Source organism: Roseovarius sp. EL26, from assembly GCF_900327775.1.
Classification (GTDB): domain Bacteria; phylum Pseudomonadota; class Alphaproteobacteria; order Rhodobacterales; family Rhodobacteraceae; genus Roseovarius.
The window spans coordinates 57,672-155,164 of the sequence record NZ_OUMZ01000003.1 but is presented as its reverse complement, the minus strand read 5'-3'; the positions used below and the strand labels follow the sequence as shown (position 1 = coordinate 155,164).

Here is a 97,493-nt window from a genome sequence, read left to right as displayed (position 1 = left end):
TATARGCATGGCTAGATCAGGCTTGCGCCCATTGTCTAAGATTCCCCACTGCTGCCTCCCGTAGGAGTCTGGGCCGTGTCTCAGTCCCAGTGTTGCTGATCATCCTCTAAAACCAGCTATAGATCGTAGACTTGGTAGGCCATTACCCCACCAACTATCTAATCTAACGCGGGCTGATCCTTCTCCGATAAATCTTTCCCCCGAAGGGCGTATACGGTATTACTCTTCGTTTCCAAAGGCTATTCCGTAGAGAAGGGTACATTCCCACGCGTTACTAACCCGTCCGCCGCTCACCCCGAAGGGCGCGCTCGACTTGCATGTGTTAGGCCTGCCGCCAGCGTTCGTTCTGAGCCAGGATCAAACTCTCAAGTTGAAAAGCTGTTACCAGCTTAACCTTGACGTTCGAACCTCTGCACATATTGTTCCAACCGGCTGGTTGAAACGTCATATCCAGGTTCTTACTGAAAACCTGAATACGTCTCTGTTTGTTGTGCTTGAAGTTATCAAAGATAACAAAAAGCCGTCCAAACAGTGAAGCTGACTATCCATCATCGAATATGGCCGAAACCAAATTCTAGGTAGTTAGATATATGCACAGTAGTTGATCCATCGAATGAACCAAACCGCCCACATATCTCTTCAGATACTTGCGATTTCAAAGAGCGTGGACCCGAAGATCCAGAGACAAAATCTACACGAAGCACCGAATTCTTTCTGGTGCAACCTGCATCAATTCCCTCAAATTTTCCGCTTTCCTTCCCTCTAGAGCGTCGCTCCGTTGTTCCGTCTGGCGTCCCGTTGTGCGCCTCAGCGCCGCCGGTGAAGTGGGTTCTACGGTTAGTTACGCATACCCGCAACCCCTTTTTTACAAAAACTCACACTTTTTATCAAAAACAACGAAAATAAAACAATATCAATAACTTAACTCACACACCTTTTTGCCAACACAGCCAAAATCATCATCATCAACTACAACCAACATCCCTCAAAACACCACATCTTGCGTTATCAACAGACTTATCCACCATATCAACAAAGACTCACCTCAAAACCACCCAAGGAATCACAGTCAACATCTCAAACCAGAATCAATAATATAGAAAATGGCTTAACAAGGGGGAGCACGCTCAGGGTATACTAACCGCACATTACAGTTATGAGATGCTGTTAAGTGGCGCCTAAGAAAGCCCACATCCTGTTCCCTTTACGCGCCAGGCAAATCGGTTACCTGAAACAGTTTATGTAGTGCGGCTTTGCCGTTTGTCACGAAACCTCTTTGTTATTGCGGCAGGCCAGGGCGCTGCCGCAATAAAAAGCCTGTGTATCAGAGGGTATTTAAGCAGCGCGTGCCACAAGGTTGGCCGACAGCAGCTGAGCTTCGAACACCTTGAGCTCGGGCTTTGCCAGATGCTGACACGAAACACTCTGTGCGTTCAATTCTGGGAACAGTGCTAAAATCTCTGCGCGCGCCTCTGGGGCAATAGTATCAAGACTAGCAGCGCTAATATGAAAGCTCTCTGTTGCAGCGCCTTCGCTGAAGATGATCTCATGCTGATCAAACATCACATGACAATAGGTCACTGCAGCACAAGGGGTGCGGCAGATGGTGTCTCCATTGACCAGCGATTTTGCTGCAGCCAGACACTCAAAATGCCCAAAGATCAATTCCGCACGCCAACCCGACACAACCACGCGATGGTTCGGAGAGACCTTAAGATCGCGATCATTGCTGAAAGTGCCTTTCTTGATCGTGATCGGTGCGAAACGACCGCGCCCAGACACCACCCGGGAACCGACCCACCGGACCGGTTGATACCCGTTGTCTTGTGTTAGAACCATGTCACCAATTTGCAAATCCTCAACCGCAACCAGACCGGACTGTGTCTTGATTAAAGTCCCGGTGACAAAACAAGGCGGCGGTGCGGGAACGTCGAATGTAAAATCGCTAATACCCGAGCCACCCGTTGACGTTCCGTCGGGAGACGGTGTCGATACAATAACAACTTGCGATACGGGACCCGCAACGGAAAAGCTCAGCGTTCTGGAAAACCCAGTGTCAGGATCAATAAGGATCTCGCCCGCCGCATTAGTGGAAATATTCACACCCGAGCCGCTGGACGTAACTGTAATGCTGGAAAACGGAATTGGATCGCCATTTTCGTCCAGTATCAAAACCCGATAACCGTCATTAAAACTACCACCGGCGTTCACCCCGTTCAGGGTAAAGGACAGGTTCTCTACATCCTCGGAAAAACTGAAGTCCGCCGTCCGATCAGAGGTCGCAAAGTTCGAGTTAATATCTTGCCCAGATCCACCAGGGTCATCGGAACTCCAAATACCCGTGAAATCTGCAGTGACTGTCGTACTTGACGATCCGTCATTTACTATGACGCTTCCGTCTTCAGCAGTACCTGAGGCATTGAGCCAGAGGCTTTGGTCCAGTGTCGCCATGACTTTACTCTTTAAAACAAACTCAACTGGTCTGGCTATAATCAGTTCATCCAGATTTCGCATAGGGGAAAAGCGACATGAATTGCCCAAATTTGAGCTATTTTGGCCCCTACACAATCATAGGAACATCTAACCTTCGAATGATTAAATCCTAGATGGTCGTGAGGTCCGGGAGGTTACGTATCGGACACCAAGAAGGCTTACGATCACGAACATTATGAAGATTGGCTTTACTTGAATGCCCTTCACCAGCATCAGATAATGCGCACCGCCCAAGATAGCAGCCAGATAGGTCAATTTGTGAAGTGATCGCCAGTTGGCCCCCAAACGCCGGACAGACATGTTGTTGGACGTGATCGCCAAAGGCACCATCAGCAAGAACCCGGCCATGCCCACCATAATGTACGGGCGTTTTGTCAAATCCGCCAAAACAGCGCTCAATTGCTGCACATCTAGAATAGCCCAAACCAAAAGGTGCATCGCAATGAAGAAGAAACAGGTCAGTCCCAGCGCCCTGCGGAATTTCATCAGGTTGAGACCCAGATATCTTCGCAAGGGTGTCACACTCAAACCTGCAATCATCACATAAAGTCCCGCCTCACCCAGCGCATGCTCCAGCGCTTCGACAGGATCTGCGCCCAATTGATTGCTGATCCCCAGCCACAACAACCAAGCAGCATAAGATAACCCGCAAACATAAATGCTCCAAGCTGGGATCATACGCATAACCCGGTTCAACTGATCAATCACGGCCTTCATCTCCTGTTTCCATTTGGCAAATAGCCCTCACGACCCACGAAAAATCGAAACTGTGCCAACTTCTCGACATGATTGTTCATCACCGTGAACAACAACCGTTAGCCACGCCCTCCGTTTGCCCCTGCGAGATCGTTCTTTATGAGTCATGACTACCTAATGGCCTATGCCATACTGTCCCTTATTACATCCGTCGCCGTTTACATTGGCATAAGATGCTGGCGCAGCACCAAGGGCAACACCTCGATCTACGCCCAGGATGATCGGTTGGAAGATGTCGGCCTGAGCTTCATTTCGTCTTTGTTCGGCACCGCCCCGATGAAGCTTGGCGATGGCCGGATCGAGCTGCGCCCACCGATGGGCCTCAGCCTGATCGCTCCGGTCATTGCGATTGCCTTTATGACCTATACTAACTTTGACCCCCTGTGGGACTCTATCGGAATGACATCGGGTTGGTTCCGCGCTGTCATCTATTACGGGCTGATCGCAGTGTTTTGTTACACATGGTTCATGCTGCTGTTTGTTCAGAAAGTCATCTACAGTGATCAACAGATCATTTGCCACGGTGTTGATCTGCGCACCCAAACCCGAGACTTGGGCGATCTCGTCAGCATCCGCGTGCATGAAAATCGCCCAGCACTGGTCCTGACCTTTGAACGGCAGCAGCCGCTCTATATTCCCAAATTCCTGTCGCATCGTACCCAGTTCATTTCGGCTATGGAAAAGATCGCCAACCAAAACACCCGCAACGGCATGATCGCGCAGGCCCCCACATGGAAAAACCACATGGGGTTTTGATACCTCATAAGCCTCTGCATCTTGCCTGACATCGTACATAGACAAGGTCGATTGGATATCACCTGCAAGATTCAAAAGTGCTCTCTCAGGTCCATGCCCTCGTAAAGGCTGGCGACTTCATCTTGATAACCGTTGAGCATCAGCGTTGGCTGGCGCGAGGCAAACAACCCACCACCCAATGGACGCTCTGTCGCTTGACTCCAACGTGGGTGGCTGACCTCTGGGTTCACATTACTATAGAATCCGTATTCGCGGCCATTGGACTTGTTCCAGCTGGTTGGCGGCTGCGTGTCTGTCAGGGTGATCCGCACAATCGACTTGATCGATTTGAAACCGTATTTCCACGGCACCACCAAACGCAATGGCGCGCCATTCTGATTTGGGATGTCTTTGCCATAAATTCCCGTGGCCATGATCGTCAAAGGATTCATCGCCTCGTCCAGGCGCAGCCCTTCGACATAGGGCCAATCAAGAACCGGATAGCGTACGCCGGGCATTTCATCCGGGCGCAGAACTGTTTCAAAGGCCACATATTTAGCGCCCGACTGCACGCCAGCCAGCTCCAGCATATCTGACAGCTCAAACCCGTTCCATGGGACCACCATTGACCATGCCTCAACACAGCGGAAGCGGTAGATCCGCTCTTCGATGGTCATCTTGCTCAGGATATCCTCAAGCGCATAGGCACCCGGCCTATCGACAAGCCCATCAATCTGTACGCTCCAGGGGCTGGTTACCAAGGTGTGCGCATATTTCGCCGGATCGCTCTTGCTGGTGCCGAACTCATAATAGTTGTTGTAGCTGGTGATATCTTCCCAGCTGTTGGTCTCCAACGCCTCGGCGCGGGCAGCCCCCGCTATACCCGCCATCGCCAGCCCCGATGCCGCCGCCGTCATTAGCTGGCGTCGGTTCATATAAATCGACTCATCTGTCACATGACGGTCACTCAGCGTATTCTTCCAGCGATAGGCCATTCGGGGCTCCTTTTATACCAAACAGGCACTTTGCCTTAGTGTTGTGCATAATTTCACCTCTGTTCTGTGACAAAACAATACGGCTCACAATGATGTGGTTCACTGTAACGTAATGCTTTGCCGCGAATTCATCGCCTCAGGCATTTTCATTGCCCTTGCAGCTTGTCGAATGTTAGGGCTGAACAGAATAAGCAAAAAAGGCAGCCCATGCGCGTCCTGTCTATTACGACTATGCGAAATGAAACGCCGTTCATTCTGGAATGGCTCGCCTATCATCGTCTGATTGGTGTGACTGATTTTCTGATCTACAGTAATGACTGCGATGACGGTACCGACTTGATGCTGGAACACCTGCAAACGATGGGTCTTGTCACGCACCAACCAAATCCCAGAAGCAGCAAGAAAACTGTACAGTGGAAGGCCTTGGGTCGCGCCCGCAATCACCCACTTATGAAGGCCGCTGATTGGATCATGGTCTCAGATGTGGATGAGTTTCTATGCATCCATGCCGGGGGTGGGCATATTAATGATTTGCTGTCCGCCTGCCCCGATGCTGAAGGGTTTGCAATTGATTGGCGAATGTTTGGCAACAACGGGATCGTAAAATTCGAAGACCGTCCCATGATCGAACAATTCACACAGGCCGCACCTGATGTCATGCTCTGGCCTTGGCGAGCTGTACAATTCAAGTCGCTTTACCGCGCCAGCAATCGCTATGAAAGACTGGGTGTTCACCGCCCAAAACTGCGCAAAGGCGAAAATCGCTGGCAAAATTGGGTCAACGGCAGCGGACGCAGCGCAACGCAACTTCTGGGAACAGTCGTGCCCAGCGTCGCGCCACGATACGAGTTGGCCCAGTTCAATCATTATGCGCTTGGCTCAATCGAAAACTTTCTGGTCAAAGCTGATCGCGGCAAACCAAACCGCAGCGACGATCCGATTGACCTTCCCTATTGGATCGACCGTAACTTCAACACGCAAGAAGATACTCGCATTTTGCGCCATGCAAAGGCCGTGGAAGAGCAGGTTGCGCTTTGGAAAGAAGATGCTGAGCTAAACAAGCTTCATCAGGCAGGCGTGGCTTGGCGTCACCAACGCATTCAGGATTTAATACAAGACACAGAGACCTTCCTGACCCTGACACGAATCCGTCAAGCTGGTGGGAGTGAGGCATTGCCCGTCCCCGAACAAAAGGCCCTGTTTGAGCATTTCATGAAGCTGCGTCGCCGCCTGCTGGCCCAACAGGAGAACGGCGGCAGCACCAGCCCACCGAATAATCCGCCTAACTCCTAACGTTAGCCCTTCAAAACCCACCCCCTGTAGTGGCGAACAAAATCACAATCGGTTACACCCAACATATATAAGAGCGAGCACAGATCTGAAACATGCCTGACCTGATTGAGGAATTGCAAAACCGCACCAGCCCCCACGGACAGGTGATGGCAGTTTCAATGATGAAAGACGAAGCCCCCTATTTACTGGAATGGTTCGCCCATCATCTGGCGGTCGGCTTCACCGATATCCTTGTCTACACCAATGATTGCTCTGACGGCACGGTTGAGATGCTTCAAAGGCTAGAGGAATTGGGCCTTGGGTATCACAGACCGAATGACATTCCAGAAGGCAAAAAGCCACAACCCTCGGCCTTAAAATATGCCCAAACCGAGCCTCTGGTGCAGAATGCAGATTGGTTATTGGTTTTCGACGCCGACGAATTCCTTTCGATCGGGCATCCGTCCGGCCATCTTGATGGGATGATATCGGATGCTGTCAATCGTGGGGCAAATGGCATTGTCATCACGTGGCGTGTGTTCGGATCAAGCGATATTGTAGAATGGTCCCGTGCCCCCGTGAGCGAGCAGTACTTGCGCGCCGCGCCGCCACTTTGGAACAAAGGTTGGGGGGTTAAAACGCTCTTCAAGTTCGACTCTGACTACTGGAAGCTTGGCATTCACCGGCCATCGATCAAGAACAAACATCTTGAAACCGATTTCCCCGATACCGTGAAATGGTTGAACGGCTCCGGCCAGCCGATGGAGGATTATTTCAAGTTCCGCGGCTGGCGCTCCATCCGGCGCACATTGGGATATAACTGGGCGCAGATGAACCACTATGCGGTGAAATCCGTCGACAGCTACGCCGTGCGGAAATTCCGCGGCAATGTGAACAACAAGAAAGACAAGTATAACGCCGACTACTGGTCCCTGCAGGATCGCAACGAGATCGAAGATCGCTCAATCCTGCGCCACGCCCCTCGCCGGGCAGAGATCATGGAAGCCTTGCTGCAAGATCCGGTTCTGGCCAAACTTCACCACGCGGCCATCGACCGAGTCGAGGCGCGATTGGACGACTACAAACAAACCGATGCCTATCAACAGCTGAAAGATAGCCTGATTGAAGCCGGCAAAGTCCCCATCACGCAGGTTCAGGCCAAACCACCACAAGCCCGTGATCCCGCCAAGATCGCCGCCTTGATGAGCCGGGTGGAAAAGAAAGCCGCCGACCAACCAAAATCTGAACGTCGCACAGCAACTGTTGAAGGCTGGCGTAACGAAGATGCCTCTCCTTATGTGAAGGGAAAGATTGATCTGTCGGGCGACATTCAGGTCGATTGGGTTGCAAATCACGAGGTCAAACTGCCTGCTGACCCCCGGATCTTTAGCCCCGAAGCATTGAACAGCGTACTAAGTGGACGTTTTGACCGCCGCCATGCCCGCAATATCGCAAGCTACGTCGAAGATTGCTCAAAACTGCTCGATCTTGGGACCGGCATAAGCTTCATCAATGCAAGGCTGTCTCAGACCCGACCAGACATTGTACAGATGACACAGGAGGCGCGTCCCGAACTGGTGAAAGTCGGCAATAGCATCTTGCAAAAGAACGAGCTGGTAAACTCAGCCCGCCTCAAACTCAGCGATGGAGCCTTATGTTTCGAAGGTGACGGCAAGGATCAGGCGTCGGGCCTTGCGGCTTACCTGAACGACTTCCGACCAGATGCCCTTCGTCTGACCACGCCAAGCGTTGTACCCCCGTATGTGTTGGCCGGGGCTGATCTAGCAAAAGTCCAGCGGATCATCATCCCCTTTATCGACAACACCCAAGCGCAGGAATTTCGCGAAGCCTATGCTGATACCCTAAACACAAAGGGCTTTGTAGAAAAGAAAGAGCGCGCGGAAAGCGGATCACTGCAATATGATAGGACATCCCTATCCAGTGAACCCGGGTTTTGAAGATCCGACACATATGTAGCCTGAACATCATGAATACTGGTGCGTTAAACCAAGCTAAATATCACTTTTGTTTTTAAGCATATTCCTGATATTTCAATAATAGATACCGAGCTGAGGAAAGTGATAGCCCATGACAAATGACCGGGAGACTCAGCCGGATGCCAATTTACCTCCGCAAACGGGCACCATACTGCGAGCCGCTAATGGGGATGTCATTCGCTATGATGCCAGTGGCCTGGTTCTCAAACTTTCGAATGCAGTCATTGAAGATATTAACAATCGCTTACCCAAACCCGATCCATCCACATCCTCAAGGGCCTCTTCAATACCATCGGAGCAAGCATATTATAATGCAGAAATCCTGGGCGATATTGACGCTTGGAATGTGCGACGTGACGGGGAATGGTATGTTTTCTCAGCGCGTCTACCAGGGCAGCAGGGCACACGCGATTTTCGTCGCAATGTGAACGGCGGGGATATCTTCGCAGATACGACAGGGGCTCTTTTTGGACTTTTTAGTATCGGCGGGGCACGCCGTGCCGCCGCCACGCCGGGGCCGGGAACCTTCCCTTATCATGTTTTAGCACCCAGCGATGACATTGGCGCAGTTGGCGTCGCTGGGGTTGAAGTTGCAGGGATTGTAAAAGGCCTGCAACAGGTACCAGAACAGACACGCGATGCCTGCATCGCGCAAAGCTTGCTACATCAATGTTTCGACACGCATCGCAGCTTACCCACTTTTGTGGCCCGTTGTGAAACAGATACCTCCGTAACCGTGCAAGAGCTGGCATCGGGTCAGGCATATAAAAACCTATTGATTGCCGCGCAGAACTTGCAAAATGCCGCCCAATCCCTTGATCGGCCTGCCCGGATTTTATCCATCGGGATCGACTATGTGTTGGAAGATGTTCTCAGCGATCATGACAGTTATCGTGACGGGGTTATCGAGTTGATGAATAATCTAGAAACAGATTTGGCCAAGATGGGCTTTGCCCGGCCGCTATTCGTCACCACATTTGATTGTGGCACCCAAGAGATTAGTGACGGCCCTGCGTTACGCGCCCAGTGGGAACTTGCATGGAACAATGCAGATCACGATCTGCTTTTTTCTGCGCCCGGATATATGTTTCCTTTGGACGACACCGCACGCCCAGACCCATCCACCCGCCTGCATATGGCTGACATGGATGCAGCCGCAATAGAGACCTATCTTGAAGGAAAACCTTGGACCTGCCCTATTTTCTACCTAGCTGAGCGCCAAGAAGATAAAATTCGTGTCACAGCAGGCAGTATTGGCGATTTGGTCATTGACCAAGATGACCCATTTTCAGCAGGGGCTGGGGCTGGATTTCGCCTCCAAACGGAACAGGGATATGTGGGTATCAGCCATGTCGCTCTCTGTTCAGAAGATCCAAAATGCCTGCTGCTAACACCAGAAGCTGATGTAAAAGATCAACCCGTGACGTTGCTTTATGCTTTGGGGGCGCCACCAACAACCGATGGCACCTTGGCAAACCGGGGTGCAATACGCGATGACTGGCAACGGATCAGCCACAGCAACCGACCGTTGCATCGCTGGGCGTTACCCTGTGCGTTACCGGTTCATTGAGGTTCATTCATGTATGAAATTGACCAAATCCTCCCAGAGCATGTGCTGCTTGGCCGATCTGAAGAATCCATTGCCGAAACGTTAGATTCTGTGGGTGGAATTTGGTTTCTGGCCGGCGAGCCGCATTTTCGTTTCACACCCTGCAAAGCAAATCCTGACCTGAGCTTCCTACATAAGTGGCATGCGCGAGTGGGGGATACGACCGCCTTGCCCGTGAAACCGAATAGAGAGCAAGGGAAGGCGACAACTTACGCTGGCTCAGATTGCCTGGCCTTCTCCCAAGGCCTGAACGGCGGCTTCCATGTTCCGAAAATAGCAGATGATAACCAACGTTTTTCCTGTGCTATACGCTTTGCGGCTCCTGACAATGATGCCCGCACTTTGCTGACTGTTAATCTTGAGAGTCAGAGCAATTACATCTTCATCACGCAAAATGATGGCAAAATCACTGCAAAAGACGACAAGGGCTGCTTTGAATTATCAACAGAGACAAACACCCATGATGCAGGGTTTCAATGGCTCATCCTATCGCTGGATGGGGAAACTTTTTCCCTGCGCTCGCAAAACGGGGCTGTGCACAACACGCAGGCGCGCAACCTTGATTTTGACGGGCCTGCCCGGTTGTTTATAGGATGCCGTAGCCACCGCAAAGGTCTGTTGAAGACTCTGGGTCACAGCTTTGTCTCCGACGTATTTTTCTGGCCCGAGTTGAACATCTTAGATCCCAGAAGCGCTGTGGGTTCGGAACAGTTGGAATGTATAAATGCCCTAGATGGGCCGGGGCTTTAAGATGTCATTTACAGCTGAAACGATCCGCAAAGATAATATCTGCGTCATTTGGGTAGATGACATGATTGATATTTTCACCTGGCGAAACAGCTTTGGCATCGAAATCCAAACCCCCAACCTAGATCGTTTTATGGCAAGGGCTGCGCGCTTTACCAATGCCTATGCCACGGTGCCCCTTTGCGCGCCTTGCCGGGCAGAACTGGCAACGGGCTTATCCCCATTCCGCACCGGACTTGTCGATCTAAATCGCTTTTGGCGCGATGTCATGCCCCCTGTTAAAGCTTGGCAATATGATCTGCGGCGCAATGGATTTTACAATTTCACAACCGGCAAAGTCGATTCCAACTATAAACCCATGCCTCAAGAATACAGTCGTATTCTGTTTCATGAACAGCCACAGGCAGCAGACAGAGGGCGCCGATATAAGGTCAAAGATTACCTAGATCGTGGCCCCGGAATTAGTGGCATCAATCATCCAGATGATGATGGCAGTCAGGATCATAAGTTCTACGATTTTGAGGTCGCACAAAATGCCATCGATTTCCTTGGACGGGCAGACCCTTCGCGGCGCACTTTGATACAGCTGGGCTTTAAGCACCCCCATTATAATCTTGTTTGCCCGGATCGGTTTTATCAAATGTATGATGTGCAGGCGATCAAATGGCCCAGTATCGCCGCCCCAGAGGATTATTTTGGTCCACAAGCGGGTATGGCTGTGTATGAGGCCGCGTATATTGCCAATGGTCAATGGACGCCTGAGAAAGCAGGCGATGAAGGTTGGCGGCAAGTTGTACGCGCTTATTTTGCAGCAGTCAGCCACGTGGATTATGAGATTGGACGGTTCTTAAACGCGCTAGAAACATCTGCATTTGCAGACAATACCACCGTTATCTTTCTATCTGATAATGGCTTTAGCCTTGGTAACCACGACAGTTTCCACAAGATGAGCCAGTGGGACAGCGCAGCCCATATTCCATTAGGTATATGGAACTCACGTATGCAAGCCGGGCAAGAAGTCGACTTGCCTGTCTCTTTGCACAACATTCCCAAAACCATCTTAGATTTAGCGGGGATACCACCCCGTCCCGATTGGACAACAGGCCAGAGCTTATTGCCCCTGATCGACGAAAGCTTTGGGGCATTTGATACAAGCAAATCCCCAATAACATGTGTATTCGGGACCTTATCAGTACGCCCTTCAGTCGAAGGATATCAGCACCTACGTTACTTCCGTTATCCCAACGGCGAAGAACATGTTTACGATATCATTTCAGACCCCGGTGAGACCACAAATCTGGTGGAGAGTGCCCCGATCGAATTCCTACGTGACGAATTGGTTCGTGGCGCCCTTGAGCTTGGGTTGGATTTGCGTGGCCTGCAAAACCCTGCGAACGGCGTAAACGCCATGATGGCGGTGGATGGGACTGTCGTGCTTGAAGGTGGCAGTGGTGACAATGATTACTGGGCTTACGGTGCTGATGCCGAAAAAATTAAAGAAGAAAAAGACGGAGGCAATGATACGCTGTGGTATATGGCTGGCCCTGATGATTACGTGCTTCATGTCCCGGCAAATATTGAAAACATCCGTATCGCAACGGTAGTTGCACGCGACGAAGCAACGGCAACTGTGGGCAAAGAGCTGCGGATCGTTGCCCACCCCGATAGCCCAATTAATTTTGAGACCTCTGAGCGGGTCACAGTAAATGTGACCGGCAGCAATGGGGATGACGTGATGTATGGCCCGAAATATGCCGGGGCAAAATTTCATGGTGGCGCGGGCAATGACCAACTCATTGCCAAATCCAAAAAGAAGAAATCAACACATCAGTTTTTTGGTGGCGCAGGCGATGACTATCTTTATGGGGGTCTGGGAAAGGACCTGCTGGATGGCGGCACTGGAAATGATACAATTTTCGGCAACCAAGGTAACAATAAGATCTACGGGGGACATGGAAACGACGTCATTATTGACGGCGAAGGATCTTCTGAGGTGCATAGTGGTCCGGGGCACAACCAGATCAGTTTAGGTTCTGGTAATGATCTTCTCTATCTGGGAAGCGGCGATAACATCGTGAACCCCGGCGAGGGTGCCGTGAAGATTTTCATTCCCTATGGCGGTGTAACTCGAATCTCTCACTGGAATGAAAATCATATCTATGCCTTGGTCGGCTGGCCCAAAGCGCCTGAAAGAAAACTAAAAGGCGATAGCACGCGGCTTCAGTCTGGCATTAGCTTTATATTCATTTCTGGGGTTCGCTCACCCGAGCATCTGGATGAACAAATACAAATGTTTGACACCATGCCAAAACCAAGAGCCCTCATTCCCCCGTCAAAGATAACGGATTCAGCCACTTGAGAGCTCTAAGTACTGGTTGGTGCAAATAAGACTTTCCACTTAGCTGAACCCGCCACTGTAGATGACGCCCGCCATCATGTATGCGACAACAGACCCGTTCCTCGACCTACTGGCATCCTCACCGCGAAGCATATCGTCTATCGATATTTTTTATAAGTTCATTCCAAGGCCTCGGAAGGGTCAATGCCAACCTCTTGACACATGCGCCAGGCATAGGAATTTTCCAATGGCACATGCTTACGCCACCACGGTTTGGTGCCGTTAGTGTACAGATGCACTGAAACCGTCTGATCTGTGAACCAGCCTTCGACCCGTCCATGCGGATCATAGAAAATATCGTTCAACTGGAAAGGCACCGGATATAGCGCATCAGGGGTCATCGCACGTTCAAAATCACCAGTTTGTTTGGCAAAATGAGTGAAGGCCTGCGGTCCAAAGGCGGTGCGTTCTGCTTTGTAGATTTTCACCGCATGAGGCAAACTATCGTCAAGTCTATCCAGTTTCTTGCGTTGGTTCTTACCCCACCAAGCTGGATAATCTGGCAGGTTATCATAGTAATCCAGCAGCTGATCCATCAGTTCACAATGCTGCGGCAAACCAACCACGCCACAATTGAGAGCCCCTCGCATGCCATGACCGGCAAAAATCCAGTCCCACTCATCAGGAAACGGCTTGTGGCAATAGGCATCGCAATCAATCCACACGGCACCGGTTTTGCGGATCATCTTGTAGCGAAACACGTTGGATAAGAACGAAGCCGAGGTCTTCTCAACAATGTCCATCGGAATGTCCATAATCTCGGTCGCAGGGCGCACCTCAACCCCTTCGGGGGCATTGGTGACATTGTCAGTGCAATACAGTGTGACCGGATGCCCGTGGCGCAGATGTGATTTCAGGCACAACTGATTGAGGTACTGCAAGCGTTCTCCGATCCAGAGAGACGCAACAGGGCGACGATTGAGTGACATTATATCCCCTTTGGATCTGCAACGAGCCTTAAGCCGCATTGTCTCTTATTTGCCGTTTCAATGTAAAGCGACGATCCGCTTTGGGTGACTAAAAATTCATTCATTCATGCAAGCGCTCAATGTCTCATAAACCCCAGACTCCCCCATCTGGCTAACGTTGAAACGCATAAAGCCCGCCATCGACTGCGACACGCTAAAGACGTTGCCCGGCGCAAGCACCACATCATCGGCAAGGGCACGACGCGCAAGGTCGGCAGAGTCCACTTTGCACGGCAATTCACACCATAAATAAAGCCCACCACGCGGCATCAACCAAGGCGTGATGCCCAGCGATGACAACCGTTTGGCGGCATCCCGGCGACATCTGGCTAGGCGATCGCGAAGGCCATCCATGTGCCTGCGATAGCCACCTGTGCTAAGCACCGAATAGACCAGTTCCGCCGCAACCGGGCTAGGCCCACCGAAATTTGTCGCCACCTGTAAGTCAACCAATGCCTCTATCCACTCAGGCCGGGCGGCGATATATCCACATCGCACAGACGCCGACAGGGTTTTGGAAAAACTGCCAATACGTATGACATTCTCTAACCCGTCCAGAACTGCCAGCCGTACAGATGGTTCCGGTTCAAATGCGGAAAAAATATCATCCTCAATAATCGTTAACTTATGTGCAGCCGCCAGCGTCAAAATCTTATGAGCAATCTGCGGCGCAATGGTCGCACCCGTCGGATTATGTAGCGAAGAGTTGGTGATATAAAGCACTGGCTTATGATCTCGCAAAACCTGTGCAAACCGCGCCGGGTCGGGACCATCTTTAGTATAAGGCACCGTGACCAACTTGGCCTGATGCGCCCTAAGCAAGGCCTGAAAGTTGAAATAACACGGATCATCAACCAGTACCGTATCGCCCGGCCTCAGCAAAAAGCGACAGATCAAATCGATGGCCTGCGTCCCGGATGATGTTAACAGGATCTCATCAGGGCTGACCCCAAGACCTTCATCCACGAATTGGCGTGCCAACAACCGGCGCAAATCGTGAAACCCGCGCGTTCCACCATAGTCCGCCAGCAACGCATCATCTGCCCGACCAATCCCCCTTAGGGCACGTCGCATTTCTGACAAAGGCATCCAGTCTGCTGGCAGCCAGCCACAACCGGGTTTTGCCATATGCGGGCTGGCATCCAGTGATTGCCGCGTGACCCAAAACGGGTCAATCTCACGATCCAACCTTGGACCCACCTCAGTCACAGTGAACGGCTGCGTGCTCTGCGCCACAAAAAAGCCCGCCCCACGGCGGGCATAAATTAAACCCTCAGCAGCCAAACGATCATAGGCTTCGACCACCGTCGAAGGCGAAACCTGCATCGTTTCAGCAAACCCACGAATCGACGGCAGCTTTTCACCTTGCTGCAATGCACGGCTGATAATCTTGCGCCGCACCGCCTCTATCACTTGTTCTGTGCGTGTTCCCGGTACCATCGATCATTCTCCGCAAGTGTACGGGCAAACATACCAATACAGTTTGGCATTATTGTATTGATGCGTATCTGTCAGTGCCAGCCCCAATGCCGCATGATGGGCAAAAATCAGGAATGACACCAATGCTAACCACCACCAACCAATACATCAGCCGGGGCTGGGGCAGTGGCCTGCTGGGGGTTATCATTTTCAGCGCCTCGTTGCCCGCAACCCGCGTTGCGGTCATGGGCTTCTCACCTCTTTTCCTAACATCGGCCCGTGCAGTGATCGCCGCGCTACTGGCAGTCGGATTTCTCGCCTTACTGAAGGCGCCTTTGCCAAATCGTAAAGATTTATCCTCACTTGCGATCGTCGCTTTCGGCGTGGTGGTGGGCTTTCCTTTGCTCACAGCGCTTGCCTTACAACATATCACTGCAGCACATTCGATCGTGTTCATCGGGTTACTTCCCTTGGCGACCGCACTCTTTGGCGTCATGCGTGGCGGCGAAGCCCCTGGACGCCTGTTTTGGCTCTTTTCTGGTGCCGGCAGCTTTGCGGTCGTCGCCTTTGCCCTAAGCCAAAGCGCCGATGCGTCGCTCAGGGGAGATTTATTGATGCTTGGGGCCATCATTTTATGCGGGCTTGGCTATGCAGAAGGCGCTGTTTTATCCCGCCATCTGGGCGGCTGGCAGGTCATTTCATGGGCTTTACTTCTGTCCTTGCCGGTCATGGCTGTGCTGGCACTCATCACCTTCCCGGATAGTCTCGCCGGGATCGACACCGCCGCGTGGCTTGGCCTTGGCTATGTCTCGGTGTTCTCGATGCTGGTCGGCTTTATCTTCTGGTATCGCGGTCTGGCATTGGGCGGCATTGCAGGCGTTGGTCAGCTACAGTTACTACAGCCGTTCTTCGGGCTGATCTTGGCAGGTCTGCTGCTAAATGAGCCCATCGCACTTTCAATGATCGCGGCAACCGTGTTTGTGGTGGCCTGTGTCGCTGGCGCAAAACGATTCACCTGACGTGCGTCCACACTTTTACCCCTACACTATGGGATCTGCATTCCAGTGATCCGCAGAAACACAAAGGTCTGCTGCAAACTGGCTTTGTCCTTTAGTGAAACCGAGACCGTCACCTGATCCAAATTATATTGATAGAGGTCATAAAAATCCGGATGATTGACAGTCTGATCCTGAGATACAACCGCCTGTGATTGCAGGCACTCGCTGATGTCGCGGTTCAGTTCCATAAATCGGCTTGTCGCATCCGCTGCGCGATATGGGTAAGCCTGCTGGCAAAACACACCCTTCGCACCAGCGCGTTCCTGCACAGCACGGCAATCTCCAACACCGTTTAATTCAATTGTCTGATGCGCACCTTGCTGCAGGCTCAAAGCTATAGCCCTTACCTCATGGCAAAGATCCTGCGCTTCCGCGGAAAACGGCAACGCGCAAAGAACACCAATCTTTGTCAGGTTTTGCAATGCATGTTTCATATGCCAGTCAGTTTCCTCCCATACTCATCTGAAAGCAAATCACATCATCGCCTGATTTTCGCATCAAATGCCGCAAGGCACACCCCCGCTGACAGGAAGATTGATACCGGTCACGTAATGCGCGCCAGGCCCCGCAAGATAGGCGACCGCTGCGGCGACGTCTTCTGGCAACCCCGCGTCCCGCAGGGCGACATCTGCATATCGGCGGGTCTGAATCTCATCAACCGTGGCATTTTCTTCTTGCGCCAAGCGCTGGTTCGCAGCTGCATGCATATCCGTCATAATATACCCCGGACATACGGTGTTGCACCTGATGCCATCTACACCAAATTCTGCGGCAATGGTTTTCGACAACCCAACCAAACCGTGCTTCATGGTGGTATACGCACCAAACCCAGCCTCAGCACCAAGACTACCAGTCGATCCGATGTTGATAATACGCCCACCACCAAGCGCTTGCATCTCGGGTATCACGGCCTGAGCCAACATCATTGGCCCCAACAAATTCACTCCGAAACTTACCTGCCATTGATCCGGCGTTGTCGACATGAAGCTATCAGATCCAGCCAGAGATCCGGCGTTATTCACCAAAACATCGATACGCCCGCAACTCTGCTTCACACTAGCAATGCACTTTTGAATGCTATCAAGGTTCGTAACATCCAAAGGCAAGGCAAGTGCTGTCCCGTTTTTGTTTTGCACATCTTCAACTAGATCCTGCAGAAGCTCCATTCTGTCGCGCATCCGGCCTTCAATTTCAACGACCCCATCAATATCAGTCGCCACGACCGCGGCTCCCTCTTCTACCAGTCGCCGCACAATTGCAGCACCAATGCCGCGTGGTGCTGATGCACCTGTTACGATGGCCACTTGTCCCGCCAATTCCGTCATGGGCGCCTCTTTCTCAGCTGTCCGTGAATACAAAAAAACCCGCTATTACAGGCGGGCTTTCTTAGGTTAGTGAACCACCACATCTTCGGGAGGTTGCTGATTGGTGTTGCCAACCCGGTCCCCCATGATCAGCCCCTCGGTACCGGCAGTGACCGGCACCGTGGTACCATCAAGGATGTCACCCGCCAGAATCGCCTCGGCCAATGGATCTTGCAGCGCTCGTTGAATAACGCGCTTCAATGGCCGCGCCCCGAAGACGGGATCATAACCTTCGTCCGCCAACCACTTCTTAGCAACATCATCCAGCTCCAGCGTGATCTTGCGCGCGGCAAGGCGTTTGAGCAAACGACGCATCTGGATCTCAACAATCCCACCCATATCTTCGCGGCCAAGCCGATCAAAGATGATAGTCTCGTCCAGACGGTTCAAGAACTCAGGCCGGAAATGTGCCCGCACCGCATCCATCACATCACGCCGCGCATCCGCCGCATCGGCCCCATCTGGCAACTGGCTCAGCGCCTGCGCCCCAAGATTCGAGGTCAGGATAATCAGCGTCTGTTTGAAATCTACCGTCCGGCCCTGACCATCGGTCAGAACACCATCATCCAACACCTGCAACAGCACGTTAAAGACATCTGGATGGGCCTTTTCAACCTCATCAAACAGAACAACCTGATAGGGACGACGACGTACAGCCTCGGTCAGCACGCCACCTTCGTCATAACCGACATAACCCGGAGGTGCACCAATCAGACGGGCGACCGAATGTTTCTCCATGAACTCTGACATATCGATGCGCACCATCGCACTGTCATCATCAAATAGAAACTCGGCCACGGCTTTGGTCAGCTCAGTCTTCCCCACACCCGTGGGCCCAAGAAACAAGAAGCTGCCCAAGGGGCGGTTCTCGTCGTTCAACCCCGCACGCGCCCGGCGCACAGCGTTGGCCACGGCCTTCACGGCAGCGTTCTGGCCGATGACCCGACGATGCAGATTGTCTTCCATCCCCAGCAGCTTTTCACGCTCACCTTCCAGCATCTTGGCCGTAGGAATGCCGGTCCAACGCTCAACCACCTGCGCGATCTGTTCAGGGCGCACAGCCTCTTCGACCATCACATCTTTGTCTTCCGATGCTTCGGCTTCGACCAGTTGCTTCTCAAGCGATGGGATCACGCCATATGACAACTCTCCGGCCTTACCCAGATCGCCTGCGCGCTTGGCATTCTCCAACTCTATTCGTGCCCGATCCAACTGTTCTTTGATGTCACGCGCACCCGCCAGCTTGTCCCGTTCGGCTTGCCATTGCGCTGTCATCTCCGCAGAATGCTCTTGCAGATCTGCCAGCTCTTTTTCCAGCTTTTCAAGTCGATCTTTGCTGGCGGCATCATCCTCTTTCTTAAGCGCTTCCGCCTCGATCTGCTTTTGCAGGATCTCACGATCTAACGCATCCAGCTCTTCTGGCTTGCTATCAACTTCCATGCGCAGGCGGCTCGCCGCTTCGTCCATCAGGTCAATCGCCTTATCCGGCAAAAACCGGTCGGTGATATAACGATGGCTCAGCGTCGCAGCCGTGACCAAGGCACTGTCCGAAATCCGCACCCCGTGGTGCAGCTCATACTTCTCCTTGATCCCGCGCAGGATCGAAATCGTGTCTTCAACCGTCGGCTCTTCCACCACCAAAGGCTGGAACCGCCGCGCCAAAGCTGCGTCTTTCTCAACATGTTTACGGTATTCATCCAGTGTGGTCGCGCCGATACAATGCAACTCACCCCGCGCCAAAGCAGGCTTAATCAGGTTCGCAGCATCCATCGCGCCATCGGTTTTACCCGCACCTACAAGCGTGTGCATCTCGTCAATGAACAAGATCACCTCACCCGCAGCTGAGGTCACCTCATTCAGAACCGCTTTCAAGCGTTCCTCAAACTCACCACGATATTTGGCACCAGCAATCAGCGCACCCATGTCCAAAGACAACAACCGCTTGTTGGCAAGGCTTTCAGGCACGTCACCATTGATAATACGCAAGGCCAACCCTTCGGCAATCGCGGTTTTACCCACACCCGGTTCACCAATTAGAACAGGGTTATTCTTGGTCCGGCGGCTCAAGATCTGCATCGCCCGCCGAATTTCATCGTCACGGCCAATAATCGGGTCAATCTTGCCCTCAGATGCGGCCTTGGTCAGATCGCTCGCATATTTTTCAAGCGCCTCATAGGTATCTTCGGCGCTGGCATTATCAGCGGTACGGCCTTTGCGAATGTCATTGATCGCCTCATTGATCTTCTGCGCGCTGACAGCCCCGGCTTCCAGCGCGTCCTTGGCAGGGCTCTTCACCACAGCCAATGCCGTCAGCAGCCGTTCAACCGGCACAAAGCTGTCGCCTGCTTTCTTGGCAAGCTTTTCAGCCTCAGCAATGACCTTGCCAGTTTGTTGATCCATATAAGTCTGGCCGGTATCGCCTGAAACCTGTGGAATCTTTGCAATCGATTGCTCCAAAGATTGCATCACACGTTCGGGCGCGCCACCGGCGCGTTTGATCAGATTGCTTGCCAACCCCTGATCATCATCCATCAATGCCTTAAGCAAATGTTCGGGTGCCAGTTTCTGATGGCTCTCCCGCATCGCAATCGTTTGGGCCGCCTGCAAAAATCCGCGCGACCGCTCTGTGAACTTGTTCAAGTCCATCTTGTTCTCCTTTTCTTAAGCGTTCCCATAATCTTGCGCACCCGCCAGGCAGCATGCGTCACTCTAGGAACCTCTGCACAATAAATGGGCAACTATCGCGTTTCGTTCAAGACCCAACGCCACAGTTTTACACTCAATTCGCTGACGCAGCGTCAAATTGGCACTTTTTTGTGAAACCCCTTGGAAAACAGGCCCTGCATCCCATTTATTCAAAAGTTATCCACAGGCCCAGAACGTGAGGCCCGAGCAGAAGGAAGACATAAAATGCAAATCGAGAAACTCCAGCTCGACGATATTCGCTACAACCCCGAACACAGCGGGTTTGAGGCTTTGGTCCGTATTCACGACGACGGGGCCGTCTATTCATACCCCAGTCAGGTCAGCGCGCCACTGCATGCCGATTTCAAAATCATCGCACGCCGCCTGTCGCAAAAAGCTAAAGCCGCGCACAAGGCTCCCTCGCCCATCCTGCGCCTGCGCCGCGACCTGCGTGATCTCAGTGATGCGCCGCAATCCAGCCCAGTCATCCAACAGCTTCGTCGCCTGATTGCTGCTTGACGCCTGCGCCCCAGATCGCGACAAGGGCGCAGGTTTTGCGCAAAGGAAATACCATGTCTGATGACCGCCTGATTGTCGCCCTTGATGTCCCCAACGCTCTTGCTGGCCTGCAACTGGCCCAGCAACTTGGCGATGACGTCTCGTTCTACAAGATCGGGCTGGGCATGTTGACCGGTGGCGGGATGGCCTTGGCAAATGAGCTCAAGCAAGATCACGGCAAACGTATCTTTATGGATATGAAACTGTTCGACATCGGCGCAACGATTGAAAACGCCGTGCGGGGTCTCGCACAGTTCGATCTCGATTTCCTGACGGTCCACGGTGATCCGCACGTGGTGCGCGCCGCCAAAGAAGGCGCCTCAGGCAAAGATCTGAAAATTCTCGCCGTCACCATTCTGACCTCGCTTGATCGCGCGGATCTGGATGCCGGGTTGATCAAAGCCGGCGACATTCCTGATCTGGTGGCCGAGCGCGCTGGTAAAGCGTTTGAGGCCGGGGCCGATGGTGTCATCGCTTCTCCGCAAGAGGCCACAATGATCCGCGCCCTGCCAGAATCTGCAGGCCGCCTTATCGTCACCCCCGGCGTGCGCCCCACCGGTGCCGCACTGGGCGATCAAAAACGCGTCGCCACACCGGCACAGGCGATCAAAGATGGTGCAGATCACATCGTGGTTGGCCGCCCAATCTGGGCATCAGCAAATCCAAGCGCTTCCGCACAGGCCATTCTGTCTGAGTTGCAGGGCTAACCGAATCGGTTTTTCTTGCACGCCGAATCACTGTGATCTAGAATCAGCTTATGGCTGTCTGCATTCTTTATCGTCGTACCCGCGCCCGTCGCCCGCGTTATTACCGGGTCGAAATCGCCTATAACCTCTTTGAAGAAATCTCAGTCCTGCGCGAATGGGGCATCGCAGGCGGCAAAGGCCGCTCAATGATCAGTATCTATGGCAACCTTCGCGAGGCCTCGGTGATGGCGGACAAATACCGTCACCGCGCCCAAAAACGCGGCTACAGCCGCACAGATCTGCTGGCCGCAACGGGCTGAACTTCTCTATTTTAAGAAAACCGTGACACCCACCCGAGGAGAAGGCCAAAGGCCGCCGACGAGACAAAAAAGTACGCGCCCGAAGGCGCGCACCTTTGAATCAGTTCTGCCTGATCCGCTTACTCCGCAGCGATCTGGCCTTCGATGGCCTCAACCCGCACAGCAGCGAATTTAAACTCGGGGATCTTGCCATATGGGTCAATCGCCGGGTTAGTCAGCACGTTGGCAGCCGCCTCAACATAGGCAAACGGCACAAACACCATATCTTCGGCAATCGCACGGTCGGCTCGCGCCATGATCTCGATTGATCCGCGACGGGTGCTCAGACGGATCATGTCGCCCGGCTCTACGCCCATGTTGCGCAGGGTTTTCGGATTCAATGAACAGTTCGCCTCTGGCTCGACCGCATCCAGAACTTTCGACCGGCGGGTCATTGACCCCGTGTGCCAATGCTCGAGCTGACGGCCAGTGGTCATGATCATCGGGAATTCGGCATCGGGCGCCTCATCCGGTGCAATCACAGCTGCCGGGGTAAACCGCGCACGCCCCTCTGAGCGTGGGAAGCCGTCACCAAACACAATCGCCTGACCTGGATCTGTCTCCGACAGCGACGGATAGGTGATCGTCTCGGTCTTAAGGCGTTCCCAAGTAATGTTGTTGAGGCTCTTCATATTGAGCTTCATCTCGTCAAACACCTGTCTTACATCGGTGTAATCCCAGTTCAGGCCAATACGTTGCGCCAGCTCGGTGGTGATTTTCCAATCTTCACGCGCCTCACCCGGGGGCGGTACAGCCGGGCGAACCCGTTGCACCTGACGGTTGGTATTGGACACAGTACCGTTCTTTTCATAAAGCGCCGAGGCGGGCAGAATGATATCGGCATAGTTCGCCGTCTCGGTCAGGAAGATATCCTGCACCACCATCAGATCCAGTTTGGCAAAGGCGTCGCGCGCGTGTTCCACATCCGGATCAGACATAGCCGGGTTTTCACCCTGAATATACATGCCCTTGATGTTGCCTGCGTAAATCTCATCAACGATCTCGGTCACAGTCAGACCTTTTTCATTGCTGAAATCATCACTTTCCCAGACATCGGTGAACGCCTGACGAATGCCATCATCGGTCACGGTCTGATAATCGGGCAGGAACATCGGGATCAGGCCAGCATCAGACGCACCCTGTACGTTGTTCTGGCCGCGCAGCGGATGCAGACCCGCGCCCGGCTTACCCACGTTACCCGTCATCAGCGCAAGGCTGATCAGACAACGCGAATTGTCCGTGCCGTGAATATGCTGGGAAATACCCATACCCCAGAAAATCAGACCCGCTTCGGCACCGGCAAAGATACGTGCGACGCGACGCAGCTGATCTGGCGAAATGCCGCAAATTTCAGACATTGCTTCAGGGGTGAAGTTCTTCAGATGCTCTTTCTCAGCCGCCCAGTTCTCGGTCCAGCGGTGGATATACTGGCTGTCATACAGCTCCTCTTCGACAATCACGTTCATGATCGCGTTCAGCATCGACACATCCGCACCGGGGCGGAATTGTACCATTTCAGTTGCAAAGCGGCGCAGGCCCACGCCACGCGGATCCATCACGATCAGCTTGCCACCGCGCTTGGTGAATTGCTTGAAATATGTCGCCGCAACCGGGTGGTTTTCGATCGGGTTTGACCCGATCACAATCGCCACGTCCGCGTTTTCGATCTCGTTAAAGGTCGCGGTCACAGCGCCCGAACCAACGTTTTCGATCAACGCCGCAACAGATGACGCGTGGCACAGACGGGTACAGTGGTCGACGTTATTATGCTTAAAGCCCTGGCGGATGAACTTCTGGAACAGATACGCCTCTTCGTTGGTGCATTTGGCCGAACCAAAGCCCGCAACGCGGCGCGGATCATCCTCGCGCAATTTCATCAGACCATTTGCGGCCAGATCCATCGCTTCTTCCCACGTCGCTTCGCGGAAATGCGTATCCAGATTTCCCGGATCAACGTTCAGACCCTTCGCTGGCGCGTCTTCGCGACGGATCAATGGCTTAGTCAAACGGTGCGGGTGGTGGATATAATCAAAGCCAAAGCGACCTTTGACGCACAGGCGGCCCTCGTTCGCCGGGCCATTGATGCCCTCAACGTATTTCACCTTGCCGTCTTTGACTTTCAGCGAAACCTTACAACCCACACCACAGAACGGGCAAACGCTTTCGGTTTCCGAATCGAAGTCAGCGCGGTCTCCAACTTGGTTTTCATCAACAACAGTCGATGGCATCAGCGCACCGGTTGGGCAGGCTTGCACACATTCACCACACGCCACACAGGTTGACGCGCCCATCGGATCAGCAAAGTCAAAGGTCGGGTAGGCATCGTGCCCACGCCCGGCCATGCCGATCACATCGTTGACCTGAACTTCGCGGCAGGCGCGCACGCACAACCCACATTGAATACATGCATCAAGGTTCACACTCATCGCAACGTGACTGTCATCCAACAGCGGAATGCGGCCCTCTTCCAACTTGGGAAAGCGGCTCTCGGACACACCGTTCAGTTCTGCCATATCCCAAAGGTGGCTGGATTTATCGTGTGATTGTTCTTTTTCTGGCTGGTCTGCCAGCAGCATTTCCACAACCATCTTGCGCGCGCTTTCGGCACGGGCAGAATCTGTGGTGACGACCATGCCTTCAGCCGGTTCACGAATGCACGAGGCAACCAATGTGCGTTCACCCTGCACTTCAACCATACAGGCACGACAGTTGCCATCGGGGCGATAGCCCGGTGCCGGTTTATGGCATAGGTGCGGGATAACCAGCCCACGACCGTTGGCCACTTCCCAGATTGTCTGGCCTTTTTCTGCCTCGACGTCCTTGCCGTCTAGGGTGAATCGGATTGTCTCAGACATTGCGCGCCTCCTTGGTTGCGGTAACACATAGATCACGCGAGCCCCGTTTGATGACCGGTAATCCCGACATAACCGCGTTTTTTTGCGCCATTTGTGACCAACTAGTTTCGGATAGTGAACATAATTTACGGTCCGCCCCAATCACAAGAGACGATTGCGTGATTTTTGCAGAAAAATGCACTGAACTTTCTGATCAAAAAGCGATTTTGCGCCCTTTTATCGCTGGACCGTCAGCGCTAACCTGCACCAAACGAAGTTCATATCCCAATTAAAGTGAGAGAGCGCGCAGTGACCGAGATTATTTTGGTACGGCACGGACAGGCCAACAGTCATGCCACGGATGAGAAAAGCTATGACCAACTCTCCGAGCTGGGCCACCAACAAGCCAATTGGTTGGGCAAGCATATGACCGCCACAAATCCACACTTTGATCAGGTGATCACCGGCACTTTGCACCGGCAGGTCGATACCGCCCGCTCGATGGGGTATGAGATTTCAAAACAAGACGCCCGTCTGAATGAGTTGAACTACTTCGCCATCGCAAAGGCGCTCGAGCAGCAGCACAAGATCCCGGCCCCGCAATCGCCACAGGAATACGCGCATCACCTGCCCGTGCTCATTTCCCACTGGGCACAGGATCAACTGACCGACATTCCAGAGATGTTCAGCGGTTTTGAGGCACGGATCACCGGGGTGATTAATGAGCTGTGCGGCCAAGGTGGGCGGCACCTGCTGGTCACATCCGGTGGCGTCATCGGCGTTGTTGTGCGGCACGTACTGGGCCTCGCACCGGACATGGCCTCCAAGGTCATGCTGCAAGTCATGAACAGCTCCGTCCATCGATTGCATTTCATCCACGATCAGCTCTTATTAGCAGGCTTCAACGCGACGCCGCACCTTGACGCGCCTGATCGCACCCACGCCCGGACGTTTATCTAAAGGATCTCAACCATGAAACTCTACGCCATGCCCGGCACCATCGCAGTGGCCTCTGCCATCGCCTTGAAAGAGGCGGGAATTAATTTCGACCTGCAGATTGTGGATTTCACCAAGGGCGAACAAACCGGCGGTGCCTATAGTAAGGTCAACGCCAAAGGCCGCGTTCCTGCCTTGGAAACGCCCGACGGCATCCTGACCGAAACCGGGGCCATTCTGGAATATATCGCCGCCGTCATACCGCAGGCCAGCCTCACACCTGACAGTATGTTTGAGACCGCGAAGATGCGTGAAGTAATGAATTATCTCGCCAGCACCATGCATGTTGCCCATGCCCATAAACTGCGCGGTTCCCGCTGGGCCACACAGCAAAACTCCTTTGACGACATGCGCTCCAAGGTGCCCGAAACCATGGGTGACTGCTGCACCTATCTCGAATCACATGCCACCTTTGCGCCCTATGTGATGGGCCAAAATTACAGCCTTGCAGATCCGTGGCTTTATGCGATTTGTTGCTGGCTTGAAGGGGACGATGTGGATGTCACTAAGTTTCCAAAAATTCAGGCCTTTATGGCCGCAATGAACGAACGCCCGGCCGTTCAGGCCGTCAAAGACTTGGGACTGATACCATGACACACCTCTGGGTGCGCGCTGAGCAGCGCGAAAATGAAGAACGCGTCGGCCTAACGCCCGACGGGGCCGCATCCCTGATCAAAGCAGGCATAAAAGTCAGCATTGAAAAAAGCCCCACTCGCGCGATTCCCATCGACGGCTATATCGATGCAGGTTGTGAAATCGTGGCCGAGAACAGCTGGCCCAGCGCACCAAAAGACGCAATCATCTTCGGCCTCAAAGAATTGCCCGAGGATGGCACACCGCTGCCACACCGCCACATCATGTTCGGCCACGCCTTTAAGGGGCAGCACTCTGGCAAGGCCCTGCTAGATCGGTTCAAGGCTGGCGGCGGCACGCTCTATGATCTGGAATATCTGGTGGCCGAGGACGGCCGCCGCGTTGCCGCCTTTGGCTATTGGGCCGGCTACGCTGGTGCGGCCGTCACGCTCAAGGCTTGGACCGCGCAAAAGCAAGGCGGCATTTGCCCCGCCGTTTCGACCTATAAAAACAAAGATGCCCTCCTGGCCGATCTGGCCAACGACCTCCACGCAACAGATGCAGGCACCCCAACCGCCATCGTGATCGGCGCGCTTGGCCGTGTCGGCACTGGTGCCGCAGACCTGTGTCAGGCGATGGGCATCGCGGTCACCAAATGGGACATGGCAGAAACGTCAACAGGCGGCCCGTTCCCCGAGATCCTGCAGCATAATCTATTCTTCAACTGCATCCTTGCCCGCCCGGGGACACCAGTGTTTGTACCGCAATCCGCCCTGACCGCAGATCGCATATTGACCGCGATCGGCGATGTCGCCTGCGACCCGGACAGCGATTACAACCCGGTGCCGGTCTATACCCGCGCCACCGACTGGAACGCGCCCGTAGTCCGCGCACATGACACACCACCACTGGACGTGATGGCCATCGACAACCTGCCCTCGCTTCTGCCCCGCGAATCTTCTGAGGATTACGCAGCACAACTCTTGCCCTCGCTACGAACCCTCACCGACCTGACATCAGGCGTCTGGGCCCGGGCCGAGGCCACCTTCAACACCCACACGAAAGGGATCTGAGACATGACAATTCATTGGTGCGGCACCGGCCTTTCGGCCATTCCGGGATTGCGACGCCTGATCGAGGCCGGTCATGACATCACCGTCTGGAACCGGACAACCGCCAAGGCAGAGGAAGCGGTTGGCGATCTGACCGACAAGATCAAAGCCTTTGAGTTCGACGCCATCTCGGCCGATGTGAACGAGGGCGATCTCGTGGTCTCCATGCTGCCCGGTGACTGGCACGTGCCACTGGCCGAAATGTGCATCAACAAGGGCGCGCATTTTGTCTCCTCCTCCTATATCGCGCCTGAAATGCGCGAGCTGCACGCCAAGGCGCTGGTACGTGGTGTATCTGTGGTGAATGAGATTGGCCTTGATCCCGGCATCGACCACCTGATGGCGCACCAACTGGTGGCCGATTACCGTCAGTCAGACGCATATGACGCTGGCAATGACCTCAGCTTCAAATCCTACTGCGGTGGCATCCCGAAACACCCCAACCCGTTCCGCTACAAATTCAGCTGGTCGCCTCTGGGCGTTCTCAAGGCGCTGCGCTCCCCGTCCCGCTCAATCAAACACTTTACAGAGCTGAACGTCGCCCGCCCATGGGATGCGATCTCAACCTATGACGCGCCGCTGGCCACCCCCGAAAGCTTTGAGGTTTACCCAAACCGCGATTCCTTGCCCTTCATGGAAGACTACCAGTTCGACACCAACTGGCGGGTCAAGGAATTCGTCCGCGGCACGTTGCGCCTGAACGGCTGGGCCGACGCATGGAAAGACGTCTTTGCCGAGGTCGAAACGCTGGAAGGCCCCGAAGGCGACGCCCGCCTGAAAGAGATGTCCGATACCTTCTGGGCTGAAAACTCCTATGACGAAGGTGAACCGGATCGTGTGGTCATGTGTGTAGACCTCAAGGCCGAGAAAGACGGCGCGCCCGTCTGGCACAAAACCTATGTCATGGACGCCTGGGGTGACGAACGCGGCACGGCAATGGCCCGTCTCGTATCAATCCCTCTGTCCCTCGCGATTGAATCCGTCCTCAACCGCGAAATCCCCGCCGGCGTCAGCCCCGCCCCCCACGACCCCAAACTGGTCGCGCGCTATCTGGGCGAGGTTAACACGCTGGCGCAACACCTGATGGTCGTGGATCATTTGGCATGAGAAATATGAGGGTGGACAGAAATGCCCGCCCAGTAACATTCTCGCTTAAATTCTAGAGGAAAAATCTTTATAAATTAAAGTGATAAAATGAAAGAACTATCAAGAAACTTAAAATCACTAGGCATCAAATGTGTAGTTTAAACCTCCGTGCCGCAGACAGATGTATTTATTGTGGTGTTGAAAGTTCGCACCTATCGACAGAGCATGTCATCCCACATTCTCTAGCAGGCAGAATTAAACTACCAAGAGCTTCCTGTAGTAATTGCCAAACCATTATTAATAACGAAATTGAGGAACCATTTGTCACAAAGATCGTAGCAATTCATAGGGCTAAATTCGGCATAAAATCTCGCTCAATAGCAAAGCCAAAGTTTTTACCAATTGAAGTTGAACTGTCTGATGGGCATGCAAAGAAAATCCATTTAGCAGAAACAGATGTACCCAAAAGTTACTTGATCCCCTTTTTCATTCCGCCACCATTTTTAAAACTCAAGCCAAACACACAAACCCCAGTTACTGTTAAGCTCCCAGGCCAATCTGAATCCGCAAAGTTACTTGATATTGTTAAGCGCAAGTACTGTCCCAACGCCAACACAGTAAGAGTGGAGTATCCATTCAATGTTGAACAGTTTTTAAGATTACTGAGTAAAATTTCTGTGGGCCTCTTTTTCGACGCGTCACCACAATCAGCAATTGCTGCTCAAGTAGGGCAAAGTGTCCTTAATAATCCTGACAGGATTACAGATGCAGAAAAGCTCTATTATGAGGGCTTTTATAGCATGCCTTATGTCAAAAGGAGTAACGAAGAGCCTATCAGTTTCGCTATCGCGTTCGAGCAATGTGAGAACGGTAAGAGATGGCTTTATACGGAAATTAATCTTCTAACGAATATGTATGGGACGACTTATTATATGCGGATACCTTCAAAGATTACTGGTCCGCTAATTCGAGTAGAATACATCAAGTCTCGAAAACAAACCTTTACAGACCTTGTTTGTGATATTGCTTAGATCGGAAGTCTTAAAAAGCCGGGACAGTACGAACGGGCCATTCGCCATTTGTTTTCACAACAGCATTCTCCCCCCTACCCAAGCCGTGCATCGCCAACGCGCGCAAGGGCGATCGCCGTAGGGTGGGCAATTTCTGCCCACCATTCCGACGCATCACAACTTTCCGATTTGTGTACATAACCCGCGTACAGGCTGTACAACCTGTACGCATTTTGTCAGCCGCCGCGCACCAATTCATCCTCGTCCTGCACCACCGAAATCCCCAGCTCATCCAAACCATTTTCAAGATGGTCTGACAGATGCGGTGTGCCCAGAAGGTAATCCGCCGTTGGGGTTGTCGCCTCTTCGCGGGCAGTGGCTTTGGCTTCTTCCAGCTCATCGCGCATGAAACTGTCGCGCCCGATCCACATCACGGCGACAAGACTGACTTGCTCTTCCACCGTCAGGCGCTCAATGAATGCGCGCAACTCTCGTTCAGCCCGGTCAAGTTCCCGGGACATAAGGATAATTTGCGCGATTTTGTGGGTGCTGATTCCAATCATCTCAGCCTCCTCCTTTGACAGCTTACCACAAATTGGTCTGTAAATCAGGGGCAGTCTTTGATCTGACGCAAATCAGCAAAAACCAGTATCAGCGGCGATCAAACCGGTTTGCATCAAATGGCGAAAGATCAATGTTGGGTTTGCGCCCGCTGATCATGTCGGCAATCAAACGGCCGGTCTTGGGCCCAGCAGTCAACCCAATGTGCTGATGCCCAAACCCTGCGTAAACCCCTGTTTTCCCTATCTCTCCGATCAACGGCAGACTGTCTGGTGTGGACGGACGGTACCCAACCCACTCCTCTGCCGCGTCATATTCGAGATTGGGAAAATCCTTAGCGATCTGCTTGCGGATCAGCTCCAACGGCGCGCGTGATGCACCACGCTCATGCGTGCCCAACTCAACCGTGCCCGCACAACGCAGGCCCGTGGCCATCGGGGTCACTCCAAACTTGCCCTTACCCAAAATCATCGGACAACGCGGTGTTTGCGAAGGGTTTTTCAGGTGCAGATGGTGACCCCGTTCGGTTTCAAGCATCACCTTGAAGCCCAGCTTTTTCATCAGTGCCTTGGACCAAATACCCGAAGTCAGAACCGCCTGATCACAAGGAAAGCTGCCCTGATCCGTCTCAACCGATACAATCCTTCCATCGCTTAGAGTAAAATCCTTGGCCTCGGCTTGCATCACCTGCCCACCTTCATTGCGCAATATATCCGCCAGCGCGTGCATGTATCCGCCAGGATCAAGGATGTGCCCCTGTGTCTTGAGCCGCGCGAGGCATTTAACCGAGGGCCCAAGCATCGGATCGAATTCCTGCACTGCCGCACCTTCTATCATCTCTGGGACAAACCCGGCCTCACGCCGGATACTCCAGCCAAAGCTGTCTTTGTCAAAGTCCTTGCGCGAGGCGTAGGCATAGGCAAAGTCACTGCTGGTGATCATCTCTTGCGCCTGCGTGCCGTGGGTCAATGCGCGATGCTGATCGCCTCCATCTGCGATGATATCAATCAGGGCCTGCGCCGTGAATCGCGCATCTTTTGCATTGGCGCGCTTAACAAATTGCCACAGCCACGGGGTCAGCCTAGGCACTTGATCCCATTGCATAAACAAAGGTGATGATGGATCGGTGAGGTATTTGATGCTGTCCTTGATCAACCCCGGTGTATTGACTGGAATAAATGCCCACTGCGCCATCAATCCCGCATTACCATAGGAGGCACCGGCCCCTGGCCCCTCGCGGTCAATCAGGGTTACCTGATGCCCCGACCGTTGCAACCAGATCGCCGAACTGAGGCCGCAGATACCTGCGCCGATAACAATAATTTTCAAGGACGTGCTCATTGCCGTCATCCTACTTTTGCATGACTTTGCGCCAGCTAAGGGCTTTGCTCCTCAAACAGCAAGCGAAGATTTGAACTGGTCTTAAGATCCTTCCATTTCAGACAAACGCATGTCGGGTTTGGCAGGTCCGCAGGGGAACGACGTCGGTATCACGATCAAAACCATTCACAGCGAGACATGCCATGGACATCATCAAGCTTTCGGCCACTGATCTGGCAGGCAGACTTCAGAGCAGACAGTTGAGCGCGCAAGAGGCATTGTCAGCCTATCAGGCGCAAGTGGATAAGGTTGAAAGCGATGTGAATGCCTTTGTCACGCTCGATTGGCAGGCCGCCTATGATCGCGCGAACGAACTGGACAGGATGGCCCGCCCTGTCGGGCCGCTGCATGGCCTGCCGATTGCGATCAAGGATGTGTTTGAAACCAAAGGTTTGCGCACCACATGGGGGTCACGAAGTTACGAACACCACATCCCAGACTATGACGCCCTGCACGTCGCCCGCCTGCGCGCGGCTGGTGCGGTCATCATCGGTAAATCCAACACGCCAGAGTTTGCCTTTTCCGGACAGACCACCAATTTGGTCTCCGGCACCACACGCAATCCGCATGATCTGAATAAAACCGTTGCCGGCAGCTCGGGCGGAGCGGCGGCAGCATTGGCCGCGAACATGGTTGCCTTGGCAGATGGATCCGATCTGGGCGGGTCGCTCCGCAGCCCGGCGGCATGGTGCGGTGTCGTTGGATTCAGACCAAGTTCGGGCTTAGTGCCTTATCATCCCAACCCGGTCCCTTTCGACGGGCTGAGCATTCCCGGTCCGATGGCCAGAAGCGTCAAAGACCTCGCTATGATGCTTGAGGTCATGCAGGGAAATTCCCAGACACAAGCGCTTGGATTTTGGAAAGACCTTCCCTCAGTCGGGCTCCTCAATATGCCTTTTCCCACTGGGAGGCTCGCCATTAACCTCAACCCCTTTGGGACACAAACAGACCCATCCATATGCACCGCGCTTGATCCGATCACGGCTTTATGCCGTGATTTAGGATGGCAGGTTGAGGATACCGCACCAACGCTCGAGCCATTCACACCCTTTGTCCCAATGGTTAGAACACTGTCGGCGCTTGGGTTAAAATCAGTATTTCATCCGGATATGGCCTTGGCTGCCGAGAATTTCGTCACGGCTTGCCAACAGGGAGCCGAATTTAATCTGACTGATTACGCCACCTATCAGGCGGTACGCGGAAACGTCTGGCAGGACGTTGTGGCGTTTTTTGAGCGATATGACTTTGCGATCTGGCCAACAACAACAGGATTGGCGTTTGATGCGGATGCAAGAGATCACGAAATTGATGAGGACTGGCGCACTGTTACGCTGACACCTATTCTGGAGCTACCTTCGATTTCCATTCCGTTTGGCACCTCTTCAGATGGCATGCCGGTTGGGCTGCATATCACTGGACCAAAGGGATCTGATGCGCGTTTGCTGCAGTTTGCCCATCAGATCGAGCAGGCAAAGCATTAAAAACCGCACAAACAAAAAACCCCGCTGAACAGCGGGGCTTTTTAGTATCTAGCTGAAAGCGTTCTTAGCCTTGACGGGCTTTGAACTTCGGCTGTGTTTTGTTGATCACGTAGACGCGGCCTTTGCGGCGCACGACACGGCAATCACGGTGCCGGTTCTTCAAAGAACGAAGCGAGTTTTTGACCTTCATGGTCCTCTCCTCATTTGTCGCGGCGCGGGCCAGCGCCTGGGTTACGGGTGCCACACGTTGATGTGCGGCAGTGAATTCATGGTGGGCGATACAAGGATCGAACTTGTGACCCCTTCGATGTCAACGAAGTGCTCTACCGCTGAGCTAATCGCCCATGAATACCTTAACGAGACATGCCCCAATAAATTGGGGCGCGGAATCCCGCGCCGGTGTGCTGGGTCTATAAAAGGAGTCGGAGGAGGGATCAAGGGCTTTTAGAACGACAAATTCAGTCTATGATAATATTTAGCAGGAGAACACATGCCAAAGGCCGCGTATCATCTGAGTTACCCTGAACGGCGCACAACATCTGTTGTGTTTGCCTCACCTCATAGTGGCCGTGATTACCCTTGGACATTTCTGCGCCGGACGCAATTGAACGAATACTCTGTGCGCAGCTCAGAGGACGCCTTTGTCGATGAGCTTTTCGAATGTGCCACCAAATATGGCGCCCCGTTTGTAAAGGCGGGGGCACCACGTGCCTTTGTCGACCTCAATCGTGCCCCAGATGAATTGGATCCTGCACTGATCGAAGGTGTGAGGGCCATTGGACATAATCCGCGCGTGGCCTCAGGCCTTGGTGTGGTGCCGCGTGTTGTTGCTAACGGGAAAGCAATTTACCGCGGAAAAATCAGCATGTCAGATGCCCAGAAGAGAATCGATGGCTACTGGCACCCCTATCACGAAATCCTTAAGGGGCAATTGGATCAGGCCTTTTTGATGTTTGGCGAGGCGATTTTGATTGATTGCCATTCAATGCCACACGAAGCCATGGATGCATTGGCCCGTTCTGGCATACGCCGACCAGAAATCGTGTTGGGCGATCGGTTCGGTACCACCGCCAGCGATGAAATTGTCAGTCAGGTCGAAGCCGCCTTTATCGAAGCCGGACTGGTTGTCACGCGCAATGTTCCTTTCGCAGGGGCTTACATCACGCAGGCTTACGGACAACCTTCAAAAGGTCACCACGCATTACAAATCGAGATTGACCGCTCTCTCTATATGAATGAGCGCCTGATTCGACCCAATGGCAACTTTCAGGCATTCAAACACATGTTAGAAAACATCGTGGCCGAGATTGCTGATATCGGCCAGCCAGGCGAAAGCACACTAGCTGCTGAGTAGGATCAGCGCAAAGCGCGGCCCTTCTTGATCGAATCACGCCCGAACTTTTGTCTGATCTTATCTGTCGCCCGCTCAGCATCTGCGCGCAGACTCGCTTGCGGATCAAGCAAATCAGCAGAAGGATCTGCCTCACTCTCGGGACACAGCTCAGAAAGACCGACACCAATCAGCCGGTATGCTGTATCGTTTTCGGTCTGATCCAATAGATTTCGAGCATTCTGGTAAATCTTGTCCGCCATCTGCGTGGCGTGGCGCAGGGCAATACGTCGGCTGATCTGCGAATGATCCGCACGCTTGAGCTTGAGTGTCACCACCCGACCTGCGATGGATTTAGCCTTTATTCGATCCGCAACTTTTTCTGACAACCGCCAGATATGACCATCAAGGATATCAGCGTTTGCTGTGTCTTCAGAAAAGGTGGTTTCGCTGGAAATAGACTTCATCGGCCCGTCAGAAGATACCCTGCGACGGTCCTGCCCCCGAGCCAGATACCACAGGCGGTCACCCATACTGCCAAATCGGGCGATCAGATCTTTATGCTCCCACCGCAGCAAGTCGTTGAAAGTACTGATACCCGCTGCATTCAACGACGCGACGCCGACCCGTCCAACCCCCCAGATCAGGCTGACGGATTTGTCTTTGAGGAAGGCTGGCGTCTCGGCCTTTCCGATCACAGAAAATCCATGCGGTTTATCAAGATCTGAGGCCACTTTCGCCAAAAACTTGTTATGACTCAAGCCGATAGACCCTGTCAGGCCCAATTCACTTCGCATGCGGCGGATGAGGTGGGCGAGCATCACAGCAGGCGGTGCGCCGTGCAGGCGGGCGGTGCCGGTGAGGTCGATGAAGGCCTCATCCAGAGAAAGCGGTTCGATCGCCGGAGAAAGCTCTTCCATCATCGCGCGAATTTGGCGCGAGGCTTCGCTATAGGCCTCCATCCGGGGGGGAAGCACCACCGCCTCGGGGCACAGCTTGAGCGCCTTGAACATCGGCATGGCCGAGCGTACACCACGAATTCTGGCGATATAACAAGCCGTTGACACAACCCCGCGACGCCCACCACCAATGATCACTGGCTTGTCTGCTAGCGCAGGATTGTCGCGCTTTTCAACACTGGCATAAAACGCATCGCAATCCATATGGGCAATGCTGAGATCAAACAGCTCTTCATGTGTCACGATTCTGGGGCTGCCACAGACGGGGCACCGCCGGGCAGTTTCAAACGTTTCCAGACAATCACGACAGAGCGACGGCATAAGATCCAAACGTCCAATTTGCGTACAGGTTGTACAGGATGTACGCGCATTATGTACACAAATCGATATCGAAACACGCAGGTCGTTCCTGCCCTTTTCAAAGGCATCCCCATCCCGCTCAAGCAGCGGAAACTATGCCCTCCCATCTGCCGAACGGTCGGGTTTTCAAATCTTAACCTCTGGTTTGGATAGGGGTTGATCAATCGCTCAATCAACAAATGACATCAAAGCGCAGATCGCGCGCGTTGTAAAATCAAAGATGTTTCTCGAAAGCAGACATTGGAATTCTTCGAGATGAAAGGCCGCTTTGGACCCAATCGAATGGGCTATTGCACCGCAGTGAATGTCTTCGTTGTAGCAACACAAGTATCAGACCGCGGCGTTGCCAAATCATAAAATGGTCTGGAACCCACCCAGAAGTAAGACCGGTGGCGCCCAAAACTCCACCGGTCAGGCCAATGTCAGACCCTCACATTGTCCTTTGCCAAGGCATTATAGATCATACCGCCAAGGAGTGCACCGATTACCCAGTTAAAACCAGAGAGGACGGAGAACCATGGAACCCAAACCGTCGCGACAGAGAAGATTGCTGCCGCACCGAATGCCTTGACCGCAGCGCTGTTCCAGCCATTTTCATAGTGATAAATGCCACCTTCCATGTTGTAGAGGTCAGCTTCGCTTAATTGTTCTTTGCGATGCGCGTAATAGTCAACGATCATGATACCAAAGATGGGTGCGAGTACCGCGCCGAGCGTGTTCACAAAACCGCCGATCCCGACTTGGCTGATAAAGCTGACCCACAAACCGCCGATTACTAAGGCAAACAGTGATGTGATCATACCTGCTTTACGGAAGCTAATTTTCTCAGGTGCCAGATTGGCGATACCGTTTACCGCAGGGATGAAGTTTGCCACTAGGTTGATGCCAACTGTTGCGGCGAAGAATGTGATCGCTGCAATGACGCCGAGCAGGACGCTGTCTGTGCGCTCGACAATCTCGGTCGGGTTGATGATCTCTTCACCAAAGACCACAGCCGCGCCACCCGTTGTCAAAAGTGCCAGTGCCGAGAACAGGATCATATTGAACGGTAAGCCCGCAAGGTTGCCCATAACCATGGTCCGTTTATCTTTGGCATAGCGTGAGAAGTCGCTGAAGTTGATCATTACAGCAGCGAAATAGGCCACCATAGTGCCTACGATCGCGACAAATCCTTTTAGTTCAGTCCATACGGTGCCTTCGGGATTGGCAAAGATCGTAGCTGTGGCTGAAAGGAGTTGGCCGTCTGACCGCTGCCATAGGACGATAACAAGACCGATCATAACCAAATAGACGAAGGGACCTGCGATGTTCAGAAAGGTCTCGACCCAGTTCATACCACGCCAGAAGATGACAATGTGAAAGCCCCAGACGACAAGAAAGGAGATCCAATCGATGCTCGTCAGGCCGAGAATTTCTTCTCCGCCACTTGCACCTGTGATTGAACGGATCAAAAGGGCAACGGCCGTTGATGCAAAATAGACCTGAACACCGTACCAAAACACCGCCACAATCGCGCGAAGAATAGCAGGGAGTTTTGCGCCTTGAGTTCCAAGACTTGCGCGGGCGAAGACCGGATAGGGGATACCATATTTTTCACCGGCGGCGCCTGACAAGTTGACCATCCACATAACAAAAAGCCCTGCCGTGATCAAAGCGGCAAAAGCCGTCCATCCACCAACGCCAAATGAAATGAACAGAGATGCCACAAGGGAATACCCGAAGAGTGACTGCACGTCGTTTGCCCAGATATTGAAGATGGCGAACCATCCCCAGGTTTTTTCGTCGGCACCGGCTGGATTAAGTGTATTTCCTTCCGGGTCCATCGTTCCGCCATGCGCGACGTTCACGTCGTCAATTGAAGCCATTTTTTCCTCCCTGTGCCCGTTAGTCGGGCGGAAATCCCATTCCCTGCTAATTCTTGCACGCAATTGAACTTGTAACTAACATTTTAGTAGATATATTAATCAATATACTATTAGTAATTTTAATAAGCACTTTACGGTTTCAGTTGATAATAACACGAACGGAGTAGCAATGAGCCAACCAACCGAAAGTATACTATCAGCGGAAAAAGCCCAACATGCGCTTTGGTCCGCGCTTCAATCTGGAGAATTGCGGGACGGTCAGTTCTTATCAATGTCACAACTTGTTGGTATCCTTGAATGTCCGATTGCGGCCGTCCGCGAAGCGGTGAAGCAGGCCAGTGCACTGGGTTTGGTATCCACATTGCCGAAACGCGGTGTGCAAGTGATGGAAGCGCGCCCTGAAACCATTCGGAACTGTCTAGATTTTAGGAAGGTGTTAGATCAAGAAGGCGCGCGACGGCGCATCGCTGGCAATGCGTTTTCGGAATTGAATGCTCTGCGAGTGCAGCACGACGAGATGCGACTCGCCGCCCAAAATAATTCTGCCCGGAACCTTCCGCCGAAGGCTATTGAAGTTGACCTGTCACTGCACAATTACTTGGCTGAGGGTCTCAATAACTCGCAACTTATGGCCACTTATAATGCCAACCGGATACGTATGGCGATCATCCAGAATGCACGTCCGTTTTTGCAAGATAGGATCGTTTCCGCCATGGAGGAACATCTTGCAATCATCGATGCCATTGAAAACTGCAACGTTGGCATCGTGGTCGATGCGATCCAATACCACTATGAGCAGACACTGCGTTGGTGGGGCATTAATTGAGATTCATTTGCGCTTAGTCGGCCACTTTTGCAAAGCAAATGAGCCAGAAATGGTTCGCAGAAATTTAATGGAGAAATTGGGAGAGCTGACCGTCATGACTAAACTCTATACGGTAGCTTTGTCCGCAATTCGCCAATTCGACTAGTGCTGACTGAAAGTCCAATACAGGCTGAAACTGAACACCGAAGCCACCCCCTAGAGGTGGAAGTGGCTACAGTGAGTTTCATGTTCGACAGCAATACTGAATAGGACAATGCTCTCAATAGAGGGCCGCACTCATTCTGCTCCGACAGAGGCAATCGGCGCGCCGAGCAGGTCCCAATCGGGGGTGACACCAAGTCCGGGCCGATCTGAGACAGACATGAAGCCATCCTTGATAACCGGGCCACCCTCGGCGATGGCGTGGGTGTGGTATTCGTGGAAGGTGGAGGATTGAAAGTGCAGATCGCGCGGGGTGGCATGGGCCAGGTGGGCGATTGCAGCATCGCCGATTTCGCCGCACCAAGTGTCTTCGATCGTCATGATGATGCCGAGGCTGGCGCAAACATCGCGGATCACGCGGGATTTGGTGAGCCCACCCATGCGGCTGATCTTGAGGTTGATCGCATCCATCGCGCGTTCGCGGTGGCCACGCAGCACCATTTGCAGGCTATCCATACATTCGTCCAAAATCATCGGCTGGCGGGCGTGTTCACGCACAACACGGCATTCCTCATAGGTTTCGCAGGGTTGTTCGAGATAGAAGCTGAGGTCTGCCACAGCCGAAGCGACGCGCACCGCATCATGTTGGCGCCAGCCGCAGTTCGCGTCAGCGCCCAGCCGGTTGCCCTCCCACAGCTTGTCGACAACTTTGTGGATCCGAACGATATCGACATCGGCGTTTTCGCCAACTTTCATCTGAAACTGATTGAACCCCTGCTCTTGATAGGCGGTGATGCGTTCGGCCATGGCCTCAGGATCAGCCCGCGACACCACTTTGAACAGGCGCACTTCATCCTGCACACGCCCACCCAGAAGATCACACACCGGGCGGCCTGCGACCTTGCCCAGAATATCATAGCAGGCGACATCAATTGCGGACTTCACATAGGGGTGCCCTTTGAGCAGTTGGTCCATCAGCAGGTTAATCGCGCCAATATTGGTTGGATCTTTGCCAATCAGGCCGGGGGCCATTGTCACGATCCCGGTGCGCGCGCCTTCGGCATAGGCTGGCAGATAGGCTGGGCCCAAGGGACAAATCTCCCCTACTCCGGTCACGCCTTCGTCGGTCTTGATTTCGACAATGGTGCTATCAAAGGCAGCAAAGCTTTGGTTGGCCCAAGCATAGGCACCTTCCTTCATGGGAAGGCTGACCTGATACAGATTGATGCGTTCGATTTTCACTGGTGAACCCTCTTTTTGCCTTGAGATGCCGCTTCACCAATCCATGCATGCTTCGCCAAACAAAGAAACCCCCTCAATCGTCTTGAGGGGGTTTTGTTTATCATTCACTTGCCAGTAAACCTCAGATCTGGAGCAGGCTTTTCAGTTGCTTCAGCGTTTCAGAATCGGCCTGAGACATGTTTGCATTGCGCGACCGAAACAGGGTGGCCTGACTGCGCAGCATCAAACCATCGTCCAAAATCTTGAGATGGTTGGCACGCAGGGTGTCGCCACTGGAGGTGATGTCGGCGACAGCTTCGGCGGTTTCGTTCTTGACCGTACCTTCGGTTGCACCTTGGCTATCGACAAGTTGGTAGTCGGCCACGCCTTTTTCGCGCAGGAAGTCCCGCACCAAGCGATGGTATTTGGTCGCAATGCGCAGGCGGAAACCGTGGGTCGCGCGAAAGGCGGCGGCGGCGGCGTCGAGATCATCCATAGTGCCGACATCGACCCAGCAGGCGGGCACGGCCAGCACCAGATCGGCTTGACCAAAGCCCAGCGGGGCCAGTTCCTGTACTTGTTGTTCCCACAAGGCCAGTTTTTCACGGATCAGGTCCGTGCCGGTGACACCAAGGTGAATGCGCCCGGCAGAGAGCTCGCGCGGAATTTCACCAGCAGAGAGCAGCACCAGTTCGACATTGTCGATACCCTGCACATAACCGGCATATTCACGGTCTGAGCCGGAACGGCCCAGTTCAATGCCGCGTTTGGCAAACCAGTCGAAGGTCTTTTCCATCAAGCGGCCCTTGGAGGGCACCCCGAGTTTCAGGCTCATGCTACGCCCCCCAGTTTGACGACCAGACCGGGGCGAATAACGCCGCCGACGGCGGGAATTTCGCGACCCTGACCCAGCTGACGGGTTAACGCATCGTAACGACCGCCCGAAGCCACCGGCGGCAGATCGGGGCGGCTTTCAGCGTAAAAGCCAAAGACAAAACCGTCGTAATATTCCATCTGGGTGCGGCCATAGCTGGCCTCGAAGTCCAGTTGGTCGACATTGATGCCATTCTGAGCCAGTGCTTCGAGCCGTTTTTCCAGCCGCTCAACGGCAGGGCGAATGGCGGGCAGATCGACGGCAATGTCGAGTAAACGTTGCAGTGCATAAGGGCTGGTTTCACGCACGGCGAGTATGGCGTCAAGCAGGGCTACTTCATTTTCTGAGATGGGCGCAGCGGCGGCATCTTCTTTGAGGGCGCTGATCCGTTGAAAAATCTCAGCCACAGAACGCAGGCCGGTCATCGGGCCAATGTTGGCCATCGGGTCCTTGGCAGCCAACAAATTGACGCGACTTTCCGGAGCAGGGATTTTGCCCGAGAACCGATCAATCAACGCGCGGAATCGTTTTGGGCGCCAGATGTGGCGGCGCAGGGCCTGTTTGCGGCGCTCGGTCGTGTTCAATCCGTCAACAGCTGCCATCAAGATACCGATGTCACCCGTGGCGGCCCGCAGGTTCATCGGCTTAAGAATATCAAAGATCAGCGCAAAGACGCGGGCGTCGGCCTCAGCCGGATTGGTGCGGTCGAACAGCTCAAACCCGACTTGCATGTATTCATTGGCACGATCCGGATCATCTTCCTGGCGGCGAAAAACCTCACCCGAATAGGTATAACACGCTGGTTCTGCGCCGTGTTCCATGTGCATCTGTACCACGGGCACGGTGAAGTCAGGACGCAGCATCTGTTCGCCACGCAGGGCGTCAGAGGTCACGTAGGCGCGCGCGCGGATATCTTCGCCGTAAAGATCCAGCAGCACGTCAGCGGGTTGCAGGACTTCAGTTTCGACTGGCTGTGCGCCGGCCTGCTCAAACAAACCGCGCAGGCGGTACATTTCAGCCCGGATGCTGGCGCGGGGTGTCATGCGTTTTGCCCGTCAAGAATTTCTTTGACCTTGGCAACCAGTTGATCGCGCGGCACTTCGAACTGACTGGGACGTTCTTTCCATTCCTCTAGCGTGGCGCTTTCAGCAATCTTTGCACCCAAAATCAGATCCTTGATCTGGATAATCCCATTGGCCTTTTCATCGCCGCCTTCGATCACGGCGATGGGGGAATTGCGTTTGTCGGCATACTTTAGCTGGTTACCAAAGTTCTTGGGATTGCCAAGATACACCTCGGCCCGGATGCCAGCATTGCGCAGCTCAGACACCATGGCCTGATAATCTGCCATGCGATCGCGATCCATCACGGTGACCACAACAGGGCCGGTCACATCGCCACCCATCCGGCCTTTGGCATGCAAAGCCGCCAGCAATCGATCAACACCGATAGACACACCCGTCGCCGGGACCGACTGACCGGTGAAGCGTTTGACCAGATCGTCATAGCGCCCGCCGCCTGAGACCGAGCCAAATTGGCGTTTGCGACCTTTTTCGTCAAAGATCTCAAAGGTCAATTCCGCCTCGTAAACCGGACCGGTATAATAGCCCAAACCGCGTACAACGCTGGGGTCAATGACAACGCGGTCCGCGCCGTAGCCTTGGGCATCCATCAATGTCGCAATGGTTTCCAACTCCTGCACGCCCTCGGCGCCAACGGTTGAGGCGCCAACAGCCGCGCGCAGGTTACTGAGCGTGGCCGCCGCGTCATCCGCACGAGAGGTCAGGAAGGCCAAAACAGGCTCGGCTTGATCATTGCTGAGGCCGATGCCATCGATGAACGCACCAGACGTATCAAGGCGTCCTTTGGTCAGCAGTTCGCGCACGCCGTTGGTGCCGACCTTGTCGAACTTGTCGATGGTGCGCAGAACGTTGTCACGCGCCGCGGCATCATCAGAGAGACCCATCGCCTCGAGCACGCCATTGAGAACCTTGCGGTTATTGATGCGCACAAGATAGTCACCGCGTGGAATGCCGACGGTTTCCAGCGTGTCAGACAGCATCGCGCAGATCTCAGCATCCGCAGCCATTGATGCCGTACCAACGGTGTCGGCATCACATTGATAAAACTGGCGGAACCGGCCAGGGCCAGGTTTTTCGTTGCGCCAGACCGGCCCCATCGCATAGCGGCGATAAGGAGTTGGCAGATCGTTGCGGTACTGGGCGTAAACGCGGGCCAAAGGCGCGGTCAGATCATAGCGCAGCGCCATCCAGTCGCCTTTGTCTTCGTCATCGGCTTCTTGCCAAGCAAAGACACCCTCGTTGGGCCGGTCAACATCGGGCAGGAACTTGCCCAGCGCCTCGACCGTTTCCACGGCACTCGATTCCAATGCTTCGAATCCATAACGATGATAGACCTCAGCAATCGCACGCAGCATCTGCGTACGCTCGGTTACCTCGGTTCCGAAGTAATCACGAAAACCCTTGGGCGTTTCCGCCTTGGGCCGGGGCTGCTTTTTGATCTTGGCCATTTTGGGTGGTCCTTCAGCGCTCTGAAAACTTGAGGCGGGATGTAGCCGATGGGGACCACAGGAGCAAGGTGCACTGTTGCGTGTGATCCCTTGTTTCATTAATCCGTCACACATGAGCACCGTTGAAGAACATATCGCCCATCTGACCCACACGGTTGATGAACTGTCACAGGAAGTGGCCCGCCAACAGACCGAGATCGCAATGCTGACGCGGAGGGTCCAGTTGTTGATGGAGCGCGAGGCCGGGCGTGAGGCCGATGAGGGCAGTCAGATTGTACTGGGAAATGAACGCCCGCCACACTGGTGAGGCTGTTCAGACGCCCTTGCGGTCCTGTGCGGCAACCCGGCCATTGTGTAAGAGAACATTATTCCAACGCGCATTGCCGCCAAAGCGTTCATAAATACTCAGGAAAACAGTACCGCGCTCTAACCGTTTGACCTTTTTGCCACAAGGTTTGCGCTTGGGCACGCCGCAAGCTTTGGATTTCAGTCGATCATAAGCTTTGTCGGTGTCGCTGTAAGGGTGCACGTCGGCGGGCAATCCATAGCGGATCTGTTCATGCATGGTAACAGATCCAAACACCGCCAGCGCCGCCGTAAATTGCCGCGCACAACCGTCGCCAAAACCAGTCAGGTAAAACGTGCGCAGACCGGTTGAACCCGGTTTGCTATCGTATAGCCGGTATTTTGGTGACTTCTCAGGGTGCTTTTCCACCGCCTTGCCCAATTGCTTACGGCTGACGCTGCAGTTCTTAACCACTTTGCCAAACGGGACCGGGCCAGAAAGTGCCGCGAGCGGTGGGGTATTTTTGCTGGCTTTAGGCGCAATTTCTAGCAGCGGCGCACCCTCGGCCACGTCTTCCGAGGCAAAACGCGGCATATCGCTGATCGGTTCACTACAGGCGACCAGAGACATCGAGACCAGAATGAAAAACGGCAGCTTCAAAAGATTCCCCTTATAGGTTGGTGAGGCTTTACACGAAAACGGGGTGTCAGGTCTATGGGGGGGTGTTTGCCGGGGATGGATTCCGGCTGGAGGTTGCTGGAATATCCCTCAAAAAAAGGAGTCACTCTACCATAGATTGCCACAATTAAAACAAACTCTCATTGCACCTAGCTGGCCATGAGCGAGAATATATCTATACCCCCGAGCAAGACTTTACCCAAATGGCTGGGATACTCTTTTGGTTTCCTTTTTATCCTAGGGTGTTGCCCGGCTATCGCCCAGAAATTCGGGCACCAGTTCCTTGCATCGCCAGATTGGTTGAGCCAAACGCGGATTATTGCAATGGGATTTGCGTGCGGTTTTTCTGTTTTGCTGCTTTGGCTTACGATCAAAGGCATGAAGATCAGGGGCCAGAACAAAAGCAAGTTCGTCAAAGGCCTTACATACTTGTTCGCACCGTTCTTCGGTTATTACATTGGCTTCACTATCGTAGCGCTAGGTCTCCCGATGTTGGGGGCTGTCATTGTGGGGGGCAACACTGAGGTAACCTATACAGTTACCAAATTCGAAAAACGGCGCAACCGAAGTTGCTCGAACCCGATCACCCTTGAACGCTTACCTTTCGTACACAATGAGCTTTGTAATTTTTCGGCGGAATTTGGCGGTAAATTCAAAGCGAGTGATAAGATTGTCGTCGTCGGCAAAGGGACCAAACTGGGGGTGTTTCCGAAGTCCGCCAGACGCTTCGATACCGAGTAAATCTTACAGTACTTATCCCGCTCGGCATCAAGGAGCGTAGCGACGCCGGGCAGGGCCCGACCACCCCATGGGCGGGCTCTCTTGCAAAGGATGAAGATAGCGCGGTGTGGGATGTGTTTTGCACGATAAAGCGCAGTTTACAGAACGTTACGATGCCCACCCGCGGTCGGGCCCTGCCCTCCTAAAATTCCTCAACCGCCATCACTCCAGCGAGGCTTTTAATCGCTCCTTTGATTTGTGGATTGACCGGATATTCCCGTCCTGTGTCGATCTCGACCTCTCCGGGAAGGGTGGGGTCAAGCAGACAGAACTGGACCGGGCCGCGGCCGCCGCTTTTGACTGATTTGGCAGCGCCTTCCAAAACCGAGGCAACGGAAGACACGGCTGCGGCATCATCGATGAGGATTTTCAGGCCGGCGGTGCCTGCCCCCGCAACAACGTCATCGATCGGCGCAACCGAGCGGCCCAGCAGTTTGAGCTGATCGCTTTCCATCGCCGCCTCGACTGTCAGAACAACCAGCGCACCGGTTTCCAGAAAGTCGCGGGATTTTTCCAATGCCTCAGAAAACAGTGTCACCTCATAGCCGCCAGTGGTGTCACTAAGCTGGGCAAAGGCAAAGCGGTTACCACGGGCGGATTTACGTTCTTGCCGACCAGCAACAACGCCAGCGATTTTCACGATATCAGGAGAGTGTTCAACATGGCGTACTACCTCGTCCAATGTTTTGACTCTTTGGCGTTTCAAAGTGGCTAGATAATCATCCAGCGGATGCCCTGAAAGGTAAAATCCGATGGCGCGGAACTCTTCGGTCAGGCGTTCAGCAGGCAGCCAGTCGTCCATCGACATCAGGCGTGGCTCGGGTAGGTCGTCGCCCGCCTCACCAAAGAGCGAAACCTGATTAGAATTGCGCTGCTCATGCACAGCGGCCGAATAGTTGGTCAGCGCCTCGATGCTGTCGAACACCCGGCGGCGGTTACGGTCAAGTTGGTCGAACGCCCCGGCGCGGGCCAGCATTTCCAAGGGACGTTTGCCAACACGTTTGAGGTCCACCCGGCGGGCAAAATCGAACAGCGTGACAAAGGGGCTGTCTTCGCGCGCATCGGTGATCAAGCGCATCGCTTCGACACCGACGTTTTTCAGCGCGCCCAGCGCATAATGCAGCGTGCCGTCGCGCACGACAAAAGTGGCCTCGGACCGGTTCACGCAAGGCGGCGCATAGGGCAGGTCTAGTTGCTTTTTAACCTCTTCGAAATAAACCGCCAACTTATCAGTCAGGTGCATATCGCAGTTCATCACCCCGGCCATAAATTCAACCGGGTGGTTCGCTTTTAACCATGCAGTTTGATAGCTAACCACGGCATAGGCAGCAGCGTGGGATTTGTTAAATCCGTAGTTGGCGAATTTTTCCAGAAGGTCGAAAACCTCAGAGGCCTTTTTCTTTTCAACGCCGTTTTCAGCCGCGCCCTTTTCGAATTTCGGGCGTTCGGCGTCCATTGCCTCTTTAATCTTTTTACCCATCGCACGGCGCAGCAGGTCAGCGCCGCCCAGCGAATACCCCGCCATGACCTGCGCGATTTGCATCACCTGTTCCTGATAAACGATGATGCCTTGGGTTTCTTCCAAGATATGGTCGATCAACGGGTGCACCGACTCGCGTTCCTTGAGCCCGTTTTTCACCTCGCAGTAGGTCGGGATGTTTTCCATCGGGCCGGGGCGATACAGCGCCACAAGGGCAACGATGTCTTCAATACAGGTCGGTTTCATGCGCTTGAGCGCATCCATCATGCCCGCACTTTCAACCTGGAACACGGCGACGGTTTTGGCCGAGGCATAGAGCTTGTAGGTCAGCTCATCATCAAGGGGGATATGCCCGATGTCATTGGCGGCGCCCTCTTTCGGCTCGTAGATGATTGAACCATCCGCAGATTCGTGGAGCTGCCGCCCACCCGCGCGGATCTGTTTGATGGCATTTTCAATCACGGTCAGGGTTTTCAGCCCCAAGAAGTCAAACTTGACCAATCCAGCCTGTTCAACCCATTTCATATTGAACTGGGTGGCCGGCATATCCGAGCGCGGATCTCGGTAAAGCGGCACCAACGCATCCAAGGGACGATCGCCAATGACCACACCAGCGGCGTGGGTGGAGGCGTTTCTGAGCAGGCCTTCGACTTTCATCCCGTATTTTAGCAGGCGGTCGACAACTTCTTCTGACTTCGCCTCGGTGCGAAGGCGCTCTTCTTGCTCCAGCGCTTTTTCGATGCTGACAGGTTTGACCCCCTCTACCGGGATCATCTTGGATAGGCGATCGACCTGTCCATAGGGCATCTGCAACACGCGGCCGATGTCACGCACGGCGGCCTTGGATAAAAGCGCGCCAAAGGTGATGATTTGACCCACTTTGTCGCGGCCATATTTTTCCTGCACGTATTGGATCACCTCTTCGCGGCGGTCCATACAAAAGTCGATATCGAAGTCAGGCATCGAAACCCGTTCGGGGTTCAGGAATCGTTCAAACAGCAGACTGTAACGCAGTGGATCAAGGTCGGTGACGGTCAGGGCGTAGGCCACCAGTGAGCCCGCGCCCGAACCCCGGCCCGGTCCAACGGGAATGTCTTCATCCTTGGCCCATTTGATAAAGTCCGCAACGATCAGGAAGTAGCCGGGGAAGCCCATGCCCTCAATAATGCCAAGCTCGAACTCTAGCCGTGCTTCGTATTCTTCCACGCTGGCAGCGTGGGGGATCACGGCCAACCGTGCTTTGAGCCCCTCTTGCGCCTGACGACGCAGTTCGTCGACTTCATCATCCGCAAATTTGGGCAGGATCGGGTCACGTCGATACGTACCAAAGGCACAGCGCTGCGCAATTTCAACGGTGTTTTCTATCGCCTCGGGCAGGTCGGCAAACAGCGTGGCCATTTCCTGTGGTGATTTAAAATAGTGCTGTGCGGTTAACCGGCGGCGCGGCTCGGACTGATCCACATACGCGCCTTCGGCGACGCAAAGCATGGCATCGTGCGCCTCGAACATATCGGCCTTGGGGAAATACACGTCATTGGTGGCCACCAGTGGGATTTCCATGGCATAGGCCAGTTCAATCGTGCCGCGCTCTGACAGTTTTTCCGCCTCGGGCAATCCGCCCTCTTCGGGGTGGCGCTGCAGCTCGGCATAAAGCCGGTCACCAAAGGTAGACGCAAATCGACGCATCAGGGTTTCAGCCGCAGGATGTTGACCATTGCGCAAAAGCCGCCCCAATGGCCCATCGGGACCGCCGGTCAGACATATCAAATCACTTCCGTATTGCTCGAGCTCATCCAGCGTGATGTGTGGGAGCTGATCACTGCCACGCAAATACAGGCAAGAGTTCAGCTTCATCAGGTTTTCATAACCCTGTTCATTCTGAGCCAGCAAAACGATGGGCGCAGGTGGTGTCGGGCGTTCCCCGGTGGCTGCCGCGACATAGGCCAGGCTCATCTGGCAGCCCATGATCGGCTGCAGCCCAGCGCCCTGTGTGGACACAGAAAATTCCAGCGCTGAAAACATATTGTTGGTATCGGTCACCGCAATGGCGGGCATGCCCATATCGGCGCAAAGGCCGGGCAGCTTTTTCATCCGCATCGCCCCTTCGAGCAGGGAGTATTCGGTGTGAACGCGCAGGTGGATGAATCGTGGAAAATTGGTCATGGCCGCACCTTAGCCCGGCCCGCTAAGGGGTAAAACCCGTTGTCGCAACTTTCCACCGTTGCCGTACCGGAAACGGCAGCATGATTGCCGCCGTTCCCTTTTTGGTTATCAAAACTTTCCGTTGTCGTGTGGCATCTCGTCCGGGATTCCGGACATAGTATCCCAGTGCTCTACGATTTTGCCGTCCTCGACACGAAACAAGTCAAAGAATGCGGTTGGGGTATCCCCAAGCACCCCCTCGGAGGCGGTGAAAACAAAGTTGCCTTCGGCCACAACAATCGGCGTATCGGAATACCGCATATCCTGGCCTGCTTCGGCCATTTCCTGCAATGCAGCGCCCAACCCCTCAAGCCCATCAGCAACCATGGGATTATGCTGGTGATACGTTTCGGTCGAGATGTAGTCAGTGATCTTTTCAGGCGCGGCACCGTGCAAAACATCGGCCACAAACGCCTGAACCAGCGCCTTGTTTTCGGCCGTCTTGTCCAGGTCGGTCACTTCAGTCGGGCCATCGGTCATAGAGCGACCCGAGGCGGTTTCTGTGACGGGAATTTGCAGGTTGTCCCAATGTTCAGCCACTTTGCCATTTTCGACGCGAAAGACATCAAAGGCCACGAATGCATTAGCGCCGAAAAGCTGCGCATTGTCATAAGTGTTGTGCAGGACGACCAAGTCGCCTTCGTTGATGACGCGATGTGTGGTTACCGCGATGCCACTGTCTTTTAGCGCGGGAATGAACCCCAAGATCGGATCGGCGCCGGTTGGTACGGCAACATTGTGTTGAATGTAGTCGTGCGCAAGTAATTCTTTGGCGGCCTCTGCATCATAATCCACAAAGAGGGCCGCGATGGTGTTTAGGACAAGTTCCTGAGGTGTCATTTTTTGATCCTTCGAATCAGGTTGAAAATTTGATGACACACAAGTATCAATTTAATACCAAGTATCAATTACACACCATTTAGGAACATAGTATGCTTCCAGTAACCGCCCTGACAAAAGAGCAGGCAGAACAATGTCCGGTTCGGCAGGTTTTGTCGAAAGTCACCGGCAAGTGGCAGCTATTGCTGTTGTTTGCGCTTGAGGATGGGTCGCTGAGGTTTGGCGCACTCAAACGCACCATCGGTGACATCACGCAGCGGGTTCTGACCGAGAACCTGCGCAGCCTTGAGCGCGATGGATATCTGACGCGTACCGTTGACCCCGGGCCGCCTGTCGCGGTGCATTATGAGCTGACCGATATGGGACAAGAACTGACGGCGCTAATGAAGCCACTGGCCGCTTGGGCCATGCAAAATCATGATGCTGTCCAACAGTCACGCAAGATTCATGATGCGGCGTAGGGTCAGGCACCACTGCGTGTGAGCATTATGGAATTACCGGACTGGAGCAGCTTGCCTGCGCCTGACCGCAGATCATGTTTGAAGCAAAAATTTCAAGGGGATTCGGGTGCTGAACGTCGGCACAGTTGAAGCCAGCGAGAGAAGCTCTTTCGCATTAAATTTGATAAACGGCGCCATACTTATAATTTCATTTCAGTAAAAATATTAATAATCAGTGCTTTAAAAATCAAACGCGCCCACAACCCAAAACACCCATTTCGCCAACCCCTGAACTGTTTCGGATCAGTACTATTGCTCGATACGGCTGTCGCTCCCTAAACTTGCGCTTACGGTCATCCAATCCACTCACGGATAATACTGACCGCGGTCACGTCAGGAAACTGACAAATACGACAACGGGACGCTCACGAATAGGACACTCAGGTCGCGAGCGGCACCGCATCTAAAAACCGACTATGCGGCCCCTGCAAATAGCTGCTAGGGTGTGGATTGCAGATAAAAATATCGGATCAAAGATCTGGACAAAAAACGCCTTTGGGGAGAGGTAGTTCATGACAGAAACCTTATTGACCATATCTGAGCTGACAAAAGCCTATCCCGGCGTCGTCGCGAATGATTCCGTGTCAATGACCCTAAACACCGGTGAAGTACATGCTTTGCTGGGCGAAAACGGGGCTGGCAAATCAACACTGGTCAAAATGATATATGGTCTGGTCAAGCCAGACAGCGGATCAATGCAGTTTATGGGGCAGGCTTTCGCACCGACAAACCCGCATGCGGCGCGCACCGCTGGTGTCGCGATGGTATTCCAGCATTTTTCATTGTTTGATGCGATGAGCGTGGCAGAAAACATCGCCCTTGGGATGGAAAACCCACCGCCTATGCACGACTTATCCGAACAGATCCGCGCTGTCAGCGAGACCTATGGATTGCCTTTACAGCCTGATCATATTGTCGGTGATTTGTCTGCGGGCGAACGCCAGAGGGTCGAGATCATTCGCTGCCTGTTGCAGGATCCCAGACTGCTGATCATGGACGAACCCACCAGCGTTTTGACCCCGCAAGAGGTGACGATCCTATTTGATACGTTGCGCAAACTAACGGCACAGGGCGTGGGGATTTTATACATTTCGCACAAGCTGGATGAAATTCGCGAGCTGTGCCAACACGCGACGGTACTGCGGCGCGGGCGCAATGTAGGAAGCTGCGTACCAGCCGAAAGCAGTGCGCGCGAGATGGCTGAATTGATGGTCGGTTCGTCTTTTCAAACCCCTGAGCGCAGCCGCCATGAGCTGGGTGCCATGGCGTTAAAGATTGACCAGCTATCAGCCCCCTCACCCAATGAATTTGGTACGGCGCTACGTGATATCTCACTGAATCTGCATGCCGGGGAAATTCTGGGCATCGGCGGCGTGGCTGGCAACGGTCAAGATGAACTGCTGGCGGCCCTGTCGGGTGAAATGCGCACTACACCCGGCGCGATTGTTTTTGAGGGCACGGCGATTGGGCAACTGGCCCCGGCTGCGCGACGAAAAATGGGTGTTCTTACAGCGCCTGAAGAACGACTGGGCCATGCGGCCGCCCCTGATATGAGCCTGACGGAAAATGCCCTTTTAACCGGAGCAGAACGGGAAAGCCTAACCAACCGCGGGTTTATAAAATGGAGTGCAGCGCGCGCGTTTGCGCAATCAGTGATCGATGGCTTTGACGTGCGCACACCAGGCACCGAAACAGCCGCCCGCGCCTTGTCTGGTGGCAACCTGCAGAAGTTTGTAATTGGTCGTGAGGTGCTGCAGCGCCCTCGCGTTCTTGTCGTGAACCAGCCAACCTGGGGCGTTGATGCCGCTGCTGCAGCTTCGATCCGGCAGTCTTTGTTGGATCTGGCAGCCGAAGGCGTCGCCATTCTTTGCATCAGTCAAGATCTAGATGAATTGATCGAGATTTCAGACCATTTTGCCGCCCTTAACGAAGGGTGCTTGTCGGATATTCGTGAAACTGAAACCCTGAATATGGAACAGATCGGCCTGATGATGGGTGGGGCGCACGGGATGGAGGCAACGCATGCTGAAACTTGAGAAACGCGCACAGCCATCCAAGGAATGGGCCGCGCTGGCACCGGTATTGGCCGTGCTTATCACCATGGTTGCTGGTGGTGCGATGTTTGCACTGTTGGGCAAGGACCCGTTTGAGGTGATTCGCACCATTTTCTGGGATCCACTGTTTGGTGAATTTGCATTTTATTACCGCCCGCAGTTGTTGATCAAAGCCGGGCCGTTGATTTTGATCGCCATCGGGCTGAGCCTTGGGTTTCGTGCCGGGATCTGGAACATTGGGGCCGAGGGGCAATATATTATCGGGGCCTTATGTGGCGCGGGTGTCGGGTTGGCATTCTACCCGTTGGAGGCCTGGTACATCTTTCCGCTGATGATCATGGCGGGTGCGTTAGGCGGTTGGGCCTGGGCCATGATCCCGGCCCTGCTGAAAGTGCGCTTTGGAACCAATGAAATTCTGGTCTCGTTGATGCTGGTCTATGTGGCGGAAAAGCTGCTGGCGGCGATGTCGCTGGGCCCTTTGCGCAACCCCGAAGGTCATGGATTTCCCGGAAGTCGTAGCCTGCAACAATACGAATCTGCGCATAATGCCGAGCTGTTTGCCGGATCTGGCCTGCATTGGGGTGGTGTAACGGCCCTGTTGGCGGTGATCTGCGCCTATATCCTGCTTAACCGACACATTTTGGGCTTCAACATCCGCCTGCTGGGCCAAGCCCCACGCGCGGCGCGTTTCTCCGGGGTGAACCCAAGTCGTTTGACGATTTTCTGCCTTGGTGCCTCGGGCGCATTGGCCGGGCTTGCGGGCCTTTATGAGGCGGCAGGTCCCGCTGGTCAGATCAGCATTGATTTCAATGTTGGCTATGGCTTTACCGCAATTATCGTTGCCTTTTTGGGCCGGTTGCATCCCGTGGGCATATTGCTGGCCGGGTTGTTGATGGCGCTGACTTATATTGGTGGCGAAATCGCGCAGGCCAATATGAACCTGCCAGCCGCGGCCATTCAGATGTTTCAGGGCATGATGCTGTTTTTCCTGCTGGCGGTTGATCTGATGGCCAACTATCGCCTGCGCCTGACCCGAGCGGAGGTATCGTGATGGATCTGTCTTCAATCAATCCGGTCCTGTTGCTGGCGTCATTGATGGTCGCCGCCACGCCGGTGATTTACGCCGCCATCGGAGAGCTGGTGACCGAGCGTTCTGGCGTGCTGAATCTGGGCGTTGAGGGAATGATGATCACCGGGGCGATTTGCGGATTTATTGCAGCCGTGCAGACCGGATCGCCGATGCTGGGATTTTTGGCTGCTGCCGTGGGTGGTGCGGCGCTATCCTTGCTGTTTGCCGTGCTGACGCAATATGCGCTGGCCAATCAGGTTGCCAGTGGTCTGGCGCTGACACTGTTTGGATTAGGGCTTAGCTCTCTTTTGGGGCAGGGTTATGTCGGGATCAAACCGCCGAGCATGCCAAAGCTGGACCTGCCGTTCCTGTCTGACTTGCCGGTGATCGGGACGATACTGTCAGCCCATGACATCATGATTTACCTCGGCTTATTGCTGGTCGCAGCTGTTTGGGCAGTGTTGAAATACACCCGTGCCGGGTTGATTTTGCGCGCGGTAGGAGAAAACCACGAAGCCGCCCATGCGTTGGGCTACAAGGTGACACGTGTACGTGTTCTGGCCATCATGTTTGGTGGTGCCTGCGCCGGTCTTGGCGGGGCCTACATCAGCCTTGTACGCGTCCCACAATGGACCGAAGGTATGACCGCGGGTGCGGGCTGGATCGCGCTGGCGCTGGTGGTCTTTGCCTCTTGGCGCGCCGGGCGCGTATTGCTGGGGGCTTGGTTGTTTGGCGGGGTCACAGTTTTGCAGTTGAACCTGCAGGCCGCCGGTGTTGCCATTCCGGTTGAGTATCTCGCAATGTCGCCCTACTTGATCACCATCGTCGTACTGGTCATCATGTCATCAGACAAAAACAAAGCCCCAGCTTCACTGGGGAAAATATTCCATGCCTCATCTTAAGGGCATGCTGCCAACCAACAGGGAGAAATATCAATGAAGTTCACCAATCTGATTGCCAGCGTCGTGCTTGCACTTGGCACCGCAGGTGCGGCAGTGGCCGAAGACAAAACCAAAGTCGGGTTCGTCTTTGTCGGCCCAGTCGGCGATGGCGGCTGGACCTATGAGCATAACAAGGGTCGCTTGGCTGTCGAAGAACATTTTGGCGACAAAGTCGAAACCGTTTATCAAGAAAGCGTGCCAGAAGGTCCGGATGCCGAGCGTGTGATCACCCAGATGGCCCTGCAAGGTGCCGATCTGATTTTCACCACCTCGTTCGGCTATATGGAGCCGACCCTGAATGTGGCCGCGAAATTCCCGAACGTGAAGTTTGAACATGCCACCGGTTACAAAACCGCTGATAACATGTCGAACTATTCCGCGCGTTTCTATGAAGGCCGAGCAGTACAGGGCCACATTGCGGGCAAGATGACCAAAACCAACGTGGTCGGCTACATCGGTTCTATCCCGATCCCCGAAGTGATCCGCGGCATCAATTCGGCCTATATTCACGCCAAAAAGGTCAACCCTGATGTCGAGTTTAAAATCGTCTGGGTGTTTGACTGGTTTGATCCTGCAAAAGAAGCCGATGCCGCCAAAGCCCTGATCGATCAGGGTGCTGACGTGATCTTGCAACACACAGATTCCACCGCACCGTTGGCCGCCGCTGCAGAGGCTGGTAACGTCATCGGCTTTGGCCAAGCGTCAGACATGGCCGAATACAAAGACGGGCCACGGGTCAGCTCGATCATCGACAACTGGTCGCCTTACTATATCGAACGCACACAGGCCGTGATTGATGGCACATGGGAAAGTGTTGCCACATGGGATGGCATTGCGCCGGGCATGGTTGAGATCGGCGAAATCACCGACAAGGTGCCAGAAGATGTCAAAGCCGAAGCACTGGCGTTGAAGGATGCCATCGCATCTGGCGACTACCACCCTTTCACTGGCCCGTTGAAAAAGCAGGATGGTTCTGATTGGCTGGCCGAGGGCGACATGGCTGATGATGGTACATTGGCAGGCATGAACTTCTACGTCGAAGGTCTGACCGGCGACATCCCGCAGTAAGCCAGACTGTTAACCTTTTTAAAGCTCCGCCAAATGGTGGGGCTTTTTATTTTGATAATTCAAATTTGCGCTTTAACATCTGATCAACGGTTTTATTCAAGGACTATTCAACCCGATGCGCAAACCATTGTCAGGTGTGGCCTCTGTTGCCAAACCCGTTGAGGGCAGCAAACTGTCTGCCCCAGCAGCCGAGCGGAACCGGGATGCCATCATTCAGATATTGCACAGGTTCCTACCGTCGTCAGGCATTGTTTTGGAACTGGCCAGCGGTACAGGACAGCATATTATCGCCTTTGCTGAGGCATTTCCGAATTTGATTTGGCAACCCACGGACATTGATCCGTCCCGCCGTCAGAGCATTGATGCCTGGGCCAAAGAAGCACAACTGCCCAACCTCAACACAGCGCGACCGTTGGACGCCGCCTCGTCTGGTTGGGGTCAAGTGCACGCAGGGCAAAATGCCGTGCTGTTGATTAATCTGCTTCATCTGATCAGCGCGAATGAAGCGCAATGCATTGTGCAAGAAGCTGGACAGGCTCTGGCCCCCGGGGGCATGTTAATGATCTATGGCCCATTTTTACGGGGTGGCAAAACCACCAGCGACGGCGACCAGATTTTTCACAGCCGCCTGCAGGCGCACGATCCCGAAACTGGGTACAAAGACCACGTGGATGTCGACGACTGGGGACGGCACGTCGGCCTGCAGTCTTGTAATATGGTCGAGATGCCCGCCAACAACCTGTTCCTGACCTGGCAAAAACCTGCCATCTGAGCGGTTGTGTTTATGCCCACGGTTGCTAGGCTAATGCAAAGTTCACCTGTATTTTCCCGGAGGGTCTCCCCGTGCTGCGCGTTTTGATTTTATCCCTGATTACCTCGGTTTCGATATGGTCAGCAGCAACACCCGCACAAGCGGAAAACGTCAAAAAGGCCCAGTTTGGTGACAGTAAGCCGGTCAATTGGAAGGGGCGCGCGCCCTCGACCTATCCCGTGCACGGGATAGATGTGGCCCGGTTTCAGGAACAGATTGATTGGAAATCCGCGCGCAAAGCCGGGGTAAACTTTGCCTTTATCAAGGTAACCGAAGGTGGTGATCTGCTTGACCCGATGTACGCCGATCATTGGCGCGGGGCGAAAAAAGCTGGCGTCGCGCGTGGCGCATATCACTTTTACTATTTTTGCACCAAACCCGAAGTGCAAGCCCGCTGGTTTTTGAAAAATGCCAAGAAAGACAAGGGCAGCTTGCCGCCGGTGTTGGATATGGAGTGGAACCCGTTTTCCCCCACCTGCAAGAAACGCCCGCCCGCCGCCGAAGTTCAAAAGCAGATGAAAACATTCTTGAAAATTGTCGAACGCGGTTATGGTCAACGTCCAATCATTTACACCACGCCGCAATTTTACCGAGATGCCGGTCTGCATCAGATGAAAAACGAAGAATACTGGTTGCGCTCTACCGCAAAGACACTGGACAAGGCCTTTCCGGGTCAGAAGTGGAGCTTCTGGCAATATTCCGCCACGGGGGTCATTTCCGGGATCGAAGGCGATGTTGATCTGAATGCCTTTGTCGGCAGCAAGGCCGATTGGAAAAAATGGTTAAAAGCGCGCCAGAGGTAGCGGCGGAAAATCTTACCTTACGTCAGAACTGTGGCAGCCCATGGATTATTCCCCTTAATTCTGGATCCAATCTGTGGTGCATTTGCGCCAGTTTTGCACGAAATACTGACATGGGAGAGTAATGATGTCGCTGTTGAATCTATTAAAACAAGCACAAGGTGGTCAGGGATTAGGGCAATTGGCCCAGCAACTTGGACTGGATAAAGGCCAAGCTGATAGCCTGACAGAAATGCTGGCCCCGGCAATCGGTTCTGCGGCACGCAAACGCGCCGAATCTGGCGGATTGGAAGACGTTCTTGGTGCCCTGCGCGGCGAAAACCAAGCCAGTATGTTTGATGATGCCCCAGCAGCAGCCAGCCAAACCGGTCAGGCACAAGGTCTTGATTTCCTGGAACGCCTGATGGGCGGCCGTAATGAAGCACAGGATCTGGCCAACGAGGCAGCGCAACGTTCCGGCGTTGACCAAAGCCTTGTCCAACAGTTTCTGCCAGCCCTTGCCGCCATGGTGCAGGGTGGTTTGCAAAAGCAGATGCCAGACAGTCAAATCGACAACATGATGTCCAGCCTGAGCAATGCATCAAGCGACAGCGGCGGTGGCCTGATGGGTATGATCGGTAGTCTGGTTGGCGGCAGCGGTTCACAAGGCGGCGGCATGGATCTGTCGATGTTGAACGACATGCTGGACGCTGATGGTGATGGATCGGTTTTGGATGACGTTCTGGGAAAATTAATGCGTTAAGCTTTGTGTGGCGTAAGAGTTTATTAATATCTTTGCGCCACGCTAGTATTACTTCAGACACTCATTGCCTTCTCAAAGTAATGATCACTCACAAAGCAAAACGGGCGGCCCTTGTTGGGTCGCCCACTTCTTTTGGTGTTAACTGATATTGCTTAACCGTCGATACGAATTACTGCGTTTTTCGGGTCATAAGGGCTATCACAGGTGACAACTGCATCCCACAGTTTGTCTTGGATTTTGACCTGCAGCTTGGTGCCTTCGACGGCCAGATCAGGTGAGACATAGCCCATGCCGATGGATTTTTTGAACGCCACCGAATAGCCGCCAGACGTCAAACGACCAACGCGGGTTCCATCAAGTGTATAGAGCGCTTCGCGACCCCATGGATCGGCATCGGATGGGCCGTCGATCAGCAATGTGCAGCATTTGAAGCGCACACCGGTTTCGACCATCTTATCCTTGCCTTGGAAATCTTTTTCCAGATCAACAAAGCGTGGCAGATCGGCCTCAAGCGGGTTCGCATCACGGCCCAATTCGTTGCCAAACGCACGGTAGGATTTCTCCTGACGCAACCAGTTTTGAGCGCGGGCACCAACCAGTTTCATGCCGTGCTTCTCGCCTGCTTTTTCGAGCAAATCAAAGAGGTAGTTCTGCATTTCCATCGGGTGGTGCAATTCCCAACCCAGTTCACCAGTGTAGGCCACGCGGATCGCATTGACCGGGCACATGCCCAGTTCGATCTGCTTGGCCGACAACCATGGGAAGCGCTTGTTTGACAAGGCTGTTTCAGGATTCGCGTCGTTGATCACTTCTTTCAGAACGTCGCGCGACTTTGGACCGGCGATGGCGAAAACACCCCACTGCGTGGTAACATCTTGGATTTCGATGTAGCCGAACTCTTCCATCTTGTCCTCGGCCGCCTTGCGCATGAAGTCGGCGTCGTACTCGGTCCAGGCGCCGGCAGACACGAGGTAGTAGTTGTTTTCGCCGTTGCGCACGATGGTGTATTCCGTGCGGGTGGTGCCATGCGAGGTCAGCGCATAGGTCAGGTTGATTCGGCCAATCTTTGGCAGCTTGTTACAGGTCAGCCAATCGAGGAAGGCGGTTGCGCCGGGTCCTTTGACAACGTGCTTGGTAAAGGCGGTCGCATCGATCAGGCCAACGCCTTCACGGATCGCCTTTGCCTCATCCACAGCATGTTGCCACCAGCCGCCACGACGGAAGCTACGGGCATCGTGGTCAAAAGTTTCTGGTGCATCCAGCGGACCAAAGTAGTTGGGGCGTTCCCAGCCGTTAACCCAACCAAATTGCGCGCCACGTGCTTTTTGACGGTCATACGCCGGTGCCGTCCGCAGTGGGCGTGCCGCTGGGCGCTCTTCGTCAGGGTGGTGCAGGATGTAGACGTGCTCGTAGCACTCTTCGTTTTTGCGGGCTGCAAACTCGGTTGTCATCCAGTTTGAGCTGTAACGTTTGGGGTCAAGTGATGCCATGTCGATCTCGGCTTCGCCATCGACCATCATCTGCGCCAGATAGTAACCTGTACCGCCACCAGCGGTGATCCCAAATGAGAAGCCTTCGGCCAACCACATGTTGCGCAGACCCGGAGCCGGGCCAACCAGTGGGTTGCCGTCAGGTGTATAACAGATCGGGCCGTTGAAATCATCCTTGAGGCCTGATTCAGCACAGGATGGCACACGTTCCGCCATCGCCATGTACTGGTCTGCGATCCGGTCCAGATCCAGCGGGAACAGATCGGCCCGGAAGCTGTCAGGAACGCCGTGTTCAAAACGTGCTGGCGCGCCGTGTTCGTAGATACCCAGGATCCAGCCGCCACGCTCTTCGCGGGCATAGGATTCATTGTCGGCGTCACGTACAACAGGGTGCTCTGGGTTGCCCGCTTCGCGCCATTTGACCAGCTCTGGGTCTTTGTCCATGACGATAAAGGTGTGCTCAACCGGGATGGCCGGCATTTTGATGCCCAGCATTTTGGCAGTACGCTGTGCGTGGTTTCCTGATGCGGTCACGACGTGCTCAGCGGTGATGACCACCTGCTCATCGCTTTCAATCAGGTTTCCGCCCTTTTCCACCATCTTGGTGCAGGTGACTTCCCAGTGGGTGCCAGTCCAATGGAAGGCATCGGCCTGAAGTTTGCGAACGATTTCAACACCACGCTGGCGGGCACCTTTGGCCATCGCCTGTGTCACGTCGGCCGGGTTAATATAGCCGTCTTCGGTGTGGTAGATCGCGCCTTTAAGATCGGAGGTCTCGATCAGCGGCCAGCGCTCCTTGATCTGATCGGGTGTCAGCCATTCATAGCCTACATCACAAGTTTCTGCGATGGATGCATAAAGCATGTATTCGTCCATACGCTCTTGCGTCTGCGCCATACGCAGGTTGCCCACAACGGCGAAACCCGCGTTCAAGCCGGTTTCTTCTTCCAGCTGCTTGTAGAAGTCGACTGAATATTTGTGAATGTGTGTTGTCGCATAGGACATGTTGAACAGCGGCAGCAGGCCGGCGGCGTGCCATGTGCTGCCAGAGGTCAGCTCATCGCGTTCAATCAGCATCACATCATCCCAGCCAGCTTTGGCCAGATGGTAAGCAATCGACGTTCCGACGGCACCGCCGCCAACAACAAGGGCTTTGACTTGGGTTTTCATAGACTGCGACTCCTGTGGGCAGAATCCAATTGATGGAGTTTTATCAGCAATAGGATTCTGCGCACAGCCCAGCCGACCCAAGATCGTGCAAAACCGACCTTTGCTATAGTTAGCCGTGCGAAAACGACATGGAATCCTAAATTTCAGTTTTTGCAGAACTTGCTGGCAGAGCCTTCCAGGCAAGATGAACCACCTGACAATTGAATGCGTTTTGGTTTTTCGCCTTTGGGTTTGGCGATGGCGGCGGTTTCTTCCGGTTCATCTGCCCCATCTCCGCTGAAGGCCGAAGACACAGCCCCCCAGAGCTTTCCAAGACCGCCAGAAGCCGCACCTTCCGACGATCCGGTTTTACGCGCTTCGCGAACCGCTTGTGCATTTTCCCGACAGGCGACTTTTGAAGCTGTATGATCGACAACACAGTCACCGGGAGGTAGTCCCCGGCGATATTCCATTACACGCGCGACAGTCTGGTCACCTGCGTCATTATAAAACTTGGCGATGTCTGCGTTGTCGTGGACGTAAGCAATTTCAGCCTTTGTAAAGCCACTCGATTTAATATTGCTGTAATCCGAGGACTGATTATCCGACGCATTCTCTTGATACAGACCTAATTCCTTGGCCAGTTCTGGTGACATTTGCTGTGCTTCGGGCACGTTGTCCTCGGTATCACTTGTCTCATCTGGTATTTGTGCCATTGCATACTGGATCATCGCTTCGATCTCGTCGCTCGCATCTTTTGAGGAGCGCCCTTCCAGCAAAGCATTGAGTCCCTTGCGATAACCCAGATTGATCAGCGTTTTCATATTGACCTTTTGACCAGCAGTCAGATCAATCGCGCCGTCCACCCCTGTGTATCCTTGCAAATAGGTATTCACGATCAATGCGCCACTATCAATATTTGCCATACGGTACTGTGCTTCTTGTGCTTTGAGACCCAGGAATTCGTTGCGCAGATCCACCATCTTTTCAGCCAACTCTGCCTCGGGTATGCCCTCGGGCAGTGCTGCATCATTGCCAACGGTCTTCATGGGATAGGGGAGCATGGCATTCAGGCCATCATAATCGATGGCCTGCAAAATTTCACGAGTCGTATTGCGTGACGCATTGGCGTGAACGCGCAATTCTATCTCTTGCCCAAAACCGACTATTCCTTTCAGGACACGGTAATGGTGTTCGCGATTGCCCTGCCAGTCGACCTGTTCGGCAAAGGCGACACCCCCTGCGACGGCATAACCCTCTTGCGAGCTGCCCGCTGACATGCCGTTGATTGTATCGGCAACCAGACCGATCAAGCTGTTCGCATTCGCTTCTTGCCGCGTGCGAACTTCAACATAAACGGCTTCATTACCACGCTTATAAACCCAACTGCGGCCATCCAGTTCCTTGATCCGGTCAGCCTCTGCGCGGACCTCCATATTGGCCACCATAGAGCCACTGGCCTTGTCGCTATTACTTTCATCTGCTTGCGGTAAAACGGCACTGTTGTCGCCTTCACTCAGGGCATTCCGAGTCCAGCCCTCGGGCGCCTCTGGCAGATAAGGCCTCCCGCCAATACGCCAGCGTTTCGCCCGCTCTTCGGCTTCGGCTTGCAGGCGCTTTTCTTCCTGTGCCCCAACAAATCGTTCCTTGTACGTCGCGAAATATGCCCCTGGGGAAAGCTGCCCCAATGCAAGGCCCGCCGTTTTGGATTGTTGATGATAATCAACACCGGCAACAACAATTCCGGCAACAACGGCAAACCCTAGAATATTTGTAACGGACATATCGGCCCCAACCCCTTGCTGAAAATCTGCGTCTAATCTGTTCTGCAATTTCGGCAAAATTTGGATTGGGGTCCGGCGATTATCAGGCAGCGGTTGAAATTAATCCCCCAATGCAATTCCCTCACGCCGTGGGTCGGCGCCACCTAACAAGCGCTGTCCGATTGAAATGGCATGGATACCGGACGTCATGTCACGATTTTCGGTCGTGAACCCCATCGCCTGCAGATCCTTTTCCATCTCGACTGCTTGCGTTCCCGCCTCTAGATCGTAGACCCCAAAACGGTTGATCATGTTGGGAAAACTTGCAGCTTGCTGCACATTCATACCCCAATCCAGATGGGCAATGATGACCTTGGTGACATAGCTGATGATCCGGCTGCCGCCTGGACTGCCAACCACCAGAACCGGTTTGCCCTCTTTCAAGACAATCGTTGGCGACATAGAGGAACGAGGGCGCTTGCCTGGGGCAATGGCGTTGGCAATTGGGCGACCATCATCATGTGTAAGAAAGGAAAAATCAGTCAGTTCATTATTGAGCAAAAAGCCCCGCACCATCAGGCGTGACCCGAACGCATTTTCAATAGTTGTGGTCATCGACAGCGCATTGCCGAATTGATCTACAATTGAGATGTGCGACGTCGAAGGTAGCTCTAATGCGACATCATCAGCCCAGTTCAAGGCATGATCATAATCGGGTTTGCCCGGTAGCGCCTGCTCTAATGCGCTATCTCGCTTTAACTGCTCGGCGCGCGCTTTGAGATAGGCGGGATCGATCAGGCCCTTCACCGGTACAGGCACGAAATCACTATCGGCCATGTAACGGCCACGGTCGGAAAACCCCAGACGCGTGGCATCGCCAATCAAGCGCCAAGTTTGCGGGTCATTCGGACCAAGTGCAGCGAGATCAAAGTTATCGACGATACCTAAAATTTGCCCCACCGTCAGCGCACCAGATGACGGTGGCCCCATACCGCAGATCTGGTAACCACGGTAACCACTGCAGACAGGCGCGCGTTCTTTAACCTGATAGATCGCCAGATCCAAGGTGTTAAGCACGCCAGGGTTACCAACTGCGGACTGCACGGTTTGAACGATGTCTTTGGCAATCTCTCCGGCGTAGAATGCCTGCGCACCCTTTGCCGCTATCTGCCTAAGGGTGTCAGCATATTCAGGATTGCGTAGAACATGCCCCACCGGTGGCACAGCGCCATCCGGCATAAAATACGCGCGGGTCGCATCAAACCGGGACAGGCGGTCAGCATCCCCTTCGATCAGCTTTGCCAAACGCGGGCCAACTGCAAACCCCTGATCGGCCAGTGCGATCCCGTCCTCAAACAAAGTCGGCCATTCTGCCATGCCCCATTTCTCATGCGCAGCTTGCAAGAGCGCCACCGTCCCCGGTGTACCAACGGAGCGGCCGCCAACCACGGCATCATAAAATTCCAATGGGTGCCCGGCTTCGTCCTGAAACAAAGTTGGTGTCGCGACCAAAGGTGCTGTTTCACGTCCATCCAATGTGGTCAGCGCGCCAGTCTTTGCATCATACCAGACCAGAAATGCCCCACCACCAAGACCCGAGCTTTGCGGCTCAACCAATCCCAAAACCACCTGCACGGCAACCATCGCATCAGCAGCGGTGCCACCTCGGCGTAAAACATCCGCACCCGCCTCTACGGCCAATGGATGCGCTGCCGAAATCATCCAATTTTGCGCCTCAACCGGGCGGCCTGCCAGTTTCGCTGCCTCTGACGCGCGCGATTCTGGAGTGGTCGCCACCAAGCCAGCCCCTGCGATTTCAGGTTCAAATTGATCAGCTGACTGCTCTGCCACAATAAACTGAGGCAGCAAAAGAAAGGTCAGCAGGAGTTTTGTAAAATGTCTCATGGAACATCGACCCCGAATGTTTTGTTGATCTTAGGGTAGAGCTGGAATCACCTGATCTGGTGGGCGATGGCCATCGTCAAAGGTTTTGATATTGACCAAGACCTTTTCGCCCATCTCAATCCGCCCCTCGAAAGTGGCCGACCCCATATGCGGCAACAACACAACGTTTTGCAATTCACGCAGCCGCGGGTTGAGCTGATCGCCGTGCTCGTAAACATCCAACCCGGCGCCAGCGATTTCACCTGAGCGCAAAGCGCGCGTCAACGCGTGTTCATCGATCACCTCGCCACGCGAAGTGTTCACGATCACTGCATCAGATTTCATCAGTTTTAGCCTACGGTCATTCACCAGATGAAAGGTAGACGGCGTATGCGGGCAATTCACGCTGATAATATCCATCCGCGCCATCATCTGATCCAGTGATTCCCAATAAGTGGCATCCAAGTCTTCTTCGATCTCAGGACGCAGCCTATTTCGGTTATGATAGTTAATATCTATACCAAAGGCTGCCGCGCGACGTGCAACCGCCTGCCCGATTCGGCCCATGCCTAAAATACCCAAACGTCGCCCGGCAACACGCCCACCCAACAAAGCCGTGGGCGCCCAGCCGTCCCAGTCGCCTTTGCGCATGACGGTTAACCCTTCGGGAATACGGCGTGTGACACTAAGAATAAGCGCCAGCGTCATGTCCGCGGTATCGTCCGCTGACACACCCGGCGTGTTTGACACCATAATGCCATGCTGGCGCGCGGCCTGGACATCAATATGATCCACCCCAGCGCCATAGTTCGCAATCAATTTCAGCCGGTCACCAGCCTGTGCAATCAGGGCCGCATCGATCTGGTCGCTTAATGTGGGCACCAATACATCGGTTGTCTTCACAGCGTGAATCAGCTCTGCACGTGACATTGGCTGATCGCCCTCGCGCAGGGTCACATCAAAAAGTTCGCCCATCCTGTGCTCGACGGATTCCGGCAAGCGTCGCGTTACGACAACACTTAGACGGCCAACTGTCATCAAACCCCTCCTGGTTCTTTCATATTGCAGACGTTAGTGGCAGAGTGACGCAGGAATGAGCGGGGCACAAGAACCCCAATAAAATTAACGTGCAGTAATTTGAGGCACCTCCGTGAAAACAGGCTTTGGAATTGTCATCGCTATCGTGCTGTTCATTGGCACATTTGCCGCTGCCGAAGGACGCGGGCAGGTAACCAATTTGCCATTGCCGCGATTCGTGTCGATGAAAGCCACTGAGGCCAATATTCGCCGCGGCCCAAGTCTGACTCACAGGATCGACTGGGTATACAAACAAAAAGACATCCCGCTACAGATCATCGCCGAACACGGCCACTGGCGTCGTGTACGAGACCGCGACGGTGCTGGCGGCTGGATTCACTATTCGCTGCTGTCCGGCACACGCACCGTTCTGGTCGAGCGTGACATGTTGGCCTTGCGCAAAACACCCACCCCGGACGGCCAACCCGAAGCCCATCTGGAACTGGGCGTGATCGCCCGCGTTGAGGAATGTGAACTGGGTTGGTGCCGTCTGTCTGCGGGGGGCTACAAGGGTTGGGCTGAAAAAGTTTTTGTCTGGGGAGTCGGGACAAACGAGATTCTAGAGTAACGTTCTGAAATCCAGAAAAAGCCCTAAAATTGGCCCGTGAATTTTTTTACAAAACAGGCCTTGCACCACCGGGAAGTCCAGAGTAATTAGCGCGACACGTTGGGAAGTAGCTCAATTGGTAGAGCACCAGTTTTTGGTACTGTAGGTTGCAGGTTCGAGTCCTGCCTTCCCAGCCAAACACACTTTAGATTTACTTTTAATGTAAATCGCAGAAAGCTGCGTTTATTTCAGAGATTGCTTGCCTTCTTGACGTCACAGGCAATCTGAAACCTGAGCAATCATCATGTCAATGCAGGCTGTTGGTCGCGATTTTGGGCATGCGGAACGCCCCAAATAGCCAATATTCCGTCCTGAATAGGAAATTTGGCCCTCCAAATCCAAACTCGTTTTACAAACCGGTGCATTTCATTGCAGGTTGTTATTCGAAGTGTCCAGCTGGGTGAGATTTTTACGTGTCCCTATTCTTTATCGTTGCTTTGCCATTTTTTGGCGCGCTGCTTCCGGGTATAATGAACGCTGCCGGGCGGGCGGCCTGTGCCGGCGTTACCTTTATCGTCTCTCTTGCTGCGTTCTTGGGGTTATTGACCAACCTGCCCTCTGTGTTAGCGGGTGATGTTGTCACAGCAAGGGTCGACTGGATCCCGACGTTGGGGTTGAATTTCACGCTTATGCTGGACGGGCTTGGATTTTTCTTCGCCCTGTTGATCCTTGGTATTGGTCTTTTGATCATTGCCTATGCGCGGCATTACCTAAGCCGCGATGACAATATGGGCGAATTCTTCACGTATCTGCTTTTGTTTCAGGGCGCGATGGTCGGCATTGTACTCAGCGATAACATCCTCCTTTTGTTGATTTTCTGGGAACTGACTTCGCTCTCGTCTTTCCTATTGATCGGCTATTGGAAACATCTGCCAGAAGGGCGGCAAGGGGCACGTATGGCCTTGACCGTAACAGGCATGGGCGGGCTGGCGATGGTTGGTGGAATGCTGATTCTGGGTCAGATCGCAGGAAGCTATGATCTCAGTATCATCTTGCAAAACCGCGAATTGATTCAAGCTGATCCGCTTTACCTTCCCGCATTGATACTCATTTTGCTGGGCTGTTTTACGAAATCTGCACAGTTTCCATTTCACTTCTGGTTGCCGCATGCCATGGCAGCGCCAACGCCGGTTTCGGCCTATCTGCATTCTGCAACCATGGTAAAGGCGGGCATTTTCTTAATGGCCCGGATGTGGCCCGTACTTGCGGGTACACCAGAATGGTTTGCAATCGTGACCACCGCCGGATTGGTGACAATGGTGCTGGGCGCGGTCATCGCCTTGTTCAAACACGACTTAAAAGCATTGCTCGCGTTTTCCACGGTCAGCCATTTGGGGTTAATCACAATGCTATTGGGCACCGGGACGACCTTTGGTGCGATGGCGGCGGTGTTCCACATTCTAAACCACGCCACTTTCAAGGCCGCGCTTTTCATGTCTGCAGGGATCATCGATCACGAGGCCCATACCCGCGATATCCGCCGTTTGGGAGGCCTGCGCAAACTGATGCCTGTGACCTTTGTGATTGCGACGCTTGCCGCTCTGTCAATGGCGGGAATTCCTTTGCTCAATGGGTTTTTGTCCAAAGAAATGATGCTGGAAGAAACCACCCATACTGTACTCTTTGATACGCCTTGGCTGGTCCCGGTTATGGCAACGATAGGGGCGCTATTTTCAGCCGCCTATTGTTTTCGCTTGATTGGGCATGTGTTCTTTGGCCCTGTCCGCGATGATTATCCTTCCACCCCGCACGATCCCGGCCCGGGGCTCTGGTTGCCGCCTGCGGTTCTTGTCGTGCTGGTCGTGGTGATAGGTCTTGCCCCGTTTCTGGCCGAGCCGTTTGTCAAACTTGTCACCGCGTCCCTGCTGGGCGAGGCTGGCGATGTGCCAAAGGCCCATTTCAAGATTTGGCACGGGCTGGTACCTGCGTTGTTCATGTCAATCACCGCCACCCTTGGCGGCCTTCTGTTGATGGGGATGTATAAACCCCTGCTGCGCTTGTGGGAAAACACCCCTCGCCCCGAAGCCAAGGTGATCTTTGAGGCCATCCTAAACGCGACTATTGAAATGGCGCGTACTTTGATCAAAGGTTTGCACAATGGCGCATTCTCTCGTTATGCAGCAATTTGTGCCGTGACCATACTAGCGGTGGGCTTTCATGCCTGGACCACAGGATCAATCGCTGCGCCCACACGGGAAATTCAGGCAGCAACCCCCGTTGCAATTGCAGGCTGGATAATGCTGGTAGCTGCAACATGTGGTCTGGTGCTTATGCATCGCAACAGGTTTTTGGCGCTAATCTTGATTGGGATTGTTGGCCTGATGGTCTCCGTCGGGTTTGTGTATATGAGCGCCCCAGATCTGGCCATGACCCAGTTCACGGTCGAAGTCGTTACAATTATCTTGTTGCTTCTGGCCCTGAACTTTCTGCCCAAAAGCACCCCAATGGAAAGCACTGTGTTGCGCCGGGTGCGTGATGCAGGTGTCGCCATTGCAGGCGGAGTGGCGACGTTCACGCTGGCTTATCACTACCTGTTGCGCGACGCGATCAGCACGCCAATATCTGAGTTCCACCTGGCAAACTCATACAAGGGTGGCGGAGGCACGAATGTGGTTAACGTCATCTTGGTCGACTTCCGGGGGTTTGACACTTACGGCGAAATCATCGTGCTCGGCATTGCTGCCCTGTTGATTTATGCCCTGACCGAAACCTTGCTGGACGGGCCAGTCCGCGCACGGCTTTTGAACCGACAACCAGATCAATCGCGCGCGGGCGATAGGCATCCGATGATGATGGTCGTGCTGACGCGGGTGATCATGCCTGTGGTCTTGATGGTTGGCTTTTATATCTTCCTGCGCGGTCATAATGATCCGGGGGGCGGGTTTATCGCCGGTTTGATCGTCTCTATTGCTGTGGTTATGCAGTATATGGCCAGTGGGTTTGCATGGACGTCAGCCCGACTGACATATCCTTACCATGGCGTGATTGGTGCTGGCGTTTTGATCGCTGGTTTTACCGGTATCGGATCGTGGTTCGTTAGCAAACCGTTCCTGACATCTGATTTTACCTATGTTCGCATCCCACCGTTTGAGAAGTTTGAGCTCGCGACGGCGGCCCTTTTTGATTTGGGTGTGTTCCTGGCGGTTGTGGGCGCGGTTATGCTGTCGCTAGAAAGCTTTTCGCGGCTCGCACGGCGTGCACATGTGCCTGACAGCGATCATCCGATGGACATTGATCCATCCCGCGATGACCCGCCACCAGATGCCTCCGGGCCAGAAAGGGAGGGTGTGTGATATGGAACTGCTCGTCGCATCCGCCATTGGCATTCTGACCGCTGCGGGATTGTATCTTGTTCTACGGCTCAGAACCTTTCCCGTGATCCTTGGCGTCTCATTACTGACCTACTCGGTCAATATCTTTTTGTTTGCCTCGGGAAGGCTAAGTATCGGTGCCCCACCAATTTTACGAGATGGCGTATCTGTCTATACCGATCCATTGCCTCAGGCCCTTGTTTTGACGGCGATCGTGATTTCATTTGGCATGACAGCCGTTGTGGTGATGATCGGGCTTGGGGCATTCCTTGGGGCAAATGATGACCATGTGAATGATCAACCCAAAGAGCAGAAGACAGACGCGGAGGGACAATCATGACCCACTGGATCATCGCCCCCGTTGTTCTACCTGCGATGCTTGCGCCGTTTATCGTGCTGGCCGCACGTTATCATATCGGAATTCAGCGGGTATTTTCCCTTGCAGGTGTTATAGCACTGATTGCCATAGCCGCCGGGTTGGCATGGGAGGTCTCAGACGGAACAATCCTACTTTATCAACTGGGGGATTGGGCTGCGCCCTTTGGCATCGTTCTTGTCGGTGATCGGCTCTCAACTATGATGGTACTGCTGACATCCGTATTGGCACTGTTTGTTCTGCTCTATGCCATTGGATCGGGCTGGGACAATCGCGGGCGACACTTTCACGCGCTGTTTCAGTTCCAGTTGATGGGGATTATTGGCGCCTTTCTAACCGGTGACCTGTTCAACCTTTTTGTATTCTTCGAGGTCCTGCTGATCGCCTCTTACGGGCTGATGATCCACGCGGGTGGCAATGCGCGGCTACGCGCGGGCGTGCAGTATGTGTTGTTCAACCTGATCGGATCTACACTGTTTTTGTTTGCACTGGGGTCAATTTACGCAGAAACAGGCACGCTGAATATGGCTGACCTCGCAGAGCGCGTGACACTGATTGATCCTGAAGAAACCGTTGGTATTCGCGTTGCGGCAGTTTTGCTGTTGCTTGTCTTTGCCATCAAGGCGGCCCTCGCCCCGCTTCATTTTTGGCTACCTTCAAGCTATTCAGAGGCCCCCGCTCCAGTTGCTGCATTGTTTGCGATCATGACAAAAGTTGGGGCCTACGCAGTCATCCGCGTTTATACGATGATCTTTCCGATCGACCTTGAAGTCACCTCGGGCCTGCATGATCAGTGGCTGTTGCCCGCCGCATTGGTATCGCTTGCGATTGGAATGGTCGGCACGCTTGCGGCAACAAAACTAGACCGGCTTATTGCGTTTTCGATCATCGGATCGATGGGCATGGTTATGGTATCAATTGCGCTGTTCAATCCTGCAGGGATCGCCGCGGCACTGTATTATATCGTGCATTCAACATTGGCTGGCGCTGCATTGTTCCTGATCTCGGATCTGGTACGCACCGGGCGGGGCAATCTACAGATCACCGCCCAACCCCCAATCAAAGGCGCCGCCTTAACCGCCGCGTTGTTTTTTGCTGGTGCTATTGCCATGGCCGGCCTGCCGCCGCTGTCAGGGTTTTTGGGAAAGATGATGGTGTTGAATGCCGCATATGACACCGATCTGATGGTCTGGGTCTGGACGGTTGTTCTGGTATCCAGCCTGATCAGTGTTCTGGGTTTCGCCCGCGCGGGTAGCATCATTTTCTGGAAAGCTCAAAGTGTTGAACCCAATATTGAACCCGACGCAGAACCTGGCGACGCAACCTGCCCGACTGCACTTTCATATGTTGCTGTAGGCGGATTGTTTGTACTTCTGACAGCGCATACCGTCTTTGCTGGTAAGGTCCATGGTTATACAACTGTCATGGCGGCACAGCTATTTCAGCCGGACGCCTATATCGCAACCGTGATCGAGACCCCCGGCAAACTTAGCAAACCACAGGAGGGCCACTGATATGACACGCGCGTTCCGTAGGCTTTTGCCACACCCTTTCCTGACGCTCATACTCACGACGGTCTGGGTCCTTTTGCAAAATGATGTTTCGGCCGGAATGGTTGTTTTCGGTCTTATTCTTGGGATCATCATCCCGTGGATCACAGTGAGATGGTGGCCCGATACGCCACAAGGGTTTCGCCTGAACAAAATGATCAGCTACAGCATGATTGTGATGGGCGACATTCTTATCGCCAACATACAGGTCGCTTGGATTGTTCTCACCGTCCCAAACTCGAAACTCAAACCGGCCTGGATCGTGATCCCGCTTGAATTGCGTCAACCCGAGGCTATTACTGTGCTTGCAGGTACAATCACTCTCACGCCGGGCACAGTCTCGTCCGACTTGTCCAGTGAAGGGCATAGCCTGCTTGTTCACGTCCTGCATACAGATGATCCCGACGCGGTGCGCGACGAGATTAAAACGCGATACGAGCGTCGCCTGCTGGAGGTTTTTTCATGACCACTGCTATAGAACTTATGGATGTCGCCCTGATCATCGCCTTTGTCGCCTTAGCCCTTGGTCAGATCCTTTCGATGGTTCGGCTGCTGTTGGGGCCAACCTCTGCTGACCGGATCCTTGCCCTAGATACGATGGTCATCAACGCATTGGGTCTGGTCGTTGTCCTTGGCATCCATCAGGGCCAACAGATCTACTTTGAAGTCTCGCTTTTGATCGCCATGCTTGGTTTTGTTTCAACAGTAGCGTTGGCACGCTTCATGTTACGAGGGGATATTATCGAATGACGCTCCAAATCATAGCGACTTACGGTGCTGCGCTCTCGTTGCTGATCGGATCGGGCTTTATTCTGGTCGGCGTGATAGGTCTGTTGAAATTCAACGATTCAATGTCTCGCATGCATGCCCCGACCAAAGTTGGCACGGTTGGAATCGGCATGCTGTTGCTTGCATCGATACTGAATTCGTTTGCCACAGGTACACCTTCCATCCACGAAGTCCTGATCATGGCCTTCTTGTTTGTTACAGCACCGGTTTCCGCACATTTCATCGCAAAGGTGAACATTCACCGCAGGACGTGCCAGACCCCTCCGCCACCCCCAGCCGATGACAACTGGGCAACATTGCACCCTACTGAAACTGAGTAAGCCCGGGACCATGCAAAATTCTTTGTCGAGTGTCGTATCTCGGCTTATGAAAATAGTGCTTTGCTACGCGCGATGATATGTTCGACGAACAGGCGTATTTTGGGATCCTGTAATTTTTTGTGCGGGTAGAGACATCCAAAAACTATCGGAACCGGCGGGGTGCTTGGCAGGACCTCTACCAGCTGACCGTCGGCAAGATGTTCTGCCACATCAAAGCGAGGTTTGTTGACGATGCCTCGCCCGGCCAATGCCCAATCTGTCAGCACGTCACCATCATCGGCATCAAACTTGCCGCGCACTTCCAGTTTCACCGTCTCGGTGCCCGACTGAAGTGTCCAGAAATATTCTGGAGATCGAGGATATCGCAACAATAGGCAATTGTGACCTGATTGCAAAAGGTCTTCAGGCTTCTTTGGGGTTCCGAACTCTGACAGATATTTGGGCGCAGCACACAAGACACGGTCGCAGTCGGTGATTTTGCGAAGCTTCAGATTGGAATCCGCAGGCTTGCCTACAAAAAACTCAACATCGATACCATCTGCAAGAATATCAACCTTGCGATCGGACAGACGCATCTGGATTTCGGTTTCAGGAAACGCATCGACAAAATCGGGCACAAGCGGCGCCACAATACGGCGCCCCACGCCAAGCGGGGATGTCACGCGTATCACGCCACGTGGCCGATCAGAAAAATTAGCCACTTTGGCCTCTGCGGTTTCCAGAGAAAGAAGTATATTCTTCGCCTCTCCATAGAATACGGTGCCAACCTCGGTCGGGGTAATGGACCGGGTTGTACGGTTGAAAAGCCGAACACCTAGCCGTTTTTCAAGCTCTTTGATTCGCTTGCTAGCCATCGCAGGCGTCAGCCGCAGATCGCGTCCGCCAGATGTGATATTGCCAAGTTCATACACCCTGACAAAAACACGAAGGCTTTCGATATAAGACATTGTCACATCCGATCAGATGATTACTTAGAAAAAGCATTGCATTGCGGGCCTTTCATTTTCAACAGAATGTTGAAACTATTTCCCATTTATCGCTATTTGAGAACACAATAGATCGCTCTAAACTGCCTTATTACCAATAGCTCAATGAACCGGTATTCTTGGGAGAAGGCAAAATGGCGCACCGCAGTGACATACGATTTGTTCTAAATGGCAAAGACATCGCTGTGAGCGACGTCGGCGCAGATCAAACATTACTAGATTATATTCGCCTGGATCGGCACCTGACCGGCAGTAAAGAAGGCTGCGCCGAAGGCGATTGTGGCGCGTGCACTGTTCTGGTTGGGCGGCTTTCCGACACCGGGCTGACCTACATGCCCGTAAATGCCTGTATTCGATTTCTGGCTTCTGTTGATGGTTGCCATGTTGTAACGGTCGAATATCTTTCCGGACCAGACGGGCGTTTGCACCCCGTGCAGCAGGCCATGGTCGAGCATCACGGCAGCCAATGCGGATTCTGCACACCGGGATTTGTTATGTCGCTTTATGCACTGTGGATGGCAGTGCCCGAACCATCTGAAACACAGGTCGAAACCGCACTTCAGGGCAACCTATGTCGCTGCACCGGTTATGAGCCCATTATCAAAGCCGCAGTCGCAATCAGCCAATATGGAAGCCCTGCGGCGGATTACCTGAATACCGAACGCAATGCGGTCACTGCGCGTCTGCAAGCCCTGCAAGACGGCAAACGGGTCGTATCAGGCCCTGACGACAATCTTTGCATCCTTCCAGCCGATGTTGATGATTTTGCGCAGTGCCTTTTGGAATATCCGTCAGCAACCATCGTTGCTGGTGCCACGGATGTCGGGCTTTGGGTCACCAAATTCCTGCGGAACATCGGTCCAGCCATCTTCACCGGCCACCTAAATGAGCTGAAAACAGTCTCTAAACATGGTGATTCACTGATTATCGGTGCCGGTGCGAGCTATACCGAATGTCAGGATGCCATGACGCAACATTTTCCACATCTTGCCCCCTACTGGGACCGGATTGCCGGTTGGCAGGTACGCAATATGGGAACCGTTGGTGGCAATATCGCAAACGGATCGCCGATTGGGGATACGCCACCTGTGTTGATCTCTCTGGGCGCTGAAATCACTCTGCGTCGTGGCTCTGACCGTCGCAATCTGCTCTTGCAGGACTACTTCATTGATTATGGCAAACAGGATCGGCGAGAGGGTGAATTTGTCGAATCTATTCACATTCCATTGCCAGCCTCTGACGATCTGAATGCCGCCTACAAAATCTCTAAACGCCGCGACGAGGATATCTCCTCGGTAGCGGTCGGGATCAATGCCACCGTGCGAGATGGGGTCATCACCGGTTGCCGTATCGCCTTTGGTGGCATGGCCGCAACGCCCAAACGGGCCACTGCAGCAGAGCAAGCGCTGGTTGGGAAAACATGGTCGGAGCAAGCGTTTGAAACCGCGGCCGAGGCCCTGTCTGGTGATTTTGCCCCGCTGAGCGATTGGCGCGCATCCTCAGAGTATCGGATGTTGTCAGCGCAAAACCTGCTGCGGCGTTTCTTTCTTGAGAATGACGCAGCCACAACAACCCCTATTCAACTGCTTTCGGCGTAAGGAGACGTACCAATGAAACAGAACGTTTCTATCACAGGGGCGGCACATACAGACCGCATTCATGACAGTGCCATCAAACATGTCACAGGTACTGCCGATTACACCGATGACGTGGTTTTGCCGCAGGGCGCGCTTCATGCCTACCTGGGTGTGTCTGATGTGGCGCATGCGACATTGAACAGCATCGACCTAAGCGAAGTTCTGGCCGCACCGGGTGTCATTGGCGTTTTGACCGCCAAGGATGTTCCGGGCGTCAACGATATCAGCCCCACTGGCTTGCATGATGAGCCGGTGTTTCCCACTGATGCGATCCAGTTTCACGGTCAGCCCCTGTTTGCAGTTGTGGCTGAAACCCGTGAAGCTGCGCGTCGCGCCGCCGAATTGGCCAAGGTGGATTACGAAGTTTTACCACACGCATTAGATCCTATTGCAGCGCAAAATGCTGATTACCCTCATGTCACAGCCCCATTGAAGTTGGAGCGTGGCGATATTGATCAGGCTTTCGAGGACGCACCCAATCGTATCAAAGGGCGAATGAATGTCGGCGGGCAGGATCACATGTATCTTGAGGGTCATATCGCCTTTGCCATCCCCGGCGAAGATGACGACATTGTTGTGCAATGCTCGACCCAGCACCCCTCGGAAGCACAACACATGGTCGCCCATGCCATGGGCATCCCCTCAAATGCGGTCACGGTTAACGTGCGCCGCATGGGCGGTGGGTTCGGTGGCAAAGAGAGCCAGATGAACCTGTTCTGCGTTGTTGCAGCTATGGCTGCAAAGAAATGGAACAGTGCCGTGAAAATCCGCCCCGACCGGGATCAGGATATGACTGCCACCGGCAAGCGGCATGATTTTGTCATCGACTACGACGTCGCCTTTGATGATGCGGGTCGAATTCAGGCGGTCGATAGCACATTTGCCGCCCGCTGCGGATTCTCAGCGGACCTGTCAGGTCCGGTAACTGACCGCGCGCTATTCCATGCCGACAACGCCTATTTCTACCCCAATGTACGCCTGAACAGTCGTCCAATGAAAACAAATACAGTGTCTAATACAGCGTTTCGTGGCTTTGGCGGCCCACAGGGGGTGATCGCAGCTGAGCGAATGATCGAAGAAATCGCCTATGCCACAGGCCAAGATCCATTGGATGTGCGCAAGGCTAACTTTTATGGTGGCGAAGGGCGCGTACTGACACCTTATCATCAAGAGGTTGAAGACAGCATTCTTGACCGTTTGGTTGGCGAGCTGGAGGAAACGGCGGCCTACAGAAAACGTCGTGAAGAGATCATCGCTTACAACGCAACCTCGCCAGTTTTGAAAAAGGGCATCGCCCTCACGCCAGTGAAATTTGGCATCTCGTTCACGGCAACCTGGTACAATCAGGCCGGCGCATTGGTGCACGTTTATAATGACGGCTCAATACATCTGAACCATGGCGGTACAGAGATGGGTCAGGGTCTGAACACAAAGGTTGCACAGGTTGTCGCCGAGGCATTTCAGGTGGACTTTGAGCGGATCAAGATCACCAAAACCACAACCGAGAAAGTGCCAAACACGTCGGCCACTGCGGCCTCGTCCGGTACTGATCTGAACGGCATGGCCGCGCTCAATGCGGTTGAGCAGATCAAAGCCCGGCTGGTTAATTTCGCTGTTGAGAAATGGGGCGTTACAGAAGGTGAAGTGACCTTCTTACCCAATCAGGTTCAAATCGGTGCGGAAACGCTGTCTTTTGATGCCTTCATCAAAGAGGCCTATATGGCCCGCGTACAACTGTCTGCGGCTGGGTTCTACAAAACGCCAAAAATCCACTGGGATCGCACCAAGGGTCAAGGACGGCCATTCTATTACTATTCCTATGGCGCGGCCTGCTCGGAAGTGACAATTGATACCCTCACCGGTGAATATTGTGTTGAACGCACAGATATCTTGCATGACGTGGGTCGCTCGCTGAACCCTGTTTTGGACAAAGGCCAAGTCGAAGGCGCGTTCATTCAAGGCATGGGCTGGCTGACCACCGAAGAATTGTGGTGGGATGATGCTGGCCGTTTGCGGACGCATGCACCATCAACCTACAAGATCCCGCTGGCGTCGGATCGGCCGCGTGAATTCAATGTGAAGCTGGCCGACTGGTCGGAAAACCGCGAACTGACAATCAAACGTTCCAAAGCTGTTGGCGAGCCACCCTTCATGCTGGGTATCTCAGTGTTTGAGGCCCTGTCGATGGCGGTTGCATCAGTCGCAGATTACCGCGTCTGCCCGCGCCTTGACGCCCCGGCCACGCCCGAGCGCGTATTGATGGCAGTCACCCGTTTGCGGGCGGAGGGTTAAGCCATGTCGGACACGGCAACCATGCTGGCAGATTTCCTACGCGATCAAACACCGGTTATTCACATCCGCCTGACCCGTGTGCGGGGCTCCTCACCGCGCAATGAAGGTACAGAGATGTTTGTCACCACGCGTGCGCTTTGGGGCACGATTGGAGGCGGGCAGCTGGAATACCTTGTCATTGAACAAGCCCGGGAAATGCTAAGCACCGGAGTGTTGAATAAGGATATGGATGTACCGCTTGGCCCCGAGATCGGACAATGCTGCGGTGGACGAGTTGAATTGTCGCTGCACCGGATGCGCACTTCGGACAAACGCGATGCGGTCGCAAAAGCCGATCAAAATGACATTGAACGCCCGCATGTCTATGTGATGGGCGCGGGGCACGTTGGACGGGCACTTGCCAATCAGTTCCAACATCTGCCGGTGCAATGTGTATTGATCGATACCCGCCCCGAAGAAATCGCTCTGTGCACCGCTGATGTCGAAACCCGGGTTAGTGCCCTGCCAGAAGTCGACATTATGTCGGCCCCCGAAGGCAGCGCATTCATTGTGCTGACGCATGATCACGGTCTTGACTTCTTACTTGCCTCAACAGCGCTGGGCTGCGGTGATGCGGCTTACGTTGGTCTGATCGGATCGGCCACAAAACGGATCAAGTTTCGCAATTGGGCGCATGAACATTGCGATGGCATGACAATCGATCAACTGACCTGCCCGATCGGCGCGCAGGGCAGTCAAAACAAACAACCCAGCGTCATTGCCGCCTTTGTGGTGGCCGAGGTCATGGCTGAACTGACCTCTGACGCGGCAACATCACTCCCGAAAAAAGCACGCAAAGAACGTGCTGCGGGTCATCTAACCAACAGAAAAGGAATTTCACTCTGACAGGGTCAGAACGGAATTCAACCTAACAGTGGAGGACATCCCCATGACCAGTGGGACCTACAACTACAAATTATTTGCGCGCAGTGACTTTAACGCCTTTTGGGCGCTGTTCACTGACAACCTTGTCAACCTGTTGATCCTGTCCGGGGTCTGCCAATTTGTGTTCCAAATGCCCGCTGAGATCGTCTATGGCCGGATCGTTCCGGGCGCGGCCATCGCCATTCTGGCGGGTGTGGTGGTTTACACCTATCTGGCAAAATGGGCTGCCAATAAACAAGGCAAAGACGTCACTGCATTGCCGTATGGCATTTCGACCCCAGTGATGTTTGTCTATCTGTTTGGCGTGATTGGACCGATCTACTGGGCAACACAAGATCCGCTGCTGGCATGGCAGGTCGGTATTGGCGCGGGCTTCATGGGTGGCATCGTTGCGGCCCTTGGTGCCATCGTCGGCCCATTCCTGAAGCGCATCACCCCGCGTGCGGGCATGTTGGGTACACTTTGCGGTATCGCGTTGGTTTTCATCGGCTCCGTTCCATTAGCCGAGATTTTTGAAAACCCAATCATCGGCTTTACCTCTCTGCTGTTTATTCTGTGGGGCCTGATCGGGCGTTTCCGGTTGCCGGGCAACATCCCTGCAGGTCTGGTTGCAATCGGGGCCGGTACTGTGATCGCGATCATTCTGGGCGAGTCCAAGTTTGACGTCAGCGGCATCGGGTTCTACCCACCAGTCCCTTACTTTGGCGACATGATTGCCGGTATTCAGTATTTGTTTGCCAACCCAGAGCTGTTTTTGGTTCTGATCCCAGTGCAAATCTACAACTTCATCGAAACCATGAACAACGTGGAATCAGCTGAGGCCGCAGGTGACGAATACCCCGTAGGTCTGTGTCAGATCACCGATGGTACTGGCACAATGATTGGTGCGCTGTTTGGTTCACCTTTCCCAACAACCGTGTACATTGGCCACCCGGCTTACAAGCGTATGGGTGCACATGCGGGCTATACCATTGGTGTTGCCGTTGTTATTGCCGCCGCTGCCTTTCTGGGCTTCTTGTCCTTCCTTGCGGGTCTGATCCCAATTGCCGCTGCTGCGCCGGTACTGGTTTTTGTTGCCGTCAGCCTGATCACCAACACCGCCTGGGCAGTGAAGCCGATGCATATGGCTGCCGTGTCCTTTGCTGTACTGCCGCATATCTCGGCCTTCTTGATGGTCAAATGGGGATCACTGATGAACGCGCTGCGCAGTGCGGGCGTTGAAGGTCTGCCATCGCTTGGCGATGAAGGTCTGACCGCTGCCCTACTGATGGAAGGCGCACATTTTGAGGGCCACCTAGCATTGAGCCAAGGTGCGATTGTCACCGGTCTAATCTGGGGTGCGATTGTTGCCGACGTGATTGATGGACGGTTCCGCATGGCGGGTGGTTTCGCGATTGCTGCGTCTGTGATGTCTTCGATTGGGATCATCCATTCATATACAATGCAGGCCCCGCAGTTTGACGGTATCACCGGCGGCTATCTGATTATCGGTGCGTTCTTGTATCTATATCCGCTGATTGCCCCGAAAGAGGATCTGGAAAACCGCATCATCGTTCCAGATGAACCGGATATGATGGATGACCTGCCAGGCCAGCAAGCCTGATCATCCACACTAATACAAGGGGCGGCGAATACGCCGCCCCAAACACTTCGTACGGACAAAGAGACCATGACCGAGACACTATTGCGTAGCCGACTGCTGACCTTTCACCGTGAGCCTATGAATGGGGATGATGGCGACGCCTATACCTATTTGGAAGATGGCGCTGTTTTGATCCGCGATGGCGTGATCCAAAAGACAGGCACGTTCAGCGATGTAATCGCGAATACTCCGAATGCTGCAGTCACAGATCACCGGCCCCATCTGATGATGGCGGGTTTCATCGACACACATATCCATTTCCCCCAAGTTCAGGTGATTGCCTCGTGGGGTTCGCAATTACTGGACTGGCTCAACAACTACACCTTTCCCGAAGAAACCCGGTTTGCCGATCCTGATCATTGCGCGGCGATGGCGACCAAGTTTCATGATCAGCTGATCGCCAATGGGACAACATCGGCAGTGGCCTATTGTTCAGTTCATAAATCATCGGTCGATGCATTCTTTACCGAAGCAGCCAGTCGCAACATGCGGATGCTGGGCGGTAAGGTCCTGATGGACCGCAATGCACCAGATGGTCTGCGCGATACGCCGCAGTCGGGGTACGATGATACCAAAGCGTTGATCGCGGGCTGGCATGGCAAAGGGCGTGTTGGCTATGTTATCACACCCCGCTTTGCTATCACTTCAACCCCGGAACAGATGGAAATGGCACAGGCGTTGGCGGCAGAACACCCCGAGTGTCATATCCAAACCCACCTGTCTGAGAACAAAGACGAGATTGCTTTTACCAAAGAGCTGTACCCAGAGGCGCGAGACTATCTGGATGTCTATCAATCTTACGGGCTGCTCAGCGGTAAAACATTGTTGGGTCATTCAATCCACCTTGAAGCGCGCGAAATTGATGCGCTTGCGGAAACCGGCGCGCATCCGGTGTTTTGCCCAACGTCAAACTTCTTTCTAGGCAGCGGGCTGTTTGATGATACCGGGCTGCGTGATCGCGGCATCACCAACGGAATCGCCACCGATGTCGGCGCAGGTACCAGTTATTCCATGCTTCAGACCCTGAATGAGGGCTACAAAGTTCTGCAGCTTCAAGGCCAATCACTGCATCCGTTGCAGGCCTTCCATTGGGCAACGCGCGGTAACGCCTGTGTTCTCGGGCTGGAAGACAAGATCGGAACGCTGGATGCTGGAACCGAGGCCGATATTGTCGTTCTGAACTCACACAGCACCGAGGCGATGGCCCTGCGGATGGAGCGGGCGCAAAGCCTGTCAGAAGAGCTGTTCATCCTGCAGATCATGGGCGATGATCGTGCTGTGGAAGAAGTTTACGTAAGTGGTGTGGCCAGCAAAAGAAAAGCCGCGGCATAAGCCAATGTATCAAATCATGACCCACCCTCTAGGGGCCTGCATTCTCAAAAATTTATGAAGGGTGTTGATGGCAAGAGAGGGGGTGGCATCTCGCTACGGTACGGCTCATTATCGGAGTAATTAGCGTATAGATAGGAAATCAGATGTCAGCGAAATATTATGCCCCAAAAGGCGGGCACCCCGGTCAAGATCAACTGCTGACTGATCGCGCGATTTTCACTGAAGCCTATGCCGTCATTCCCAAAGGTACGATGCGTGACATCGTGACGAGCTACCTGCCATTTTGGGACAAGACACGGCTTTGGGTTCTGGCACGCCCTCTGAGTGGTTTTGCAGAAACTTTTTCGCAATACATCATGGAAGTCGCGCCCGGGGGTGGATCGGACCAACCCGAGGGTGACCCGGATGCAGAGGGTGTCTTGTTTATTGTCGAAGGCACGGCAAGCCTGACCGTCAACGGCGCCACACATGAGCTAACTGAAGGCGGGTATGCGTTTTTGCCACCCTCGTCAGAGTGGACCTTGCATAACACTTCTGAAGATATGCTACGGTTTCATTGGATCCGCAAAGCCTATGAAGAGGTGCCAGGTCTGGACCATCCTGAGGTGATCATTGCCAATGAGAAAGACATCGCGCCCACGGTGATGCCAGATACCGAAGGCCGGTGGGCCACGACGCGGTTTGTTGATCCGACCGATCTGCGCCACGATATGCATGTGACCATCGTTACCTTTGAACCCGGTGGTGTCATCCCGTTTTTGGAAACCCATGTGATGGAGCATGGTCTTTATGTGCTTGAGGGCAAAGCCGCCTACCGGTTGAACAATGACTGGGTCGAGGTCGAAGCCGGTGACTACATGTGGCTGCGCGCGTTCTGCCCACAGGCCTGTTATGCCGGTGGTCCGGGCAAGTTCCGCTATCTGCTGTATAAAGACGTGAACCGTCACATGCCTTTATGATCTAGGTCGGCACCCGCCCTCCGATGGCCAATGATAAAACCTGAGCTGCCTCGACAACCGGGGCGCTCAGGCGTTCGATATCGCCTGAACCAACCCGGCTAACCGGACCGGATACAGAAATGCCTGCAACCGCCTCGCCGTTCACATCAAATATCGGCGCAGCGATACAACGCATGCCGAGGTTCTTTTCCTCATCGTCTACGGAAAACCCCCTGTAACGAATACGCACAAGGTCTTCGCGCAGCTGCGCGAGGTCGGTAATTGTATGATCTGTAAAGGCTTGAATGTTATGACTGGCCAGCGTTCGTGTTAGTCGTTCGTCATCCATTTCGGCCAACAGCGCCTTGCCAATGCCCGACGCGTGCATCGGGGATAATGTACCAGGTGGGAAAAACGCTCGTATGGTAGCGTGGGTTTCGACCTGACTTAGAAACAGAACCAAGCCCTCTTTCTCTATACCCAGGTTGGCAGTTTCACCGGTCTCTTCCATCAGCTTGCGCATCACAGGGCGGGCGCGGTCTACAAGACTGGTCCGTCGCAAGAACCGTGCGCCAATGACAAAGGCCTGCGGGCCGATACGCCATATTTGTTCGCCTGCATCAAACTCGACTAACCCTCGACCTTCAAGCGTGACAAGAACACGGTAAACCGTAGCAGGAGCCTGCCCCATTTCAGCCGAAAGCGCGCTAAGCGCTTTGCCCTGTGTTTCGCTAAGATACTCTAAGACCTCCATGGCGCGATCTAGGGATTTAATCGTGTTTTGCGCGGTTTTGTCATCCCATCCGCGCGGCCTACCACGAGCCTTTCGGGTGCTGGATATCTCATTATCTCGAGAATTCATATAAAGCCTCCGATTTTATGTGAAAATCCAATTCACAATATGAAAAATGTAACCAGCTGACAATAAATATTTTTTTTAAATAATTCATTTATGAAAAATGATTTCAAAAAAATAGAACAACTCTGAACACTGCCTTAGCAATGGGGTAACACCCAAAGGAGATGGTCATGAGCTTTCAAAATCCTATATTCATTCCGGGACCTACCAATATCCCCGAGGCCCTGCGCAAAGCCTGCGACATGCCAACAATCGACCACCGGTCGCCGTTGTTTGGTCAGATCCTGCACCCGGCCCGAGCAGGTGTTCGCCAGATCCTCAAAAGCGACAAGGCAGAGATCTTTATCTTTCCGGCCACTGGCACCGGCGGCTGGGAAACAGCGCTGACCAATTGCCTGAGTGCAGGCGACAAGATCTTGGCGGCGCGCAATGGCATGTTCTCGCATCGTTGGATCGATATGTGTCAGCGCCATGAATTGGACGTTCAGATTGTTGAAACCCCATGGGGTCAGGGCCTGCCTGCGGATCGTTACGAAGAGATCCTGACGGCGGACAAAAGCCACGAGATCAAAGCGGTTTTGGCCACACACAATGAAACCGCAACAGGCGTGAAATCTGACATCGCCGCCGTGCGCCGCGCCTTGGATGCCGCAGGCCACCCGGCATTGTTGTTTGTAGATGGCGTCTCGTCGATCGGCTCTATGGACTTCCGTTTTGACGAATGGGGCGTGGATGTTGCGGTGACTGGCTCTCAAAAAGGCTTCATGCTGCCCGCAGGTCTGGCCATTGTTGGCTTTAGCGATAAAGCAATGGAAGCCACAAAATCCGGTACTCTTCCGCGTACGTTCTATGACGTGCACGACATGGCCAAAGGCTATGCTGCCAACGCATATCCTTACACACCTTCAGTGGGCCTGATGAATGGCCTGAATGAGGCCTGCACCATGCTGCTCAATGAAGGGTTGGAAAACGTCTTTGCCCGTCACACACGCATTGCGACTGGCGTACGCCAAGCTATTAACGCTTGGGGGCTGGAACTTTGTGCTGCAAGCCCAGAGGTTTATTCAGACACGGTTAGTGCCATCCGTACGCCGGAAGGGTTCAACGCCACCGATATCGTGACCCATGCTGCCAACACCTATGGCGTCGCCTTTGGCGTCGGTCTAGGCGAGGTTGCCGGAAAAGTGTTCCGTATCGGCCACCTTGGCAGCCTGACAGATGTGATGACACTTAGCGGTATTGCAGCGGCTGAAATGTGCATGGCTGATCTGGGCCTTGATATCACGCTGGGGTCCGGTGTGGCTGCGGCTCAGGAATATTACCGTGCCAATCCAGCAGCGGCCCTCAAGGCAGCAGCGTGATGAAAGATCACACGATGTATATCCCCACTTATGAGGACATGCTGGCGGCGCATGAACGGATTGCGCCACATATCCGGCGCACCCCGGTGCGGACATCGGATTTCCTCAATGAACTGGTCGGCGCTGAGCTGTTCTTCAAATGTGAGAACTTTCAGGAACCCGGTGCATTCAAAGTGCGCGGTGCCTCTAACGCGGTCTTTGGTCTGAATGAAGACCAAGCCGCCAAGGGTGTAGCGACGCATTCGTCGGGCAATCATGCGTCGTGCCTGTCTTACGCGGCCATGCGGCGCGGAATCCCGTGTAACGTGGTCATGCCGCACACTGCGCCACAGGCCAAAAAAGACACTGTGCGCCGTTATGGTGGTCAGATCACCGAATGTGAGCCATCAACGTCTTCGCGTGAGGAAACTTTTGCCAAGGTACAGGCTGCAACGGGTGGTGATTTCATCCACCCCTACAATGATCACCGTGTGATCGCCGGACAAGGCACCTGCGCGAGGGAATTCATTGAACAGACCGACGGTCTTGATGCAGTTGTAGCGCCAATCGGTGGTGGTGGAATGATTTCGGGCACCTGCCTGACATTGTCGAACCTAGCCCCGGAAACGCAAGTTATCGCGGCAGAACCGGAACAGGCTGACGATGCCTATCGCAGCTTCAAGGCCGGGCATATCATCGCCGATGATGCGCCCAAAACCATCGCCGATGGCTTGCTGGTGCCGCTCAAGGATCTGACCTGGCATTTCGTTTCCAATCATGTGACCGACATTCTGACCGTTTCTGAGGATGAAATCATCAACGCGATGAAGTTGATCTGGAAACATCTGCGGGTGGTCATGGAGCCCAGCTCGGCTGTGCCATTCGCCAGTATTCTCAAACATAAAGACCGGTTCGCAGGTAAACGCGTCGGTCTCATCATCACTGGCGGGAATGTCGACCTTGACGCCTTGCCGTGGATAAAATGAAAGGAGCCATTCCAATGAACGCGCAAACAAAATTCGAGGGCCTCGAGGTTGGCTATGATGTGCCTGCACTGCCTGGTATGGACGCATCTGACATCCAAACCCCCAGCCTTGTACTTGACCTTGATGCGCTAGAGCGCAACGTCAAGAAGATGGGCGATTACGCTAAGGCCCACGGCATGCGCCACCGCGTGCACGGCAAAATGCACAAGTCAGTTGATGTGGCCAAGCTACAAGTTGAACAGGGTGGCGCCTGCGGCGTTTGCTGTCAAAAAGTGTCAGAGGCCGAGGTCTTTGCACGTGGCGGGATCAAGGACGTACTCGTGTCCAATCAGGTCCGTGATCCCGCCAAAATTGACCGTCTGGCCCGTCTGCCCAAACTGGGTGCACGCACGATCTGTTGTGTCGATGATGTGGAAAATGTCGCTGATCTGTCGGCCGCGGCGCAAAAGCACGGCACCGAGATCGAATGTCTGGTTGAGATCGACTGCGGCGCGGGCCGTTGCGGTGTGACGACAACAGCCAAAGTTGTCGAGATTGCCAAAGCCATCGATACAGCGGAGGGGCTGAAATTTACCGGCATCCAAGCCTATCAAGGTGCGATGCAGCACATGGATAGTTACGCGGATCGCAAAGCAAAACTCGACGTGGCCATCGCACAGGTGCAAGACGCGGTTGATACGCTAAAATCTGATGGCATTGAGTGTGACATCGTTGGCGGTGGCGGGACTGGGTCCTACCATTTTGAGAGCAACTCTGGCGTATTCAACGAATTGCAGTGTGGATCATACGCCTTCATGGATGCCGATTATGGTCGCATCCTTGATGAGCAGGGCAACCGCATCGACCAAGGTGAGTGGGAAAATGCCTTCTTCATCCTGACATCTGTGATGTCCCATGCCAAAGCGGATAAAGCGATTGTCGATGCTGGCCTCAAGGCACAGTCTATCGACTCTGGTCTGCCGGTGATCTTTGGACGCACTGATGTAGAATACGTCAAATGCTCAGACGAGCATGGCGTAGTGGCTGACCCGGATGGCGTTTTGAGCGTCAATGACAAGCTCAAGCTTGTGCCCGGTCACTGCGATCCAACCGCCAATGTGCATGACTGGTACGTTGGTGTGCGCGGCGGCGAGGTTGAAACGCTCTGGCCGGTATCGGCACGCGGCAAAGCCTACTGAGCAAACTATTATTACCCCAGCCCCTGCGGTTCCCCAGCAGGGGCTTTCCTGAACCACCGCTTTGGTGGGTGACTTGGGGGGTCGGGACATCCGATCCCCACTTTTTACGAAAGATAATCTGATGCTGATCGTTCCTGAACGCGAAATTGCCAATCTGATGACCCGTGAGGCGGCGTTTAACGCCGTGGAAAAAGTGTTTGCTGCCATGGCAGCAGGTGACGCCTACAACTTCCCGGTCGTTCGTGAGGCGATTGGCCACGAAGACGCGCTTTATGGTTTCAAAGGTGGTTTTGATCAGGCAGGGCTGACTTTGGGCCTCAAGGCCGGAGGCTACTGGCCGCACAACCTTGAAAAGCGCGAGTTGATCAATCACCAATCGACCGTGTTCTTGTTTGATCCTGATACTGGCAAGGCCAAGGCGATGGTGGGCGGGAACCTATTGACCGCGCTGCGCACAGCGGCAGCCTCATCCGTATCGATCAAACATCTTGCGCGCAAAGATGCCAAGGTAATCGGTATGATCGGCGCCGGGCATCAGGCCACATTCCAGTTGCGTGCGGCTCTTGAGCAACGCAGCTTTGAAAAAGTCATCGGTTGGAACTATCACCCTGAGATGCTGCCGAATATCGAGAAGGTTGCGAACGAGGCAGGTGTAGCATTCGAGGCGGTGGAGCTGGATGGCATGATTGGCGCTGATGTTACTATTTCGATCACCTCGGCCTTTGCGCCATCCTTGATGGCAAATCATGTCGCCCCGGGCACGCATGTGGCTTGCATGGGGACCGATACCAAGGGCAAGCAAGAGGTTGAATCCGCCCTGTTGGCGAAAGCCTCCGTCTTTACCGACGAGGTCGCACAATCGATTTCGATCGGTGAGGCGCAACACGCCGTGACTGAAGGGTTGATCAAGGAGTCTGACGTTGCCCAGCTGGGCGCCGTGATCAACGGAACAAACCCGGGTCGGACCTCAGATGATCAGATCACCCTGTTCGACGGCACCGGTGTTGGGTTGCAAGACCTCGCGGTCGCAGCGTCCGTTGTGGATTTGGCCGTCGAAAAAGGCATCGCTATCGAAGTTGATTTTTAACCAGGCTGGGTCTGCAACTTTTGTTGCAGGCCCATTGAAATGATAAATGGTCTCAAGCTTTAGCCAAGGCCACGAATGGTTTCGACCAAAGCAGCATTGATCGCGCGTGGGCCAGTGTCCAGACGGTTTTGATGGCGTCGTGCACCGGGCAGGCGAACGCCCTCAAGGCCGGACAGGCGATCCATGAAAGCCTCCGAATGATTTTCCCAGTTGTCGCCAGCAATAATCGCTGGTGACAATGCGATGACCATCTCGCCACCACGCGGGGGGCCACCATCTTTGTTGTCATTCTCAGCGGCCTCATAGCTAAAGCTCTCTCCGGTCAGGCCAGCGGCCAGCAGTTCGACCATCAAGGCAATGGCAGAGCCCTTGTAACCCCCAAATGGCAACAATACACCTTTTGCAATTTTTGCCGGATCAGTGGTTGGGTTACCATCGGCATCAAGGCCAGTACCCGGCGGGACGGTTTTACCATCACGGGCGGCAATCTGAACATCACCCATTGCCATTGCGGCAGTCGCCATATCATAGCACACCGGCGATTTCCCCGGGCGAGGCCAGGCGAAAGAAATCGGGTTGGTACCAAACAGTTTTTCGGTCGATCCTGCAGGTGCCACGCTGGGCATATAGGCGGTACAAGCGATGCCAACTAAGCCGCGATCCGCCAGAAATTCAGTCTCTGGCCAAAGAGCGGCAAAGTGATGGATGTTGGTCAGTGACAGCGCCGCAGCGCCTGATTCAGCGGCGGCTTCGGCAAGCACTGGAAGACCAACCGCCTGCGCCAATGGGGCGAAACACCCGCCACCATTGACCTGAATGACAGATGCGGTTTTGCGAATGACTGTTGGTTTTGCCTTGCCGTCTACCTTGCCACTGCGCAGGGCTTTGACATAGCCGGGCACACGGAACAGGCCGTGGGAATGTGATCCATCCCGCTCGGCTCGGGTAATGATATCAGCCAATGCGTTTGCGTTGCCTTCATCACAACCATTGGCCACCATCGTGTCATGCGCCAGTGCATAGATTTCATCAAGTGTCAGATCGAGTGTACTCATATCGTCAGATCGCCTTTTGTCGAAATTCAGTTGGTGAGCATCGTTAACGATATCTGTCACGTTGGCCAGAGCGCTGTATGTCAACACGAAGCACAAGGGATGGTCAATTCTACCGCAACCGCATAAAGACCGCCTCAGGGCAGCTTTGCCCAGTCTTTATACGATTCCGCATTGTTTTGCAGATCTGTTTTCCAATTTGGTGATGGTTCTCTTGGCCCCGAGCGCACGCATAAAAATGATCTGTGATATCGGCACCACCCTGCACCGCAGTGGCTGCGCGCCGTACAAGATCGAAAAGTATGTTCAACACTATGCCCGTAAGCATGGTGTGACCGTGGTTGTACAGGCATCGCCAACAGCGATCACCTATCAATTCCCGGACAACGAAAACCAAGTGATCATGAAGCGGCTAGAACCTGCATCGATCAATCTGGCCTTGCTGGCCAACACAATCATCCAAATCAACCAACCCAACGACCGCGTCCCGCCCGAGCCTGTGAACTATCCCGCTTTTCTGGTCATGCTGGCGAATATTGCCATTCCACCAGCGTTTCTGGTGCTGGTCGGCAGTTCCATGCATGCCATCGGTATTGCAGCTGTACTTGGGTTTATGGTTTGGGTGTGTCAGCTGATCTGCAGCAACGAGCGGATTATCGTTGTTGAATTTCTCAGCGCGCTTGTGACCGGTTTGACCGTGGCATGGATGAGCTCGCACGGTGTCCCGTTGCCGGTTTGGGGGCTTTGTATCGCTGCGATTGTTTTGTTCGTACCCGGGCTTTCGATAGCAAACTCGCTCGAATGTTTGGCGTTTAATGATATCCTGTCAGGCACCAGCCTTTTTGGGCAGTCGATCTTCATTTTCATGAAACTCTTCATCGGGATATTTATTGGGCTTAGCATTGGCGAAACCCTGTGGGGAGAGACAGAATCTATTGCCAACGTTAGTGAGGTTGCCCCTTGGATGCCTTTTGTCGCTTTGCCTGTGTTATCTTGTGCGCTTGGTGTCATCTTCAATGCCCGCGCAATTGATATCCTATTGGCCTTTCCGGTCACAGTTCTAGGCATGTGGGGGCCGCTGTATCTGGATCTTGGAGCGGGCTGGATCGTGGGTACTTGGATCACGACGGTTTGCATCACTTTCTATGGCACATGGCTTGCCAAAAAGCTGGACCTGACGGGCGCGATCTATATCGTACAGGGCATCATTATTCTGGTGCCGGGAAGCCGGGTTTTGATGGGTGCCACGCAAACGCTTTATGGTGAATCCCTTATGTCATCACAAAGCGTCGGCCTGTCGGCCTTGTTTATCTTTTCGGCCATCGTGGCAGGGCAGATCACGGCCTATTCGATGTATTCGCAAAAGAACCGTAACCTGATCAGCTAAAGCAAAAGCGGCACCAATATGGCGCCGCTTTCATTTACACGTCAATGGCAGTGTGTAACCTAATCGCCTGAGGGCAGTGACCCTTTGCCATGACCTGACATGCCACCCGAAACTTCCTCGGTGGCTTCACCGGCTAGCTCTTCGGGCAGGATCAAGTTCAACACGATGGCGATAAAGGCAGACGGCAACAAGCCGCTGGTCATCAAAGCCCGCAGCGTATCAGGCAGATATTGCACGGCCTTCGGCTCAAGCTTGAGTCCCAGACCGATGGTCAAAGCGATTGCAAAGATCACCATGTTACGGCGATTCCAGTCGACATCGGATAGCATCGATACACCCGCAGCGACAACCATGCCGAACATCACGATGACGCCGCCACCCAATACCTCGATCGGGATGGTGCGGATGACCGCACCGAACTTGGGAATCAAACCGCAAAAGATAAGGAACAGCGCGCCAATGGTGACCACGTGGCGGCTCATTATGCCAGTCATGGCGATCAGGCCGACGTTTTGGCTGAACGAGGTGTTGGGGAAACCACCAAAGAACCCGGCAATAGCCGTGCCAACACCATCAGCATAGGTCGCCCCGGCAATCTCTTCGTCCGTCGCTTCGCGGCCAGCCCCACCTTTGGTGATGCCCGAGACATCGCCTACGGTTTCGACTGCCGAGACAAATGACATCAGGCAGAAACCGATGACCGCGGCCGCGCTGATTTCAAAGCCGTATTTGAATGGCACCGGGAAGGCGATAGGCGCGGCACGCTCCCAGCTGGTTGAGATACTCTCGAATGTGACCATACCCATGATCATCGCGTAGATGTAGCCAACGATGATACCGATCACGACGGCAGAAACTGCCAGCATGCCCCTGGCGTAGAATTTTAGCGCCAGCGTGACGAAGATAACCACTAGGGCAGCCGACCAATTCAGCAGACTTCCATATTCGGGTTTATCCATCGCTGGTACACCACCTGCGGAATATTGAATGCCGACCTTGACCAGTGTGAGGCCGATCATCGTGACAACCAAACCGGTAACTAGCGGTGGCAGGGCAAAGCGGATTTTCCCGATGAATGTCCCGATCAATGCGTGGAAAAAGCCGCCGATAACAACACCGCCGAATACTGCGGGCAAAGCTTCAACACCTTTACCTGCGACCAACGGGATCATGATTGGAATAAAGGCAAAACTGGTGCCCTGCACAATCGGTAGACGGGCCCCAACTGGTCCCATACCAACGGTTTGAAACAAGGTCGCGATTCCAGCAAAGAGCATGGACATCTGGATCAGATAGGTCATGTCCGGAAAGCCTTGGGCCCCAGCATCCGAACCAAAACCAAACCCGGCAGCCCCTGCGACGATGATGGCCGGCGTTACGTTCGAGACAAACATCGCCAGAACATGCTGAATACCCAAGGGAATCGCTTGCTGCAGCGCAGGCGTGTAATTTGGATCCCGGAGCTGCTCCGGGGTCCCGATGGATCTGTCTGACATTTCGGTGTTCCTCCCTTACCGATGCCGAGTGCTGGCTCCTCTTCCAGCTGCTCGTGTCATTCTTCGATGATGTAGTCCTTGTCGAACCAGTGCTCTTTCAGGTTCGCGCCGTCGCCGATCCGGTCAATGACGGCAAATATTCCCGGCTCGGACAGAGGGGCTAAAACCCCATGCCATGTGCCACGGTGAAAGTTGATCGCCTGGCCCGGCTTTGTCAGGAATGCGATGGGGTCAACGGGCGTGCCATCTTGATCGCGCGCAACAACAACCAGAAACGGATTTTCAGACATCGGCACAAAGGCCTGACTGCCCTCGGGGTGGCGTTCCACCATTTTGAGCGGCAAAGGCAGGACTTCTTTCTCACCTTTGAAGATACTGATCCCAGCTTTACCATCGGAAAAGTCCAAGTTGGCCTTGTCGTGAAACCGACCGCATTTGCCTTGATTGATCAGTTTGTCGGGGGTTCCGCTGGCTTCCATAACATCGCCGTATGGGGCAAGGGCTTCTGCGGTGAGGGGTTGGGTCTTGATCGTCACGGTCATGCTGAAAACTTCTCTTGCAGGCGCAGCTCGGCGATACGTTCAACCTGACGACAGGCCTCGCCAAATTCAGTTGCGCGGTCATTACTGATACGACGTTCAAAGGCGGCCATGATCGAGGCCTTGGTGTTATCGCGCACGGCAATGATGAAGGGAAAACCGAATTTGGTGGTGTAGTCGTTATTCAGCTTTGTGAAGTTTTCCCGCTCTTCATCAGTCAGCTCGTCCAGCCCGACAGAGGCTTGCTCAGCCGTAGATTCAGCGGTCAGGCGTTTTGCAGCAGCAAGTTTGCCAGCCAAATCTGGGTGAGCTGTTAACACGCCGAGCCGTTTGTCTTCAGGTGCCGCGCGGAAAATTCGGGCCAGCATCTGATGCACGCCCTGCGCTGTGTCATGTGTTGGGCCAAGTTCCTGCGCATGTGCGCCTTCGGCGATCCAAGGGCTATGTTCAAAAATGCCGCCAAATTCTGAAACAAAGGTTTCAAGATCCATCGCAGATGGGCGTTGTTGTGTCACGGGTGGATTCTCCTGCGTCCAATGTTGGGCAATCTGTAGTCGCGTTGCGAACCAGACCCCTTCATGTGATTTGAAATGTTCAATGACGCGGCGCAGAGCCGCAATCCGCCCTGGGCGGCCAATTAGGCGGCAATGCAATCCGATCGACAACATTTTCGGTGCGCCAGCGCAGCCCTCTTCATACAACGTGTCAAAGCTGTCTTTGAGATAGCTTTCAAACTGATCACCGTTGGTGAATCCAGCCTGAATCCCAAACCGCATATCATTGCAATCCATCGTATAGGGCACGATCAACTGGTCACGTTCTTCATACTGCTCCCAATAGGGCAGGTCATCGGCATAGCTATCGGCGACGTAGTCAAACTGTCCGGTTTCAGCTACCAGACGCACGGTATTGTTGGAGCAGCGACCCGTATACCAACCCCGCGGGACGTCACCCGTAGCCTCAACATGCAAACGGATAGCGTCCGCAATCTGCGCCCGCTCCTCGTCTTCGGACATGTCTTTATGCTCAATCCACTTCAGCCCATGGCTGGCGATTTCCCAGTTCGAGGCTTTCATCGCAGCAACCTGTTCGGGGGCACGCGCCAAGGCCGTTGCCACCCCGTAAACCGTGATGGGCATATCGCTTAGCAAGCGGTGTACCCGCCAAAATCCGGCACGCGCGCCGTATTCATAGATTGATTCCATGTTCCAATGGCGCTGTCCCGGCCAGGGTTGTGCGCCAGTGATTTCTGACAAGAACGCCTCTGATGCGGCATCCCCGTGCAGGATATTGTTTTCACCACCTTCTTCGTAATTCAGAACGATCTGAACAGCGATTTTTGCGCCATTGGGCCAGTTGGCCGATGGTGGATTGGCACCATAGCCAGTCAAGTCACGGGGGTAGCGGTTCACGGGATCTTTCCTTTTTTACTTCATGCTATCATAATCCAAATCAATCAAAATCTTTTTCAAAAAAAATGCGAAGGAGCCTTCAGCTCTGAGAGCTTTGCTGATCTGAATATTTTCATTCTATAAAGCCCCAAACAAGGAAAGAGACAAACATGACCGGATATTTGACAACCCATGTGCTTGATACTGCGCGCGGCTGCCCGGCGCAGGGTCTCAAAATTGACCTCTATAAGATTGAAGGGGAAGCGCGTACGCACCTCAAAACGCTCATCACCAATGATGATGGGCGTACGGATGAGCAGATTTTGCCGGCAGACGCTTTTACGGTGGGCACGTATGAGCTCGTCTTTCATGCCGGTGCCTATCTGGATGCTTGCGGTATACCCGAAGAAAACCCAAGGTTTCTGGATGTGATCCCACTCCGATTCGGCATGTCAGAAGCATCGCACTATCACGTGCCTCTGTTGCTTTCGCCATTTGGGTATTCGACCTATCGTGGCAGTTAAGCCCGATAAGAGCTTTCGCTAACCACCTTGCCTATCCGTTCGATCATGAACTCCATAAACAGCCGGGTTTTCGGATCCTGCCGTTTGCGGTGTGTATAGAGACAAGCCATCTGGATTGGTTCTGGCGGCATATCCCCGATCACCGGAACAAGGCGGCCAGCCTGCAGGTGGTCGGCAACTTCGAAAATTGGCTTCATCACGATACCATGTCCAGCCACAGCCCAATCTGTCAGGACATCCCCGTCATCGGATTCGTAGCGCCCCGACACGCGAAATTTCTTTGGGCCATCACCCGTCATCAACCGCCATTGGAATTCTGTCGCACCGGGAAACCTGAGGCTCAGGCATTCGTGCCGTCCTGATGCGAGATCCTCGCCCGATGTCGGCATACCATGCGATGCGATATATGACGGCGCTGCACATAAAACGCGCGTGACATCGGCAATTTTTCGGATACGCAAGGTGCTATCTTCAGGATGCCCAAGAAAAAACGACAGGTCCAGACCTTCGGTGGTCAATTCGACTTTGCGATCCGTCAACCGCAGCCGCACTTTGACCTCAGGGAACTCCTTTAGAAACTCAGGCACATGTGGCGCGATCAGCCGACGGCCAACCCCCAACGGGGCAGCAACATATAAAGATCCTTTAGGATTCTCAGTGATATTGACCACTTGCGCCTCGGCACTTTCGACACTTTCCAGTATTTTGCACGCCCCATCATAAAACGCTTTGCCCTGTTCTGTCGGGGCCAAGCTGCGGGTTGTGCGTTGGAATAGACGCACACTCAGATACTCTTCCAGTTGGGAAATACGTGATGAGGTAACAGCCGGGGAAATACGCAGATCCCTGCCAGCCGCAGACATGCTACCTAGTTCATAAATACGGACAAATGTGCGGATGTTTTCGAGATAAGACATTGTTTCTGTTTTTTTGATGCTGCTTGGCGTTTTGCAACAGTAGCAGAAGAATATCGGATCGACTAGAGTGACACTAAACACGAATCCAAGGAGAAAACACATGTATGATCTAGCCGTTATGTGGGATTGGATCGCCTTTTCAGTTCGGTGGCTGCATGTGATTACCGCGATGGCGTGGATCGGCGCTTCGTTCTATTTCATCGCTTTGGATCTGGGCCTGCGCAAAGCCCCCAACATGCCTGTTGGCGCATATGGCGAAGAGTGGCAGGTGCATGGTGGGGGATTTTACCATATCCAGAAATATCTGGTCGCACCGGAAAATATGCCTGAGCACCTGATTTGGCATAAATGGCAAAGCTATATCACTTGGGTATCGGGTGCTGCTCTATTGATGATCGTTTATTGGGTTGGTGGGGAACTCTACTTACTGGATCCAAGCAAGGCAAAACTATCACTGTGGCAGGGGATCTTGATTTCAGCTGGCTCCCTGACAATTGGATGGCTTGCTTATGACTATATGTGCAAATCCACACTTGGCGAGCGACCCACGCTGCTGATGCTTTTGTTGTTTGTCATCTTGGTTGTGATGTCATGGGGCTATAATCAGATTTTCACAGGCCGGGCCGCATTGCTACATCTGGGGGCATTCACCGCCACGATCATGACCGCCAATGTGTTCTTTCAGATCATGCCAAACCAACGCATTGTGGTTGCCGACCTCAAGGCGGGTCGCACACCAGATGCAAAATATGGCAAGATCGCAAAGCTGCGATCAACCCATAACAATTATCTGACCTTGCCGGTCGTGTTTTTGATGCTGTCCAACCACTATCCACTGGCCTTTGGCACCGAATATGCGTGGATCATTGCCAGCCTGATCTTCCTGACAGGCGTCACGATACGGCATTACTTCAATACTATGCATGCCACGGGCACCGGTCCTCATTGGACGTGGGCAGTGACTGTTCTACTGATGATTGTCATCGCGTGGTTGTCGTCGGTTCGCTCGACAGAAACCTGGGAGGTGGCAGAAGCCCGCCCTTTGACAGCATACGAACAGAAGTTCGCCTCGGCCGATGGATTTGACAAGGCTTATGATACGGTCGTGGGGAATTGTTCGATGTGTCATGCTCGCGAACCAGCTTGGGCAAATATGCGTTGGGCACCCAAAGGAATTTATTTGGAAACACCCGGCGATGTCGCAAAACACGCCAGCCAAATTTATCTACAGGCTGGCGTAAGCCACGCGATGCCCCCCCCAAATGCCATCCAAATGGATGTTGAATCCCGTCAAGCGATCATTGCCTGGGTTCGCGAAGCTCGCGCCGGAAAGTAAACTGATCTGCGGAACAGTTGATAGAATACCCTCTAAACAAACAGGCTGACATGTGTTTGCGGACGGCATCAAGAGCCCTCTCTGCCGGGCGTCGCCCCAAAACCAGATTTTCCAAGTGCTGTCTTCAGGCTATCGTCAGACAATCCGGTTTCCGAACAATCCAGCCATACCTGATACGTTACCTCAACCGGTGACATCCTGACTTCTGGCAGTTCGCCTTTCAGGAACCCTTCGATCCAGTCGATGGTGCCTTGAAGGTGGCTCAGAAGCTCATCAACTCAGGCGTCGCCATTCTCATATGCAGCAATTGTCGCAAATGTGGTGAAGGCATTGCTGTGCCCCTGATACATCGAATCCTCGATATGCTTCATGCGTTGGAAAATATCGTTGTTTTTGGTGTAGATGTATCCGTTCGAGATGCTTTCAAGCCCGAAGGTTTTAGCCGGCGAGCTAATAACTGAAACATGCTTGTCACCATCAACCGACGACAGGCCGATAAAACTGTGACCTTTATAGATAATGTCGGCATGAATTTCGTCACTGATGATCGTCACACCGTTACGATCTGCGATTTCGATAAGTTTGACCAACTCTTCTTGCAGCCATACCCCCCCACCGGGTTGTGCGGATTGCATAAAATCAACCCGATCCGCGCACTCAAGAAAACCCCTCAACCGTAACACAAAACCCCAGATTATACAGTACACCCATCCGCATTACATTGGCCTAGATTGACTTGGGTTGGATCATCATCGACCCTTACAGCAACCCTTTCCCCAACAAGGTTAGCGATCTCAGCACCCAACTGAAGTTCGGACACATCACCAAGATGCTGCGCGCGTAATTGTCCCTCCTTATCTATGAGAACCAATGATGGCGTGCCACGCATATGATAAGCCTGCATCGTCAATGGCATTGCCGTATCAGACGCCATATCCACGCCAACAGGAAATGTAATGCGGTATTCATGCAAGAAGGCGGCCAACGACACCGGGGTCATCGCCTCGTGATGTTCGAAAACAGTATGTAATCCAATCACCGCAACCTGATCGTGGGGAAAGGTTCGCTCTATCTTCTGCGCCAATGGCACGCCGTGAGAAACACACCCCGGGCACAACATCTGGAAAGCTTCAATCACAAGAACCTTCCCCTCAAAATCAGATATCTTTAGATCTTTGTCTGTATTGAACCATTCAGAGGCCTGAAGCTCTGGTGCTTTCATGTCATTTCTCCATCATAGATTTTAGTTCAATTTTCCGGGCAGGCTGAGATCGCCAGAAGCAATGTCAAAAACGTCAACCACACAAAGAAGCGGGGCATGAATGCTTGCATTCACTCGCAAGGCCGAGGTCACGCCATCATAAGCAACATCCCCAAGGTCGACATCGCTTCGAAATCCGACGTTAACGGCGATTTCCGGGCCGTCAAACAACGGAGTAAACCCAGGGCTATCAAGAAAGATTGGAAATCCCGGCCATGTCGCGGGCAACTGTGGGGTCTCGCCTTGCGGAATATCCCGGACGGCCAACGCGCCGGGGCCACAAGTTTCTGTCGGGGTCAGTACGACCCAATGACTGTGCCAGATGATGCCGTCATTTGTTGGGTCACCGTCGCTATTTTCATCGTAAAGCGGCGTGTCGTCAAAATCTGGGTGGCTTGTCGCCGCCAAAGCCAGAATACCTGTTCCACCTTCAAATCCGACGGCTGAAGGATCCAGAGATGTTGGCCAGACATAGGACAAAACGTTCGCCCCTCCAATGGCGCCCGTTGCAACTGGTACATCCGCCCCCGCCACGCCGTTTGTGGTCATGTGGAAGGTAACAACATTACCTTTTCGATGCGCAT

Annotated in this window: 83 protein-coding genes, 2 tRNA genes and 1 rRNA gene (1 of these 86 only partly in view); 49 read left to right on the top strand and 37 right to left on the bottom strand. The window is 53.7% G+C overall.

Annotated features, from left to right (window positions below):
* From D9A02_RS19310 to msrQ, 3 genes are all read right to left on the bottom strand, one after another.
* Window positions 1-373 (bottom strand): 16S ribosomal RNA (locus D9A02_RS19310); the annotation flags it as partial.
* Between the two features lie 962 nt (window positions 374-1,335).
* Window positions 1,336-2,451, bottom strand: a complete 1,116-nt coding sequence (locus D9A02_RS01675; protein ID WP_162932923.1) for a Hint domain-containing protein — start codon at window positions 2,449-2,451, stop codon at window positions 1,336-1,338.
* A gap of 144 nt (window positions 2,452-2,595) precedes the next feature.
* The gene (msrQ, locus tag D9A02_RS01670) at window positions 2,596-3,210 is read right to left on the bottom strand and encodes a protein-methionine-sulfoxide reductase heme-binding subunit MsrQ (protein WP_174232018.1); all 615 of its coding nucleotides are present in this window, start codon (window positions 3,208-3,210) and stop codon (window positions 2,596-2,598) included.
* 138 nt (window positions 3,211-3,348) lie between these two features.
* Between msrQ and D9A02_RS01665 the strand changes: the two genes are divergently transcribed.
* A complete protein-coding gene (locus tag D9A02_RS01665) occupies window positions 3,349-4,005 on the top strand; it encodes a hypothetical protein (RefSeq protein ID WP_162932922.1) in 657 nt (218 codons plus the stop codon).
* Window positions 4,006-4,076: 71 nt separating this feature from the next.
* Here D9A02_RS01665 and msrP read toward each other — a convergent pair whose 3' ends face one another.
* Window positions 4,077-4,979, bottom strand: coding sequence for a protein-methionine-sulfoxide reductase catalytic subunit MsrP (gene msrP, locus D9A02_RS01660; RefSeq protein ID WP_120499242.1), 903 nt, complete (start codon window positions 4,977-4,979; stop codon window positions 4,077-4,079).
* A 207-nt stretch (window positions 4,980-5,186) separates the two neighbouring features.
* Here msrP and D9A02_RS01655 point away from each other — a divergent pair, with 207 nt between their 5' ends.
* From D9A02_RS01655 to D9A02_RS01635, 5 genes are all read left to right on the top strand, one after another.
* Complete coding sequence (locus D9A02_RS01655; RefSeq protein ID WP_120499241.1) at window positions 5,187-6,272, top strand: glycosyltransferase family 2 protein; 1,086 nt, start codon at window positions 5,187-5,189, stop codon at window positions 6,270-6,272.
* A 92-nt stretch (window positions 6,273-6,364) separates the two neighbouring features.
* The gene (locus tag D9A02_RS01650) at window positions 6,365-8,209 is read left to right on the top strand and encodes a glycosyltransferase family 2 protein (protein WP_254054505.1); all 1,845 of its coding nucleotides are present in this window, start codon (window positions 6,365-6,367) and stop codon (window positions 8,207-8,209) included.
* Window positions 8,210-8,339: 130 nt separating this feature from the next.
* Window positions 8,340-9,818: a hypothetical protein gene (locus D9A02_RS01645; RefSeq protein WP_120499240.1), complete on the top strand. Its 1,479-nt coding sequence runs from the start codon at window positions 8,340-8,342 to the stop codon at window positions 9,816-9,818.
* A gap of 9 nt (window positions 9,819-9,827) precedes the next feature.
* Complete coding sequence (locus tag D9A02_RS01640) at window positions 9,828-10,607, top strand: hypothetical protein (RefSeq protein WP_120499239.1); 780 nt, start codon at window positions 9,828-9,830, stop codon at window positions 10,605-10,607.
* Between the two features lies 1 nt (window position 10,608).
* Entirely contained in the window at window positions 10,609-12,963 is a 2,355-nt protein-coding gene (locus D9A02_RS01635; RefSeq protein ID WP_120499255.1) for a sulfatase-like hydrolase/transferase, read from the top strand.
* Window positions 12,964-13,121: 158 nt separating this feature from the next.
* Here D9A02_RS01635 and D9A02_RS01630 read toward each other — a convergent pair whose 3' ends face one another.
* Together D9A02_RS01630 and D9A02_RS01625 are read right to left on the bottom strand one after the other, a co-directional pair.
* Complete coding sequence (locus D9A02_RS01630) at window positions 13,122-13,931, bottom strand: hypothetical protein (protein ID WP_120499238.1); 810 nt, start codon at window positions 13,929-13,931, stop codon at window positions 13,122-13,124.
* 96 nt (window positions 13,932-14,027) lie between these two features.
* Window positions 14,028-15,410, bottom strand: coding sequence for a PLP-dependent aminotransferase family protein (locus tag D9A02_RS01625; protein ID WP_120499237.1), 1,383 nt, complete (start codon window positions 15,408-15,410; stop codon window positions 14,028-14,030).
* 122 nt (window positions 15,411-15,532) lie between these two features.
* On the opposite strand from D9A02_RS01625, the gene D9A02_RS01620 reads away from it, so the two are divergent.
* Window positions 15,533-16,408 (top strand): DMT family transporter, encoded by an 876-nt coding sequence (locus tag D9A02_RS01620; protein WP_120499254.1) that lies wholly within the window; start codon window positions 15,533-15,535, stop codon window positions 16,406-16,408.
* Between the two features lie 26 nt (window positions 16,409-16,434).
* On the opposite strand, the gene D9A02_RS01615 is transcribed toward D9A02_RS01620, so the two are convergent.
* From D9A02_RS01615 to clpB, 3 genes are all read right to left on the bottom strand, one after another.
* Window positions 16,435-16,881, bottom strand: coding sequence for a hypothetical protein (locus D9A02_RS01615; protein WP_120499236.1), 447 nt, complete (start codon window positions 16,879-16,881; stop codon window positions 16,435-16,437).
* Window positions 16,882-16,944: 63 nt separating this feature from the next.
* The gene (locus tag D9A02_RS01610; protein WP_120499235.1) at window positions 16,945-17,772 is read right to left on the bottom strand and encodes an SDR family NAD(P)-dependent oxidoreductase; all 828 of its coding nucleotides are present in this window, start codon (window positions 17,770-17,772) and stop codon (window positions 16,945-16,947) included.
* 66 nt (window positions 17,773-17,838) lie between these two features.
* Complete coding sequence (gene clpB / locus D9A02_RS01605) at window positions 17,839-20,457, bottom strand: ATP-dependent chaperone ClpB (RefSeq protein WP_120499234.1); 2,619 nt, start codon at window positions 20,455-20,457, stop codon at window positions 17,839-17,841.
* A 264-nt stretch (window positions 20,458-20,721) separates the two neighbouring features.
* Between clpB and D9A02_RS01600 the strand changes: the two genes are divergently transcribed.
* From D9A02_RS01600 to D9A02_RS01590, 3 genes are read left to right on the top strand one after another with little or no spacing between them, the layout of a single operon-like run.
* Window positions 20,722-21,015, top strand: a complete 294-nt coding sequence (locus D9A02_RS01600; RefSeq protein ID WP_120499233.1) for a hypothetical protein — start codon at window positions 20,722-20,724, stop codon at window positions 21,013-21,015.
* 53 nt (window positions 21,016-21,068) lie between these two features.
* Complete coding sequence (gene pyrF / locus D9A02_RS01595) at window positions 21,069-21,761, top strand: orotidine-5'-phosphate decarboxylase (protein ID WP_120499232.1); 693 nt, start codon at window positions 21,069-21,071, stop codon at window positions 21,759-21,761.
* Window positions 21,762-21,811: 50 nt separating this feature from the next.
* Entirely contained in the window at window positions 21,812-22,060 is a 249-nt protein-coding gene (locus tag D9A02_RS01590) for a WGR domain-containing protein (RefSeq protein WP_120499231.1), read from the top strand.
* A 119-nt stretch (window positions 22,061-22,179) separates the two neighbouring features.
* Here D9A02_RS01590 and fdhF read toward each other — a convergent pair whose 3' ends face one another.
* Entirely contained in the window at window positions 22,180-24,954 is a 2,775-nt protein-coding gene (gene fdhF / locus D9A02_RS01585) for a formate dehydrogenase subunit alpha (RefSeq protein ID WP_120499230.1), read from the bottom strand.
* Window positions 24,955-25,242: 288 nt separating this feature from the next.
* Between fdhF and D9A02_RS01575 the strand changes: the two genes are divergently transcribed.
* From D9A02_RS01575 to D9A02_RS01555, 5 genes are all read left to right on the top strand, one after another.
* Window positions 25,243-25,893 (top strand): histidine phosphatase family protein, encoded by a 651-nt coding sequence (locus D9A02_RS01575; protein WP_120499228.1) that lies wholly within the window; start codon window positions 25,243-25,245, stop codon window positions 25,891-25,893.
* A 12-nt stretch (window positions 25,894-25,905) separates the two neighbouring features.
* The gene (locus D9A02_RS01570) at window positions 25,906-26,523 is read left to right on the top strand and encodes a glutathione S-transferase family protein (RefSeq protein WP_120499227.1); all 618 of its coding nucleotides are present in this window, start codon (window positions 25,906-25,908) and stop codon (window positions 26,521-26,523) included.
* The gene (locus D9A02_RS01565; protein ID WP_120499226.1) at window positions 26,520-27,575 is read left to right on the top strand and encodes a saccharopine dehydrogenase; all 1,056 of its coding nucleotides are present in this window, start codon (window positions 26,520-26,522) and stop codon (window positions 27,573-27,575) included. Before D9A02_RS01570 ends, D9A02_RS01565 begins: the two co-directional genes overlap by 4 nt.
* A 3-nt stretch (window positions 27,576-27,578) precedes the next feature.
* Window positions 27,579-28,721 carry a saccharopine dehydrogenase family protein gene (locus D9A02_RS01560; RefSeq protein ID WP_120499225.1) on the top strand — a complete coding sequence of 381 codons (1,143 nt, stop codon included), beginning with the start codon at window positions 27,579-27,581 and terminating at the stop codon, window positions 28,719-28,721.
* Window positions 28,722-28,849: 128 nt separating this feature from the next.
* Window positions 28,850-29,731, top strand: coding sequence for an HNH endonuclease (locus tag D9A02_RS01555; RefSeq protein ID WP_120499224.1), 882 nt, complete (start codon window positions 28,850-28,852; stop codon window positions 29,729-29,731).
* Window positions 29,732-29,946: 215 nt separating this feature from the next.
* On the opposite strand, the gene D9A02_RS01550 is transcribed toward D9A02_RS01555, so the two are convergent.
* Window positions 29,947-30,273, bottom strand: a complete 327-nt coding sequence (locus D9A02_RS01550; protein WP_120499223.1) for a DUF3775 domain-containing protein — start codon at window positions 30,271-30,273, stop codon at window positions 29,947-29,949.
* 88 nt (window positions 30,274-30,361) lie between these two features.
* Window positions 30,362-31,612: an FAD-binding oxidoreductase gene (locus tag D9A02_RS01545; RefSeq protein ID WP_120499253.1), complete on the bottom strand. Its 1,251-nt coding sequence runs from the start codon at window positions 31,610-31,612 to the stop codon at window positions 30,362-30,364.
* 182 nt (window positions 31,613-31,794) lie between these two features.
* On the opposite strand from D9A02_RS01545, the gene D9A02_RS01540 reads away from it, so the two are divergent.
* A complete protein-coding gene (locus tag D9A02_RS01540; RefSeq protein ID WP_120499222.1) occupies window positions 31,795-33,132 on the top strand; it encodes an amidase in 1,338 nt (445 codons plus the stop codon).
* Window positions 33,133-33,196: 64 nt separating this feature from the next.
* On the opposite strand, the gene ykgO is transcribed toward D9A02_RS01540, so the two are convergent.
* Together ykgO and D9A02_RS01530 are read right to left on the bottom strand one after the other, a co-directional pair.
* On the bottom strand, window positions 33,197-33,322 hold the full coding sequence (gene ykgO, locus D9A02_RS01535) for a type B 50S ribosomal protein L36 (protein WP_085807663.1): 126 nt from the start codon (window positions 33,320-33,322) through the stop codon (window positions 33,197-33,199).
* 79 nt (window positions 33,323-33,401) lie between these two features.
* Window positions 33,402-33,476, bottom strand: a tRNA-Val gene (locus D9A02_RS01530).
* A 146-nt stretch (window positions 33,477-33,622) separates the two neighbouring features.
* Here D9A02_RS01530 and D9A02_RS01525 point away from each other — a divergent pair.
* Window positions 33,623-34,486 carry an N-formylglutamate amidohydrolase gene (locus D9A02_RS01525; RefSeq protein ID WP_120499221.1) on the top strand — a complete coding sequence of 288 codons (864 nt, stop codon included), beginning with the start codon at window positions 33,623-33,625 and terminating at the stop codon, window positions 34,484-34,486.
* A 2-nt stretch (window positions 34,487-34,488) separates the two neighbouring features.
* On the opposite strand, the gene D9A02_RS01520 is transcribed toward D9A02_RS01525, so the two are convergent.
* Together D9A02_RS01520 and D9A02_RS01515 are read right to left on the bottom strand one after the other, a co-directional pair.
* Window positions 34,489-35,742: a DNA polymerase IV gene (locus D9A02_RS01520; protein ID WP_120499220.1), complete on the bottom strand. Its 1,254-nt coding sequence runs from the start codon at window positions 35,740-35,742 to the stop codon at window positions 34,489-34,491.
* Between the two features lie 461 nt (window positions 35,743-36,203).
* Complete coding sequence (locus D9A02_RS01515) at window positions 36,204-37,646, bottom strand: NCS1 family nucleobase:cation symporter-1 (RefSeq protein WP_120499219.1); 1,443 nt, start codon at window positions 37,644-37,646, stop codon at window positions 36,204-36,206.
* A gap of 169 nt (window positions 37,647-37,815) precedes the next feature.
* Between D9A02_RS01515 and D9A02_RS01510 the strand changes: the two genes are divergently transcribed.
* A complete protein-coding gene (locus D9A02_RS01510) occupies window positions 37,816-38,472 on the top strand; it encodes a GntR family transcriptional regulator (RefSeq protein ID WP_120499218.1) in 657 nt (218 codons plus the stop codon).
* Between the two features lie 276 nt (window positions 38,473-38,748).
* Here the strand turns inward: D9A02_RS01510 and D9A02_RS01505 are convergent, their stop codons facing one another.
* The 4 genes from D9A02_RS01505 to hisS all read right to left on the bottom strand — a co-directional run bounded on the left by D9A02_RS01505 (window position 38,749) and on the right by hisS (window position 43,238).
* Window positions 38,749-39,855 (bottom strand): cis-3-hydroxy-L-proline dehydratase, encoded by a 1,107-nt coding sequence (locus D9A02_RS01505; RefSeq protein ID WP_120499217.1) that lies wholly within the window; start codon window positions 39,853-39,855, stop codon window positions 38,749-38,751.
* Between the two features lie 121 nt (window positions 39,856-39,976).
* The gene (hisG, locus tag D9A02_RS01500; RefSeq protein ID WP_120499216.1) at window positions 39,977-40,669 is read right to left on the bottom strand and encodes an ATP phosphoribosyltransferase; all 693 of its coding nucleotides are present in this window, start codon (window positions 40,667-40,669) and stop codon (window positions 39,977-39,979) included.
* Entirely contained in the window at window positions 40,666-41,751 is a 1,086-nt protein-coding gene (locus D9A02_RS01495; protein WP_120499215.1) for an ATP phosphoribosyltransferase regulatory subunit, read from the bottom strand. The genes hisG and D9A02_RS01495 overlap by 4 nt, the downstream gene beginning before the upstream one ends.
* Complete coding sequence (gene hisS, locus D9A02_RS01490; protein ID WP_120499214.1) at window positions 41,748-43,238, bottom strand: histidine--tRNA ligase; 1,491 nt, start codon at window positions 43,236-43,238, stop codon at window positions 41,748-41,750. Before hisS ends, D9A02_RS01495 begins: the two co-directional genes overlap by 4 nt.
* A gap of 112 nt (window positions 43,239-43,350) precedes the next feature.
* Between hisS and D9A02_RS01485 the strand changes: the two genes are divergently transcribed.
* Window positions 43,351-43,545 (top strand): SlyX family protein, encoded by a 195-nt coding sequence (locus tag D9A02_RS01485; protein ID WP_120499213.1) that lies wholly within the window; start codon window positions 43,351-43,353, stop codon window positions 43,543-43,545.
* Window positions 43,546-43,551: 6 nt separating this feature from the next.
* Here the strand turns inward: D9A02_RS01485 and D9A02_RS01480 are convergent, their stop codons facing one another.
* On the bottom strand, window positions 43,552-44,184 hold the full coding sequence (locus D9A02_RS01480) for a hypothetical protein (protein WP_120499212.1): 633 nt from the start codon (window positions 44,182-44,184) through the stop codon (window positions 43,552-43,554).
* A 177-nt stretch (window positions 44,185-44,361) separates the two neighbouring features.
* Between D9A02_RS01480 and D9A02_RS01475 the strand changes: the two genes are divergently transcribed.
* A complete protein-coding gene (locus tag D9A02_RS01475; protein WP_120499211.1) occupies window positions 44,362-44,943 on the top strand; it encodes a hypothetical protein in 582 nt (193 codons plus the stop codon).
* Between the two features lie 181 nt (window positions 44,944-45,124).
* Here the strand turns inward: D9A02_RS01475 and dnaE are convergent, their stop codons facing one another.
* Window positions 45,125-48,625: a DNA polymerase III subunit alpha gene (gene dnaE / locus D9A02_RS01470; protein ID WP_120499210.1), complete on the bottom strand. Its 3,501-nt coding sequence runs from the start codon at window positions 48,623-48,625 to the stop codon at window positions 45,125-45,127.
* A 108-nt stretch (window positions 48,626-48,733) separates the two neighbouring features.
* Complete coding sequence (locus D9A02_RS01465) at window positions 48,734-49,504, bottom strand: nuclear transport factor 2 family protein (protein WP_120499209.1); 771 nt, start codon at window positions 49,502-49,504, stop codon at window positions 48,734-48,736.
* 92 nt (window positions 49,505-49,596) lie between these two features.
* On the opposite strand from D9A02_RS01465, the gene D9A02_RS01460 reads away from it, so the two are divergent.
* The 8 genes from D9A02_RS01460 (at window position 49,597) to D9A02_RS01425 (ending at window position 57,489) form a co-directional block, all read left to right on the top strand.
* Window positions 49,597-49,965 (top strand): helix-turn-helix domain-containing protein, encoded by a 369-nt coding sequence (locus tag D9A02_RS01460; RefSeq protein ID WP_120499208.1) that lies wholly within the window; start codon window positions 49,597-49,599, stop codon window positions 49,963-49,965.
* 551 nt (window positions 49,966-50,516) lie between these two features.
* Entirely contained in the window at window positions 50,517-52,040 is a 1,524-nt protein-coding gene (locus D9A02_RS01455) for an ABC transporter ATP-binding protein (protein ID WP_120499207.1), read from the top strand.
* A complete protein-coding gene (locus tag D9A02_RS01450) occupies window positions 52,027-53,109 on the top strand; it encodes an ABC transporter permease (RefSeq protein WP_120499206.1) in 1,083 nt (360 codons plus the stop codon). The genes D9A02_RS01455 and D9A02_RS01450 overlap by 14 nt, the downstream gene beginning before the upstream one ends.
* A complete protein-coding gene (locus D9A02_RS01445; protein ID WP_120499205.1) occupies window positions 53,109-54,029 on the top strand; it encodes an ABC transporter permease in 921 nt (306 codons plus the stop codon). Before D9A02_RS01450 ends, D9A02_RS01445 begins: the two co-directional genes overlap by 1 nt.
* Before the next feature lie 33 nt (window positions 54,030-54,062).
* Window positions 54,063-55,136, top strand: coding sequence for a BMP family ABC transporter substrate-binding protein (locus D9A02_RS01440; RefSeq protein WP_120499204.1), 1,074 nt, complete (start codon window positions 54,063-54,065; stop codon window positions 55,134-55,136).
* A 115-nt stretch (window positions 55,137-55,251) separates the two neighbouring features.
* Window positions 55,252-55,908 carry a DUF938 domain-containing protein gene (locus D9A02_RS01435; RefSeq protein ID WP_120499203.1) on the top strand — a complete coding sequence of 219 codons (657 nt, stop codon included), beginning with the start codon at window positions 55,252-55,254 and terminating at the stop codon, window positions 55,906-55,908.
* 71 nt (window positions 55,909-55,979) lie between these two features.
* A complete protein-coding gene (locus D9A02_RS01430) occupies window positions 55,980-56,750 on the top strand; it encodes a GH25 family lysozyme (protein ID WP_120499202.1) in 771 nt (256 codons plus the stop codon).
* Window positions 56,751-56,874: 124 nt separating this feature from the next.
* Window positions 56,875-57,489, top strand: a complete 615-nt coding sequence (locus D9A02_RS01425) for a DUF937 domain-containing protein (RefSeq protein WP_120499252.1) — start codon at window positions 56,875-56,877, stop codon at window positions 57,487-57,489.
* A gap of 152 nt (window positions 57,490-57,641) precedes the next feature.
* Here the strand turns inward: D9A02_RS01425 and D9A02_RS01420 are convergent, their stop codons facing one another.
* From D9A02_RS01420 to D9A02_RS01405, 4 genes are all read right to left on the bottom strand, one after another.
* Window positions 57,642-60,149, bottom strand: a complete 2,508-nt coding sequence (locus D9A02_RS01420; protein ID WP_120499201.1) for an FAD-dependent oxidoreductase — start codon at window positions 60,147-60,149, stop codon at window positions 57,642-57,644.
* Window positions 60,150-60,292: 143 nt separating this feature from the next.
* Complete coding sequence (locus tag D9A02_RS01415; RefSeq protein WP_120499200.1) at window positions 60,293-61,912, bottom strand: hypothetical protein; 1,620 nt, start codon at window positions 61,910-61,912, stop codon at window positions 60,293-60,295.
* A gap of 99 nt (window positions 61,913-62,011) precedes the next feature.
* On the bottom strand, window positions 62,012-63,796 hold the full coding sequence (gene ggt / locus D9A02_RS01410; RefSeq protein ID WP_120499199.1) for a gamma-glutamyltransferase: 1,785 nt from the start codon (window positions 63,794-63,796) through the stop codon (window positions 62,012-62,014).
* 30 nt (window positions 63,797-63,826) lie between these two features.
* Window positions 63,827-64,813, bottom strand: a complete 987-nt coding sequence (locus D9A02_RS01405; protein ID WP_120499198.1) for a D-glycerate dehydrogenase — start codon at window positions 64,811-64,813, stop codon at window positions 63,827-63,829.
* Window positions 64,814-64,943: 130 nt separating this feature from the next.
* On the opposite strand from D9A02_RS01405, the gene D9A02_RS01400 reads away from it, so the two are divergent.
* The 8 genes from D9A02_RS01400 (at window position 64,944) to mnhG (ending at window position 71,805) form a co-directional block, all read left to right on the top strand.
* Window positions 64,944-65,420, top strand: coding sequence for an SH3 domain-containing protein (locus D9A02_RS01400; protein WP_254054506.1), 477 nt, complete (start codon window positions 64,944-64,946; stop codon window positions 65,418-65,420).
* Between the two features lie 100 nt (window positions 65,421-65,520).
* A tRNA-Gln gene (locus D9A02_RS01395) sits at window positions 65,521-65,596 on the top strand.
* Window positions 65,597-65,872: 276 nt separating this feature from the next.
* On the top strand, window positions 65,873-68,752 hold the full coding sequence (locus D9A02_RS01390) for a monovalent cation/H+ antiporter subunit A (protein WP_120499197.1): 2,880 nt from the start codon (window positions 65,873-65,875) through the stop codon (window positions 68,750-68,752).
* Window position 68,753: 1 nt separating this feature from the next.
* Window positions 68,754-69,110 carry a Na+/H+ antiporter subunit C gene (locus D9A02_RS01385; protein WP_120499196.1) on the top strand — a complete coding sequence of 119 codons (357 nt, stop codon included), beginning with the start codon at window positions 68,754-68,756 and terminating at the stop codon, window positions 69,108-69,110.
* Entirely contained in the window at window positions 69,107-70,660 is a 1,554-nt protein-coding gene (locus tag D9A02_RS01380) for a monovalent cation/H+ antiporter subunit D (protein ID WP_120499195.1), read from the top strand. Before D9A02_RS01385 ends, D9A02_RS01380 begins: the two co-directional genes overlap by 4 nt.
* A 1-nt stretch (window position 70,661) precedes the next feature.
* A complete protein-coding gene (locus D9A02_RS01375; protein WP_120499194.1) occupies window positions 70,662-71,162 on the top strand; it encodes a Na+/H+ antiporter subunit E in 501 nt (166 codons plus the stop codon).
* The gene (locus D9A02_RS01370; RefSeq protein WP_120499193.1) at window positions 71,159-71,446 is read left to right on the top strand and encodes a K+/H+ antiporter subunit F; all 288 of its coding nucleotides are present in this window, start codon (window positions 71,159-71,161) and stop codon (window positions 71,444-71,446) included. The genes D9A02_RS01375 and D9A02_RS01370 overlap by 4 nt, the downstream gene beginning before the upstream one ends.
* Complete coding sequence (mnhG, locus tag D9A02_RS01365) at window positions 71,443-71,805, top strand: monovalent cation/H(+) antiporter subunit G (protein ID WP_120499192.1); 363 nt, start codon at window positions 71,443-71,445, stop codon at window positions 71,803-71,805. Before D9A02_RS01370 ends, mnhG begins: the two co-directional genes overlap by 4 nt.
* A gap of 44 nt (window positions 71,806-71,849) precedes the next feature.
* Here mnhG and D9A02_RS01360 read toward each other — a convergent pair whose 3' ends face one another.
* On the bottom strand, window positions 71,850-72,752 hold the full coding sequence (locus D9A02_RS01360; protein ID WP_120499191.1) for a LysR family transcriptional regulator: 903 nt from the start codon (window positions 72,750-72,752) through the stop codon (window positions 71,850-71,852).
* A 173-nt stretch (window positions 72,753-72,925) separates the two neighbouring features.
* Here D9A02_RS01360 and xdhA point away from each other — a divergent pair, with 173 nt between their 5' ends.
* The 6 genes from xdhA to D9A02_RS01330 all read left to right on the top strand — a co-directional run bounded on the left by xdhA (window position 72,926) and on the right by D9A02_RS01330 (window position 81,577).
* On the top strand, window positions 72,926-74,389 hold the full coding sequence (xdhA, locus tag D9A02_RS01355) for a xanthine dehydrogenase small subunit (protein ID WP_120499190.1): 1,464 nt from the start codon (window positions 72,926-72,928) through the stop codon (window positions 74,387-74,389).
* Between the two features lie 12 nt (window positions 74,390-74,401).
* Window positions 74,402-76,720, top strand: coding sequence for a xanthine dehydrogenase molybdopterin binding subunit (gene xdhB / locus D9A02_RS01350; RefSeq protein ID WP_120499189.1), 2,319 nt, complete (start codon window positions 74,402-74,404; stop codon window positions 76,718-76,720).
* A 3-nt stretch (window positions 76,721-76,723) separates the two neighbouring features.
* On the top strand, window positions 76,724-77,605 hold the full coding sequence (xdhC, locus tag D9A02_RS01345) for a xanthine dehydrogenase accessory protein XdhC (protein ID WP_120499188.1): 882 nt from the start codon (window positions 76,724-76,726) through the stop codon (window positions 77,603-77,605).
* Window positions 77,606-77,648: 43 nt separating this feature from the next.
* On the top strand, window positions 77,649-79,247 hold the full coding sequence (locus D9A02_RS01340) for a xanthine/uracil/vitamin C permease (protein ID WP_120499187.1): 1,599 nt from the start codon (window positions 77,649-77,651) through the stop codon (window positions 79,245-79,247).
* A gap of 66 nt (window positions 79,248-79,313) precedes the next feature.
* A complete protein-coding gene (gene guaD, locus D9A02_RS01335; RefSeq protein WP_120499186.1) occupies window positions 79,314-80,618 on the top strand; it encodes a guanine deaminase in 1,305 nt (434 codons plus the stop codon).
* A 143-nt stretch (window positions 80,619-80,761) separates the two neighbouring features.
* Window positions 80,762-81,577, top strand: a complete 816-nt coding sequence (locus D9A02_RS01330) for a bifunctional allantoicase/(S)-ureidoglycine aminohydrolase (RefSeq protein ID WP_120499185.1) — start codon at window positions 80,762-80,764, stop codon at window positions 81,575-81,577.
* 1 nt (window position 81,578) lies between these two features.
* Here the strand turns inward: D9A02_RS01330 and bhcR are convergent, their stop codons facing one another.
* Window positions 81,579-82,418, bottom strand: a complete 840-nt coding sequence (gene bhcR, locus D9A02_RS01325; protein WP_120499184.1) for an HTH-type transcriptional regulator BhcR — start codon at window positions 82,416-82,418, stop codon at window positions 81,579-81,581.
* A gap of 167 nt (window positions 82,419-82,585) precedes the next feature.
* On the opposite strand from bhcR, the gene bhcA reads away from it, so the two are divergent.
* The 4 genes from bhcA to bhcD all read left to right on the top strand — a co-directional run bounded on the left by bhcA (window position 82,586) and on the right by bhcD (window position 87,006).
* Entirely contained in the window at window positions 82,586-83,776 is a 1,191-nt protein-coding gene (gene bhcA / locus D9A02_RS01320; protein ID WP_120499183.1) for an L-aspartate--glyoxylate aminotransferase BhcA, read from the top strand.
* Window positions 83,776-84,741 (top strand): beta-hydroxyaspartate dehydratase BhcB, encoded by a 966-nt coding sequence (gene bhcB / locus D9A02_RS01315; protein WP_120499182.1) that lies wholly within the window; start codon window positions 83,776-83,778, stop codon window positions 84,739-84,741. The genes bhcA and bhcB overlap by 1 nt, the downstream gene beginning before the upstream one ends.
* Window positions 84,742-84,755: 14 nt before the next feature.
* Complete coding sequence (gene bhcC / locus D9A02_RS01310) at window positions 84,756-85,919, top strand: 3-hydroxy-D-aspartate aldolase BhcC (RefSeq protein ID WP_120499181.1); 1,164 nt, start codon at window positions 84,756-84,758, stop codon at window positions 85,917-85,919.
* Between the two features lie 121 nt (window positions 85,920-86,040).
* Window positions 86,041-87,006 carry an iminosuccinate reductase BhcD gene (gene bhcD, locus D9A02_RS01305; RefSeq protein WP_120499180.1) on the top strand — a complete coding sequence of 322 codons (966 nt, stop codon included), beginning with the start codon at window positions 86,041-86,043 and terminating at the stop codon, window positions 87,004-87,006.
* Between the two features lie 59 nt (window positions 87,007-87,065).
* On the opposite strand, the gene D9A02_RS01300 is transcribed toward bhcD, so the two are convergent.
* Window positions 87,066-88,061, bottom strand: coding sequence for an Ldh family oxidoreductase (locus tag D9A02_RS01300; protein WP_120499179.1), 996 nt, complete (start codon window positions 88,059-88,061; stop codon window positions 87,066-87,068).
* Between the two features lie 235 nt (window positions 88,062-88,296).
* Here D9A02_RS01300 and D9A02_RS01295 point away from each other — a divergent pair, with 235 nt between their 5' ends.
* On the top strand, window positions 88,297-89,445 hold the full coding sequence (locus tag D9A02_RS01295) for a threonine/serine exporter family protein (RefSeq protein WP_254054504.1): 1,149 nt from the start codon (window positions 88,297-88,299) through the stop codon (window positions 89,443-89,445).
* A 59-nt stretch (window positions 89,446-89,504) separates the two neighbouring features.
* On the opposite strand, the gene D9A02_RS01290 is transcribed toward D9A02_RS01295, so the two are convergent.
* Genes D9A02_RS01290 through puuE form a run of 3 tightly spaced genes read right to left on the bottom strand, consistent with a single transcriptional unit; the run spans window position 89,505 to window position 92,892 of the window.
* On the bottom strand, window positions 89,505-90,941 hold the full coding sequence (locus D9A02_RS01290; RefSeq protein ID WP_120499178.1) for a uracil-xanthine permease family protein: 1,437 nt from the start codon (window positions 90,939-90,941) through the stop codon (window positions 89,505-89,507).
* A 56-nt stretch (window positions 90,942-90,997) separates the two neighbouring features.
* Window positions 90,998-91,483, bottom strand: coding sequence for an ureidoglycolate lyase (locus tag D9A02_RS01285; protein WP_120499177.1), 486 nt, complete (start codon window positions 91,481-91,483; stop codon window positions 90,998-91,000).
* The gene (gene puuE, locus D9A02_RS01280) at window positions 91,480-92,892 is read right to left on the bottom strand and encodes an allantoinase PuuE (RefSeq protein WP_120499176.1); all 1,413 of its coding nucleotides are present in this window, start codon (window positions 92,890-92,892) and stop codon (window positions 91,480-91,482) included. Before puuE ends, D9A02_RS01285 begins: the two co-directional genes overlap by 4 nt.
* A gap of 149 nt (window positions 92,893-93,041) precedes the next feature.
* Here puuE and uraH point away from each other — a divergent pair, with 149 nt between their 5' ends.
* Entirely contained in the window at window positions 93,042-93,395 is a 354-nt protein-coding gene (uraH, locus tag D9A02_RS01275) for a hydroxyisourate hydrolase (RefSeq protein ID WP_120499175.1), read from the top strand.
* On the opposite strand, the gene D9A02_RS01270 is transcribed toward uraH, so the two are convergent.
* Complete coding sequence (locus D9A02_RS01270) at window positions 93,392-94,312, bottom strand: LysR family transcriptional regulator (RefSeq protein ID WP_120499249.1); 921 nt, start codon at window positions 94,310-94,312, stop codon at window positions 93,392-93,394. The two genes, uraH and D9A02_RS01270, sit on opposite strands and share 4 nt — an antisense overlap.
* Before the next feature lie 100 nt (window positions 94,313-94,412).
* On the opposite strand from D9A02_RS01270, the gene D9A02_RS01265 reads away from it, so the two are divergent.
* Window positions 94,413-95,648, top strand: a complete 1,236-nt coding sequence (locus D9A02_RS01265; RefSeq protein ID WP_120499174.1) for a urate hydroxylase PuuD — start codon at window positions 94,413-94,415, stop codon at window positions 95,646-95,648.
* A 278-nt stretch (window positions 95,649-95,926) separates the two neighbouring features.
* Here D9A02_RS01265 and D9A02_RS01260 read toward each other — a convergent pair whose 3' ends face one another.
* The 3 genes in view from D9A02_RS01260 to D9A02_RS01250 are tightly spaced (at most 59 nt apart) and all read right to left on the bottom strand, a layout consistent with a single transcriptional unit that may run on beyond the window.
* The gene (locus D9A02_RS01260) at window positions 95,927-96,283 is read right to left on the bottom strand and encodes an aminotransferase class I/II-fold pyridoxal phosphate-dependent enzyme (RefSeq protein ID WP_120499173.1); all 357 of its coding nucleotides are present in this window, start codon (window positions 96,281-96,283) and stop codon (window positions 95,927-95,929) included.
* Window positions 96,284-96,342: 59 nt separating this feature from the next.
* A complete protein-coding gene (locus D9A02_RS01255; RefSeq protein WP_120499172.1) occupies window positions 96,343-96,870 on the bottom strand; it encodes a redoxin domain-containing protein in 528 nt (175 codons plus the stop codon).
* 21 nt (window positions 96,871-96,891) lie between these two features.
* On the bottom strand, window positions 96,892-97,493 hold the 3' portion of the coding sequence (locus tag D9A02_RS01250; RefSeq protein WP_120499171.1) for a hypothetical protein. It continues 157 nt past the right edge of the window; only the last 602 of its 759 coding nucleotides appear in the window; its start codon lies beyond the right edge, outside the window; it ends in the stop codon at window positions 96,892-96,894.

What these genes read in the sequence shown, in the direction of transcription:
- D9A02_RS01675 (WP_162932923.1), bottom strand. Translation starts at nt 2,451, where the DNA reads ATGGCGACACTGGACCAAAGCCTCTGGCTCAATGCCTCAGGTACTGCT.
- msrQ (WP_174232018.1), bottom strand. Translation starts at nt 3,210, where the DNA reads ATGAAGGCCGTGATTGATCAGTTGAACCGGGTTATGCGTATGATCCCA.
- D9A02_RS01665 (WP_162932922.1), top strand. Translation starts at nt 3,349, where the DNA reads ATGAGTCATGACTACCTAATGGCCTATGCCATACTGTCCCTTATTACA.
- msrP (WP_120499242.1), bottom strand. Translation starts at nt 4,979, where the DNA reads ATGGCCTATCGCTGGAAGAATACGCTGAGTGACCGTCATGTGACAGAT.
- D9A02_RS01655 (WP_120499241.1), top strand. Translation starts at nt 5,187, where the DNA reads ATGCGCGTCCTGTCTATTACGACTATGCGAAATGAAACGCCGTTCATT.
- D9A02_RS01650 (WP_254054505.1), top strand. Translation starts at nt 6,365, where the DNA reads ATGCCTGACCTGATTGAGGAATTGCAAAACCGCACCAGCCCCCACGGA.
- D9A02_RS01645 (WP_120499240.1), top strand. Translation starts at nt 8,340, where the DNA reads ATGACAAATGACCGGGAGACTCAGCCGGATGCCAATTTACCTCCGCAA.
- D9A02_RS01640 (WP_120499239.1), top strand. Translation starts at nt 9,828, where the DNA reads ATGTATGAAATTGACCAAATCCTCCCAGAGCATGTGCTGCTTGGCCGA.
- D9A02_RS01635 (WP_120499255.1), top strand. Translation starts at nt 10,609, where the DNA reads ATGTCATTTACAGCTGAAACGATCCGCAAAGATAATATCTGCGTCATT.
- D9A02_RS01630 (WP_120499238.1), bottom strand. Translation starts at nt 13,931, where the DNA reads ATGTCACTCAATCGTCGCCCTGTTGCGTCTCTCTGGATCGGAGAACGC.
- D9A02_RS01625 (WP_120499237.1), bottom strand. Translation starts at nt 15,410, where the DNA reads ATGGTACCGGGAACACGCACAGAACAAGTGATAGAGGCGGTGCGGCGC.
- D9A02_RS01620 (WP_120499254.1), top strand. Translation starts at nt 15,533, where the DNA reads ATGCTAACCACCACCAACCAATACATCAGCCGGGGCTGGGGCAGTGGC.
- D9A02_RS01615 (WP_120499236.1), bottom strand. Translation starts at nt 16,881, where the DNA reads ATGAAACATGCATTGCAAAACCTGACAAAGATTGGTGTTCTTTGCGCG.
- D9A02_RS01610 (WP_120499235.1), bottom strand. Translation starts at nt 17,772, where the DNA reads ATGACGGAATTGGCGGGACAAGTGGCCATCGTAACAGGTGCATCAGCA.
- clpB (WP_120499234.1), bottom strand. Translation starts at nt 20,457, where the DNA reads ATGGACTTGAACAAGTTCACAGAGCGGTCGCGCGGATTTTTGCAGGCG.
- D9A02_RS01600 (WP_120499233.1), top strand. Translation starts at nt 20,722, where the DNA reads ATGCAAATCGAGAAACTCCAGCTCGACGATATTCGCTACAACCCCGAA.
- pyrF (WP_120499232.1), top strand. Translation starts at nt 21,069, where the DNA reads ATGTCTGATGACCGCCTGATTGTCGCCCTTGATGTCCCCAACGCTCTT.
- D9A02_RS01590 (WP_120499231.1), top strand. Translation starts at nt 21,812, where the DNA reads ATGGCTGTCTGCATTCTTTATCGTCGTACCCGCGCCCGTCGCCCGCGT.
- fdhF (WP_120499230.1), bottom strand. Translation starts at nt 24,954, where the DNA reads ATGTCTGAGACAATCCGATTCACCCTAGACGGCAAGGACGTCGAGGCA.
- D9A02_RS01570 (WP_120499227.1), top strand. Translation starts at nt 25,906, where the DNA reads ATGAAACTCTACGCCATGCCCGGCACCATCGCAGTGGCCTCTGCCATC.
- D9A02_RS01565 (WP_120499226.1), top strand. Translation starts at nt 26,520, where the DNA reads ATGACACACCTCTGGGTGCGCGCTGAGCAGCGCGAAAATGAAGAACGC.
- D9A02_RS01560 (WP_120499225.1), top strand. Translation starts at nt 27,579, where the DNA reads ATGACAATTCATTGGTGCGGCACCGGCCTTTCGGCCATTCCGGGATTG.
- D9A02_RS01555 (WP_120499224.1), top strand. Translation starts at nt 28,850, where the DNA reads ATGTGTAGTTTAAACCTCCGTGCCGCAGACAGATGTATTTATTGTGGT.
- D9A02_RS01550 (WP_120499223.1), bottom strand. Translation starts at nt 30,273, where the DNA reads ATGATTGGAATCAGCACCCACAAAATCGCGCAAATTATCCTTATGTCC.
- D9A02_RS01545 (WP_120499253.1), bottom strand. Translation starts at nt 31,612, where the DNA reads ATGAGCACGTCCTTGAAAATTATTGTTATCGGCGCAGGTATCTGCGGC.
- D9A02_RS01540 (WP_120499222.1), top strand. Translation starts at nt 31,795, where the DNA reads ATGGACATCATCAAGCTTTCGGCCACTGATCTGGCAGGCAGACTTCAG.
- ykgO (WP_085807663.1), bottom strand. Translation starts at nt 33,322, where the DNA reads ATGAAGGTCAAAAACTCGCTTCGTTCTTTGAAGAACCGGCACCGTGAT.
- D9A02_RS01525 (WP_120499221.1), top strand. Translation starts at nt 33,623, where the DNA reads ATGCCAAAGGCCGCGTATCATCTGAGTTACCCTGAACGGCGCACAACA.
- D9A02_RS01520 (WP_120499220.1), bottom strand. Translation starts at nt 35,742, where the DNA reads ATGCCGTCGCTCTGTCGTGATTGTCTGGAAACGTTTGAAACTGCCCGG.
- D9A02_RS01515 (WP_120499219.1), bottom strand. Translation starts at nt 37,646, where the DNA reads ATGGCTTCAATTGACGACGTGAACGTCGCGCATGGCGGAACGATGGAC.
- D9A02_RS01510 (WP_120499218.1), top strand. Translation starts at nt 37,816, where the DNA reads ATGAGCCAACCAACCGAAAGTATACTATCAGCGGAAAAAGCCCAACAT.
- hisG (WP_120499216.1), bottom strand. Translation starts at nt 40,669, where the DNA reads ATGAGCCTGAAACTCGGGGTGCCCTCCAAGGGCCGCTTGATGGAAAAG.
- D9A02_RS01495 (WP_120499215.1), bottom strand. Translation starts at nt 41,751, where the DNA reads ATGACACCCCGCGCCAGCATCCGGGCTGAAATGTACCGCCTGCGCGGT.
- hisS (WP_120499214.1), bottom strand. Translation starts at nt 43,238, where the DNA reads ATGGCCAAGATCAAAAAGCAGCCCCGGCCCAAGGCGGAAACGCCCAAG.
- D9A02_RS01485 (WP_120499213.1), top strand. Translation starts at nt 43,351, where the DNA reads ATGAGCACCGTTGAAGAACATATCGCCCATCTGACCCACACGGTTGAT.
- D9A02_RS01475 (WP_120499211.1), top strand. Translation starts at nt 44,362, where the DNA reads ATGAGCGAGAATATATCTATACCCCCGAGCAAGACTTTACCCAAATGG.
- dnaE (WP_120499210.1), bottom strand. Translation starts at nt 48,625, where the DNA reads ATGACCAATTTTCCACGATTCATCCACCTGCGCGTTCACACCGAATAC.
- D9A02_RS01465 (WP_120499209.1), bottom strand. Translation starts at nt 49,504, where the DNA reads ATGACACCTCAGGAACTTGTCCTAAACACCATCGCGGCCCTCTTTGTG.
- D9A02_RS01460 (WP_120499208.1), top strand. Translation starts at nt 49,597, where the DNA reads ATGCTTCCAGTAACCGCCCTGACAAAAGAGCAGGCAGAACAATGTCCG.
- D9A02_RS01455 (WP_120499207.1), top strand. Translation starts at nt 50,517, where the DNA reads ATGACAGAAACCTTATTGACCATATCTGAGCTGACAAAAGCCTATCCC.
- D9A02_RS01450 (WP_120499206.1), top strand. Translation starts at nt 52,027, where the DNA reads ATGCTGAAACTTGAGAAACGCGCACAGCCATCCAAGGAATGGGCCGCG.
- D9A02_RS01445 (WP_120499205.1), top strand. Translation starts at nt 53,109, where the DNA reads ATGGATCTGTCTTCAATCAATCCGGTCCTGTTGCTGGCGTCATTGATG.
- D9A02_RS01440 (WP_120499204.1), top strand. Translation starts at nt 54,063, where the DNA reads ATGAAGTTCACCAATCTGATTGCCAGCGTCGTGCTTGCACTTGGCACC.
- D9A02_RS01435 (WP_120499203.1), top strand. Translation starts at nt 55,252, where the DNA reads ATGCGCAAACCATTGTCAGGTGTGGCCTCTGTTGCCAAACCCGTTGAG.
- D9A02_RS01425 (WP_120499252.1), top strand. Translation starts at nt 56,875, where the DNA reads ATGTCGCTGTTGAATCTATTAAAACAAGCACAAGGTGGTCAGGGATTA.
- D9A02_RS01420 (WP_120499201.1), bottom strand. Translation starts at nt 60,149, where the DNA reads ATGAAAACCCAAGTCAAAGCCCTTGTTGTTGGCGGCGGTGCCGTCGGA.
- D9A02_RS01415 (WP_120499200.1), bottom strand. Translation starts at nt 61,912, where the DNA reads ATGTCCGTTACAAATATTCTAGGGTTTGCCGTTGTTGCCGGAATTGTT.
- ggt (WP_120499199.1), bottom strand. Translation starts at nt 63,796, where the DNA reads ATGAGACATTTTACAAAACTCCTGCTGACCTTTCTTTTGCTGCCTCAG.
- D9A02_RS01405 (WP_120499198.1), bottom strand. Translation starts at nt 64,813, where the DNA reads ATGACAGTTGGCCGTCTAAGTGTTGTCGTAACGCGACGCTTGCCGGAA.
- D9A02_RS01385 (WP_120499196.1), top strand. Translation starts at nt 68,754, where the DNA reads ATGGAACTGCTCGTCGCATCCGCCATTGGCATTCTGACCGCTGCGGGA.
- D9A02_RS01380 (WP_120499195.1), top strand. Translation starts at nt 69,107, where the DNA reads ATGACCCACTGGATCATCGCCCCCGTTGTTCTACCTGCGATGCTTGCG.
- D9A02_RS01375 (WP_120499194.1), top strand. Translation starts at nt 70,662, where the DNA reads ATGACACGCGCGTTCCGTAGGCTTTTGCCACACCCTTTCCTGACGCTC.
- D9A02_RS01370 (WP_120499193.1), top strand. Translation starts at nt 71,159, where the DNA reads ATGACCACTGCTATAGAACTTATGGATGTCGCCCTGATCATCGCCTTT.
- mnhG (WP_120499192.1), top strand. Translation starts at nt 71,443, where the DNA reads ATGACGCTCCAAATCATAGCGACTTACGGTGCTGCGCTCTCGTTGCTG.
- D9A02_RS01360 (WP_120499191.1), bottom strand. Translation starts at nt 72,752, where the DNA reads ATGTCTTATATCGAAAGCCTTCGTGTTTTTGTCAGGGTGTATGAACTT.
- xdhA (WP_120499190.1), top strand. Translation starts at nt 72,926, where the DNA reads ATGGCGCACCGCAGTGACATACGATTTGTTCTAAATGGCAAAGACATC.
- xdhB (WP_120499189.1), top strand. Translation starts at nt 74,402, where the DNA reads ATGAAACAGAACGTTTCTATCACAGGGGCGGCACATACAGACCGCATT.
- xdhC (WP_120499188.1), top strand. Translation starts at nt 76,724, where the DNA reads ATGTCGGACACGGCAACCATGCTGGCAGATTTCCTACGCGATCAAACA.
- D9A02_RS01340 (WP_120499187.1), top strand. Translation starts at nt 77,649, where the DNA reads ATGACCAGTGGGACCTACAACTACAAATTATTTGCGCGCAGTGACTTT.
- guaD (WP_120499186.1), top strand. Translation starts at nt 79,314, where the DNA reads ATGACCGAGACACTATTGCGTAGCCGACTGCTGACCTTTCACCGTGAG.
- D9A02_RS01330 (WP_120499185.1), top strand. Translation starts at nt 80,762, where the DNA reads ATGTCAGCGAAATATTATGCCCCAAAAGGCGGGCACCCCGGTCAAGAT.
- bhcR (WP_120499184.1), bottom strand. Translation starts at nt 82,418, where the DNA reads ATGAATTCTCGAGATAATGAGATATCCAGCACCCGAAAGGCTCGTGGT.
- bhcA (WP_120499183.1), top strand. Translation starts at nt 82,586, where the DNA reads ATGAGCTTTCAAAATCCTATATTCATTCCGGGACCTACCAATATCCCC.
- bhcB (WP_120499182.1), top strand. Translation starts at nt 83,776, where the DNA reads ATGAAAGATCACACGATGTATATCCCCACTTATGAGGACATGCTGGCG.
- bhcC (WP_120499181.1), top strand. Translation starts at nt 84,756, where the DNA reads ATGAACGCGCAAACAAAATTCGAGGGCCTCGAGGTTGGCTATGATGTG.
- bhcD (WP_120499180.1), top strand. Translation starts at nt 86,041, where the DNA reads ATGCTGATCGTTCCTGAACGCGAAATTGCCAATCTGATGACCCGTGAG.
- D9A02_RS01300 (WP_120499179.1), bottom strand. Translation starts at nt 88,061, where the DNA reads ATGAGTACACTCGATCTGACACTTGATGAAATCTATGCACTGGCGCAT.
- D9A02_RS01295 (WP_254054504.1), top strand. Translation starts at nt 88,297, where the DNA reads ATGATCTGTGATATCGGCACCACCCTGCACCGCAGTGGCTGCGCGCCG.
- D9A02_RS01290 (WP_120499178.1), bottom strand. Translation starts at nt 90,941, where the DNA reads ATGTCAGACAGATCCATCGGGACCCCGGAGCAGCTCCGGGATCCAAAT.
- D9A02_RS01285 (WP_120499177.1), bottom strand. Translation starts at nt 91,483, where the DNA reads ATGACCGTGACGATCAAGACCCAACCCCTCACCGCAGAAGCCCTTGCC.
- uraH (WP_120499175.1), top strand. Translation starts at nt 93,042, where the DNA reads ATGACCGGATATTTGACAACCCATGTGCTTGATACTGCGCGCGGCTGC.
- D9A02_RS01270 (WP_120499249.1), bottom strand. Translation starts at nt 94,312, where the DNA reads ATGTCTTATCTCGAAAACATCCGCACATTTGTCCGTATTTATGAACTA.
- D9A02_RS01265 (WP_120499174.1), top strand. Translation starts at nt 94,413, where the DNA reads ATGTATGATCTAGCCGTTATGTGGGATTGGATCGCCTTTTCAGTTCGG.
- D9A02_RS01260 (WP_120499173.1), bottom strand. Translation starts at nt 96,283, where the DNA reads ATGCAATCCGCACAACCCGGTGGGGGGGTATGGCTGCAAGAAGAGTTG.
- D9A02_RS01255 (WP_120499172.1), bottom strand. Translation starts at nt 96,870, where the DNA reads ATGAAAGCACCAGAGCTTCAGGCCTCTGAATGGTTCAATACAGACAAA.